The organism is Alteromonas sp. 5NS40-0096 (assembly GCF_057544385.1).
In genome coordinates, this window is sequence record NZ_BAAJLQ010000004.1 from 57,672 (window position 1) to 173,014 (window position 115,343).

The following is a 115,343-nucleotide window of genomic DNA, read 5'->3' on the forward strand; positions in this document are numbered from 1 at the left end:
TGTCATTGACTATGGGCGGGTGCGCTACTACGGCAAACAATACGCAAAAGGGAGCGGCAATTGGTGCTGTCCTTGGTGCCATACTGGGTAAAGCCACTGGCGACCACGACAAAAGCCGTTATGTTTGGGGCGCAGCTGTTGGCGCGATTGCCGGAACAGCCATCGGTAACTATATGGATGAACAGGAAGAGGCCCTGCGAGAGGAACTAGCTGATACTGGTGTTGAAGTTTATCGCGAGGGTGACAACTTAAAGCTCGTTATGCCTGGTGATATTACGTTTGCAACGAATAGTGCGGCAGTTAGTCCAACGTTTTTCCCTATTTTGAATGATGTTGCCACTGTTGTGAACAATTACGAAAAAACGGTGTTATTGATTAAAGGTCACACCGATGATGTGGGCTCTGAGGAATATAACCAAGCACTATCGGAAAGACGAGCGAGCGCAGTCAAAAGCCAACTGATTTCAGACAGTGTTAATTCGCAGAGAATTACTATTGTGGGCATGGGGGAATATTCTCCCAAAGCGACGAATTCGACCGCTGAAGGTCGTCAACAAAACAGACGGGTTGAGCTGGAAATCCAACCAATCACATAAAAACCAGGAAACACACTAAGTAAAAAGGCCTCAATAGAGGCCTTTTTTATTGTCGAGTGTGTGTGACATTGTGATCTTCGTCCTACGACCACCAAGTGTGGGCTGTTGCGAACAGCACTTTGTTGGTGAAGTAGCCCCACCCAGGGTTGGGTTAAAACACTACTTCACCGTATTATCCCCTAGTAATACTATTTAGTAGTAAGCCGCTATCTCATCGATAACCGCATTCACTGCGCGATAAGCATTTGATTCACCGACTACACCACAGCGTTGACCATTACAACCTGACCAGTAAGGGTCAGAGAAGTAATCGAGTTGTGTCGCACGACCAAACGCTTGCGGGTAAGCCATGATAGTAGAAAAGTTGTTATCTACTCCATGACCAATACCGTCGCGATAAACACCACCAATAGAGCCTTGACGCACAGAGTGACCAAGACCCATGTTGTGTCCCAACTCGTGAACGAAGGTTGATAGACCACAATCAACAGCAGAAATGCTGAACATGCGATCTTCCATACCGTTAGCTAGATTACCGTTACTGCCTTGACCTACCCAGCCAATACCGCAAACGTAACCGGTAAGGCGGCCATTTTCATAGATATCTTCACGAGTACCCAGTAGTACAACCATATCTGCGCGAACAGAAGCTCGGAAGTTACCTACACCTGAGCTATTAGTTAGTAAATTGAGTGCACTCTCAGTAGGCTCTAGATCACTGCTAGTTGCTGCTGAAGATTGAGCTCCAACAAGGCGCAATTGCAGATCTACAGCGTTATTGCGATAGACTCGGTTTGCATGAGAAATGTACTGGTTTATTTTCGTACTGATGCTTGAAACATTGTTTGCAGCTGGCTGCGTATACAAGACTAGCACATCAATTGTGGCTGCTTGAGTTGCGCTAACTGCTAACAAAGAAGCAAACACCGCCGTAAGACGCTTAAGTGTTTTAATCATCTTTATTCCTTTTTTCACTTAGTGTGTTTTTATTGTTTTTTAGGGGATAATTCGTTAGTTGATAGAAAAAGGGTCTTTACCCTTGTCTGAACCATGAGCGTTTGGCTCGTGTGTTTCATGCTCAACGTGATTTTGGGACATGGCTGATTTGGGGGCGATCCAAGCGTGCTTTCCTATGCCTTCCATAATGAAAACGTCTTCTTGTGTTGCCAGATTCGCGTAAATCGCTTCTTCACCAATTGTAATTACCGCTGCGTACAAGGTACCAGCACCGGGGATATGAGCTTCGACGGTTCTATCGCCGTTAGGGTGGGTTTGAATATAGTCTACCTCTCCTGTATAGCTTCCACCAAGTTGAGGAATGTAGAGGTCTAGATATTCTCCAATCTCGACGGTGCGTAACTCATCTAAGTCGACTTCAACATAGGCCTCTTCTCGCACGTCGGCAGGGATCATCCCCGACTTCTGAAGCACAGCTTTACTCTGTTCAGATTCTTGCCAAACGATAGTATCGCGAACACTTTCAGAAGCTTGAAATTCAGTTTTCGTATTGTTCGCTGACGGAGAATGATGGTTGAATTGGTCGATACCCGTATCGAGAACCTGTCCGTTTCTTGTCACTTTCGGTGCTGGCGTTACAACGGGTTGGACATTGTCTTTTGGAAGCACTTTCGCCACGGTATCTTCGGAATTTGATGTCTGAGAAAAATAAACAACAAGGGCAACAAGGGCGGCTATCGAAACCGATGCCACTAAGGTAGTTTTACTATTCATTATGTGTGATTCCATCGCTGTCCATCACACGCAATATTTGACTGTATTGCGGTGAATAGACATTTATTATTATTTTTTATGTTTTTTACCGTAGATCAATAAGTCATTTAATGTCAACAACTTACAGATACCCAAGTATGAAAAAACATCAATGAAACGCTGTAGGCCGCGAATTTACTGGTTATAGGCTGCACGATATTTTGAATGTATTTTTGATGAATATTGTGACGAACTAATGTTTTTATTGAATATTTGATCAATAAAAATAGTTGTCGATAATTTTTACATCTTTAAATGGGAAATTGGCTAACTTACTGATCTTTTTACGGTGGTCCATCTTTTGCTTTGTACTATTGTCGTATCTACAAATGTAAAGGTGAGTTGCTATGAATTGGACTAAAAAACTGTTGGTTCTAGCGAGCTTTACGTGCATAGGGATAGTGTCGACTGCTCAAGCTGCAATGATTTCATTTAACTATACGGGAGGCGTCCAACAATGGGTCGTTCCTGTTAATGTTACCTCGATTGATATTCGAGCATGGGGTGCACAAGGTCAATCCAATGCCGGCGGTGTTGTCGGTGGATTGGGAGGCTTTGTTAGTGGCACCTTAGCGGTTACTGCCGGCGATATTCTCAATATTTTCATTGGTGGTGGAGGTTTGGTTTCCACTTCTGGCGGATGGAATGGTGGTGGTAACGCGGGCTCTGGAGCCGCGGCAGCGCTTGGTGGCGGTGGCGGTGGCGCGACTGACGTGCGAATCGGTGGAATGAGCCTTCTTGATCGTGTGTTTGTTGCAGCCGGTGGCGGTGGTGCTGGCGGCAATCGAGTTCAAGGCTTAGGAAGAGGCACCGGAGGTGGCGGCGGTGCCGGCTACTATGGTGGTGGCGGTGGTGCCGCATGGCCATATCGTTCAGTTACTCTGCCATCAGGTGGCAGTCAAGTTGCTGGCGGAAGTGGTGGAACATCGACCTACACTAGTGTGTCAAATAACGACGGTGGAGCTGGCTCATTGGGAGTCGGAGGTAATGGCGGTAATGAGGTCTCGTCAAACCAGGGCGGCAGTGGTACTGCGCAGACTGGTGGTGCGGGAGGTGGTCTCATCGGTGGTGCTGGCCAGTATCTCGTCAATTGGACTGGTCAATCTGGTGCGGGCGGCTCATCTTACATTGATTTACTGAGTGCTTCATCGACCATAGCGGGAGTGCGTTCGGGCAATGGTTTGCTCGAAATAGATTATGAAGTGCGTGACGCTAAACCTGTATCAGCGCCACCTAGTTTGTTTCTGCTCGTGTTAGCTTCATGGATGTTTTTCATCAAAAGAAGCCGTCCTTAGCCACAGTAGGCCACTAATAGCGAGCTGTTAGTGGCTTATTCAATATTCTGAATCTGCTCTCTCATTTGTTCGATAAGCACTTTTAGTTCAACTGCAGATTGTGTGATATCTGTGCTGATTGATTTTGAACCTAAGGTGTTAGCTTCACGGTTAAATTCTTGCATCATGAAGTCTAGACGTCGGCCCACTGCCCCGCCTTTCTTCAAAATTTTACGCGTTTCGCCAACGTGCGACATAAGGCGATCGAGCTCTTCTGCAACATCGACTTTCTGCGCTAGCAATATCATCTCTTGCTCCACGCGGTTTTCTTCGAGCTCAATCTTTGCTTCTTCAAATTTTGCTTGAATTCTTTCTCGCTGCCATTGGATGACTTCAGGCATTTTTTCTGTCACCTTAGCCACCTCTGACTCTATGCCAGATAAGCGCTGCTCTATCATGCCTTTTAAGTTGGTTCCTTCGGTCGAACGAGCGGTAATAAAGTCTTCTAACGCTAAGTCAAATTCCTGCAAAATTTCGCCTTGAATGGCGTCCATGTCCGCTTCCTCTGCCGCGATAACGCCTGGCCAGCGCAACACATCTAACGGGTTCACACCACTGGACTGTCCTTGTGACTGAACCCACTCTGCAGCATTCAGCACTTCTTTTGCTAACGCTTGGTTGAGGTTGAGTTTTGTAACAGCGGCATCATTAGCAGTGAAGCGTAATGCACATTCAACTTTACCGCGTTGCAATTTTTTGCGAAAACGTTCGCGCAATACCGGCTCGAGTGAACGAAATTGTTCAGGTAAACGAAAGTATGTCTCTAAAAACCGTTGGTTGACCGATCGAATCTCCCAAACGACCGTGCCCCAATCGCGTTTTAGTTCGCGTCGTGCGAATGCAGTCATACTGAAAATCATCGTATTTTCCTTGAATTGCCTATGCTTGTGCTATTTTTAGCAAGAATAACACACTTTGTTGAATTCTCGTTGTTTTAGGCGCTGTGTTGCAGTGAACATAGCAAGGGAACTGAGGTATACTTACGCCCAGAACACGTACCCATCAGATTTTCCAGGAGACTACTATGCGTCCTAGCGGCAGAACCGCCAGCCAAATCCGCCCTGTTACTATTACACGCCAATTTACTTGCCATGCAGAAGGCTCTGTATTGATAGAGTTTGGCAATACCAAAGTGTTGTGTAATGCCACAGTAGAAGAAGGTGTACCGCGCTTTATGAAAGGCCAAGGAAAAGGTTGGGTAACCGCTGAGTACAGTATGCTGCCACGTTCAACCCACACTCGTAGTGGGCGTGAGGCCGCTCGAGGTAAACAAGGTGGACGAACGCTAGAAATTCAGCGCCTGATTGCCCGCTCTCTTCGCGCTGCGGTCGATCTTAGTCTGTTGGGTGAGAATACGATTATTATTGACTGTGACGTTATTCAAGCTGATGGTGGTACGCGTACAGCGTCAATAACAGGAGCATGTGTTGCACTTGTCGATGCGCTGACTTACATGCGCGCTAAAGGATTGATCAAAGCCAATCCGCTCAAGCATATGATTGCCGCCCTTTCTGTTGGTATTCACGAGGGAACGCCCATTGCCGATTTGGAATATACCGAAGATTCTACAGCCGAAACGGATATGAATGTGGTGATGACAGAAGATGGCAAATTGATTGAAGTTCAAGGTACGGCTGAAGGCGAACCCTTCTCGTTTGATGAACTTAGCGAGATGTTGGAAATCGCAAAACACGGTTTGCGTGAATTGTTCGATATTCAAAAAGCAGCATTGGCGTAGGAGGCACTTTGAAAGCATTTCAAAAAGCCTTTATCGAGTTTGCGATTGATAGAGGCGTACTCAAGTTTGGCGAGTTTACATTAAAATCGGGTCGTACGAGCCCCTATTTTTTTAATGCGGGCTTGTTTAATACTGGTGGTGACCTCGCTAAGCTAGGCCGATACTATGCGGAAGCACTGGCTGATTCAGGTATCAGTTTCGATGTGTTATTTGGCCCTGCATACAAAGGGATCCCGATTGCGACAACTACGGCGGTTGCGTTGGCTGAGCATCACAATGTGGATACACCCTATTGCTTTAATCGCAAAGAAGCTAAAAGTCATGGCGAAGGTGGAACGCTGGTAGGTAGCGCATTGGCTGGTAAAGTCATGTTGGTGGATGATGTGATTACAGCGGGCACAGCGATCCGAGAGTCTATGTCACTCATTGAAGCAAACCAAGCGACATTGGCCGGTGTACTTATTGCTCTTGATCGCCAAGAAAAAGGTCAAGGTGAGCTTTCTGCGATTCAAGAAGTCGAACGAGATTTCAATACGCAGGTCGTTTCTATCGTCTCAATGAGCAATGTGATCGACTATCTCGTTGAAGTTGGTGGTTACGATGCCCATATTGATGCGATGAGACAATACAGAGAGAATTATGGCATCTGATTCAATCTCACAGTCTGCGGACTGGGATAGAGCAAATCATCAACTGGAGGCGATAGGATTGCGTTGTCCAGAGCCAGTAATGATGATCAGATTGAAAATTCGCAAGATGGAAGACGGCGAAACACTTTGCGTAACAGCTGACGACCCGTCAACGGCTCGAGACGTTCCAAGTTTTTGTCGTTTTATGCAACACACTTTACTTGCGGCACAAACTCAAACCGTCCCGTATCAATATTTGATACGAAAAGGTGTTTAGACCGTTCAAGCCTCTCAGGTTTGCGCGGTGTTCGCAATCGCCTCTAACATCAGTTGCTGTAACAAGGCTTTGTGTTGAGGCGTTTTGCAATGCATATCGCTGGCGTGAACGTCATGCTGGCGAAGCATTCTCATCAACGCACTAATCTTTAAATCAATGCTAATGTATTCATCATGGTTCATGATGGCTTTCCTCAGTGTAAGGCTTGAGTGAGTGGCATGCCATTAACGTGATCAAGATAGTAGTCCATACCTATTTCCATTGTTTGTTCAATATCGGCGATAACCGCTACGAGCGTATCTTGGTTGGCCAACATGGGCAGTAGAGTATGAAGTGTCTGTTTGTATTGTTCGAGAACAAACAGGGCTTGTTGGTATTCGTGAAAGCCTGCAAGGTACTTAGCTACCTGAATTGCCATCATACCAAACGCCGTTAAGTCTTCTGCCAGTAACTGGTTGTCATTGGGATCAAAAGGTGTGAACAATATTGTAAGGGCAATATCTGTCGCTTTTCGTTGCGCGTGATAAGCGTCTTCCATTTTTCCTGATATCAACAATTCATGGGCATCATGGACGGCTTGGGTTCTGTGTACTCTAGCGTGTTCAGGGTGATGCTTTAGCCAGCTTACATAAACAGGACAAAGGGTTTCCATGGGCATTTGTATCTCCTTAATTTTTGTTCTAGACAAAATTAAGTTAATGCAAATGAGAATTATTATCAAGTATGAGTTAAGAAAAAGGCAACAAATATTGCTGCCTTAGTCTGCGAGCTTACTGTTTGTAAACAACGCCATCTTTCATGACAAAATCAATGCGTTCGAGAATAGATATGTCTTCGAGTGGGTTGCCATTTACCGCAACTATATCTGCGAGCTTTCCAGCCTCTAGCGTACCCAGTGTGTCGCTAATCCCGAGAAGCTCAGCAGTAGACACGGTTGCACTTTGAATCGCCTCAGCCGCAGGCATACCCGCTTCTACCATTAATGCAAACTCTTGAGCGTTATCGCCATGGGCCGACACGCCACTATCCGTGCCAAAGGCTATTTTCACGCCAGCTTTATAGGCGCGTGAAAAAGTATTTTGAATAAGCGGTCCTATCGCTGCTGCTTTGGGGCGCACCAGTGCCGGAAAGTAACCATCGATTTTCGCTTTTTCTGCAACAAAGTTGCCTGCCAAAATGGTGGGAACGTAAAAGGTGCCATGCTTCTTCATTAATTTCATAGTGGCTTTGTCCATATACGTGCCGTGTTCTATGGAATCTACACCAGCCTTTATTGCCCGCTCCATGCCTTCTTTACCATGAGCATGCACTGCGACTTTTAAACCGTAGTCTTTTGCGGTATCGACAATTGCTTGTAACTCATCATCCATAAATTGCGGATTTTGACCATTTTTAGCCACACTTAATACACCACCTGTCGCAGTAATTTTAATGACATCGGCACCGTCTTTATATCGCTGCCTTACGGCTTCTCGTGCTTCTGCAATACCGTTAACAACACCGTCTTTTGGCCCAGGATGCATTTGAAATGCATTGGCAACACCATTGCTGGGGTCGGCATGGCCACCTGTTGTGGCGATAGATTTAGCTGCGGTGTAGATCCTTGGGCCTACGTGTTGGCCTTTATCGATTGCATTTCGCAATGCGACCGTTTCGTTATAACTGTCACCTAAGTTGCGCACTGTAGTAAAACCAGACATGAGTGTCTTCTCGGCATAATGTAAGGCGGTGAGTGCGTAATCTGCTTCGTTTGCGGTAAATCGCTTCAAGTAAGTTTGAGGACCTCCGTGCTGCATAGACAAATGGACATGCATATCCATCAAACCAGGTAAAACGGTAGCGTCTTTTAAATCGATAACCGTATCGCCATCTTGTGGATCGACAAACCCTTGTTTGAGATCAACGATTTTATTGTCTTTAACAATTATGGTTATGTCTTTTTGTAGTTTATCCGTTTTGCCAGTGAACACATTTCCCGCGTGAATCAGTGTATCCGCGTAGGCGCAATTCACTAAGGAAATGTAGCTAGTTGTCGTTAAAAGTAATGCGATGAATTTTTTCATTTTTATAGTGTGTGATTTTTGAGCTAGAGCATCACTCTAGGCTATGCAATAGTAGAAATCAAAGCTTCATCGTCGCAATCCGGTTGGTTTAGCCAATCGTTAGGATAAATAGCAAGGATTGGGTTTTAACAATGCTTGGCATAAGAGCGAAGCAAAAGGTTGGTCAAAATGAGACGTGGACAGCAAGTACAGAATCGAGAAACTGACTACCCCTCTAACTATGAGTTGGTATCAACGACAGATACTCGAGGTATCATTACTTATGCGAATGAGGCATTTTGCCATGTTGCGGGTTATGAAGAACAAGAGCTTGTTGGTAAAAACCACAATATTGTGCGCCATCCCGATATGCCCAAAGCTGCGTTCAAAGATATGTGGGATGCGCTTGAAAAGGGGCATTCATGGCGAGGGATTGTCAAAAACCTTTGCAAAGATGGCAGCTATTACTGGGTCGATGCGTTCGTTACGCCAATTATGGAAAATGGCAAACGAGTTGGCTATCAATCTGTTCGTGTTAAACCCGAGCGTCGCCTTATTGAGCGAGCAGAAAAGCTCTACCGAGCAGTGAATGAAGGCAGAACAAGTGAGCTTAGAGAAATCACAATCGCTCAGAAAATGATGGGATTTATGGTACTTAGCGTACTCGTTGGTCTCATACTTGGTAGCTTCTTCAGCTGGTGGTCTGCATTGGGAGTGGTCTCCGTTGGACTACTTGCCTTAATAGTGTTCCATGTGGAACTTTTTACTTTGCCCGCGCAGGCCGACGCCATGCGCAAAGAATACGATAGCGTCTCTCGATTCGTGTTAGACGGCAAGGGAATCAAGTCAATTTTTACATTTAGAATGGGCATGGAGAAAGGCTTGCAGCGAGCGGTGCTTGGGCGCACTCAAGATGCAACGCATCGACTTGAATTCATATCGAACAAAACGCTGGGCTTCGTAAATCAGACTTCAGAAGGAATCCACCAGCAAAAAGACGGCGTATCCAAAATCTCCTCTGCCATCGAAAGAATCAGCAATCACTCCAGAACAATGCTTCACAATACGGAAAGCACCAGAGAAAGCATCGTAAAAACCAACGAGCAATGCGGTGAAGCCAAAGGCCTGATTCTTGCGGGTCGCGACAAGGTACATGAGCTTTCAGGTATTGTTGACGCGGCGTCATCCACTGCAGATCAGCTTTTAGACGCGACAAATAATGTCGGCGTCATTATGGGGGAAATTGAAGCGATCGCAGAACAAACCAATCTATTAGCACTTAATGCTGCTATAGAGGCTGCTCGTGCTGGAGAAAGTGGACGTGGCTTTGCCGTTGTAGCTGATGAAGTTCGCTCATTATCGACTAGAACACAGGAGTCTGCTGGTAATATTGTCTCAAGTATGGATTTAATGCGCACAACACTATTGGAGTGGGTGGAAACAATGCATGTTTCTCGAGATAACGCGCTACAAAGCGTTGAGCAGGCAAATACATCCGCTAACGCTATCGAACAGATCTATCTGATGATCGAAGAGATAGACAGACATTCCAAGGGCATTGTGAGTGCGATCACTGAACAAGAATCAATGTGCAACGAAATCGAACATAACGCGCAAACGATTTTTCACGTGGCGGAGAGTAATAGCAATGTTGCAGACGAGATGAAACATACTGCGCAGGAGCTTAACCAAAACATCACGACCATTTCTGGTTTGAGTGATACTTTCAATCGCGACTGATTTATTCGTCTTCGAATTCTCCGAGACAACAATGATAATCGCCGCTTGAGAGCCGTAACTGTGTTGTCTTGTCCGTGGTGTGGTAGGACGCTCGTTCTATTAGTTGATAGTAGACATTCTGATGGAATCGCCCCCACAAATTGCGGCGGACATTGACGTATGGCACTGTGGTTCCCGCTGCGGAAAAAGGGTCTTGTCTGAGTTCGAGAGGATGGTTTGCGTCTAAGTCGAATTGATCGCCGCTTTGGGTTGTTAGCGTAAAAATTCCTTGATTATGTTCCCAGCCCGTAATAACAAAAGGCACGTCCTCAACTGCAATCCCCACTTTCTCAACCGGCGTAACGAGAAAATATTGGTCGTTTTCTTTTTTAATTACTGATGAAAAAAGAGAGACGAGTGCTGCTCGTCCGATAGGAGAACCCTCATAAAACCAACGGCCGTCTCTTTTAATGGTCATATTGATGTCGCCACAAAAGGCGGGGTCCCATGATTCCACCGGTGGCAGTGTTGTTTGTTTGCCACCAGTTTGCGAGTCTATTTGCTTGTGTAGTTGACTAAGATCCATAACCTTCGAGGCTAGATTTCACTTCACGCAACTTGGCTTTGATGCGGCGCATATTATCTGGGCCCGTTCTAAGTAATTGCTTTTGTGGAGAACTGAGTGACTCTAGGCGATCGTCACTGTACTTGTACATAACAGAGTCAGTATAAACCTCGACTGGCATCGGAATTTCAGGTGTGTCTAAAAGATGGTCAATGGCTTCAGCAAATACTTCGTTAAACGGCGTTCCCGGGCTGCCTATTTCGTCATAAACCGCTTGTAGTTCGCTCTGATACTCTTCATATAAACCCATGAGTTGGTCGTTGTCCATTGACTCAAGGACTTCGACATAGGGGGTGTAGCGTTTATAACTTGCTGCATCGATCCACTCTCTATCTGCTTGGCGATAGATACGGAATGACTGGCTTGGAGGCGTTAATAGCTGATGGTTCGGCGCAGTCTCCTCGTCGGCTAAGTTGACTACATTGATCACGAATCGTTGAATTAGGCCATCATTCACCAGTAAACGGGCAAGAGTGGGAGAAGTAGCAATTTCCATCAATGCGGCTTTGACTGCGCCATCACTCGTATCGAGAGGTTCTGGTTCAGGCTCAATAACTGGCTCCATGGGCTCAATTTCAGCATTTGGATCGATTTCTACCGCTTCTGGTTCTGGAGTAGGCTCAAAGGTATCTGGTGTTTCTGGCTCTATGGCTACAGGTTCTTCGATGACAGGGGCCGGCGCTTGTTCAACTACCTCAACTGGTTCATCTGAGGATGGCCAAAAAATAATAGCTAAAACTGCCACCACGATTACGGCAATAATAATAAGGTGTGGTGCTAGCGTACGTTTTTCTGACGTTTCACTCATAGTAATTCCACCGTCATTTGAATCCTAGTTATATTAATATTATCAAAGATGTAGCTATTTGTTGGAAAATCAATAGACAAAATAGTTCAATGCGCATGCATTACATCATATAAAACGGGTTGATAAGAACGATAGTTCACTATCTAGATAAACATTTGCCCTTGGTATTTAGATGTCACGACCACTGATTTTATTTCACCTTTTTGATAAAAATTAACTTTCTCTTCATTCAAAGCCCTGCTTTTTGAACCGCTCTTTGTTGTTGCCCGTAGATATGGAGTCAGTAAACAAGAGGTGACTATGCACAAATTTAACTATCAAATGATAGAAAAACAGCCAATGAACATTGCGTTACTTGAAGTGCTATCTTTCGAGATGAATGTGTATTTAGTGCGTTTAACGACAAACGATAACGGTATTCATCGTCACGGATTGGTCTATGACATCAAATCTGACAAACCCTACCGCTTTTATAACTCTACCGGGATTCGCGAGTTCTTTTCTGAGTGTTTTGTGGAGACTGCAGTGATGGTTCATGACACTCCGTACGATGAGATGATAAATAACCCGCCTAAAGCGTCTAACCCCATGGCCCTGCCCTTTACTATGGAACTACCTTATTGAGTTAACCATGGTGCGGCTACGTCTCGTAGGTTGATTTGCGCATTCAAGCGTTTAGCGAGCAAAAACAATCCACCCAATTTACGATGAATGAAAACCGCATCTGCAGGTGGTACGTGCCAGAAATCAAGGTCGTAAGACAGAGCCATGCCCAACGCTTGCAGGCGTGATACCAAGTCACTGGTACCAAAGTCATAGTCACCTTCTTGATGTATTGCTTCACATGCCATCATACCGATTTGCGTGACCAATTCGATTTGCTCTGCGGTGTGATCAGGCGTCATTAGCCCGATAGAAAATGCTGCCTGCTGCATATGGATACTGTCGTCATTGGAAGCCGCATTTAACAATTGTTGGTATTGCAAACTAAGGGTATCGGGAAGCTCGCGAGTCGCACCAAAATCCAGCAAGACGAGCCGTTGAGCGTCAGCGTCATAGCGAAAATTGGCTAAATTGGGATCGCTTTGGATGAGTTTAAAATCGAATACCTCTTTAAAGAAAAGGCGAAACAGTGCACTAACCAACTTGTTTTTGGTTTCTTGAGGCGCTCCTTCTAGTGCTTCTATGGGGTCGGCTTTCATAAATGTCATGGCCAGTACATTTGATGTACTCCATTGCTCATCGACAGCAGGGCACAAAAAGTCGTCGTCATGGGCAATCATGTCTCGATATTGATTGAGCATGGTTGCTTCCCGTTGATAGTCCGCTTCATCGTGAAGCTGACGTTTTGCCTCGGATAGCAGGGGCGTAAAATCGAGTTCTGAAGGAATGATTCCAGTCAACTTAATTAGCGATGCGACGTTATCTACATCACTGTTGATACTTTCACTGATGCCTGGATATTGGATTTTTACGGCCAACATACTGCCGTCTAGTGTGATGACTTTGTGTACTTGCCCAATAGAGGCGGCAGCAATAGGCGCGTAAGAAAAGTACAACAGTTTATCGTTCCAACCCTCACCCCATTGTTCATCAAGTACTGCTTTTAATTGAGCCTTGGGCATGGGATCCGCATCATCTCGCAATCTACCTAGAATGTCTGAGAGTTCTTTGGGCAGAAGATCACCGCCGTCCATGGATATTAACTGCCCTACTTTCATTGCGGCGCCGCGCATTTTCGCTAACTGGTCGGTTAGGCGCTGAATGTTTTTAGGGGTGAGCAGAAGCGAGGACAACTTAGGTCGCTTGCCTTTGAGTAACTGAGCCGTACCTTGAGCAATAACACTTGTAGCAATTCTTCCCGCGACGCTACCTAAGCCAGTCACTCGCGCGACTCGGCCGGTGGGGATAGCCTTGCTGGTTTTAGCGGATTTTTCTGTCATGAGAGGTTATAACAAGGATGCAATTATTTGGATCACCATACCGCTAACACTGCCAATAGCAAATCCAAACCAACCGCTTTTGCTAATGTAGCGAGCTAAGGTCGCACCGAAAATTCCACACCAAAGCATGGCACTGTAAACCGAGAATAGACTGCCACCAGTCCCACTAATGGGTAGAAACAAGAGGATGACAATCGTCAGCGCCATTGCGCCTGACAAGAGTACCCACATGATGTTCTTTTTGTCTTTAAATGCGTCTTGAGGTTGTGCCATAGAAAGTCGCTCCTTGATACATGACACCATCATGAAGTATCAGAAGCGACATGGCAATAAGACTAAAATCTTACTTCGAGCAGTTTGGCTGAATCGGAAAACGTGAGTGTTTTCACGTTACCTTTACCTTCAACATTCAGTGTGTTGACTTGTGCTGGCCATAAGTCTCGCAACACATCGTGCTGTATACTCAGCCCCTCGAGAGCCGGAGGCGTTGCCGTTTCTTGGTAAACCCAAAAGTGCTTACCATCAATTTCATAACCGACCAATTTTAGCGGTAACGATTCGCCGTTGGCGTCGAGCACCGCAAATCTGTCTACTACGTAGTTAGCGAATTCGGCCTGGGTCAGACTATCGTCAATGATATCCGCCGTTTTGTCGAACAAAGACCTTACAGCATGCTCTGAGTCGTGCAAACTGAAACGGTGCATGATTTCAATGTTTTCTGTTCTTGGGTTAAACAGTACTGTCGTAATCGCTGCTTTTTGCTGATGGGCTTGCGCAAAACTAGAAAGAACTAAGAGCGCCAAAATGGCGCCCTTAATTAAACAGACGATGCCTCGAGTTTTACTCTGCATCTTTGTCTTCGTCAGTCTTCAGCTTTGTCTTGATATCGTTCATGATATCGCGATTTACTTTTCCTGAACGCGGCTTAGCTTTATAGGCTTCAATGCGCGAAGGAATGATGCGACGAGGATAGTGGTTGTTTTCTACGTCAACGTCGGCTGTTTCCCAATGTGGGTCAACAGTAACGCTTTGTAGTACTTTGTCTTTCTCTGTCACGATCAGCTTATTTACAGCTTTTGGTGTACGTCGCCAGATTTCTGCTGGGATGTACATTTCTTCCTTGGTGCCATCTTCAAACGTGAGTTCGAGGATAATGGGCATGACCAAGCCGCCTTTGTTTGAGAATTCAAGTACGTAGTAGTTCTTGTCTTCTTTAATCGCACGCTCAAATGTCGTCTTTTCCCAAGGCTCAAGGCTATCGAGGAAGCTGTTGTATTTGTTGCGTTCCTTGTTTGTGACTGTGAATCTGTCATTGTCGTCATAGAAATCTTTCAGATCGCCAAAACGGTCAACCCACAGCTCAATACCTTCCTCTTTATTGCGCTTATCGGTAAGCGATTGAGGCTTGTCCTGTTCAAATTGACGCTCGCGAGCGAAATCGATGTCAGGATTTTTGGTGTCCAAGCGAAGCTTGTAAACGTGATCTAATGAAATGTCGACGTGGTCTGTGGTGTAGAACCAGCCTCTCCAGAACCAATCAAGGTCGACACCTGAAGCTTCTTCCATAGTACGGAAGAAATCAGACGGTGTTGGGCGTTTGAATTTCCAGCGTTGCGCATATTCTTTGAAAGCGAAGTCAAACAGTTCGCGTCCTAGAATGGTTTCACGAAGAATATTTAATGCCGCCGCAGGCTTAGTGTAAGCGTTCGGGCCTAGGCGCAATACAGAATCAGATTGCGTCATGATTGGCACTTGCGTCGAAGACTTCATGTAGCCTGTGATATCGCGTGGCTCAACACCCCAAGGAATATTAGGATCCCACTCGCGCCCTGCTACACCATCAAGGAAGCTGTTTAAGCCTTCGTCCATCCAGGTCCACTGACGCTCATCCGAGTTAACGACCATTGGGAAGTAGATGTGTCCGATTTCGTGGATGACTACGCCAATAAGGAATCGTTTTTCTGCTAGTGAGTACGTGCGGCTACCATCGTCACGAAGTTCGGTACGTGGCCCATTAAACGTAATCATTGGATATTCCATTCCACCCACTGGGCCATTGACAGACTGCGCAGTTGGGTACGGGTAATCAAATGAGAAACGCGAGTAAACTTCCATTGTGTGGATGATTGACTCAGTGGAGTATTTCTTCCACAGATCGCCACCTTCTTTAGGGTAGAACGACATTGCCATTACATGAGGTTGATCTTCACCACCTTGGTTGTAACCTCTCGCATCCCACATGAATTTACGTGAAGATGCCCATGCGAAGTCACGCACATTGTCGGCTTTAAACTGCCAAGTTTTGGTTTTAGACGTCCCTTCTTTTTCGTTTTCTAACGCTTCCTCTTCGGTCACGATAAATACGGTGCGATCAGCGTCTTTAGCTTTTTCCAAACGTTTGCGTTGCTTACGCGTCAACACGTCTTCGGGGTTCGTTAGTACACCGGTAGAAGAAACAATGTGGTCGGCTGGTACTGTCATGCTGACGTCGTAGTTACCAAATTCAAGAGTGAATTCGCCGCGTCCAATAAACTCTTTATTGGTCCAAGCTTCGTAGTCGGTGTATGCCGCTAAACGAGGGAACCACTGAGCGAGTAGGAAGATATCGTTTCCGCCTTCGCGAGCATCATCGGGGAAGTGTTCGTAACCCGAACGAGCTGATACGGCATCCTCTTCAACGATGTTGAACCCAAAATCAATGCTGAACGCTGTTTTTTCACCTGATTTTAATGGTGTAGGCAGGTCAACACGCATCAAGGTACCAACAATAACGTGGTGAAGGTCATTTCCACTGGCGTCTTTTACCGACTTGATTTGATAACCCAGTTCATTGTCTTCAACGAACTGTTGGCGGCGTAATGCGCCCAAGCTCAATTGAGCAGGCTTGCCTGCAGACGCTGCTTTGGTTGCTGGACCGCGATTACCGATACCACCAAATGTCGTGGTAAGCGCTGACATTGAATCATTGCGGAATTTGTTTTGGTCTAGTTGAACCCAAAGGTACTTCAGGGTGTCGGGTGAGTTGTTAAAGTAAACAATTGACTCTGTCGCATCAATACGACGCTTTTCTTCATTAAGCGTTACATCAATATCGTAGTCGACTCGTTGCTGCCAATACTCATGGCCTGGCTCACCTGCTGCATTACGATAAACGTTTGGTGTAGGAAGGACTTCTTCAAGTTGTCTAAACTTATCTTCAAAGTCACCTTTGGTTTGCTTGATTGCTGCAACGCTAGCAGACGCATGGAAGACCACAGTCGCAATTGATGCAGCCCACAGCAAGCGTTTGGGCATACTCATATCTGTTCCTTGGGTGCTAAAGAGATTCTAGTGATGTGACTATGCTGCGAGTGCAACGTTAGCTCAACCTAATCTCAGATTATTATGTTCCCGCTATATTAGTACAAAATCATCTCAATTTGGCAGCGAAAGCAAGATTTGCTGGCCAGTTCAAGCGATGTATTTTTGATGAAATTTAGCAGGAGTTTTAGTCAAACACCCTATTGTAAGAGTTTATCCTGCTTTTGTGCTAGCCCTTAGCCGTGTTTAGTCCTCCATTTACCGCAAAACACTTGTATTATCGCGACTTTGTAGGATTGGCTATTTGTTTACGACACGCTTTATCGTATGCTTTAGTCCTTGTTTTTTTCGCTTCCACTTCCCATGACCAAATTTAATTGGCAACGCGCCGTGATAAAAATCGGCAGTGCTCTTATTGCTCCATCAGGTGACCAATGTAGTGCCACCTATCTGCTCCCCATTGCTCGTTTTATTACTGAGAGCCGCGCGGCGGGCAAAGACGTCGTTGTCGTTTCGTCTGGAAGTGTCGCTGCAGGTAGAAGTAAAATTCCTATCCATCACGCTGCTTCGATTGCAGAAAAGCAAGCCATGGCCGCTATCGGGCAAACAAAAATGATGGCGAATTGGCAACGGTTTTTCGATGACCCCTGTGCTCAAGTGTTACTGACATACGATGATCTTCACGATAGAACTCGTTACGTCAACATTAAGAATACATTGCGGGAGCTTCTGGCCCACAATGCCGTGCCCATCGTTAACGAGAATGACACGGTTGCTGTCAATGAGTTGAAAGTGGGAGATAACGATAACTTGGGGGCGTATACCGCATTGGTCGCACAAGCCGACACCTTGATTATTTGTTCAGATATTGATGGCCTTTACACTGCCGACCCTCGTAAGGATGCTGACGCCACGCTTATTCCCGTTGTGGAACACATAGATGAATCAATCTACGGTCTAGCGGGTGGCGCCGGTACAGCATTGGGCACCGGTGGTATGCGGACTAAAATCGAGGCGGCAGATAAGTGTACCCAATCCGGCATTCAGACGCTGATTGTCAATGGTCGCAACAGCCAAGTCTTCGACAGTTTACTCGAGGGGCAAGTACAAGGGACGCTATTTAAGGCGCAACAATCCAGTGAGAAAGCGCGGTCTTTGTGGCTCAAACACACGCTAAAAACATCTGGTTGGGTTGAGGTGGATGCTGGTGCTAAAAAGGCTCTCATCCAAAAAGGGGCGTCATTATTGCCCTCGGGTGTACAAGCGATTGGCGGCGAGTTTTCCGCTGGTGATGCCATTGAAATTCGCTGTGAATCACAAGTAATAGCAAAAGGCTTAGTACTTTATAGCTACAGCGATCTCGAAAAAATCAAAGGTTTGAAAAGTAGAGACATTACACAAGTATTAGGATTTGATTTAGGTGAAGAAATAATTCACAGAGATGACCTAGTACTCATTAACGATGGCAATAAAGAGGTATAAATGACAGATTTTAGCCCGTCCTTGAGTGACTATCCTTATACCATCGATATCTCTACTCGGTGGCACGACAACGACCAATACGGGCATATTAACAATGTTGTTTATTACGGCTTTTTTGACACAGCAGTCAATCGATTCTTGATCGAGCATGGCGGTTTGGACGTGCAAAACAGTGATATCATCGCGTATGTTGTTAGTTCGCAGTGCCAGTACATTGCGCCAGCCGCCTACCCAGAAGTAATCCGCGTGGGTCTTCGCGTTGCCAAAATGGGCAGAAGCTCTGTCACTTATGGGCTGTCAATTTTTGCTGGTGAAGAGGCAAGACGTGTTGCTCACGGTCAATTTGTGCATGTCTTTGTTAGTCGAAAAGACGAAAGAGCAATGCCAATTCCCGAAAATTTGAGAGCGAAATTAGAAGAGTTGGATTCTGCATTCGATTGATGCCTTTATTCACCAATGGCTTGCTGCGATGACTTGTCATAGAGCAAAGAAAAAATAGTCGAGAACAACTCGGCTTGATTCACAGGTTTGGTCAGATACGCGTTCATTCCTGCATCTAAGGCTTCATCTGCATCTTGCTTCGTACCGTAAGCCGACAAACCGATGATAGCCGTTTGTTGGTCAAACTCTCTAATCAACCGCGTTGCCGTCATGCCATCCATTACTGGCATCTGGATATCCATTAAAATCAAAGCATACGAAGCATGTTTGGCTGCTTCCAAGGCTTTTTGGCCGTTCTCAACCACTACCACATTCATTTTGAGCGGCTCTAGTATTCCCAAAGCTATGGTTCTATTTAACTCAATATCTTCTACCATAAGTACGGGTATACCCGCAGTTAGCTGCTGTAAATGCTCCAAGTTATATGTGGGAACTTGTTTTTCAGGTGTTATGGCTTGTGTTGTGTATTTCAACTTGAGGTAAAAGCTAAATGTGGAGCCTTCGCCTTCTTTACTGTCGACTGAGATATCACCTTCCATTTTGTCGATAAGTTGTTTAGAAATTGCCAGGCCCAACCCAGTGCCGCCATATTTTCTGGTGATTGATTCATCCGCTTGGGTAAACGGTTTGAACAGTTTTTGCTGCTGTTCGTGCGACATACCAATACCTGTATCGGCTACAGACATATACACGAATACTTCATCATCGCTTTGGACTTCGGCTTTCACCGATAAACGAATATCGCCTTGTTCAGTGAATTTAGCGGCGTTATTGATAAGGTTTATCAAAACTTGCTCAATACGAAGGGGATCTCCGATTAATGTCTTGGGTATATCTGGCGCGACATCAAAAATTAAGGATAACCCCTTTGCTTCTGCTTTGACTTGGCAAATGCTCAAGACTTTATGAATGACTCGGGTCAGCTTGAACGGCGTTTCTTCCAACCGCAACTCGTTGAGTTCAATCTTGTTGAAGTCGAGAATGTCATTGATAACCTGCAGCAAATGGCCACCCGCGTCTTCTATTTTGTCTAGGTAAGTGCTCTTATCGTCGATGGTCTTGGCATCTTTACCAAATTTCGCAAAGCCCAATACCGCATTGAGTGGCGTTCGCAGTTCGTGGCTCATATTGGACAAGAATATCGATTTGGCTTTATTCGCTTTATTGGCAACTTCTATGAGTGATTCGAGTTCTTTATTTTTGTCTTCGATATCCGATACGTTTGATGCGATACGGCTTGCCATCGTATTGATACCATCGCCGAGATTTTTGAGTACATCGGTCTCTATGCCGCTTACCCTTTTGCTGTAATCACCCTTGGCGATGCTGCGGATAACGTTGTTGACAGAAACGATTGGAGATATGAGCTGTTGATTAAGAATATAAATGGACAAAAAGATAAACAGAACTAACACCAATAATGCCGTGGAGATAACAGGCAGGGTATCAAAGCGCTCTTGAACTTGGTCCAGAGAAAATAAACTCACTGCATACCAATCTAAGCCTTCGATGTATTGAAAAGACGCTAAATAGGATGTGCCTTCAATTTTCACCGTGTATAACGCGGCATCGCTGAGTGGCGCAGGTGAATTTTGGGTGTAAGGCGTTTTTACCAATTGAGAGATGCCGGGAAACACCTCACTCGCTGACTTTTCTTGAATCACTCCCAATAATTGATTGGCGCGAACGTCGTTGAACTGACCCGCGAAGCCTTGAACAATTCGATTGTTGTCCAACAGTATATTTGTTACGCCTTCACTTGGGTGATTAAGAATACCTTGGGTTATTTGCTCTATCGCGATATATGTACCCACCAGCCCAAGCAACCTGCCATTTTCACGAACAATGATGTCTAAAAATGCGCCTTGCCTCAGAGTAACAGGGTGGTAGCTCGAATCTATGTATACGTCTTTACCACTTGCAATGAGATCCGTATACCAAGCGTCCCTGTCTAACTCTATGGCTTCACTGACCACTTGGTCGAACGATTGGTTCCAGTCGTAGCCAGTTAAGGTTCGGTGAGAAAAGATAAACCAGCCATAACACGTGATGATTTCACAGGCTTGATTGAGTTTTTCTTGAGCAGTGGCCACCAGTGCAGGATCTTCAGGGTTTTTCATAAAACGTTGGAACGCTTCACTCGCAAGACCCGTTTCAAGCAGTTTTTGGTCACGATTGAAATAATTTAACGCGCGTTCTTGAGTCACGGAGGCTTGTTGGCGAACTAGCTTTTCTGCGAGATCTTGCTCAATGGTATTAATGAAGCTGTTAGCGAAATACAAAAATACCAAATAGAGCGCGGCAAAAATCCCTAGCACTAATAAAATCAAACGTATTTTTAGCGAAGCGGTAATGCGCTGAATCAACTATTAATTATCCATAAAAAACTGACGCTCTAAGTAAAACATAGCATCAACTAGCTTGGATGTTAGGTCTAGCGCTCAGAAAACCCCATTAATTTTATACAAAACGCTTATAAGACTGTGCAGGATCAAATAACAGACAGAAAAAGTGGGCAATTGAGCCCACTTTTACAGCCGATTGAGTTTTTGGTTTAGCTCGTAAGCGGGCTCAGTCACGATAGCTTCTAACACTTGAATTCGCTCCGTTAAGGCTTGAATTTGTGCGTCTTTTTCTTCCATGGTTTTCTTTGCTTGGTCTTGCTGAGCAGGTTTGAAAGGGTTAATGCAGCCGCCATTCATCCAAGCCACTAGACGCCAGTTGTATTTGGCGTCTAAGTAATAAGACAACATCATGACACTGAATAACGTCGCCATTAATAAAATGATACTGAATGTACTCATTGTAAACCTCCGGTTTAAAGTCAAGTTAGGTCGTTTCATCACCTTGCTGTTACTCTAGTCGACGCCCAAAAGAAAAAATTACACTGCGCTGTAATTTTTTTTATCGGCAAGCGACTAGGTAATTGAGCACAATACGTTGAGCGGTTGTGCGTCGATAAAACCAAACACATGGGGTGATCGTTGAATATATCTTTTGAGCAAGTGTTAAGGGAATATGGTCCTTTGCTCAGCCGTGTCGCAAACAGTTATGAAGCGAACGAAGCTTTGCGCCAAGAGTTGCGGCAGGAAATTGCCCTCGCAGTTTGGCAAGCTTTGGCGCGCTTCGAAAACAAAAGCAGCGTAAAGACTTATATATTAAAAGTTGCACATAACCGTGCGGTTTCTCATGTTGCCGCCTATGCTAGGCTGCCTCAACGGGACGCGTTCGAAGAGGACAATGCCGAACATAGTGAATCTTCCCATCACTCTCCAGAAAAGTTATTGAGCTCAGAGCAAGCGATGCAAAAAATGCTCGCCGCGGTTCGAGAGCTTCCTGTCCTCAACAGACAAGTCATAACCCTTTCTCTTGAGGGCTTGAGCTATGAGGAAATCAGCGATGTGTGTGGTGTAACCAAGAATCATGTTGGCGTTTTAATAAAACGGACCAAAGAAAAGCTAAAACAGAGTGTAAATTATGGCTGAAGAAAAAGATCCATTGAGCGAGTTGTGGCAAACACAAGTGACCGAAGATATTGATGTCAATGCGGTTAAACGCGACCTGCAAAAACAGAAGTGGAAGCACATTCTCTATACTTTCTTTGATGCGCTGGGCTGTGTGCCTTTAATCATTCTCTTTGTCTATTTTCGTGACGAGTTCTCCCTAACGGCCCTGATTGGGATGGCAGTATTCGGGCTGGTGGCACTGATTTACTTTGTTTACTTCACGTGGCTGAGACGGCATGCAATATTAGGTGTGTCTGAGTCGACCAGTAATTACACGCGCACACTCATGTTGCAATACAAGAACAACCGCAAAATTGCATCGCTGACGATGCACTCTTGTTGGATTGTGATGATTATGTTGTTCTGTTTTTTTGGTGCCATTTATCTCGCAGGCGAATTTCCAACGGATGGTATAGGGCGAAGGATTCTTGCTATCGGTATAACCGGTGTTTTCATGGCTGGTGTGGGCCGTTGGGCCTACAAACGAAGGCAGTTTTTTGACGCGAAATATCAGCGTTTAAAAGAATATACAGACAGAGCGGGTATGGCATGAGGCACGCTGGTTATTTAAACCAGTTTCTGACGCGATGCATCGCTGGCTCAGGGAAGGTAACTCGATTGCAGAAAAGTACGCGTTGCCCCGAGCTATTTCCCCGTTTGATCCTCTTGCTTGCCAAGAGAAAACTGGTAGTACATGTCTAGCGCTTGATACAAGCCTTGAATCGCTTCTATGTATAAGTTATCGGAGAGTTGATAGCGCAATGCCACCTCAGGCGCACTTGCATCGTTGCTATTAAACACGCCAACACCATATCGCACAGTGAGATTGTTGGCTATTTTACCCGAGACTTGAACTTTCGTGTCGGCTCCCTGCCCGCTCGTACTCAAACTAAAGTCGTCAATACCAATGGCTTCACCCACTTTACCTGTAATGGATTCCGTATTGGACAAGCCAAGCCCCAATAGGATTCCGGCATAGGCTTCTTGATTCATTTCACCACCGCCGCCGCCAATGCCAGCACTACCATTGAGTAAGTAAGCTAGGTTTGCACCTTGATCCATCGTAGGTTCTGAAAAAAGTCCGACATTTGGCCTCGTAGCAGGCCCATCTATTCTGACCCCTGCGATAACGTCATCTTCGGTATCATTGGGATCGCGAATGGCTTCAACAAGTAACACTGGCTGAGCAACTGGGCCGTTGAACTGAATTTCGCCGGTGCGGATAATGAGATTTTGCCCATATGCTTCATACCTTCCATCATTAAGGGAAAGGTCGCCATAGGCGGTAATTGCCGGTTGTGTCGCTACTTTTAGTGCGCCTTGCAGGTTGGCGGTTAAGCCGAAGGCATCGAGTTTTACTTCACCCAACTGCTTCTCGTCAATGATGACATTGACGTTTGCATCTATCATTCTCAACGGATCTTCACTGGGTGGCTCTCCTCGCAAATGCACATCACTTGACGGCGACACCGCGGTCTCTGGCAGGCCTTCTATTTCTATTCTCGCCCATGGGATGGTGATATCACCGGTAACACTAACTGCTTCGGGATTGATATGCGCGGTAAGATCGGGAGATAGCTTGATGCGCACGTCTTTTTGCCTAAAAGCAAATTCGTTACCGGTTAAATGAAGACGTAAAGAAGGGGTTTCCGACCAGTCCAACTGCCCATCTAATCCGCCTAATCCCTCTCCTAGGGTAAACTGCCCTTCAAAGTCTGCACTGGTACCGTTAAATAAGAACACTTGTTCCCAATTGTTGATTTGCGTCGGTAGCGCTGGGCTTTCAACTCGTCCATTATGCAGTTTAAGTTCACCCTTGAGTGACGGCTGACTGAGTTGATTGGCTATTTGAATTTGCCCCTGAATTCGGCCTTCTAGTTGTTCAAGTGTGTCACTAAGGGCATTAAGAGGCGATAAATCGATGCCAGCTAGGGTTAGCTGACTATCAATGGTTGGGGACTGGGTAATGTTTTGCAGTTTGCCGTTAAGTTCGACTTTACCAAGTTGTGGGCTGGCAAGCGTGAATCGATGGAAAAGTTCATCGCCTTTGATAGACGCTTTGCCATGAAATTCCTCGATACCAATTTCAATCCCTTCATCAGGCCCGACAAACCAAGAAGCGGGGCTTATGTCTATCTCAAACTCCGCTGTTAGTGGATGCCCTTCATGGTAATTGCCCGAGGAATTGACTGTGAGCTCACTAAGACTTTGACGCTTAACGGTATCGGGTAACAGTTTATGTATCCAAGTGCCAATGGGTATGCGACTGGCATCAAAGTTCCACTTTGCGACGCCGTCACTATAACTCGTTTGGCCAATACAAAAGGTACCTTGAGCTGCCTCTTTCCAACAGTGTTCACCAAGTGATGATGCCAGAGAGTCTAGGTTGAGTGTCACTTCTGCAGGCTTATCAAGATGCCAATTCGATTGGAACACTCGGGTATCGCCGTGGCTGATTCGACCGCCCCAAACCCGATCGTGTAATCCCCCAGCAATCTTTAAATTCGATGCGAAGTCTTTCGCTTGCAATGTCACTTGGCTATCGTGCTGTTCGATATCGCCTTTCAAGCCTACATTGAAAGACATTGGGCCTTGTTCTGATGCCCGCTTATTCAGCGATTGGGCGACTGTGATATCGTTTCCGTTGAGTAGAATGTCGAAACGAGGATTATGCCATTCACCCTCAGCGACTATCTGTCCGGTCATTGTGCCTGAGATATCGGTAGTGATTGACGACAGGGACGTGAGATTGACATCTGCAGTAGACTTTAGATATCGCTGGTTAAAGAGTTGTGTAACTGTAGAAACCTGATTATCTGCATGGGTGATATCCAGTGTGGCAACGACAATGTCACTGCTTGCAGAGTAGAGCGCCTGCCCAGTGACTACCAATGGGTTTTCAAGGTAGTCGGCGTGTAAATCGATACCCGATAGATTGACGTCCACGCCCTGGTTGGTCAGCCGCAACTGAGAATTAAGCGCGCCATTGAGAGGCGAGGGAATGTCTCTATTAAATTGTGCTGTATTGATCGCGTCGAGTTGAGTTTTGCCTATCCAGCTAATGGAATCATCGAAATAAACCACCCCCTGAGTCGCGATCTCGCCATCAAGTGCAGATAGTACTGCCGTTTTGATCTCTGCACTGCTGTCATTAACTTGGGCAAGCAATTTCAGTTTGGCTTTGCCGATGTCAGTTTGGATGACACCAGCATCGGCTGTAATCGAGTAGTTGCCCATCATGCCATTGAGCTGGATTTGACCTGCCAATACCTCAATGGGGGTCTCACCTTCGATACCGAACGCTTGCCAATTGGCATTGGCGTTTAATGGTAGCGATGGTGTTAACAGCTCCCCCGATACTGACGTTTGGCTGTTGATATAGCCTGTGGTGTCAATGTTTATTGCGATGTCACCCAGGCTACCTGAAATCGCGACATCAGCTGCTTGCTGCTTTGCTAAATGGGGAATTTCTCCCTCTCCTTGGAGCGATAGTTCAATAGGGTAGTCTCGTGTAAGCTGAACGCTGCCATTGAGCGCTAGTGTGATCAGTTCATCATCGACTGCAAGCTGGTCAATATTGATTGTCGAACGCTCAAAAGTGAATCTGTCGAAGGCAATGGTATTGATATGATGTGGGGTTTGCGCTTGCTCAATCACTAAAGGCGAAATAGCAAATTGGCTGACTTCGATATCGATAGGGACTTCGATAATAGGCAATTGGGGCGGAGTATATGCCAACTGGAAGCCCGTGGCTGGCGAACTGTCGGGCGGCGACTCTTCGGATGATGGTATGGTCACTACGAGATTCGACAACATAGGCTCGATAATGCGGATTCGCTCATCAGCGATAATCGACGTGGTAAATTTCTCAAGCTTAACGTTTGCGCCTGGTGTGGCTAGATTGACGTCAGTGACGAGGATATTGGTGATATTAATCCCCAGTGGCAAAGCGATTCGATCCAAAGGTTTGCTTGGCGCGCTGGCCGAGCTCTCGTCTGCACTGAAGGTTGCGACATGAATACCATTGACTCGTATCGTGTCGATGCATACCGTTTTGTCTATCAAACAAGCCCATTTGGGAGAAAACGCGAAGCTATCGAGGGTGGCGGTTTCGGTCTTGGTGTGCCATTGAATACCAGATATTGTCAGGCCACGTCGGAGATCGCCTTCAATTTTCGAGACCGTAAGTGGTTCAACAAACGTATTGGCTAGCCATCGCCATAAGGGGTTGGCCAGCGGTGTCAACGCAAAGACCAGAACGAGTAGCAATGTAAACAGAAAGCCCAGCAGGATTCGAAGTGTAAGTTTCATTATAATTCTGGCCCCAATGCGAAATGCACTCGCCACGTATTTTCAAAGTCACTGTAGCCTCGGGCCAAATAAAAGCGCACAGGTCCTATGATAGTAATGTAGTGCACACCTGCTCCAATACCAACGGCGGGAGACGCATCAAAGTCTGAAGTTGCAGTCCCTCCATCAGCAAAAACGGCAGCACGCCAATTTGGCGCGATCGGATGGGCGTACTCGACGCTGCCCGTGACAAGATAGGGATCGCCAATCAAAGGCTCTGTGACTTCACCATCTTCGATGGCTTGTACGCGAGTGCCCACACTTGCAAAAGCAAAACCTCTTATGGATTGATCGCCACCTGCAAAGAAGCGCATTGTGGGTGGCACTCGATCAAATTCGTCAGTTTCGATAACGCCGGCTTCCGCTCGCGCCGTGAAACGGTGTTTGCCGAGTGTACGAATCCACTTTGCCTTAGCAGTTGCCTTGAGCACTGAAATATCTGAGCCTACGCCTTCATAGCCACCTTCAAATGAAAACAGGAAATGACTGCCGTTGGTAATGTCCAGTTCCCCTTCTTGCTCGATAAAACTCAATGCATAGCCCGGCATTAACAATTGCGTTGTCTGCGAAGGTTGGTTGGCCTGAGTGAAAAGTGCTCTTTGGTATGTCAAAGACCAAATTCTTTGATATGGCGAATCAGGTTGTCTGGTATAGCGTTTCGCTGCGACGGAAAACGACTCACTATCGGTGTCATTTTCTTCGAAAAATTCGTAGCCAACAATGATGCTGGCGTAGTCATGAGTAACATCGCGCATGGGAATCCGATAGTCTACGGAAACCGACTGTTGTGGCCTTGATACAAATAGTTGTGTCGTAGCAGAATGTCCACGATTATTGACCCATGGGCGTTCCCAACGCAGTCGCCCTCTAGGCCCCATATCGGTAGAGAAGCCGCCTCCTACGTTGAATGTATCTTTGGGTAAATGCGTGACAGTTACTTCGATTGGCACTTGTTTGTTTATCGCTTGGTTAACCACGGGCCTAGCGATAACCCGTTCAAAATAGCCTGCTTCATTTAGGCGTCGGTTAAAGCGAGTCAATAATTCGGCAGTATAGGCTTGGCCGACTTCGAAAGGACGAAGTTGATTAATGATGGCTCGGGCTCTGTCATCGCCAATAATCCTAACTTCTCCGAATTGGTAGCGCGGGCCACTTTGGGCAACCAGCAATATGTTAGCCTCTCTTTCTTCTCTGACGAGGTCGAGACGAGTCGCTTGCCAAAAGAAATCAAAGTACCCGTGCGACAGGGCGTAGCTGAACATCGAGGATTTGAAATCACTGTATGTTGGTTGATCTAACACGTCGCCTGGGTGCAAGGGAAAACTGTCAAACTCTTCACGAAAGACGGGATCGAACCGCCCATCCCCAATAATTTCTCGAGTGACGTTTGCGACGACTAATGGTGTGCCTATATCGATAGTAAGGAGAACGGTGCTGTCATCTCCTTGGGTGATTTGAGTTTCACTGTTGTAATAGCCATAGGGCTCGAGCGCCGTCGACACCGTATCTTTAATTATTTTCTGCCATACCGGGTCGGCAATAACAACGTCGTCATCGATTCCACTTAAATGTAGCTCAACGTTTTTCCTGAGCTTGCCATCGTCAATACCCTTTACATCGAACTCAGCAGCACACGCAACGCCAGCAGAAGTGACGAAAAGTAATACGGCAATAGCACATTGTCGAAGGTCATGAAAAAACAAGTGGAGGATTCCTGCCTTGAAATCGATAGAGACTCGCTTATTTAAACAAGCTATGTAATCATTCCGCCTTTCATAAAGGAAAGGCTAACGGCGTTATGGTAGCCGATATCACTGGCTTGGACTAGCGTGTAAAACACATAAGTAGAAGAAAGATAAAAGGATTAGGTTACAAAAGATGAAAGGGATTTTGGCGCTTGTTGCTTTATTCGTGGTTATCAGTTTTTTCCCGTTTTCCAGTCTAGCTGTAGAAAAACCCTTACCTACACTGTTTGGTCAGTTACCTGACATTCAAAATGTCACACTTTCTCCGTCTGGGAAACGCATTGCATTTATTAAGAATTTTCATGACGGTGACCCTGTTTCAATACTCATTACCCGTGATTTGACGACGGGTAAAAACTACTCATTACTGTCTTCAGACAACGAAAAAGTTAAGATCAATTGGTTTCGGTGGGCGAATGATGAAACCTTATTGATAAGCGCAAAATACGCCTCCAAGTCCTTTGGTACGCGTTTTCATACGACGAGCCTTTACGTGACAAAATATGATTCTCAGGGCAAGGTTCCTACAAATTTGGTCAACAGAAAAGCTTACAAACGATATCAAATCGAAGAGTTCAAACCACAGTTTCAAGACCAAGTCGTCAGCTTTTTGCCGAATGATCCTGAGCACATCCTACTCGCCCTAGATATAGAGTTTAAGAACAACCCCTCAGTGTTCAAGGTCAACTTAAATGATGGCAAGTTTACTCGGGTAGAAAAAGCGAGATTGGGTATTCGAGAGTGGTTTGCCGATCGTCAAGGTCGTCTCGCTGTCGGTGTATCACTGAACTATGATACGGGAGAGCAACGTGTATATTATCGCGATAATAAGCAGTGGAAGGTATTGTTCGAATACAATGTGTTAGAAGACAAAGATATAGAAATTAAAGGTTTTGGACTCAACCCGAATACACTTTATTACACCGCATACAAAGGGGATTTCAAAGCCCTTTATACAATCGATCTCTCTACCAAAGAGAGTTTGGAGGTGCTGAGTGATGAGTTTTACGATGTTGATGGTGCGTTAATCTATTCTCCTGTAACTAATGACGCTATTGGTATCTATCACAACGGACCGCATTATTGGGACGAACGATTATCAAAGCTTCAAAACGGGCTTAGTCAAGCACTACCCGATTACAATACCTACTTGAGTAGTTTCAGTGCGGATGAAAACTATTACATCCTCTATGCAGACAACGATTCGACACCGGGTATGTTCTTATTGGGCGATCGCAAGCAAGGTGCTATTGAAATGCTTTTCCCCCAATACCCTCTTGTTAAATCTGAGCATATTGGGTCACATCAGTTAGTGACATACCAGGCTCGCGACGGTAAAAAAATTGAAGGCTATTTGACTCTCCCCAAACAGGGTGAAGCCCCCTATCCCACTATTATCCATCCGCACGGAGGGCCGTCTGGCAGGGATTATGGCGGGTTCGATACCTGGACAGCTTATTTTTCAGCGAAAGGGTATGCCGTTTTTAGGCCAAACTTCAGGGGGTCTTCAGGCTATGGATATGAATTTGCTCAGGCACAAGTAGGCGCTTGGGGTCTTCAAATGCAAGATGATATTACTGATGCGGCACTTTGGATGGTTGAAAGAGGTTATGCCGCAAAAGATAACATGTGTATTGTTGGTGCAAGTTACGGTGGCTATGCAGCCTTGATGGCAACGGTAAAAACACCGAATCTGTTTCAATGTGCAGTGAGTTTTGCTGGCGTCAGCGACCTCGATTTACTCTATAAAAAGAGTCGACGGTTTTTAAATACAAAATTTGTTAAGCGGCAACTGGGTGAAGATGGCGAGAGCCGAACCCAGCGCTCTCCGATAAATTTTGTTGAGACAATATCTACCCCAATATTGCTTGTCCATGGTAATGAGGATCGAACTGTCGCTGTAGAGCACAGCCGTGATATGGCCTCTGAATTAGAAGACTTTGACAAAGATTATGTTTATGTTGAGCTTGCTGGTGGCGACCATCACCTTTCTAATGAAAACAACAGACTGCGTTTTTTTGCTGAATTAGACGCTTTTCTATCAAAAAACCTCAAACAGTAGATTGGACGTGGCGACATTCCGTGAAACCGCATTGACTCTGTCTGATTTGATAATCGTTTTAACGAAAACCATTCAATACATCTCGAAAAACTAAGGTAGAATGGTGTGTTTATCTATCCAAGAGTTGAGAGTACATGACCTCCTCATCTGAGTCGTATCGCGCCACACCCACTTTGAGCATGTTCGAGTTCGTCAGCCTAATGGCGTTACTGACTTCGCTAGTCGCCCTAGCGATTGATGCGATGTTGCCTGCGCTGGATCAAATCGGTCACGACTTAAATGCGGCTAGCTCTCAACAAGCGCATCTAATTGTGTCTATCTTCTTTGCTGGTATGGCGGTAGGTCAGTTGTTTTTTGGCCCCTTTGCTGACAGTAGAGGGCGTCGTTTGACAATCCTAGTGGGATGTTTGATTTTCGCAGTGGGTACCATAATCTGTATGTTCGCGCCTACTATGGAAATCATGTTGCTCGGGCGTTTAGTGCAAGCTTTTGGCGTATCGGGCCCGAGAATAGCAGCGATGGCGGTTATTCGCGACCTGTTTGTCGGTGAGGGTATGGCAAAAGTTATGTCTTTCATCATGATGGTTTTCATACTTGTCCCTATGCTTGCGCCTATGGTGGGACAATTGATACTCAACGTATATTCATGGCCATATATCTTTGGCTTTTTCCTTATCGTGACACTCATCACTGCGGCTTGGTTTTTTGCGCGCCAGCCGGAAACGTTGCCAAGAGCCCATCGTCACCCATTTTCTTGGGACCGTTTTTTTAGTTCCTGCCGTTTCATTTTGACCAACGTCTCAGTGATGAGTTATGCGCTGGCAATGGGGCTTATATTTGGCGCATTTTTAGCTTACCTCAGTGCTTCACAAACCATCTTCTCGGGATTCTATGAATCTGCCGATATTTTTCCCTATATTTTCGCTACGCTGGCGTCGTCTATCGGACTCGCCTCATTCTTCAATGGCAAAATGGTAATGCGTTTGGGCATGAGAACCTTGTGTAAATGGGCCGTAGCGGGAGCAATCTGTTTTGCTGTCGTGTTCAACTGCCTATTAGTCGCATACGGTGGTTTGCCACCGATGTGGATGACAGTATCGACGCTGTTTGTCGGGTTTTTCTTTGTCGGCGTATTGTTTGGAAATTTGAACGCAATCGCAATGATTCCGCTTGGTGACGTCGCTGGACTCGGGGCGGCTATCATCGGTTCTATGACCAGTATGTTTGCCGTACCTATAGCGACTCTTATCGATAGCTTTGTCGATGATAATCTTTACCCAATCGGATTGGGCTTTTTGGTTTTCTTCGCACTTGCGCAAATTGCTATGATCGTGGGCAACCGCGCTTATGACGCTTCACAGTAATCTACTGATCGTTTGCTGCTTGGCGCTTTTCTCGCTTGATGATATCGACAACTTTTGACTGGCGTTTGCCATTGCGGATGCGGTCAAAGTGGATTTGTGAAGCGCCCATCGATTCGCAAAATTCGTACAAGGTATCACAGTCTTCCCGAGTGAGTTCTTCGCCAATACGGCTAAGTTGACTGTCGATAAACACGTTATCACCATTCAGTGTCAGTGTTGAAACTGCACTGTAAGGCTGTCCATATTCTTCGGTTTTTAGCGCTCTTACCATTTTTACTTCAAACACCCAATCGCCAATCCTGTGGAGACGGCTAATTTCCTTCGACATTACTACACCCAGTTACCGATAAAACAATGGTTTTACGCTTGAATACTCTTAATGGCGCATATTAAATCAGGAATCGTGCCAAGATAAAAACCTAATTAAATCCGTGCCTTGATTTAAAAGGATATTTTTGTGTGTCGCTAAACAGCAACATATTTTAGATATAAAAAAGCCCGACCAAAAGGTCGGGCAAGAGGGCTTGGTTAAGCACCTAACGACAGAAACGTTTTACGCTTCGATAATGGCTTTCATGTCAGTCATGTAGCCGCGTAATTCTTTACCAATGGTTTCTACACCGTGAGAACGAATGGCTTCGTTAACCTCTACTAAGCGCATATTTTCCACTTGGTTTGAGCTAACATCTAAACCTCGGCCGATTAGGCTAGTGTCGATGTTAGGCATTAATTTTTCTCGTAACAATGGGATTGCTGCGTTGGCAAATAGGTAGTTACCGTACTCCGCCGTATCAGAAATGACGACATTCATTTCATATAAACGCTTTCTAGCAATTGTGTTTGAGATCAACGGTGTCTCGTGAAGCGATTCATAATACGCTGACTCAGGAAGTATGCCTGCTTCAACCATTACGTCGAACGCGAGTTCTACACCAGATTTGATCATTGCAACTAGCAAAATGCCATTGTCAAAAAACTCTTGCTCGCTGATTTTACCTTCATATGCTGGCGCATTTTCGAAACCAGTTTCACCCGTTTCTTCACGCCATTTAAGCAGGTTGGCATCACCATTTGCCCAGTCTTCCATCATAACGCGAGAGAATTCGCCACTAATGATGTCATCTTGATGCTTTTCGAATAGTGGACGAAGCATCGTAGTCAATTCTTCTGATAAGTCGTAAGCTTTGACTTTAGCTGGGTTAGACAAGCGATCCATCATATTAGTCACGCCACCGATTTTAAGAGCTTCGGTGATCGCTTCTAATCCGTATTGAATTAAGGCACCGGCATAAGCCGAGTCGATACCATCAGCAATCATTTTCTCGTAAGCGAGTACAGCGCCAACCTGTTGCATTCCGCACAAGATGGTTTGTTCACCCATTAAGTCAGACTTAACTTCAGCAACAAAAGAAGATTCTAGTACTCCAGCTCTGTCGCCGCCTGTTGCGCTAGCCAAAGCTTTTGCGATATCCCAACCTTCGTTGTTAGGATCATTCTCAGGGTGAACTGCGATTAGTGTTGGTACACCAAAACCGCGCTTGTATTCTTCTCTAACTTCAGAGCCTGGGCTCTTGGGCGCACACATCACAACCGTGATGTCGCTGCGAATCTGTTGGCCTTCTTCTACCACGTTGAAACCGTGAGAGTAGCCCAAAGATGCGCCTTGTTTCATAAGCGGCATTACCGCTTCAACTACGCTTGCGTGTTGCTTATCTGGCGTTAGGTTGTAAACCAAATCCGCCGTAGGAATCAGTTCCTGATAAGTCCCCACAGTAAAACCGTTAGACGTTGCACGAACGAATGATTCGCGCTTTTCGTCAATTGCTGCTTGGCGCAATGCGTAAGCAACATCTAGCCCTGAATCGCGCATGTTAAGACCTTGGTTAAGGCCCTGAGCGCCGCAGCCGACGATAACTATCTTTTTTCCTTTAAGGTGCTGACAGCCATCAGCGAATTCGTCACGCTGCATGAAGCGACAGCGACCTAGTTGGTCCAATTGCTGGCGCAGAGACAGGGTATTGAAATAATTAGCCATATATAATTCCGAACATCGAATACTTGTTGTTACCAACACCAACCTTGGCGTTGATGACCTCGTCAATGACGACTTGGGATTGAGCTTAGTGTATTCCTTTTGTTTTGAAAAATGATATATTTGCAAAACTGTATTGCAAAATGTGAAATATTAATGGATTTTCGAAGTCTGCAGCTATTTACACACCTTGCCTCAACACTGCATTTTGGTGAAACCGCAGAGGCTATGTTTGTGTCGCCATCAACATTAAGTCGAGCGATTCAAAGGCTTGAAGAAGAGTGTGGCTGTGTGCTGTTTAAGCGTGACAATCGTTCTGTTGCGTTGACTCACAGTGGACACAAGCTTCTGACTTTTGCGCAGCAAACGTTGCAAGACTGGCAAGGATTACAAAAAGAGCTGAAACAAGACAGCGAAACACTCCAAGGAGAGCTGAGCTTGTACTGCTCAGTCACAGCGAGCCAAAGTTTTCTACCTTCGGTACTCAATAGTTTTCGGCAACAGTACCCGGGTGTAGATTTGCGCTTGGTGACAGGTGACCCAGGGCTGTCGATTGACAATGTCAAAAACAAACTGTGTGACGTTTCCATTGGTATTCATACGCCAGATTTTCCAACCGACTTAGTGTTTTCCAGATTGGGCCACATTCCACTGGTACTTATTGCACCAAGAGACTGGCGTCTCACTCAGCTCAGCCATATCGATTGGCGTCAGCATCCCGTTGTCATGCCAGAACATGGTCCAAGTCGACGCATTGCCTATCACTGGTTTGCAGAACATAACATTAGGCCAAATGTGTATGCGCAGGTGGCGGGCAACGAAGCTATCGTCAGTATGGTGGCGCTGGGTTGTGGCGTGGCATTTGTACCGCAAATCGTGCTTGATAATTCGACGATGGCATCCAGTGTGTCGCGAATTATAGTGGATGACGTAGAAGGATATGAGTTGGGCTTGTGTTGTTTGCAGTCTCGCCGGACAGAACCACTTATTGACGCCCTATTTCAGTCGCAGTTCAATTGATTTATTAGTTTATCAAGTGCTCTAAACCCCAGAGCTTCTGCGACATGCTTGTGTGTAACACGCTTTGCTTCATCGATATCGGCGATGGTTCTGGCGACTTTCAATGCGCGATGAAAAACTCGCATTGAAAGCTTGAGTTGTCCGCACCACTGCTTAACTTGGTTTAAATCATCTTCGGACATCATACAGTGATGGGCCAGTTCACTGCTGCTGAGTTTTTGATTAATTTTGCCCTGACGCTGCCATTGGCGTTGCCTCGTTGCAACAACGCGCTGTTTGGCTTCAAAGGCAGAATCACAGTGGGTTGAGGTAATTTGGGGTAACACGTAGTCTGGTAGTTTTGGTACATCAACCTGAAGATCGATTCGGTCTAGCAGTGGTCCAGATAAACGGTTTAAATAGCGTAAAATTTGGTCGGGTGTACTTCTACCATCATCAATGTCCCCCGTTGGGCTTGGGTTCATAGCGGCAACTAATTGAAATTGAGCGGGAAAACTCGCAGACCCTGATGCACGGGCGATGTCGACGGCACCCGTCTCCAAAGGTTCACGCATCACGTCCAATACTTGTCTGCCAAATTCTGGTAGTTCATCCATAAACAATACGCCGTTGTGAGCGAGCGATATCTCTCCTGGCATTGGGTGGGTGCCTCCACCGATCAATGCGACCGCTGAAGCGGTGTGGTGAGGTTGACGAAAGGGCCGCTGGAATAAAGCAGAATGATCAATATGCTCACCTTTGATCGAACGAATCGCGGCAGATGATAAGGCTTCTTGCAATGTCATGGCAGGGAGAAGCTCTATCAGGCGGCTCGCGAGGAGGCTTTTTCCTGTTCCCGGTGGCCCGACAAAGAGGATGTTATGCCCGCCAGACGCAGCAATCAGTAGTGCGCGCTTTGCCGCGCCTTGGCCAATAATATCATCCCAGTGCGCTTGGCAATGCTCAGTGTCAGAAGGATGATGTGGTTTAGCGATGTGGCGTGTTAGCAAACGTTTATCCGTGAAATGCAAGTACACATCAAGTAATCGCTGAGCAGCGATAAACGCCAAGCCGCTTACCATTGCTGCTTCGTGTTCATTGTCAACAGGTAGCAATAGTGTTTTGTTGTCTTTATGACACATTAGGGCGGCTGGGATGGTACCTTTGATTGGCCTTATGTCACCAGTTAGGCCTAATTCGCCTATGCATTCTACGTCGGATAAACACCCTTCAGGAAGTAAACCGCTGGCAGCTAGTATGCCAAGGGCTATTGGTAAGTCGTAGCGACCACCAGACTTTGGCACATCGGCCGGGGCAAGGTTGACGGTAATACGTTTGGCCGGGAACTCGAAACCGGAGTTGATGAGTGCTCCTCGTACTCTATCCCTCGCCTCTTTGACCGCGGTTTCAGCTAAACCGACAAGGTGAAATCCGGGTAGCCCATTGGCCAAATGAACTTCTACTGAAACTTTGGGCGCTTCTAAGCCCTGTCCTGCCCGTGTATGGATAATAGCTATGCCCATAAGCGCTCTCCCGTTGAGCCGCTTATATTATCGAGCCAAGGCAATGTGAAATACTGGTCTAGGGCCCAGATTTATCAGCGCTAAATACAGGCAGTTGCCAATGCCATCGCATTGCACCAAGGCGCATAAGCACTGTCGTTATTAAGGCGCCTAATCCGCACAACTGACTGTCGATACCAATGTGCGCACACAAAGCGTACACCAGCCCACCACAAATACAGGTAAACGCATAGAGCTCGCCAACTAAAACCAGAGGCACCTCGCGGCAAATCACATCTCGCAAAAGCCCACCAAAAACACCTGTGATCGTGCCCATAGCGATAGCCACGACCATAGGTGTGCCATTGACTAATGCCTTTTCTAGGCCCACAACATTAAATAAAGCCAAACCAAATGCATCGGCGATCAATAGGTAGTGATAGGGAAAGCGGGGGGTAAAACGGAGCCAGACGATGGTGCCTATTGCGGCGAACAAGGTGGAATAGACGTAATCGGGTTCAACTATCCAAAAGACCGGCACATCTAACATGATATCTCGCAGCGTCCCACCACCAATGGCGGTTACAGAAGCGAGCACAATGACACCGAATCCATCCATGCGTTTCTGGTAGGCCATCAATGTTCCCGAGATAGCGCAAACGGCTACGCCGATCAGATTCAGCCAATGAAACCAGTCGCCCATTGAACCCTCTTTGAAAATGGTGATAAGTGAGAATCGCTAGAGTAGTCGTTTTTAATCGCGCTTACCACTGATAGCAATGGATGATTGCACCTCGCAACTAGACAAAACTCCTTGCTAGTACAAGGTCAATCATGGTATTTGTAAAAAAGGCAAAGCAGTGCAGCCACACTGAATTCTTCACTCAGCCAAGTGAATGCCTTTTCGAATATTCCTATCTTGTTGATTTTTGACAGATTCTGTCACCTTAGTCTTTGTCGAGCTAAAGTCGCTCGAATAGTTGTGCTTGTGCGATAGCACACGTAACCAGCGCCCAGCGTAAACTAAAGTTTGAACTTGCTAGTGGCAAATCAAGCTTGAACCGTTTGGGACTCGTTCTGCTGTCATGTATTATTCGTTGCGGTATTAATTTCGCGATATACGCGGTTTTTTCGGACAACACGATGTCTGGTTCAATAAGGAATAAACATGGCTAAGCAACCTGCTGACTTAATTTGGTTTAATGGTGAAATCATCCCTTGGCAAAACGCCACGGTTCACGTAATGAGTCACGCAATTCATTACGGTTCATCGGTATTTGAAGGTGTTCGTGCGTACAACACTCCAGACCAGGGCACATGTGTGTTCCGTCTGCATGACCACAACCGTCGTTTGTTCGATTCTGCAAAAATATATCGAATGACTATCCCGTACACTTTGGACCAAATTAACCAGGGCACCATTGATATTATTCGTGAAAACCAGTTGAAGTCTGCTTATATCAGACCAATCGCGTTCTACGGTGATATCGGTATGGGGCTACAAGTGCCATTTGGCCAAGAAACTGAAGTTACGATAGCGGCATTTGAGTGGGGTGCATATCTGGGCGAAGAAGCGCTGAAAAATGGCGTTGATGCAGGTATCTCTTCTTGGAACCGTTTAGCGGCAAATACGATGCCTACTGGTGCAAAAGCCGGTGGTAACTACTTGTCTTCACAGCTTATTTCAATGGAAGCCCGTCGCCATGGGTATGGCGAAGGTATTGCACTCGACCGCAACGGTTACATCAGTGAAGGTGCAGGTGAAAACATTTTCGTTATCCGTAATGGCGTAGTGAGCACGACACCAAAAACGGCAGCGATTTTACCTGGTATCACCCGCGATACCGTTATCACCTTGCTAAAAGAAATGGGTTACGAAGTTCGCGAAGAGAATATTCCTCGTGAAGCTATGTATCTCGCTGACGAAATTCTAATGTGCGGTACGGCAGCGGAAGTGACGCCTGTACGCAGCGTAGATGGAATTGAAGTGGGTAATGGCGGCCGTGGCCCTATCACTAAACAAGTTCAGGACATGTTCTTCGGCCTATTCAATGGCTCAACACCTGACAAATGGAACTGGTTGACACCGGTTTACAAATAACTCTTTGACTGGAATTTATCATGCCTAAATTACGATCTGCGACAACAACTCAAGGAAGAAATATGGCTGGCGCCCGCGCATTGTGGCGCGCCACTGGAATGAAAGACAATGACTTTGGCAAGCCGATTATTGCGGTTGCTAACTCATTTACGCAGTTTGTCCCCGGGCATGTCCACCTCAAAGACCTTGGCCAACTCGTCGCCCGAAGCATCGAAGAAGCGGGCGGCGTAGCCAAAGAATTCAACACCATCGCAGTTGACGATGGTATTGCGATGGGGCACAGCGGCATGCTGTACAGCTTGCCATCACGTGAAATCATTGCTGATGCAGTAGAATATATGGCAAACGCTCATTGTGCTGACGCGCTCGTGTGTATTTCTAACTGCGACAAAATTACTCCCGGAATGTTGATGGCTGCAATGCGCTTAAACATACCCGTGGTATTTGTTTCTGGCGGCCCGATGGAGGCTGGCAAAACTAAACTTTCTGATCAGATCATTAAACTCGATTTAGTTGATGCCATGGTTGCAGCCGCGGATGACAAAGTCAGTGACGCTGACAGTGAAGAAATCGAGCGTTCGGCTTGCCCCACGTGCGGTTCGTGCTCTGGTATGTTCACTGCTAATTCAATGAACTGTTTAACCGAAGCACTTGGCTTATCTTTGCCTGGAAATGGCTCAATGCTGGCCACCCATGCGGACCGTGAGCAACTCTTTATCAAAGCGGGTAAAGTGATCGTAGACTTGTGTGAGCGTTGGTACAAAAACGATGATGCTAGTGCGCTTCCTCGTAATATTGCCAACTTTAATGCTTTCGAGAACGCCATGAGCCTCGATATTGCGATGGGCGGCTCAACCAATACTATTTTGCACTTATTGGCTGCGGCTATCGAAGGTAAAGTCCCTTTCTCGATGGAAGACATCGATCGTTTGTCCCGCAAAGTGCCACATCTGTGCAAAGTTGCGCCGTCGACGCAAAAATATCACATGGAAGATGTCCACCGAGCGGGTGGGGTTTTGGGTATTCTGAATGAGTTAAACAAAGCCAAATTGTTACACGACGACTGTCATCATGTTTTGGGTGGGTCTATGGGGGAAGTTATTTCTCAATGGGACATCACTCAAGAAGACAATGAGCAAGCAAATACGTTTTACCGTGCCGGTCCTGCAGGAATTCGCACGACCAAAGCGTTCAGTCAAGACTGCCGTTGGCCAGACGCCGACGCCGATCGCGAAAACGGCTGCATTCGCAGCATTGAAAATGCCTACAGCCAAGAAGGTGGTTTGGCTGTCTTGTTTGGCAACTTGGCCGAAGATGGGTGTATTGTAAAAACGGCTGGCGTTGATGAATCGATTCATAAATTTACCGGTCGAGCTCGAATTTATGAGAGCCAAGACGACGCCGTGGCGGCCATCTTAGGCGACCAGGTTGTGGAAGGCGATGTCGTCATCATTCGCTATGAAGGTCCGAAAGGCGGACCTGGTATGCAGGAAATGCTGTACCCAACGTCTTATCTTAAATCCAAAGGGCTGGGCAAAGCCTGTGCTTTGATCACAGACGGACGATTCTCAGGTGGTACATCGGGACTATCGATCGGACACTGTTCGCCAGAAGCGGCATCAGGCGGTGGAATTGGGCTTGTCGAAGAAGGCGATACGATTGAAATCGACATCCCAAATCGCACTATCAATATGTTGGTGTCAGAAGACGAGCTTGCAACGCGTCGAGAAGCGATGAATAACAGTGAAAAACCGTGGAAGCCAAAGAATCGCCATCGCGATATTTCGCTTTCGTTAAAGACGTTTGCCTTGTTGGCAACCAGTGCCGACAAAGGCGCAGTGCGCGATCCGTCTAAGTTGGAAGACGTATGACGGTATCGGCACACGAGTATCTCAAAAAAATTCTAGTGGCGCCGGTTTATGACGTTGCAGTGAATTCGGACCTTGCCTACTTACAGCGCTTATCCGCTGAACTGGGCAACCAAATTTACTTAAAACGCGAAGACCAGCAGCCCGTAAAATCGTTCAAATTACGCGGAGCCTACAACCGTATAGCGGCATTGACGGCGGAACAAGCTTCTCGAGGTGTCGTCGCCGCGTCAGCGGGCAATCATGCGCAAGGTGTCGCTTACAGTGCCAAGATGAAAGGCATCAACGCGACAATTGTCATGCCGGAAACCACCCCTGATATCAAGATTGATGCAGTGCGTCGCTTTGGTGGAGAGAGGGTTAATGTCGTACTTCACGGAACTAGCTTTGATCAAGCAAGTGATCACGCAAAGTGCTTAGCCGCGGAGCAAGGCTTCACCATGATTCCGCCTTTCGATGAGCCGGATGTCATTGCTGGGCAAGGTACAATCGCTCGCGAAATTTTGGAGCAAAATCCAAATCTAGATGTGCTGTTCATTGCGGTTGGCGGTGGTGGACTGGCGGCGGGAATCGCGGTTTATCTCAAACAGATTAAACCGAGCATTAAGCTCATTGCCGTTGAGTCTGAAGAGTCAGCTTGTTTTAAAGCGGCGTTGGCCAAAGGTGAGCCGACACCACTAGACAGCGTGGGTATTTTTGCTGACGGTGTCGCGGTTAAGCTAATGGGGAGCGAAACATTCCGCCTTTGCCAAGCGTATTTAGATGACGTGATTACCGTCAATAACGATGAAATCTGTGCCGCCATCAAAGATATTTTCGACGATACCCGTGTTATTGCTGAGCCTGCTGGGGCACTGTCAGTCGCAGCAATTCGCAAATACGTGAAAGCGAATGACGTAAAAGGTCTCAACCTCGGCGGGATTCTGTGTGGCGCAAATATCAACTTCCATACACTGAGATATGTCTCGGAACGTTGTGAATTAGGTGAACAAAAAGAAGCGGTCTTTGCGGTCAAAATTCCCGAGAGAAAAGGGGCGTTTAAGCAGTTTTGTGAATGCCTTGGCGGTAAAACCATTACCGAGTTCAACTATCGGTATTCGAGCGATAGTGAAGCGCATATTTTTGTTGGCGTGAAGTTAAAAGGTGGTATGGCTGAATATCACGCATTAACGGATGAATTGGGGTCGAAGGGTTACGCGTGTTTTGATCTGTCGGACAATGAATTGGCTAAGCTGCATGTGAGACATATGGTCGGTGGCCGACCGCCCTCTATCATCAATGAGACGGTATTGAGCTTTGAGTTTCCCGAATACCCCGGGGCCTTACTCAATTTCCTCAATACGCTCGGCGAGCTTTGGAATATTACTTTGTTTCACTATCGGAATCACGGTGCGGCGGAAGGCTTAGTGCTAGCGGGATTCGAAGTCCCCCCACAGAGCCGTAGCGAGTTTGAATCACATCTCAATGCGCTAAATTATGAGTATCAGGATGTTTCTTCAAACCCGGCCTATCAATTTTTCTTATCAAATCATTAGGGCAACATGACCGAGAAATAGCAGCTAATTAGCTGCTATTTCTAAATCCGCATAGCGAAATTTTTGAATTTTGTTGACGGGTCCAGCGGCTAACGAAATGAGTCCGCCAACAAGATAGATATGATTGTTATAGGATATCGCTTCTGCATGCCTTACCCCGGTAAAGTCTAGAGATAGTTCTCGCCACTCATTGGTAGCAAAATCAAATTCCATTACTTGGTCTGTAAACTCGTATGCACCAAAGGTGTATAGTTTGTTTTTGATAACAGCTGTTGCATGTGCACTCACTGGCTTAGGTGGTGGTGGCATTGGGGACCATTCGTTGGCTTTTGAATCTAATTTTTCAAACACCGCCATCGCCTTGTTCTGGTCGTATCCTCCCACAACGTACATGTCGTTTTTATAGTTCACCGCACTGGTTGCTTTTGCCGCAAGCATTGAGGGGCCAGATAGCCACTGATTACTATTGGTGTCTAAAACAGCGACGAGTTTGGTCGACTTGAGCGCTTTTTGGTGGCGACCTTTTGCTGCCAAATAATCGCCGCCAACAATAAAGATTTCATTACCGATAGCTACGCCAGTATTTTGAGTGGTAGCGGCGTGAAGTTTGGGTCCAAATGTGACTTCCATGGTGCGAATGTTAAGCATCTCAACGCGTTGCTCCATATTCATTCTAGAACGTTTGTTTAACGACTCGCCACCGACAATGTAAATGGTGTCTTTGCCATCATAAATGGCGCTATGGTAACGTCGAGGGATGAGTGAGATCGGCAGTTTAACCACATTGCCCGTATCCAGGTCGATTTGTTCTACCGTTCCCAATAGACCGCGAAAACCGGTACCTCCGAAAACATAGAGTTGATTGCCAACCTTGGCCGTTGCCATGCCATAGCGGGATTCATTCATCTCAATAATTTGTGAAGTATTACTGAGGTTTTCGTCTAGTGAGTGGGTCGTGGTTTGGCACGCAGTGGCGCCAAGAAATGAAAACAACGCCACAATGTAGGCTTTAAATAAGTTATTCATAACCGTCCTTGTTGTTGATGGGGTGACCTCATGTCACCCCGAGTCGATTAGTTTAACTCAACTTTCTCCAAGTGTTGAGCTATCTCTGGCCAAACGAGCGCCATTACATCTTGACGCAGTCCTTGGCTTTCTTCCGTCGCTTTCAAACTACCATCTTGGGTTTGATCTAGCCAGTGGTTGTCTTTAAGTGCAGAAATAAACGATGACAGCACATTTTTGTCGTAAAACTCTGGTGAGTTTAGGCCATACAGCTTCGATAGACGTTCGGCAACTTTACGGCTCGTTTTTTCCAATGTGCCTCGGCTCATCGCTCCCTCTTTTTCCAGTATGGTCAATACAACACCGTAACGTTGTAGTGTGTCCTGAATACTGCGGCTGAGTAGCCAAGCGGAATGGAAATGAACACTTTGTGCGTCGGGCGCTGCAAGCTTTCTACCTTTTTGCTGAATCAAGCCAATCTCTTTCATCGCGCTAACCAGCTGATCTGTGTACTTGAGCGCTTCGTCTTGGCTCATGTACATGAACAATTCTTTTTGTAGCAGTGGGTATAACGCACTGACCAATTGCAGTAACTTGCCCTTTTCTATGCCATTGTGAGCAAAAATGGCGCTCATAACCAAACTCGGCAACGCAAACAAGTGCAGGATATTGTTGCGGTAATAGGTCAGGTAAACTGCTCCCATTCCCTGTGCTTCAATGACTTTGCCATAATTGTCTTCAGTGACATTTAAACGCTTCAGTGCCAGCGTCGAGTCAAGCAACGCTTTTGCATCCTGCTCGGGTAACGTGGCATCGCTGCTGTACGGCGCGGTTTTCAGCAGTGAGAGATAATCATCGATAGCCTGTACTAGCTCACCTTCGCTCATCGCGCGGGTTTTTGACGACAAAAGACACAACGCTGTTAGCGCCATCCCGTTAACGGCCGCCGCCTTGTTTACGTTCAGCATCACAGTATTGGCAAGCTCGTTGACTGTCGGCGTCAGCCAGGCAGGCTTTTTATCCGGTTCTTGACTGACGGCATCGCGCCACTCAGGTACCTGCTTTTCGAGAAAATGGTTAAGTTGCACCGGTTCGCCGAAGTTGACAAAGCCGTGCCCGTAATTCTTGAGTTTTCTAATCGCCGAAAAAATCTGTGCCGGCGACTCTTTTTGCTTCGACTTGCCTTTCAGCTCTTTGAGATAGCTTTTGACTTCCATGACATGCTCGTAGCCAATGTAAACAGGCACGATACTCACAGGACGGTTTACGCCTTTGATAAGTGCTTGTAAGGTCATTGCTAACATGCCTGTTTTGGGTGGAATAATACGCCCTGTTCGGCTTCTACCGCCTTCGGGATAATATTTTACCGAATACCCTTTGTTAAAAAGCAGCTCAAGGTATTCACGGAATACGGCAGTATAGAGTTTGTTTCCAGCGAAACTGCGGCGCAAAAAGAAGGCTCCCGCGCGTCTGAATATCTTGCCAACAGGCCAAAAATTGAGGTTAATACCTGCTGCAATATGTGGAGTCACCATACCTTCGTGATAGATGACGTAGGTCAACAACAGATAGTCCATGTGGCTGCGGTGACAGGGCACATAGATGATCTCATGACCGTTTTGTGCGAGTTCTCGGATTCGTTCTGCATGACCTACGCTAATGCCGTTGTAAATTTTGTTCCAAATCCGAGTGAGAATCCGGTCGCCGAATCGAATCAGGCCCTCTCGGTAGTCTCCTGCGACTTCTTCAATATAACCTTTTGCTTTTTCCCTGGCCTTTTCAGGACTGATTTTTCGAGAAGCGGCTTCATCTTTCAAAGCCTTCTTGACCATTTCCGAACCCAACACAGCATTGTGTAACTCTTGCCGCTCTAATAGTGTTGGACCTGTCATTCCTTGGCGTTTTCTTTGAAAGTGAGTGCTCGCTACACGAACTAGCTTGTGGGCGATTTTCTGATCGCTACCGTGCTGGTTAGCCATTTCGCGAGTGGATACCGCTTTACTAAAGCTGATGAAGTTATCTCGACCTAAAAACAGCACGATAAACAATTTGCGTAGCCAACTTGGCGCAGCATTATCGGCGATTAAGTCACCGAAACCCGGCTTGCCTTTGTCTGGTGCCCTGCCCCAAGAAATGAAAACAGGGACGATCTGCATATCCATTTCTGGATAGTCTCGATGAACGTGAAAAAGTTGAGTAAATGCTGATTCAATGCCCGTGTCTTGCGGTGTGCGGTTGAACAAGGGTTGGGTTTTGCGCAAAAACAGGGTTGAAGGGTGTTCTTGGCCATTGAGAGAGAGAGTTTTAGTCGGGTCAGGCAGACCAAGAGATTGTGCCGTCATTTTAACGGCTAAGTGGTCTGTGACAGAGTCAGACGGTAAAAGGTATAAAATAGGTTTAGATTTATCTATACCCAATTCGGTCTCTACATTCGCCGGAATACTGTGGGCTCGAACTAACCATTTCACTGGATAATGAAACACCGACAGTAGTGCTTTACGCGTCCACGACATCAATCTGTTTTCCTGTTATTTAAAGAATCGCATGTATTTTATCATGATTTAAAAAGTGTAGGCGTTTTCACAAAAACAAATCTGTATATTGCAAGTAAATGTGTCTGTACTTTATTGATCTTTGACATCAACTGTATATACTGCCAGTTAACTGTATAGAAAAACAGGCTGTTTATGCGTCCACTTACCCCCAGACAAGAAGAAGTGCTTAATCTCATCAAAACGACCATGCAAGAGACGGGCATGCCGCCTACTCGTGCTGAAATTGCTCGTCAGTTGGGATTTCGATCTGCGAACGCCGCAGAAGAACACTTAAAAGCGTTGGCGCGAAAAGGTGTAATTGAAATTTTACCGGGCACGTCTCGTGGCATTAAATTAAACATTCCACTTGATGATACAGAAGAGGAACATGGACTGCCGTTAATTGGGCGTGTTGCCGCTGGGGAGCCTATTCTTGCACAAGAGCACGTCGAGTCTCACTATAAAGTCGACCCCCAACTGTTCTCTCCACAGGCTGATTTTCTACTTCGTGTCAGTGGGATGAGTATGAAGGATATTGGCATACTCGATGGAGATTTGCTCGCCGTGCACAAAACCACTGATGTCCACAATGGACAGGTTGTTGTCGCTCGAGTCGATGAGGACGTCACGGTGAAGCGCCTAGAAAAACGCGGCCGAGAGGTGCTGTTACACGCAGAAAATGAAGAATTTTCGCCGATCAAAGTGGACTTGGCATCCGAGCCATTCTCGATTGAAGGCATTGCGGTTGGTGTGATTCGCAATGCGGATTGGATGTAAGGATAAATGTCATCTTTGAGGGTTATCTAATATCATAGTTAACCCTTGCTCCTCTTTATTTATAATCACTTTTCTATATTAAAAACCTCAACATTTACGCTTCTTAACCTATTTATTTATATAAACGGCTACATTCACGGCCTTTAAAATCCTCTTTGCACCATTTTGGGTGATTTAATATCCACTATTTTTTTGCGTCTTCTCGCTAACTAAATATCAAAGTTGTTTAAAAAACAACCTGTTGCTCATGTATTGTGCAAATGGCACTAGACTATTGTTTGAATTTGGGTAATTCTTATACAGATGTTAACAAAACAATAACAAAGATGTTTAATTGCATTTACAGTTCGTGGTGTAAAAAACATCAATCAAGACGATTCAGCAGACTTGTCTAGGGCGGAGGTGTTGAGTGACAAAACTCTCGAAAAGCATTAACAAACTGTGGGTGGCACTGATAGCTTGGTGTGTATCTACATTCGTTGTAGCGGCAGATACCGGGGGAGCGTCTGGTGTGTCAGATCTCAATCTGAGACGCGGGGCGACAGACATTAGTAATCAAGTTTACGATCTTCACATGCTAATGTTCATTATCTGTGTCGTTATTGGCGTGCTTGTCTTTGGCGCCATGTTCATTTCTATGTACTTGCATCGCAAATCTCGCGGCGCGAAACCAGCCAATTTCCATGAAAACGTTAAGGTAGAAATCGCTTGGACGGTGGTGCCATTTTTGATTCTCATCTTTATGGCAGTGCCTGCAGCGCGAACGTTGATTGCAATGGAAGACACGACGGAAGCCGATATCACAGTCGTTGTGACCGGTTCACAGTGGAAATGGCATTACAAATACATGGATAGCGAAGTGGAATATTACTCGCTCATGGCTACCCAACGTGAACAAATTGAAAACAAGTGGGACAAAGGTGAAAACTACCTGCTTGAGGTAGACCGCCCGCTTGTCATTCCTACCGGTAAGAAAGTTCGCTTTTTGATTACATCTGACGACGTCATCCATTCATGGTGGGTGCCTGACTTTGCGGTGAAAAAAGACGCCAACCCTGGATTTATCAATGAAGCTTGGACGAAAGTCAATGAGCCGGGCATCTATCGTGGGCAGTGTGCGGAGCTTTGCGGTAAAGACCACGGTTTCATGCCTGTTGTTGTCATCGCGAAAGCACCAGCGGAATACGACGCATGGATGGCTGAGCAGGAAGATATTCGCCGTCGCGCAAAAGAAGAAGAACAACGCTTGCTCGCGATGAATATGTCGATGGACGAGTTAATGGCAGAAGGAGAACGCGTATACAACGCTACTTGTGCCGCTTGCCACATGCCAAACGGCGAGGGTCTTCAAGGCGTGTTCCCTGCACTTAAAGGTAGTTCGATGGTAATGACTGACATCGAAGGACACATAGACATCGTATTAAACGGCAAGAGCGGTACGGCAATGCAAGCATTTGGAAAAATGTTAAGTCTCAAAGAAGTTGCGGCTGTTGTTACTTATGAGCGAAATGCTTGGGGTAACAACACAGGTGACATTGTTCAACCTAAAGACGTCAACGCCGTCGCAACTGGTAACTAGGAGCGCTTATTATGACTAAAGCGACAGATACTATCGCTCAAGATGCGGTTGCTGATCATCACGACGATCATCACGAACATCACATACCCAAAGGTATTACCCGTTGGTTGTTTACAACTAACCACAAAGATATTGGCACGCTATATCTATGGTTTGCCTTCATTATGTTCCTCACTGGTGGTGCAATGGCTATGGTCATTCGCGCTGAACTATTCCAGCCAGGTTTACAGATTGTTGACCCAAATTTCTTTAACCAGATGACGACGGTTCATGGCCTGATCATGGTTTTTGGAGCCGTCATGCCTGCCTTCACTGGTTTGGCTAACTGGCTTGTACCTCTCATGATCGGGGCGCCAGACATGGCGTTACCAAGAATGAACAACTGGAGCTTCTGGATTCTGCCTTTTGCCTTCTTGATTTTGTTGTCATCGCTTTTCATGGAAGGTGGCGGTCCTGCATTCGGCTGGACATTTTACGCACCGTTGTCGACGACTTACAGTGGCGATAGCACAGCATTGTTTGTGTTCTCTGTTCACATTATGGGTATTTCTTCGATCATGGGCGCGATCAACGTTATCGTTACTATCTTCAACATGCGTGCGCCGGGTATGACATGGATGAAGATGCCGTTATTTGTTTGGACTTGGTTGATAACCGCTTTCTTATTGATAGCAGTTATGCCAGTACTTGCTGGCGCTGTTACCATGGTACTGACTGATAAATTCTTCGGCACCAGTTTCTTCGATGCTGCTGGTGGTGGCGACCCGGTAATGTTCCAACATATATTCTGGTTCTTCGGTCACCCTGAAGTTTACATCATGATTTTGCCCGCATTTGGCATTATCTCGCAAATCGTACCGACCTTCTCGCGCAAAAAGCTATTTGGCTACGCCTCGATGGTCTATGCCACCGCGTCCATTGCGGGTTTGTCCTTCATTGTCTGGGCTCACCACATGTTCACGACGGGTATGCCTCTGGCGGCTGAGATGTTCTTCATGTTTGCCACAATGTTGATATCGGTGCCAACAGGCGTAAAAGTGTTTAACTGGGTAGCTACGATGTGGCGAGGGTCTATGACCTTCGAGATTCCCATGATGTTCGCTATCGCCTTTATTGTGCTTTTCACTATTGGTGGTCTGTCTGGCCTGATGCTTGCGATAACGCCGGTGGATTTCCAATATCACGATACCTACTTTGTTGTGGCGCATTTCCACTATGTACTGGTAACGGGTGCGGTCTTCTCAATCATGGCTGCGGTTTACTACTGGTTGCCCAAGTGGACAGGGCGCATGTTTGATATCACATTAGCTAAGTGGCATTTCTGGTGTTCGTTGATATCGGTCAATGTGCTGTTCTTCCCAATGCACTTCGTTGGGTTGGCGGGCATGCCACGCCGTATTCCAGATTACGCATTGCAGTTCGCTGACTTCAATAAATGGATCAGTGTGGGTGGATTTGCGTTTGGTTTGTCACAACTCATTTTCCTTGCGCTGCTGATTAAAGCTTGCAAGAAGCAAGGTGAGCCTGTGAGTGACCAAGTATGGGAAGGTGCAGAAGGTTTGGAGTGGGAGATTCCGTCACCTGCGCCTTATCACACATTTGAAACACCACCTGTAGTGAAATAAATAGAGGTAAGTGATGACTCAAGCAGCCCAAAATCAAGCAAACAACAAGATGGTGATAAAGCTCGTCTTTATTGTTGTTGGTATGTTTGGTTTTGGCTTCGCTTTGGTGCCTTTGTACGACGTTTTCTGTGACATAACCGGCATTAATGGCAAAACAGAAAACACCGCAGCAACCTACTCAGGGGCAGCAATTGATGAAAGTCGCTTGGTTACGGTCGAGTTCATTACGCGAACGAATACTGGCATGCCATGGGAATTTAGAGCGGAGACCAAAAAGGTGAAACTGCACCCAGGTGAGTTGAGCACGGTTGAGTTCTACGTTCGCAATCCCGCGTCTAAAGATATCGTTGCGCAAGCGATACCCTCTGTTTCGCCCGGTCAAGCGGCGCTGTATTTAAACAAAACCGAGTGTTTTTGTTTCAACCAGCAGCCCCTATCTGCGGGTAAAGAAGCGCGTATGCCTATGCAGTTCTATGTCGACCCTCAACTGCCAGAAGACATCACTTATTTCACTGTTCAGTACACTTTATATGACGTTACCGCGAGAGCGGATGACTTAGAGTCTCAAGACAATCCATATCTCACTCAATCATCCGAATAAGAGATTGTGAGAAAAGGAGGAGAACGAAATGCAGCAAGAATATGAAAAGTATTATGTTCCAGAACAAAGTGTTTGGCCGATTGTTGGAGCCGTAGCGCTATTTCTGATAGCGGTAGGTGCCGGTAACTTGGTCGTAGAGGTAACCAAAGAAAAAGAAGGTTTAGGTGGGCAAATATTGATTGCCGGCATCGTCACTTTGCTGGTGATGCTAGTGGGATGGTTTAAAAACCAAATAGATGAATCGATGAGCGGTTTGTACAGTGACCAACTGGGTCGCTCTTATCGCCAAGGCATGAGTTGGTTTATTTTTTCCGAGGTGATGTTTTTTGCCGCGTTTTTTGGCGCCTTGTTCTATGCGCGAATGATATCCATTCCTTGGCTGGGTGGCGCATCGAACAATGCCATGACCAACGCCGTGCTTTGGCCCGGATTTGAAGCCATGTGGCCTTTGATTTCTACCCCAGGTGGGACAACGACGCAAGAAATGAGTTGGGCAGGCTTGCCAACTATCAACACCATTATTCTGTTGGTCTCCTCTGTGACACTGCATTTTGCTCATGTTGGTTTAGAGCAAAATAAACGCAAACAGCTCACGGTGATGTTAGGTGTGACAATTTTACTCGGCCTAGTGTTTCTGATGCTTCAAGTTCAAGAATATATTCATGCTTATCAAGACTTAGGGTTAACACTGCAGTCAGGGGTGTACGGCAATACCTTCTTCTTGTTAACGGGATTCCATGGCATGCACGTGACCTTGGGTACCATTATCTTGATAGTCTTGTTTTTTAGAGTATTGAAAGGGCACTTTACGCCAGAAAACCATTTCGCTTTCCAAGCGGGTAGTTGGTATTGGCATTTCGTCGACGTAGTTTGGGTGATGTTGTTTATCTTCGTCTACGTGTTGTAACCCATTAGCCCGTATTTAATACGGGCGAGGGTTTGGCGTGATTAACCCGGTTGCCAAAGCGATGAGAATAAGAATAACGATGGCAACCGAAGTAAACACACGGCGTCCGATGTATTTACTCATAGGTTCGCCGTTTTGGTCATTTCTCATCATGACTCTCATGGCTAAGAAGAGGTTGACTACCATATAGATAAGTAGTGCTACCAGTATTATTTTTATTAGCATAATTTTACCTACTAGGGGTGGCTTATATCGATGTTGACTCGCCCACTGCGTGTCCCAATTACTGCCTTCGTAATCACATTGAGTTGTGTTTGCATCATGATTGGGCTGGGATTATGGCAACTCGATCGAATGCATCAAAAACAAGCCAGATTGGCTGACATTGAGCAAAAGCAACAACAATCACCTCTGGATATTCAGGCTTTATTTACCATGGACACAGATGTGAGAGACGTCAAGGTCACATTTGCAGGAATACCCGATAACAATCAAATATTGTTACTCGATAATCGATTGCATCAAGGGCAAGTTGGTTATCAAGTGCTCTCTCCCGTTCTGGTTAATGGTGGCACTGTTTTGGTTAATTGGGGATGGGTTTCAGCCCCTCGCGAGCGCACCCAACTTCCCAGTGTTGTTTTACCAAACTACATGGTGGAACTCAGTGGAATTGTTGCTGTGCCCTCCCACAATCCTCTGGTTAGTGAGACTGCTACAGCGCTAGAGCACTTTCCTGTCAGAGTGCAAGCAATTGATATCGCGTTTTTCTCGCAGCAGCTTAATCAACCACTTATGCCGTTCGTTATCCAGCTAACGGCGCCTGAGAACGACGCTTTTGTTAGAAATTGGCAGTCAGTTGTTATGCCTCCGGAAAAGCATCTTGCATATGCAGTGCAATGGTTTGGGCTGGCGATTGCTGCAATGTGTGTATTCATCACCTTGGTTGTTAGGAGAAGTCAATCTCATGAGTGAAGTGAAAGGCAATTCGAAGAAAAGTTTACTGGTGCTTGTTGCGGTGTTCATTATTCCAGTTATCGCGGCAAAATTAGCCTTGGATAATGATTTCTTCAACCGCGGTAGCACCAACAAAGGCCAGCTTCTAAACCCTATCATTGATACCACGCTGTTGCTGGCTGACGCTGCGCCCAAATGGCGACTCGTTTACGCCATCCCCGGCGATTGCGACGCACAATGTGAGAATGCCATTTTCAGTATTCATCAAGTGTGGTTGGCATTGGGTAAAGAATCAGATCGTGCTGAGGCGGTCGTGTTTGTCACAGATGCCAGTGACAAAAAAGCCATAGCTCAATTAGCGAGCCAACCCAATCTTATACGAGTCTCAACTTCTGAATCTGACTTGAAGCAAGTGTTTGGTGACGTGGAAAAAGACGCCATTTTTGTGGTTGATACACTCAATAATGCCATGTTGAAGTACCCCTTAATGGCTAAGCAAGAAGATGCAATTCTGCACAGTCGAGACATTCTCTCGGACTTGAAGAAAATGCTTAAATTGTCTCGTATCGGCTAGGAGAGGTTCATGAAGAAGTTAGTGGTATTCAGTATCTTTTTTGCTTTCGTGGTTATCGTACTGGGCGCTTATACTCGTTTGACCGACGCCGGTCTGGGTTGCCCTGATTGGCCTGGTTGTTATGGCTTATTGACAGTTCCACAAGGGGAGGAGCAAGTTGCTGCGGCAAATGAGGCGTATCCAGAACGTCCAGTCGAGTCCCAGAAAGCATGGAATGAGATGATTCATCGTTACTTCGCTGGCACCTTGGGGCTGTTTATTTTGATTATCGCGGCGATAGCTGTCAAAAACAGAGCGCCACATCTGCCCTTTAAGTTGCCACTCGTGTTACTACTTCTGGTTTGCTTTCAGGGCGCATTGGGGATGTGGACCGTCACATTAAATTTACTGCCGGTCGTTGTTATGGGTCATTTACTTGGTGGCTTCACGGTATTGAGTTGCTTGTATTTGTTGTATCTCAGATTGGCGAATGACAGGGTGCCCGGTGGCGATGCTCAGTTGCGTCCCATGGCCCGTTTTGCGGGGATAGGCATTGGTGTGCTCATGATCCAGATCGCTTTGGGTGGTTGGACATCAGCGAATTATGCTGCTTTAGCGTGTACCGAAATGCCGGTATGTGAAAATGGTTGGGCGGAACGGTTAGATTTTGGTGGCGCGTTTTCCGTTCCTGAAGCCGCTAATTATGAATATGGTGCCCATAGCTATGAACAGCGAATGACGATGCACATCGTGCATCGCATTGGTGCTTTGGTCACCTTTGGTTATTTGCTTTGGTTGGGTTTGAAATTGTTTATGTCGGCGCAGTCGTCGGCAATACGAAACTTGAGTATGACACTCATCGGAGTGTTGTGCGTGCAAGTATTACTGGGAATTAGCAATGTGGTGTTCAGTTTGCCACTCGCTGTTGCGGTGGCACATAACGCCGTAGCCGCATGCCTTCTGCTGGTTCTACTGTCCGTTACTTATCATCTTTATCGAAAGGTCTAGGAGTTCACAATGGCAAAATCGATTCCTTTTTCCGCGACTCAATCACGTAGTGTCGACTCCCGAAAGGCCTCTTGGCGTGACTATTATGAGCTCACTAAGCCGAAAGTGGTGATGTTGCTGCTGCTTACTGCACTGGTGGGAATGTGTTTGGCCACGCCGACTTGGGTAAGTTGGCAAGTGTTGGTGTTTGGCTTAACTGGTATTGGCTTTCTCTCTTCTTCAGCCGCTGTGATTAATCACGTTGTAGATCATAAAATTGACAGCAAAATGGCGCGAACTTTCAATCGGCCTGTGGCTAAGGGCAAGGTTCAAATTCAACATGCGCTGATTTTCGCTGCCGCATTGGCCATTGTCGGCTACGTCATGCTAGAGATTTGGGTAAATCGCCTGACAGCTCTATTAACTTTGGCGAGCTTGGTGGGATATGCAGTTATCTACACTATGTATTTAAAACGAGCGACGCCGCAGAATATCGTAATTGGTGGTTTGGCGGGTGCCGCGCCACCCTTACTGGGCTGGACAGCGGTCACTGGCGAAATCCACGCCCATGCGCTTTTACTTGTTCTCATCGTGTTTACTTGGACTCCTCCTCATTTTTGGGCATTGGCTATTCATCGCGAAAAAGACTACGCAAAAGCTGAAATTCCAATGTTGCCTGTTACACATGGTATTGAATTTACGAAAACTTCAGTCTTGTTGTACACAGTGCTGCTTTGTTTAATCTGCTTAATGCCTTATCTCGTGGGTATGACGGGTCTAATCTATTTAATAGGTAGTACGGCGCTGAATGCTGGGTTTATGTATTACGCTTTTAAACTCAAATATGCCGCTGATGAAAAAACAGCAATGCAAACTTTTCGGTTTTCAATTATCCATCTCATGGTATTGTTTGTAGTCTTATTGGTTGACCACTATGTTCCATTGAGTTTATGAATCAAAAAACTATCGCCGGCCTCGTCGCCGGCATTGCGCTGATTGCGGGTATCTATCTTGCGGTCGTGATTGCCCCACCCTCGCAAAGTTCAGCGCCAGAGTACTTCCAGCAATATCCTCAACCCCGTGAATTATCGACGTTTACTTTGACGTCTCAAGATGGCAAACCACTAACTAATGCTTCGCTGAAGGCACAATGGACACTGGTGTTTCTCGGCTATACCTACTGCCCTGACATTTGTCCAACGACGATGGCTAGCCTTAATCAGGTCTACCCTCAACTGCAGGCGATAGAAGCAGAATATCCTGTCAAAGTCTTGTTTGTCTCCGTTGATCCCAATCGAGATTCTGTCGAGAGAATGGCGGAATATATCAACTTTTTTAACCGAGATTTTATAGGGGCAACCGGGCCACACGATCAATTGTTTCCGCTCGCGAGAAGTATGGGAATGATGTACGCCATCGCAGGGAGTACAGACGATCCTAATTACCTAGTCGACCACAGTGCATCGGTTGTGTTAGTTAATCCAGAAGGTCAAGTTGTTGGAAGGTTCAAGCCTAATTTGGTGCCGGGTGAGTTGCCGATTTCAGATGGCCAGCAGATTCTCGCCGATCTTCCACTGGTGATTGGTCGTTAATCTTATGGCAACGATTTCAATACGTCCGGCCAGTGCTAACGATATGGATGACGGAGTGGCGCTGATTTACGCCGCTGGTGAAAAGTTGGTTAACTATATTTTTGGCAACGGCGACGAAGCATTAGCTATGCGTTACCTGCGACTTGCCTGGCGCAGAGGGCATGGTCAATACGGTTATAAAAATCATTGGGTCGCGGATGTAGACGGGCATTGTGCGGGCTTGATTTCGTGCTGGCATGACACGCTCCCAGCAAATTTTGATGCTGAAACTATGGCCAGCATTACCGATTTGTTCTCCCATCAAAATGCGTTGGATGTCGTGATGCGAAGTCGAGAATATGCAGATGAAATTCCTCCCCCAAAAAGCGATGAATTTGCTGTGGGGCATGTTGCAACCGCGTCAGCGTTTAAGCGAAATGGCGTGGCGACTCAGTTGATGAACTTCATGTATTCAGAGGCTTGCCGCCTGAATAAATCCACTATGATTCTCGACGTTGAAAATGTGAATACAGGCGCCCAAGCTTTTTACCACTCAATGGGCTTCGTAGTACAGCGTCAGCAATCCACATTTACCCGCATGGCGAAGTCGCTAAAGACCTAACGTCGTTGCTTAATCTGGATAACGACCTGTGCTGTCTGATACGAAAAAGGGTTGTGAAAACCAATAGTAGCGGCCGCCTTCTGAAACAGAAGGCGATGTACAGTTCACTCTAGAACGGCCGACTGGCAGCGGGGTAGGCGGAGCAAATTCAAGCAGATTTTCTTTGCGTTCTAACGAGATACTCTTGCCCTGAAAAAAGCACTGAGCTTGGCCCAACCGTGTGTCTGTTTCGTCTATCGAGAGTTGAACTAGCGGAAACTCGCGGTCTGAAAGCCTATCTGGATTGACGATGTTGCTAGAAATAGAGTCGAAAGCCAACGAATTCAATTTGGTCTTTAACGTCTTCAAATTCGCGTATCGCCCTGCAGCAGGGAAACGAGGCAAGGCCGTTAAATCTGTATTCCGGTTAATGGCTCCCGAATGCTGCCCTAGGCCTATATAGCCTTTTTGCTCGAGCATCTGTTGTATGTTGCTGTCGTATTCGCCAAATGGGTAGGCAAGCATCTTATAGTTTTGACCCGTTCGTTCGGTTATCAGCTGCTCGGCTTGATCAATATTCTGCCAAACCCTAGTTAACCACTGCTGTTGTGTCTCTCCCTCTTTGCGTTCGAGTAAGTGAAGGTGATCCATGGTGTGATTGGCAAAAGTGGCGCCTTGCTTTTGCATTAGGTTGACTTCGTCCCATGTCAGTTGGTTTCGTTGCGTTCCTATTGCTCCAGGATTGACGAAAACCGTATACGGAAACTGATGTTGCCTCAGTACTGGGTGACCATTTTCGAGTATGTTTTTGAAGCCATCATCAAAGGTAATGGCCACTGCTTTATCGGGAAGTGATTCGCCATTTTGAATGTGAGTTAAGGCTTCAGGCAGCGAAACAACCTGGTAATTTGCTGCCAAAAACGCCATATGCTCAGCAAATTGAGTAGGGCTGATACTGGTACTCGGCGGTGTCTTGGTATCCACGTGGTGGTAGAGCAGCACCACCAAGTTGTCCTCACTTTTTACCTGGTGTGAGGCTAACAAACAGAAAAGCGCGAGGCATGAAATGATAAAACGGCCCGCAGAAAACAGGTATGGCATGTTACACTGAACCTTTGTAGTTAATTGATTCCACCGATGACACTATCCACTCGGTTTTGGGCCGACCATCGACACCTATTGGCGTTAGCCTTTCCCATGATTCTTGCCAATATTACCACGCCTTTATTGGGAATGGTGGATACCGCTGTGCTCGGTCATATGGAGACGTCATCCATACTGGCTGGTAGTGCGATTGGCGCACTGATTTTGACTCAAACTTATTGGGTGTGTGGCTTCTTACGCATGTCTACAACGGGGTTAAGTGCGCAAGCTAAAGGGCAAAATGATAGCAGTGGTGTGGCTTGTGCCAGTGTTTTTTATCGTTCTACTCTCCTCGCATTAGTGATTGGCGCTTTTATCGTAATTTTTGGCCCCTTTTTACTACAAGGGGGGCTGTATTTAGCAAGCGCTTCCGGTGAGCTCGAGCGTCACGCCCAAAGCTATTTCTTCGTTCGCGTGTGGGGCGCACCTGCTGCAATGTTAAACATGGCCTTGATCGGCTATTTAGTTGGTCAACAACGCACAAGAGCGGTATTGATGATTCAAGTGATTGGCAATCTGCTCAATGCTGGCTTAGACGTATTGTTTGTTTATGGCTTGGATTTGAGTGTTGAAGGCGTGGCGCTTGCAAGTGTGATTGCCGAATACACCATGGCGACCCTTGGGGCGCTACTTTGTCTGCGTTCAGTTTTATCTGTGCCATTTTCAAAGCAGTGGTTCACCAAAGCGCAGATCGTTTCGCTACTAACTATGAACACAGACATGCTAGTGCGTAATCTCGCTCTGCAAGTTTGTATCGCTTTTTTAACATTCCAAGGGGCGCGCCTAGGCGCAGAGCATGCAGCGGTCAATGCGATATTAATGCAGTTTTTTGTGTTGATTGCACTGGGTTTAGATGGTGTGGCTTACGCTGTTGAAGCACTAGTTGGTGAGGCGAAAGGCGCTAAAAACAATGCCGGTATCACACATCAAACTAAGGTTGGTTTGATCTGGTCGAGTCTCTTCGCTGCAGCATATGCTGTCGTGTTTTACACATCGGGCGAAGCCATCATTCGCTTGCTAACGGATATTCCCAGTTTACAGAATGAGGCCGCAAGGTATTTGTGGCTGATAGTTTTACTGCCACTAATCGGCCATTGGTGCTTTTTATTCGATGGCATCTTCGTTGGATTAACCCAGTCTAGGGCCATGCGCGACACTATGTTGCTCAGTGCTGCTGGGGTCTTTTTCCCCATCTGGTGGTTGACTCAGTCCATAGGCAATTTGGCATTGTGGTATGCCATGGCAGGTTTTTTAGCTGCTCGAGGCTTGAGTCTAGGGTTTCTGTTTTGGTGTCAGTACGTTAAGTCAGCTCGCTAAGGCGGTGGGGGTGGACCCAGGCGATTGAATCGGCTCAGGAAAATCGCAATGTAAGCGGTAATCGCAACGACGAAACCGGCCAGCATAAGGGTCATGGCTGCGATATCGATGACGATATGTATGCCACCTAATGCCAAAAGTGCCAGTAATCCGCTAAAAAACACCGCAAGGCCTTTTACAAACCTGGCCCAAGCCAATTGTGGCTGTTGGGCAAGTTGTTTCAATGCGAAAAATGGCACAATTCAGCTAGAACTAGTAGTACGAGTGTTCGCCTGCTTGGTGTTCAGTAGCGTCTCTTACGCCAACAATTTCACCTGCAAACTGTTCGAGCATTTGTTTTTCGATACCTTCTTTTAACGTGACATCGACCATAGAACACCCGTTACAACCGCCGCCAAACTGCAACACAGCGTGGCCATCATCGGTAATTTCTGTCAAAACGACTTGGCCGCCGTGATTGGCAAGTTGAGGGTTGATTTCATTTTGAATCATGTAGTTGATTCGCTCAACAAGAGGCGCATCATCCGAAACCTTACGCGCTTTGGCGTTCGGTGCTTTCAAAGTCAGCTGCGAACCCATTTGATCGGTTACAAAGTCAATTTCTGCTTCTTCCAAGAAAGGTTCACTTTCTTGGTCAATCACAGCATCAAAGCCATTGAAGGACAGTTTGATGTCTGTTGGCTCAACAGCATCAGGGGGACAGTATGATACGCCACACTCAGCGCTCGACGTTCCAGGGTTCACCACGAAGACGCGGATATTCGTGCCAGCTTCCTGTTTCTCAAGCAGTTTTACAAAATGGGCTTGAGCGCCCTCAGAGATCGATATCATCACTTTACCTAAATTCTACGTGGGATCGGACAACATAATACCAAATTTACTTGAGCAAAACAGTCAAGTATTTTCAATTTTTAGTATTTTTCGTGAATAAAATATACGCTTTAACTTAAACTTGAGACCAACTACCCCTGAGATTGGATGATTACCCCATCAAGTCGTGCTAAATAGTGCACAATAGAGAATTGCCTTTCAGGTAGATGTTCGGAGTTTGGGTCCCATGCGTTTGTAGGTTAAACCGCTATACTAAGGCTCAACTCAAATCGTATTGATAGTTACGTCCTTTACTGACTAGTAAATAAGGGCTGATTCAAAAAAGTAAATGTGCTTTTCGGGTCTATAACAAAAATAACTTAGACGGATTTCACTATGAGAATGATTATTGCGTTTAAGCGAGTCTTTGTATTCGCGTTCTTAATTTCAGCTTTCCATAGTCATGCCACGCTCAATGGCTCGCTAAACACTGGAGGGAAGCCAGTTGCCGATTTTCTTCCCCAAGGTATTGCCTACGATCCAGCGATTCCAACACCTGAAGCGTTTTTAGGTCAAGAGGTAGGAAGTTGGCATGTTCGCCATGATCAGTTGGTGTCGTACATGCGTGCGCTAGCGCAAGCCTCTGACCGTGTAACATTGACTGAAACAGGGCGAACTCATGAAAACCGCCCACTCCTACTGTTGACTATCACTGCCCCTAAAAATCAACAAAACATTGAATCGATTCGCGAAGCGCATTTAGACACCATTACCAAGGGTAAGCGCGCCACCAAAGATGCGCCGTTAGTCCTTTATATGGGCTATAGCATTCACGGTAACGAACCCTCTGGTAGCAACGCCTCTCTGGTTGTTGCTTACTACTTGGCTGCGGCGCAAAGTACTGAAGTGGAGACCTTATTAAATGATAATGTGGTGTTGCTCGACCCTTCTTTAAATCCCGATGGATTATCGCGATTCGCGCAATGGGCGAATATGCACAAAGGCGTAAATCGAGTTGCTGACCGCAATCACAGAGAACACCAGGAAGCTTGGCCAAATGGCCGAACTAATCACTATTGGTTTGATCTGAATCGCGATTGGCTATTGCTTACTCACCCTGAGTCGCGCGCGCGTATTGCGCAATATCACAATTGGCGACCGCACGTGTTGACCGATTTTCACGAGATGGGTACGGACAGTACATATTTCTTCCAACCTGGTGTGCGTTCGAGGAAAAACCCACTTACCCCTGATGGCAACGTGACCTTGACCGAAGCACTTGCCGACTTTCATGCAGCCGCATTCGACAAAGCAAAAGTATTGTACTTTAGCCAAGAAGCCTTTGACGATTTTTACTACGGTAAAGGCTCAACCTACCCCGATGCTCACGGTAGTATCGGTATCTTGTTTGAACAAGCGAGTAGTCGAGGTCACTTACAAGAGTCAATCAATGGCCCCTTGGCGTTTGCTCAAACTATTCAAAATCAAGTGACTACGAGTTTAAGCACATTCAAGGGGGCGATGGCCAATAAGCCGGCTCTCATTGAATACCAAACGAGCTTTTTCAAAGATACCGATAAAGCGCGTAAAGACGATGATACTTATGGTTATGTGTTGTCGGTTAAAAATGACCAAGCTCGCATGTCTCGCTTAGTGTCTATTCTTGAACAACATCAGATCCAATATGAATACTTAGAGAAAGAGTGGGCTGGAGCTAATCAAACCTACGAGGTCGAGGACTCCCTATTCGTTCCCCTCGATCAGCCACAGTATCGTCTGATTAAGTCAATGTTCTCTACACAGCAGAACTTTGCGGAAAACACCTTCTACGATGTGTCGAATTGGAATATTGCCTTTGCATTTAACGCTAAATACGACGCCGTGCCCAAATCCAAACGCCGCAGCATTAAGACGCGTCAACAACCCTCGTCTGTGGTGGCAAGCCAAGTTGATATTTCGCTAAATGCATACGCCTATGTATTTGAGTGGCACAGTTACAACGCCCCAGCGTTGTTGCAACATCTGTTGGAAAATGGCGTGCAGGTAAGAGCATCAAAAGGCGCATTCAGCGCTGTAACAAGTGCTGGGGATCAAGCTTTTGATAAGGGCGCTATTATAGTGCCACTCGCGTTAAAACAACCATCGAACCTAGTACAGATATTGTCGACCGCAGCCACTGAATACGGCGTTTCAGTGTCGACAGTATTGTCAGGGTTAACAGCATCGGGCAGTGATTTGGGAAGTCGCACTATGGCGCCGGTTTCCGCCCCTGAGGTTCTCATTGTTGGCGGTGAAGGGGTGAGCCCTTATGACACGGGTGAGATTTGGCACTATTTAGATACGCGTGTGGGTATCGCCGCGACAATCGTCGATGTGGACAATTTGCGCCATGTTGCATTGGAAGACTACAGTCATATCATCCTACCCAATGGTCGTTACTCTGCCCTGTCTGAGGCGACGACGGAAGGGTTGAATCACTGGGTTGAAAAAGGTGGAGTGTTAATCGGGCTAAAATCAGCGGTTTCTTGGTTAGTGAAAAATGGTTGGCTTGACCTCACAGAAGTCAGTCGTGACACAATAGATGATGCGTTTGATACGTCGTCGTTGTCATTTGCCGATAAAGATGCGTTATTTGCTAAAAAGTTGATCGCTGGTGCAGCTTACAACACCGAAGTCGACTTAACTCACCCCCTCTTTTACGGTTTTGATCATCAAAACGTAGCTATGTTCAAAACATCAAATCGCATCTTTAAAGGAAAGGGGTCAGCCTTTACGGAAATCGCCCACTACACGTCATCTCCGTTACTTGCTGGTTTTACTTCACCCGAGCTACAGCGTTTGGTTAGCGATACAGTAGCCATCTCAGTTGAGCCACATGGTCGGGGTTTAGTCATTGGCTTTGTTGATAATATTCATTTCCGTGGATATTGGTATGGCACGGATAAATTAATGAGTAACGCTATCTATTTGTCGCCTTTGATGCGCTAACGTCTGCGTTTTATCGAGGTGACTGCCATCGCCCAAACCTGTACGTTCAGGTTTGGGCGTTGTTGTTTTAGTTGACGACAAAGGGCGTTTACCGTCGCGCCTGTGGTGATGACGTCATCGACGATAGCGACACTTGATATACCTTGGGGCAATCGGTTAACTGAGTATGCATGGCTGACATTACTCAGTCTCGCTTGTTTGGTAAGTAGCCGTTGGCTTTGGGATTTACGCCACGCACGAGTTGCCCAAGTACTGTGTACAGGGATGCCTAGCGATTGACCTATGAGCTTGGCTAATTCATTTGCTTGATTGTATTGGCGTTGCCATAGCGTGAAAATGGATATGGGCACGGGCAGTAAAACATCTGGCAATGGTACTGGATGGGTATGATGAAACTGGCAATACATACTGGCCAGGGCGTTAATCGATGGCAAGCTGTGCTTTAACTTGCTGTTGAGGATTAGCTCATCAAATGGCCATGCATACCAGCCCATAGCCCTGAGAGCATGATATCTTGGTTTGTGCAGATGGCGGCGAATCAGCGGAAAATGCAATAAGTTGGTTGGTACCGCTGCGGCATCAAAGAAAGGGATATCGCCATAACAACAATGACAAATTCGCCCATTACTGGGAAGGTTGCACAGTAAGCAGGTTGAGTCTGAAGCTTTAGATGCCCATTTAACAAAGCTGTTATAGTATTTTGATAGAGCCATGGTACACTTTTTTCACTTATGATTAGAGCGTAACTTTGTGGACCAAACTAGCACATCACCTACTCTAAAAAGCCGGACCCAAGGAACGGGAAAAGATCTGGTATTCATCCATGGTTGGGGCATGAATAGCGGTGCGTTTCACGAATTCATTCCCTATTTATCTGAACAGTTTCGAATCACTACAATCGACCTCCCCGGGTTTGGTGAAAACTGGGATCAAGTTCCCGAGCCCTATACCCTTGAGGCCATTGCTGAGTGGATAGCACTACAAATACCCGAAGGGGCTTTTTTGGCTGGTTGGTCGCTCGGCGGGCTAGTCGCCCAATATCTCGCTTGCCAGCCAAATTGTCGGCTTGGTGGGCTGATCACCATAGCGTCCACGCCGAAATTCGTTGCCAGTCAGTGTTGGCCTGGTATTGAACCTGATTTGTTGCAGATGTTTGAAACTCAACTTGAGCTCGATTATCGCAAAACACTGGATCGTTTTTTGATGATTCAAGCCATGGGCAGCGAAACCGCAAGAAAAGACATTAAAACCATTAAAAGCCAAATTACGCTATTCCCCGACCCTTCGGCCTTAGCATTGAAAGACGGGTTAGGGTTGCTCTCTTCTGTTGATTTACGCCAGTCAATCGGTCGAATTCAAATTCCGACGTTAAAGCTCTATGGACGCCTTGATAGTTTAGTACCAACGAGCGTCATCGATAGTATTCATGAACTACAACCTCAAGCTGACACTGTAGTATTGCCACATGCCTCACACGCGCCTTTTATCTCTCATCCTCAACAAGTCGCTGATATCATAGGGCAATTTGTCGTTCATCCGCGGTCATAGTTGCACCGCTCTGCGAGACTTGCTCATAACACAGTGTCGCTGTGCCTACGCGCTAGTCTCTGGACGACTATTCGTATGGCCTGGGATACCTTAAGACCTTTATTTTTTTTGCGAATTGGTTAATAATTAACCGTGAGAAGGTGTGAGGTAATTAATGACTAGTATTGTGTCTAACGGCATTAACTCGGCAATAGTCAGCGCTCAGTTTGGCATTCAAAATGGGTTACAAGGGGTAACACAGGCCTCGCTGAATATTGCTCAGCAAAATGCGCAACTTAACGTAGAGCAAAACGGCCCTGAGCAGCTGTTGGCATCGGCGTCCATTCAAAACTTGTCGAATGTCAGCTCGCTATTACCCCAAGGTTCGAATGACCCGATTAGCAACTTAGTGTCGTTACAAGTCAATGCTTTAAATGTGCAAGCGTCAGCGAATGTACTGGACGTGGTTGACGATACTGTTGGCACCATCATCGATACCCTGGCTTAAGTCATGAACATTGTCACGCCCATTCCCACTTCCCTCGTATTCACTACCGCAAATGTGAATACGGAGTCGGCGCGTCGTGATAATTTGTTGCGAGAGACGATCCCCCAAACCTCAGAGTCAAATCAAAGTAGTGCAGAGCAAGGGTTGGGCAGTGAATCGGATAGAGTAAGAACGCCGGGCCAACCACCATCGCCAGTGACTTACGAACGCCCTCAAGTTAATGCAGAACTGGCGGCTCAAGGTGGGGCAAACGAAACCCCTGATAACGGCAGAGATGAGAGTGCTGGCCGTCAAGACGCTGAACAGCGACAGCAACAACAGGCTGAGCAACGGGAAATTGAAGAGTTAGAGCGCCGCGATGCAGAAGTCAGGGCGCATGAGCAAGCGCACGCTGCGACTGGTGGTCAATATGCCTCTGCCCCCCAATACGAATTCGTTACAGGGCCTGATGGGCAACAGTACGCCGTTGGTGGGCAAGTGGCCATTGATATCTCGGAAGAGCCTACACCGGAGCAAACGATTCGCAAGATGCAGCAAGTTCGAGCCGCAGCACTTGCGCCCGTAGAGCCTTCACCTCAAGATTTGCAGGTAGCCGCAGAGGCAACACAAAAAGCGTTTGAGGCCAGAGTTGAGCTGGCAGAGGACAACAGGCAAAGCTTGCAGTCCTCAGATGCAGAAAGTAATCCGCTCGATCCTGATATTCCGGCACTCGATGAGATTATCGATGCTGGAGAAATCTCACCACCGAGCCGAACGCTGGACAGGGCAACACTTGCTCAGGTCAATGAAGATAGCCTAACCGAACTAGGTGATACGGAATTTGTAGGGCCACGTCGTCGTCTTGATATTGAAGAAGACCCAAGAATCGGCGTCATACAGCAGTTTTATCAAAGCGTTTCTGCCCCCCGCAATGCCGGCTTTAGCGCGAGTGCCTAAACTCGCAAAACGCAGCGCTACTCTCGCAGCGCTGATAACTCGTTTTATTTTTTCGCTTTAGCAAACGCATCGGCAAACGCGTTGCCCATCGCACTGTTTTGGGCTGGCGCAGGTTTGTTCTGTCTTTGCTGTGGTTTACCTTTGCTCTTAGCAGGACTTTTGCGTGGTCCTTTATTACTCTGCCCCGGCTTATCATCCAATCGCATTGTGAAGCTGATACGTTTTCTGGCAACGTCGACTTCCATCACTTTGACTTTTACGATGTCGCCAGCCTTCACTACTTCTCTTGGATCAGAAATGAATTTGTCAGTTAATGCTGAAATGTGAACTAAGCCGTCTTGGTGAACACCAACATCTACAAAAGCGCCAAAATTGGCAACGTTACTGACAACACCTTCCAGAATCATTCCTTCTTTCAAATCATTGATCGTTTCGACCCCTTCTTTGAAAGCGGCTGTTTTGAATTCTGGTCGAGGGTCCCTGCCTGGCTTATCTAACTCATTGAGGATGTCTTTTACCGTGGGTACACCAAACTCGTCATCGGTAAATGACTCTGGTGCCAAAGACTTCAATAGTGATGTATTACCAATTAAGTCGTTTACCGCAACGGCGGTTTGATTGACAATTTTATCGACCACTGGGTAGGCTTCCGGATGCACTGCAGAGTGGTCTAGTGGGTTCGTACCTCCCGCAATTCGCAAAAAACCGGCAGCTTGTTCAAAGGCTTTTGGTCCCAATCTCTCTACTTTTAGCAGGGATTTTCTATCACTGAATTGGCCATTGGCATCACGGAAGTTAACAATGTTGTGTGCAAGAGTTTTGTTTAAACCTGACACATAACTCAGCAGTGCCGGAGATGCCATATTTAAGTCAACGCCGACAGCGTTCACACAGTCTTCGATGACGCGATCAAGGGATTTACCTAATTGAGATTGGCTAACATCGTGTTGATACTGGCCAACACCGATTGCTTTGGGCTCAATTTTCACTAGTTCGGCGAGAGGATCTTGGATGCGTCTGGCAATAGAGACCGCGCCGCGAAGTGAAACGTCTAAGTCAGGTAATTCTTTCGAGGCGAGCTCTGACGCCGAGTACACAGAAGCGCCAGCTTCGCTGACCATTATTTTTTGAGCATTGAGATCGGCGTTTTCTTTCAGTAGCTCTGCGACCAACTTATCCGTCTCTCGCGATCCTGTGCCATTGCCGATACTGATCAATTCGATTTTGAACTGCTTACAAAGCGTTGCTAGGGTTCGTTTGGCCTTATCCCATTGATTTTGCGGCGCATGAGGGAAGATGGTATTGGTAGCGAGTACCTTGCCCGTTTTGTCTACCACTGCCACTTTTACACCAGTCCGCAAACCTGGGTCGAGTCCCATTGTGGTTTTGGCTCCCGCCGGGGCCGCCATTAGCAAATCATTTAAGTTTTTGGCAAAAACGTTAATCGCTTCTTCTTCGGCACGTTCTCGTAATGCGCTGAATAGCTCGGTTTCCATATGCAGTGCAATTTTTATTTTCCACGTCCACTGCACGACTTGTTTTAGCCAAGCGTCCGCGGCTTTGCCCGTGTCGCGGATGCTGTAGTGTTGGGCAATTATCGATTCGCAATAGGAGCTTGATGCGTCTTCTTCGCTGCGCTGCGGATCGGCGTCAAGTTGAATGTGAAGCATCCCCTCATTGCGGCCCCTAAACATCGCCAGAGCTCTGTGTGAAGGCACGTTAATGAGCTTTTCGTTGTGGTCAAAATAATCGGAGTACTTTGCAGCCTCTTTTTCTTTGCCGTTTACCACTTTACTGCTAACGAAAGCACTGTTGTTGAGGTAATCGCGCACTTTTGCCAATAGGGCTGCGTCTTCTGCAAATCGCTCCATCAATATGTAACGCGCACCTTCTAGTGCGGCCTTGCTGTCTTGGACGCCATTCTCAGCATTAACGTATTTCGCCGCTTCTTCGTCCGGTGACAACGATGGATTGTCAAACAAAGCATCAGCAAGTGGAGCCAACCCTGCTTCAATCGCTATTTGCCCTTTGGTTCGACGACGCGGCTTATAGGGTAAATACAAATCTTCTAATGTGGTCTTACTCTCGGCATCATTGATCTGTGAAGACAGCTGCGGCGTTAGCTTCCCTTGTTCTTCTATGGACTTTAAAATGACGGATTTTCGTTCTTGCAATTCTCGCAAATATACGAGGCGCTGCTCTAGGTTACGCAACTGTGTGTCGTCTAGCCCCTGAGTCGCCTCTTTACGGTAACGAGCGATAAAAGGAACGGTAGCGCCACCGTCTATTAGACTTACGGCAGCTTCGACTTGGGCTGGCTTTACGGCAAGCTCATTTGCAATAGTATTGATGATCATAGTGAACTCTATGGCATGTGAAATTAGAATGGCGTGTTCTAGGTAGAACGTGTCCTTGTTCGCGCTGAAGGAGCGTTATCATTTCGAAGTATATCACTTTCCTACATCGCGGCTAGCATCGAATATCAGGCTTTGTCCGTTGGGTCGTACCAAATTTTGGTAATCCACCAATCAAATGTACCCGCTTCTGTTTTTACAGTAATGTCATCCTCTATGGTGCGACCGATTAATGCTCTCGCCATAGGCGAATCGACAGAAATGTAGTCTCTGCGGTCAAAAATTTCATCGTACCCGGCAATTCTCAGTGCTTTAGTGTCGCCTTCGTCGTTTTCGATTTGTACCCAAGCGCCAAAAAAGACTTTTCCTTCTTGCTGTGGGTGATAGTCGACAACCTTCAAATTTTCTAAACACTTTCGCAAATAGCGGACGCGGCGATCGATTTCACGCAACTTCTTTTTGTTGTATTGATAATCTGCGTTTTCGCTGCGGTCTCCAAGACTGGCTGCCCAGGTGACTTTTTTGGTTATTTCTGGTCGCTCTTCTCGCCAAAGGTAATTCAGTTCATCCCTTAGCTTGATATAGCCCTTTCGGGTAATAAGTGGCGTCTTCAATGGTTAATGTCGCTCTTTACTGACTTACTTTGAATTTGGGTATACAGATAGCATTTTTCAATGAACAGTGATGCTGAAAGCATGTCATTGTGGATTCGTTTTTCCCCAAATGTTTTGCATAACCCACTAAAGCGATCTTTATAACGGTAAATTTTGTATAAAGAATGCACTATTTTTTCCGATAACAGCAATCTGTGCATTATGTTTGCATAGTGCTGTGGCAATGTGACAATTTTCTGGCAAACTGAACAAAAGTTATACAGTGTTGTCTTATTTTTACTAAGTCTACTTGGTGAGCGTTATGATTCAAGAAAAGCAGGCCATGGATGAAAGCCTGATAGAGGAAAAACAGTTGTCGGTAAAGCCGACATCTGCCGTGCGCGCGAGTTTTATACTATTTGGTTTCGTTATGTTACTAACGGGCATTGTTATGTTTTTCATGTCCGCAATTGACGTGTTAGCCAATTTGGAGACGATGCAGCCAGCGGTGTATTTGCTGGCAAGCGTAGTAATGTACAAAGTGGGGTGGTTTATCCTTCAACAATGTGCAACGCTCAAAAGAAAACACAGTCGTCGCAAGCCATTTATCAGTAAAGTGTAGCGCTTAAACCGATTTGTTATTAGCTTGAGTTGGTTAGTCGAAATTGTTCCTAACACATCAACTGGTAGGACTGCGAATTCGGTATTTTTGGCTATCTTTAATATTGAGAATTCGAGATTGAAAGCATACACGAATAGCCCATATTCTTATGTGGGCACGCGCTTGACACCAAGACAGGCGACATGCACGTAAGGAAAAGGTAGGCACGGAGGGTGCCAGTTCTCAAATAAAAAAGCCGGCTAAGTCGCCGGCTTTTGTCTGCTTAACGTTTAGTTATTCTGTTTTTTCAGCGGCTTCTGGCTTTGCAACTTCTAGCAATTCAACGTCAAAAATTAGCGTTGAATTTGGTGTGATTTTACCTGTTGCACGCTCACCATATGCTAGGTTTGATGGAATGTGGAAACGGTATTTTGCGCCTTCTTTCATCAACTGAACACCTTCAGTCCAGCCAGAAATTACGCGGTTCAGAGGGAAGCTAGTAGGCTCGCCACGAGAGTAAGACGAATCAAATTCAGTGCCGTCTAATAGTGTGCCACGGTAATGAACTGTAACGGTATCGGTTGCTGATGGGCTTGCACCCGTACCCTCGGTTAGCACTTCGTACTGAAGACCAGATTCTGTTGTTGTGACACCATCACGCTTACCGTTCTCTGCGAGGTAAGCTTGACCCGCTTCAACGTTTTTCTCTGCGGCAAGAGCAGCTTGTGCCTGTTGCTTAGCGCGAAGCTCCGCTTCCCCTGCTTGTGCTAGTTGTTGGATTTCCATTTGTTCGAATTGCAGCGTTTGTTGCAATCCATCATTGAAACCTTGTTGAAGTGCAGCCATGTCTAACTCGCTACCAAGATCAGTAAGTTGCTCAGAACGAGTTTGAGCAAAGATACCCATGCTAGCACCCATGGCATAGGCGTGTTTTTGCGCTTCAGTCATAGTGTCTGCAGACAATGCTGGTGCTTCAGCAGCTTGCTCTGTGTTGTCTTGTGTTTGCTCTTGGCAAGCAAACAATCCCAGTGCAGCCACCGTTGATAATGCGACAAGCGACTTTTTCATAAACTTCTCCGTTTTATATTTTGTTTTTTATTCGAATAATGGCGAATGTTATCCGGTTTTACCCAAGCCATACTCGATGTAAAAGGGCACCTGATTCATGCTATGGTAAACCTAGGCGCAGCAAATCGAAACCTTAAAACCATGATAAACCGATATTCATTACAATTACTCGTGATTTCGATAATTGGTAGTCTTTTCTCTATCGGATGCAGTGTTCCACAAACCACGCCCGTCGAGTCTTGGCGGCATGCCGAAGAAGGCGCCTATGCAGCAGACATTTCTCCAGACGCAAAGTTCAGTGTGGTGTCGGGTGTTGATAATGGTATTAACGTCTGGCGCTTGTCTGACAATACCAAGGTGTATCACTGGAGTCATCAAGGAGAAGGCAACAATTTGGTTGTCAGTGTACATATTTCGGCGGACAGCAAATACGTAGTCACATCCGATCGAGAAGCGTTTGCGCTTTGGAGTTTGGAAAATGGTGAGCCAGTGGGGTTCTGGCGTATTGATGAATCCAGTATTCGCGATATTGCAGTGGCGAATGAAGGACGGGGAATTCTAGTCGGCCGAGCCAGTGGTAAAGTTATGTATTTTGAACCTGATACTGGCCGGCGAATAGAATTTCTCGGCCATCAAGAAAAAATCAATAGTGTGGATATTTCTCCGAATGGCCGTTATGCGTTAACTGGAGGCAATGACTATACCGCTTATTTGTGGGACACCCGCACAGGGCAAGTGATTCATACCTTTGCCCATCCGAGTCGCGTAACAAAGGTCGCGATTGACGATAAGGGCCGGTATCTATTTACTGCTGATAGTCGAAAACAATCGCAAATATGGGATGTGCAATCAGGTGAAAGAATTAGTACTTTGCAGTATATTGCGCGCCAACGTATTTTTACCGATGCTGTTTTTTCTGATGATGGCCGCTTTTTATTGACCGGTTCACCTTCTCGGCGCATCTATCTTTGGGATGTAAAGACTGGGCAAGAAATCGAAGAGTGGAAAGTGGCGCCTCGTGAGAGCCAAACGCCCCCGACCGCCGTTGTATATGGCGTAGCATTTTGGGGTGACAAGCAAGTGTTTTCAGAGAGTAGCAGCGGTATGGCAGAATTATGGGATAGCAAACAGCGATGAGCCAAAAAGAAACCGCATTGACAGAAGCGTTAGCAATGGCTGAGGCGGCGATTGAGCAGCTTCAAACCAAGGTTGCATTTCAGGAACACACCATTGAAGAGTTAAATCTCGCGATAACAGATCAACAATATCAGCTTGATAAAATGCAAGTGCAGCTTAAGCATGTCATGGATAAAGTCTCTGATATGCAAACTTCGAACATCGCGAAGATGTCAGAAGAAACGCCACCGCCGCATTACTAGTTCAATCTCACTCAAGGACGTGTAATGCCCGCTTGGACGTACTTTTATATTATTGCCATTCTTGGCAGCTCGTTTATCGCGTTGTTTCACAAAAATCGCATTCGTTCCCGCGCTCAACCGTGGTGCGAGCTGTTTAATTGTATATTTGGTATTTTGATCTTCTTGATTGGGTACAAGGCAGTTACCTTTTCCCATCCACAATTGATCTCGACCCTTTGTTTGGCATATACGGCGTTTTGGTCCGCGATAGCGTATTACGATGACTTCGCGTGGAAGCCTTTTTGTGCAAACATCCATCAAGAGGCGAGACAGGCTGCGCAAGGAGTTGGTGGGGTTGAACCCAAGCCTTATGTCTTTCACGAGGTTGAGCAGAGCGCCCGAAAACAATACGCCATATTAATGTCTGTTGCGGTGCTCATGGCCATACCGATGATTTACGCCTACGCCAGAGTGTGGTGGGTCTACCCCTAAGCATTAGGGTTTGAATACGCCGATTACACCCTCGTTTTCGCGAGTGACAGACTGCACCTTTTCCTCTGCTTGGGTTTCAGTGTAATCGCACTCGACACAGGCAATCTTTTCGACGTTGTTTTCAAAGTACAACATTATGGTGTCTTTCGCTTGGCATTTTGGGCAGGTCGCGCCTGCAATGAATCGGCGTCTTTGTCTTTTTTGCATATTGGCTTTCTTACATAGAAACAACTCAAGCATTATACCTTGATTCAACGAATATAGACCAATCGAATGTCGTGTTGAGTTGCAGCGCCAAATACCCTGTGGTAAAAGACCTTTCGCAGATGGTGAAAGCCTCGCTGCTATCTTCTTCAACCAACGAATGCACTCATGATCCAGTTATCCGAAATGACATTAATGCGCGGAAATCGCGTACTGCTAGACACAACCTCAGCGCAAATTAATCCCGGCCAAAAAGTCGCATTGATTGGTAGCAATGGTTGTGGGAAATCTAGCTTGTTTGCCTTATTGCGCAATGAATTATCCCTAGATCATGGTGACGCAAGTGTACCCAGCCACTGGCGGGTGGTCAGTGTGGCACAAGAAACGCCATCGGTTTCACGCGGCGCTATCGACTATGTAATTGATGGCGATAAACATCTTCGACAACTACAAAGCGAACTGGCAACAGCAGAAGCAAAGCAAGATGGCGAGGCAATTGGGCGCATTCACGGCCAGCTCGAACAGGCCGGAGCATATGATGTGGAAGCAAGAGCTGCAACGATACTCGCGGGTTTGGGGTTTTCCACATCACAGCTTACGCTCCCCGTAAGTGATTTTTCTGGTGGTTGGCGTATGCGCCTCAATCTCGCTCAGGCATTGCTATGCCCCTCAGACCTGTTGTTGTTGGATGAGCCAACAAACCACTTGGACTTAGACGCGGTAATTTGGCTAGAGAAATGGTTAGGGCGTTACACAGGCACGCTTATCCTAATCTCTCACGACAAAGCATTTATCGATAATTGTGTTGTTGGCATTATTAGTGTCGAGCATCAGAAATTGGTGTCTTATACTGGTAACTATTCAAGTTATGAAAAACAACGTGCTGAGCGTGCACGGCTACAGGATATTGAATATCGCAAGCAGCAGGACAAGCGGGCGCACTTAGAATCCTTCGTCAACCGATTTAAAGCAAAGGCCTCAAAAGCAAAGCAAGCTCAGAGTAGAATTAAACAGTTAGAAAAAATGGAGCAGTTGCTCCCTGCTCACGCCAGTAGCCAGTTCAGTTTCGAATTTGTTTCGCCAGATGCCCTCCCCAACCCTTTGGTTTACATGGAACAGATTCAACTTGGATATGGAGAAAAGACTATCCTTGAAGATGTGAAGCTCAATCTAGTGCCAGGTAGTCGGATTGGGTTGCTAGGTCGAAACGGTCAGGGTAAGTCGACACTCATTAAACTTCTGGCTCAGGTGCATGGCCCTCAATCGGGTTTGTTCAATACTGCAAAAGGGCTCAAGGTCGGATATTTTGCCCAGCACCAGTTAGAGACGTTAGATCCAGAAGCCACTCCATTGCTGCATATCCAGCGCTTGGATAAGCTGGCGACTGAGCAATCCTTGAGAGATTATCTGGGGGGGTTTGGGTTTAATGGCGATGCCGCTCTGGCTAAAGTGGCGCCCATGTCGGGTGGTGAAAAGGCCCGTTTAGTGCTCGCTATGCTGGTTTATCAAAAGCCGAATTTATTATTGCTCGATGAGCCAACTAACCATCTCGACCTTGAAATGCGCCATGCCCTTAATATCGCGTTGCAAGGGTTTGAAGGCGCAATGGTACTGGTATCTCACGACCGTTTCTTGTTGTCTGCAGTATGCGAGGATTTTTATTTGGTCGATAGTGGGCAAGTCGACGTATTTAATGGCGATTTAGATGACTATCGAGACTGGATTTTAAAACAACAACAAGATGTAAAATCGACGTCGGAAAATAAGCCAAGTCTCGATAAGAAAGCAGAAAAACGTCGTCAAGCAGAGTTCAGGCAATTAATTGCACCTTATAAAAAGGCCGCGGAAAAGCACGAAAAAGTCATGGATCAATTGTCGACTAAATTGGATGAGCTTGAGCAACAACTCAGCGATACCAGTCTTTATCAAGATGAACACAAGGCAAGGTTGATGGCGCTTCTCGATGAGCAAGCCTTATTGAAACAGTCTCTTGAGGCTACTGAGATGGAATGGTTAGAGGCGCAAGAAACCATGGAGGCCTTACGAGAAGAACATGGTATCTATTGATGATGTGGCCAAGTCGTATTGGCAATATAGCCTGTCGCTGTACGCCGTGCCGGGCATAGCAGATGCTTGTTTGACCTTGCAGGACGCACATGGTGTAAACGTCAATGTATTACTGTTCTTTTGTTTCGCTCGGGACAGTGGCATGGCAATAGACTTTGCCACATTAGAATCGATAGTGCTAAGCATTGAGGCAAGTGAAGCTCAACTTTTTGAGCACCGACGTTTGAGAAAAGACGCGAAACCAACCCAAGGCGCTAGGTGTAATAATTACGAGCAACTCAAGTCTCAAGAACTGGACTTAGAAAGGGTTCAGCAAAAAAAGATAGTTGAAGCATATGTTGGCAAATCCCACCACAATGAAGGCACAATTCACGATTTTTGTGAATTTTACGCTTTGAATGCTAGCGGTGAAAGCCAGTTTTATTTTATTATTCAGCAAATTTAGGCAGAAAGAAGTCGTCGATGAGTAAGGAAAATTTAGCGCACGGAAAAGTGATTAAAAGTGCTTTTCGCGCGCCCGCATGGGCGAAAAATCGCCATGTTCAAACAATATGGCCACGTTTTGTTCAAAAGCGCATGCCACTTGAATATACCATGGAGCGGGTGTCACTTCCTGATGGCGACTTTTTGGATTTAGCATGGGGACCAAAACCAAAGAAACTCTCTGGTATGGTGGTGATGTTTCACGGTTTGGAAGGCAGTATAAACTCGCATTACGCTAATGACATGATGGCGCAATTGAGCCGGGATGGTTGGCAAGTGGTGTTAATGCACTTCAGAAGCTGCAGCGGTGAGCCCAATGTCACCCCCCGTGCCTATCACTCGGGTGAAACGCAAGACGCGTGTTTTGTGTTGTCATTGTTAGAAGCTCGCTTTCCCAATCTGCCCAAAGTTGGTATTGGCTTTTCTTTGGGTGGAAACATGTTATTGAAACTGCTCGGTGAAAACCCAAGCCAACATTGGCTTACTGCCGCTATTTCCATCTCTGCACCGCTTAAGCTAGTCGAGTGTGCAAACAGTATTGAGCAAGGTTTTTCCCGGGTTTATCAGAAGTACTTACTCGCTAGTATGAAGCGAACACTACGTAAGAAAATGGCGAAAATGGATTATCGTTCATTGATTCAACTGTCGGAAAAAGATGTCGATAGCATTGAAAACTTTCGACAGTTTGACGATCTCGTGACTGCGCCGTTACACGGCTTTGATGATGCACTCGACTATTATGAAAAATGCAGCGCATTTCGTTTTCTTAGTGCTATTCATTGCCCCACCTTGATTTTGCACGCTATCGACGACCCTTTTATGAATCCGTTGGTTGTCCCGACTGAAGCAGACTTGGCGCGAAAAGTCACAGTTGAACTCAGTGAAACGGGAGGGCACGTCGGCTTTATGCACGGCAATATGTTTAACCCAAAAGTATGGTTACACGAGCGAGCTAGACAATTTGTCGCTGAGTACCTTCCTCGAGTTACGTCGTGATCATTCCATTGGCAGAGCTATCCCCGGAGGTAGTACGCAATATCGCTGAAGCCCATGTATTGGAGGAAGGCACGGATTACGGCGACGTGGAAATCGATTTTGCCACCAAGGTTGACCAAGTGGTGTCCAGATTGCAATCTGGAGACGCTGTGATTGTCTACTCCGAGCTGCATGAGACCGTGTCTGTGCGTCCGGCTGAAGACTATCAGTAGAAAGTGCCTCGTCGATGCTGTTCACCTTCTATTAAGGTGACGTAGTTAGTATGAGCTTACGAGGTCGACACGTCCAAGTACAGTCTATAACAATAAAAAAGGGATGGAGCGCATATGTTTCGAATTCTGGGTGTTTTTCTTACTGTTTTTATTCTTTCAGGGTGTGCTAATCAACCGCTGACACACAATTACAGCGGGGATGTGACGGTTCGTACACTGACTGTCGACCTTGCGCCTTTGCGTGAAACAGACAGTGACTCTGACAACCTGTTCCGCGACATCACTCGTATCGCTAAAGGCATTCAAGAGGTATTGGATGTATTTGATCCTGAACAAAGCCAAATTCTATTCGACCAACTCAATGGTTTTGAGACGATTTTAATTGACGGAATTGCACAAAAAACGTCAATTCCCATTGCGCTACCAACGTCAGAAGTGAACTTACACTACGGTGAAGACAATGAGTTAACACATATCGATTATACCTATCCTTGGCAAGAAGGCGCTTATCTCAATGTGTTTGTTTCTGTGTATTACACGCAAAGTAGCCAGTTGTCGATTAGTGGTAGCGGACTGTCGTCAAGCCTGCTCGAAGTCAAGCCAGAGATGGTTGTTCAAGTGGATGGCTACAATCGCCATGATGAATTGTTTTGGCGCCAGACGGTTCGTTACACATCACCAACAACCTATGAATTTGGTCAAAATAGAGTGTTAGGCGTTCCACTAGAACGTATGGAAGAGGGCACTATTTTCTTAGTCCCCTTAGCTCAAGGGGTGATTGATAATCTCGAGCCTCTGCGGGCGAACCACTAAATAACAAAAAAGAGGCGTAAGCCTCTTTTTTTGAAAGTAACATTGTCTTACTTACTTATTGTGTAAAGGTAACAGAGAAAGTCACTGGGACCGCCGTGGTAATGCTCTTTAGGCCCGCAATATTACGTAGCGCCTCAACACCAGATTCCAAACTAAACGTCTTGGCATGAATAATAGTCGGTTTAACTGTACTGACGACCAACTGGCCTTCTGACGTCTTGACTAACTTGAGATCAAATGTCACCGGAGCTTGTACGCCGTGTAAATCTAGCGTACCTGAAACTTGGGCCGACACTACCTTACCGGCAGGTACATTGAGCAATGACGGGTTTAACGTTGCTGAAAAGGTGGCTTTGGGAAAGGTGATCGTGTCGAAAAGCATGTCCTTCATGCGCGTATTGCGAATTGGGATCAAGGTATCAACAGAGCCTAAATCGACTTCTACACTTAGCTCGCCAGTATCTGAAACTGCTCCAGCTAGTGATTTAAAAGAATGTACTTCAGTAATTTGTGCATTCTTGGTGGTAAGAAAGTGCAATGATGAATCGTCTTTCGTTAAGTTCCATACCGCCATGGCGGGTGACGAACTGACCAAAGCGATAATCAAGGCTGCGCGCTTTAACATTATGGGTTCCTCAATATTGTACTATGTGTCGCCATGGCACTCTTGGATCGCCAAGTACGACAAAATCTGGGTTCTCTAACGAATTACGCTGATTGTAAGTTAACGGCTCAAAATTGGCGGCTAAAATCGTACCGCCCGCTTCGCTTACAATGCACTGAGACGCGCCAGTATCCCACTCTCCAGTTACACCGATTCGCATGAATACGTCGGCTTTGCCTTCTGCAATAAAACAGGCTTTGAGTGAGCAGCTACCAAGTGGCAATGTTTGATAGACGCGTTGTTGACTCATGCGAGACATGACCTTGTCTCTTGATTGCCTGCGGCTGATCGCAATCATGACTTTGCTGTTTTGTGGGTCTTCCAATTCTCTTACGTGAATTTGTCGGCTTTCATCTGGACATTCCTTGAAAGCACCTTGGCCTTTAGACGCGTAATATAAACTCTGCCCTGGAGGCCAGAAGATAACACCAATTACCGGTTCATTGTTTTCGATTAATGCAATGTTGACGGCAAAGTCACCGCTGCGAGCAATAAACTCTTGGGTGCCATCAATCGGATCGATTAACCAGTAGCGAGACCATTGACTGCGTTCCTCAAGGCTCTCAATCTTGGTTTCCTCTGACATGATAGGAATGTGTGGTGTTAACGCTTGTAGTCGTTTGGTGATGATGTCGTTTGCCAAATAATCTGCGCTAGTCACGGGAGATTCGTCGTCTTTTTGGTAACTGTCATAGTTACCTTTGTCGTAAACCTCTAGTACAGCTTGTCCTGCTTCAATAGCAATGTCTTTGGCGAATTGTAATAGGTCTTCGTGAGCGTCTTCGGGCATAGTTTATTGTTCCTTGAGCCATTTTTGGGCAAGAAATAACGCCGCAATACAGCGAGCTTCGACAAAGTCATCCCTGGCCAGTAATTCATCGGCTTTTGCCAACGGCCATGTAATGACTTCAAGTGGTTCTGGCTCATCGCCAGGTAAAGATTCGGGATACAGATCTTTTGCCAGCACGATTGTCATATTGCTGTTAAAGAAGGTTGGTGCCATGCTGACACTGTGAATAGGATACAGTTGATTGGCGCCGTAGCCGGCCTCTTCTTTGAGTTCACGATTAGCGGCGTCAATGGCGTTCTCTCCTGGGTCAATTAACCCTTTTGGAAAACCCAATTGGTAGGAATGTGTGCCGGCAGCATACTCGCGAATCAAAACAAGGGTGTCATCGTCGATCATAGGCACTATCATGACTGCTCCACGATTGTGCCCAGCCATGCGTTCAAATTGACGCGTTTCACCGTTCGAAAATTCTAGATCAACTCGTTCGACTCGAAAAATGCCACTTTCGGCAACGATTTCACGATGATGAATTTGCGGCAGGGTTTTGGCTGGATCAATTTTACTCATGTTTATCAGCTACAACTTTCGTTATCATATACTTACTCACTAAGCTTACTTTATTATGAGGAAAAGCGCTTGCCATTTCTGCCTTGGAGTGAAATTGATACTGTCTTGCTCGATATGGACGGTACCTTATTGGATTTGCACTTTGACAACTACTTTTGGATGGAGCTCATCCCACAAAAGTTAGCCGAACGCTCAGGGGCGTCGTTGGCGTCTTGCAAAGCGGACATGATGGCGCACTACGAGCGCATCATGGGGCAGATTGAATGGTACTGCCTCGACTATTGGGCTAAAGAGCTCGATATGGATATTGTCGCTGCGAAACGAGAAATAGAACACCTTATTGCAATGCGAGATGACACTGTACCCTTTCTCGATGCACTGCACGAATCCGGCCGAGAAGTTATTCTAGTGACCAATGCCCATCCCGATAGTTTGTCGCTTAAAGTCGAGCACACGCATCTGGATAAGCATATCAATACGTTAATCTCGACTCATGAATTTGGCGTAACGAAAGAGTCCCAATCCTTGTGGCAGCAGCTGCAAGCGCGGCTGCAGTTTGACCCGAAACGAACTTTGTTTGTCGATGATAGTTTACCTGTGCTGACATCGGCTCAAACCTACGGTATTGAACATTTATTGTGTGTAACCAATCCGGACAGTAAGAAGCCGGTGAGACAAATTACGGAATTTAATGCGATACAAGATTATCGCACCGTCATCGGTGATATTTTGGCGAATCCAGTGAAAGGACGATTGAAATGAAATGCGTAGTGGGTTCAATGAACCCGGTAAAAGTGGGGGCGGCAAAAAATGCGATGTCTCAAGTACTTTCGTGCCCCACGCTCGAAGTCACTGGTATGTCGGTCCCCAGCGGTGTCGCCGACCAGCCTATGACCAATGTCGAAACTCGAGCTGGTGCGATTAATCGCGTGAAAGCCTGCATTGCCAAGGAACAAGCTGACTGGTACATCGCCATTGAAGGTGGCGTGGAGAAAAACCAAGATGGCCCCTTTACCTTCGCGTATGTGGCTATTAGTGATGGGCGCAAATGGTCAGTGGGACGAAGTGCAGGGCTGCCATTACCCAATACGGTTTACGACGCTTTGTTAGCGGGCGAAGAACTTGGTACCGTAATGGACAGGCTTTTTGCTACCGAGAATGTGAAGCAAAAAGGTGGCGCAATTGGTTTGCTGACAAAAAACTTAGCCACACGCCAGAGTGTGTATGAATTGGCCGTTACGTTAACGATGGCCAAGTTTTCTTTTGCTAACCTGTATCAGTTATAACGCAAACTCGGTATAACCCTGGCTGTTGGGCTGGCCAAATATTTGACTAGCGATTTGCACTTCCTCGGGCAGAGAGGGGGCCACTTTAAACTGGCCATTAACCCCAACATTATTGGATTGAGGGTTGATGGTCGCCGTCATACTCAGTCCCAACAAGTTTGGTTCTTTTACCGTGATGCCAATCTGTTCGCCTACACACGACAAGGTCGCCTCATAGTTGCCAAGGTCAATCATGCCTTGGGTGCCAGAAACCTGAGCATTTAGCCAATCGCCATTACCTTCTAGGGCATCACAAGTTGGCGTCAGTGCCAATTCACTGAGCTGCACTTTGAATCTGCCACCGACTTCAACAGGAAATGGCAAGGCGACATTGGCAACGGCATATGAAGCGGGTACGTAAAGCGTGAAATCTTCGGCTTTAATTTGCTGCTGGTCAAATAGATTGATGCTGATAGGCCCACTAAACGCGATATCATTCTTATTTCTGACATTGCCAGCTTTGACGTCTGCTGACGCCGACCCCAAGATCAAAGCAACGGGGTTTAATGACCATTCAAGGCGTTTGATAGGCAGACCACTGACAATCACTTCTTTCGCCGAGCCATTCCATATGGTGCCAGAGACACCCGAAACTGACACATTCTGAGGCAGAGCCATACGCCCTAACACCTGGTTTGCTGGTAAATAGGCGAGTAAAAAAAAGATAAAGGCGACAAAGCCTAAGGCAATCCAGCCAAGCTTTAACTTCATGATTTTGCTAATTCCAATCGGCGAACTTTGATATAGCCAGATGCATCACCTTCGGTGATATCGGCTTGTTGAATTACAACTCCCATGCGCTCGAGCGCACCCAACCATGCAATTAGGTCAGAGAATGCAGCTTGGTCAATCCAAACTTGCATTTCGTCACCTTTGGGTTGCATTCGCGAAATAACGATATTGTGGCGATTTGTCGTCGTGTTAACCGCTTGTGGCAAAGACCCCCTAAAACCTTGACCATTACCACCAATGGCACGCAATTGGCGGGCTCGTTGGGCACTGTCTTCAACAAATGCCAGTAGGGTTTGCTGATTTTTCATCAGTTGCTGCTGTTGTGTAACACCGTTGCTCAACGGTGACCAAATCAAAAAATAAAATAGTCCAATGACAATGGCGATGCCAGCAACGCCAACGAGCTTTTGTTCTCGTTCATTTAGCGAGTGGTATTTTTGTTTTAGTGCATTCATGACCCGCTCCTGATGATGAGGTTACCTATCATCTGGTTATCTCTGTTGTTAATGGCGCCCTGTTCGATTTCAAAGCCACTTGCTTCCGCTTGGCGTTTGAATGCTTCGAGGGATTCAAAGTTGCTACTCACAGCTTGCATGCGAAGTTCTGCTCGGGCACTGTCAAATCGCATGGACTGAGGTTTAACTTGAGTCTGACTAAACGCTGGAGCCAATTGTTCAAGCATAACTAACATAGACGCATCACCGCCGCCTTGTTCCAGTTTAGCCAGCTCACTGTTGAGTTTGCGTCGTAAGTCGCGATAGCCACCTAGCGACGGGAATCCGGATTTTACTGCTTGATCAATTTGTTGCTTCAAAGCGACATTTTGTGATTTTAGCTGATACAGGGTAACACCTTTATCAATCAGCGCTGTGGTCAGCGCTAGCCCCGCTAATACCGCGGCAACGCGCCATTGCTTGAATTGGCCTGAGTGTTTTTTCTTAGTTTTAAACTCACCTTGCAGTAGGTTGAATTTCGTTGTGATTGCTTCACTGGCTAACACATTCATCGGTAATTCAGCCGGTGGCGTTTCAATTTCGCAGTTGGTGAGTTCGTGCAAAGAAAGCGCACTGTAGTTTGTGACTTTGACGGGAGTTTCACTTTGCCTGATGGCGTGACCAAGTGCCAACAGCGCCCAATCTGATTCTCCTTGGAATCCTTCAAATTCGCCTTGGCGGACCAATACGGCGTGACCCATTTCGAGTATGGCTACGCCGTCTTCAGGGTTAGGTACTGCCAGAACATCTGGAATCATGGTGTTGCAAAACAAACCTGCGGCATCCAGCCATTGTTGCCATTGAATCAATTTGGCTTTTTCGACAATCGCTACCGCTTGCTGATTGCCATTTTTGGGGCCCATTGCAAAGAATTGCGTTGAAATATCTGCTGCTAGTTCATCTTCTAGCATGTAGGGAATAGCAGCGATGATTTTGCGGTTCGCTTTTGCTGGCAAGGTGACCCATTTAAGCAAGACATCGCTACTTGGCGTCAACGCAATGACCGCTCGTTGACCCGCGCGTTCAGCAAGGGTAGACAGTTGACTTGCGTTTTCTAATTCACCCGATGCGATAATTTCTCTTTCGCTGGTTGACCATACAAGCCAGTGAACAGCTTCGTCGGCATTTGAGCCTAATCTGATCAGTAACTGTTCCATCATTCTACTCCTGCAAACTCTCTGCGAACCACGCCAATCTGTGCGTTATCGCCAATTTTAAATACTGACGACATGGTAAATGTGGCCTTATTATATTGAGTTTTTGTGGTTAACATAAAATAATCTGTATCGACTTTAAACCATTCTGTTTGCGGCGCGCCCAATGACAGCGCAGCAATATCTGGCTCGGCCAGAAAGTCAGCGACTTCATCCCAGCCATCATTTGGGCGGCTAGCAATCACACCTCTGGCATCAGCTAGCGATAAACCGGTTAATCCCGCAAGCAGGGCACCGTGCTCTTCTTTCAGTGTATTCACATTGATATTCATAGTGTCATCACCGGGCAATACACATATCAACGGCAGTATTTCCGCCAGCCAGATGGGATTGACACCATTGATCATGCGAATTTCAGATTGCACCGCCATTAAACCATTCGCTGCTAGATACGGGTACTCTCGACTCTCATATTCACTGTCTTCGGCACCGTAGGAACGCATTCTGTCGTCGCTATCCACCCAATCGGCCAGACTGTCGCGTACGGTATCAAGGACGAAGCTATCGATTTCTAAACCGGTTTCACTCAGCATGCGATGGAACGCTTCCATTACCGGTGTGACGCTTTGCTCTTGTAACTGCTGATCCGTTGCTTGGCGAAATGCATTGAGATTGAAACACGAGCGCATATCGGTGAGTGTCGCACTTAATCCTCCACCTTCTATGGGGTAGATAAATTCTTGTGTCCAAGGCTGCTGTAAGTGGATTTTATCTGGTGATTCGTCCATTAAAGTGCCTATGGATTTACGCGCAAACTCTTCCGCACCGATGGCATACCAATAGGCCTGATTATTGTCTTTGATATTGAGTGCGCGTTGTACTTGCAGCTGTAAACGCGTACCCATTTCTGTTGCCAGTATGGAGACTAACGCCACAATCAACAACACGAGTACCAAGGCGACGCCTTTTTGCTGTTGCCTCATTGCACTAACCCTGCATAAGAAAATTCCCGGCGGATTTCACCAAAATCAGCACTGACAATAGTAATGGCAACGGCTCTGGGCAGCACACTACCAGAGTAGTTCTCACTCCACCTTAAATCTTCAGCATCTTCATTAGCCTGTTGAGTAGGCGCAACAAACTCCACCTTAAAATCCAAGACATTGTCGAGGATGGTTCTTACTTTGGGTTCAGAACCGATAGGGTTATCTGGATAATGGCTGAAGACTCGTTCGAGCTTTTCGTCTTGCAATCGATAAGCAACAGGTTGTAGCGTTGAACGGGGAAGCATGTTCAACGGGTTGTGCCATCCTGCTCGGACAAACGCGATAGTACCTGAATCACTGTCACCGATTTCGCCGCCACGCATGACAATGTCATTTTGTTCTCCATCGATGCGCACTGGCCGTAGCATGGCTTGTTGCACATCCCGTTCAATGGTGATCATGGCCCTTTGTAACTGCTGCAGTTTTTCAAACCGTTCAAGTGACGCGTCACTGCTGTCGATAACGGTACTCAATAGCCCGGTTGTGGCCAAGCCTATGATGGTAAAGATAGACAGGGCGACCAATATTTCTAATAGGGTAAACCCGCGCTGCTTCATAATTCAGTGCCTTGCGTCGGTTTTGCCAAAAAGGTCGTCACGTCTGTGACGGTACTGGTGTAGGTATTATCTAACCCAACACGTATGGTTATCGACCGCAGATCAGCATCATTGGTTGATTTAACAATTTGCTGCCAGTACCAAGTGCGATCGGCCATATCGACACTGCCTTTCTGATTATTCTTTGGTGGCCAAGTGGGGGATGTTCGCATTTGATTTAAGCGGTTGTTGGCGACCCATGTTGCGACAGTGATCTCTTCGATTTGCCCTATGGCACTCAAATGTTCAGTCGCTGCTCGTATGATCGCTGCGCCAGCGATAGAAAATATAAACAAGGCCACCAACACTTCAATTAGGGTTAGCCCTTTGGCTTTTGCCATAGACCTCATAATGGTGGCGTCTCCAACGGGCCTAATACTTCAAAAGGCGGCACATCAAAGTTGTTTAAGGTGAAATAGGTGGGGCTATCATCACCATAGTCTGGTTCGTAATTGAACGACAAACTAAAAGGCGTAATCTCGCCACTGGACATAATCAGAACTTGCGGTGGCGGAGGAGGTACATCTTCTTCGCCAATTTCTACACCTTCCTCCGATACGCTCAAGGTCTCGTCGAACAAGTCACGGTCGAAAAATTGATCTTGGGTTTGCCAAGGTAGGTCATCCAAGGTCAAAGTCATTGAAAATTGTTCAGGCATATCGTACGGAGCATATAGGCGCTCGGTCGGAATTTCCCGCCATATGTCTTCTTCATCGAGAATCATAAAAACGTAGCGGTTATCCAGTTCGTCAATGCGTAGCCCCATTTCTTGTTGGTTCAAAATGGCATAGTCACTGGCCATATTAAGCAGAACGCGGATACGAGCGACCTCCTCTTTAAGGCGGTCACTTTGATTGGCCCCAAACGCGTTGTACATAACAACACTTGTCGAGAGGCCAATAATCAACAAAACCAGCATTACCTCTAACAGGGTAAAGCCGGTTTGTTTACGCGAAACAACAGCGGACGACATAGCGTGAAAGGTACGTTAGTTTAGGAAGTCGTTTAAGTTCCAGTTACCAATATCATCATCTGTGCCTGGCTCTAAATCTGGGCCATTTGAAAAGATGTCTATCGCACCAAGCTCCCCTGGGCTAATCAGCGCGTAAGGGTTACCCCAAGGATCTTCTGGTAAATGCTTGATAAAGCCTTGACTTGGGTAGTTACGCGGAATGGGGTCAATAGTTGGTGCCGTGACTAGCGCGTCTAAGCCTTGCTCTGTGGTGGGAAAAACGTTGTTTTTCAACTTGTACATTTCCAGCGCGCCTTCGAGTTTTCGAATATCGATAGCAGCCTTTTTCAGCTGGGCTTCTACTTGGCTATCTATAATGTTGGGTGCAATGATGGCAGTCATGATACCGATGATCAACACCACAACCATGACCTCAATTAAGCTAAATCCATTCTGTCTCATTTTTCTTACTCTCTTTAAATCATAGAATTCAATGAAATGATCGGCAGTAGTATCGCGATTACTATGAAGAACACGATACCTGCCATCGCCAGGATTAAGACCGGCCCCATAATACTCAAGGCGATATTAACCTGGGCCTCGAACTCTCTATCCTGATTGTCCGCGGCACGGGCGAGCATACTCTGTAACTCACCGCTTTTTTCACCCGATGCGATCATATGCATCATCATGGGTGGAAATACTTTGGTTTGGTCTAGAGCGGAACGCAAGCTCGCGCCCTCTTGAACACGCTGGGCAGCATCTTGCACTAACCCTTGAATGTACTTGTTATCCAATACGTTGCCCGCGATGCGCATTCCCTCGAGTACAGGCACCGCACTCGCCGTTAAGATACTTAACGTTGAGGCAAATCTCGACGTGTTCAGCCCTTTTACGACATTGCCCATCACTGGCATTTTTAATCGACGGCGATCCGATGCCAATCGAAAGCTCGCTTTCTGTAACAAGCGCTGATAACCGACCATCAGTAAGCCCATCACGACCAAGGCGTAAAGCCCATAGTCACGAGTGGCGTCGCTCATACCTATTAGAATCTGAGTGACGGTGGGAAGTTCCTGCCCCATGTTGTCGAATTGGCCAATAATTTTTGGCACAACGTAAGCCAACAACAGAGAGACAATACCTACAGCCACTACCAGCATCATGATGGGATAGATCATCGCCTGTACAATTTGGCTTTTTACTTGTTGGCGACGTTCCGTGTAGTCGGCAAGTCGATTGAGTACTGTATCGAGGTGGCCAGACTTCTCACCAGCAGCTACCATCGCTCGATAAAGGGTATCAAAGACACTGGGAAACTCGCTCAGTGCTTCAGCTAGCCCATGGCCCTCAACGACCTTACTGCGTACCGCCATCATCATATTTTTATGACGAGGCTTATCAGATTGTTCCGCTACGGCTAACAACGCTTCTTCTATCGGTAACGCCGATTCAATAAGCGTGGCAAGCTGACGTGTCAACAAGGCGAGATCGCTGGTGGAAATACGGGGTTGAAACAAGGTGAACTTGCTGGCCCCTTTACTGGCTTTTTCGGCGACTTGGTCAACCTCAAGAGGTACTAAGCCCTTTTCTCGAAGCTGCTGACGGATTTGCCTTGGGTTATCCCCTTCCAATACGCCGCTGACATTTTTGCCTTTGGCGTTCATCGCTTTATAGGAAAACGCGGCCATGTTAGTCCTCTCTGGTTACCCGTAAGACTTCTTCTAACGAGGTAATGCCAGCCAACACTTTGCTGCAACCATCTTCGCGAATACTTGGGGTCGTTTGGCGCACGTACTTTTCGATAGCTTGTTCACCTTTGCCTTCGTGCATAATATTGCGGACGTTTTCGTCAACAATTAGCAACTCGTGTATGCCCGTCCTACCGCGATAACCTGTTTGATTACACGCTGCACAGCCTTTTGGTGAATAAACCGTTGGCGCCTTATCTGCCGCCACACCTAATATTGCCAACTCCGATTCTGTTGGCGTGTGAGGCTGTTTGCAATCAGGGCACAAAGTCCTAACAAGTCGCTGTGATAGTACGGCTAGTAAGCTCGAAGATAACAAAAAGGCTTCGATGCCCATGTCTTCCAAGCGCGTAATCGCACCTGCTGCGGTATTGGTATGCAGTGTTGATAGTACTAAGTGACCGGTTAAACTCGCTTGTACGGCAATTTGTGCAGTTTCTATATCCCGAATCTCACCGACCATGACAACATCAGGGTCTTGACGCAAAATGGCTCGTAAACCACGGGCGAAGGTCATATCGACCCTCGGATTAACCTGCGTTTGACCAATACCTTGCAAGTCAAATTCGATCGGGTCTTCAACGGTCAAGATATTGCGATCTTTGGAGTTGATTTCACTTAAGCCCGCGTACAAGGTGGTACTTTTACCTGAACCTGTTGGGCCCGTGACCAAAATGATACCGTGGGGCTTGCGAATGAGTTCAGAGAAATGTTCGCGGTTGGCGGCTGTCATACCCAGATCGACCAGGTTAAGCCTCGCATTGTTCTTATCTAACAAACGCAGTACGACGCGTTCGCCATGGCTCGATGGCATGGTCGATACCCGCACATCAACCGCGCGGCCAGCGATACGCAGTGTAATACGACCATCTTGTGGTACGCGCTTTTCGGCAATATCGAGTTTCGCCATAACCTTGATACGGGATACTAACATCGACGAAAGCTTGCGATTAGGACGCAATATTTCGCGTAAAACCCCATCGACGCGGAAACGCACAATCAGTTGATTCTCGAAGGTTTCGATGTGAATATCCGAAGCCCCTTCTTTGATTGCTTCGCCGAGCATGGCGTTAATCAGTTTGATAATAGGTGCATCGTCTTCACTATCGAGCAGATCTTCTGTATCTGGCAGTTCTTCAGCCAATGAGAACAGATCGCTCTCGTTCCCCAAATCTTCCATCAACTGTTTTGCCGCTGATGAATCACGCTGGAATGCGCTAGTGAGTAGGGGCTCAAATTCGTCGTCTTGTATTTCTTTAGGCACAAACGGCGCGCCCCAAAAACGACGCACTTCAGCGAAGACTTCAAATGGCGTCTCATGGGTGTAATACAAGGTCGCAGGGGTGGTATTGGCTTCAATGAGTACTCGGTTGCGTTTAGCAAAGCTAAAACTCAGTTGGCGCTCGCCCTCTTCCTCTGCTTCACCATCGGTGACTAGCGCTGCATCTTCCAGCGCGTCGTCCGACGGTTGACCATCAATCATGGTTTGTGGTGCATCTTGCTCAGCCATGATTAGTTGTCGCCCTCTTTTTTATCCTTTTCCAAGATGTATTCTTCAAACGAAGGCGGTAGCGTCAATGCGTCATCCCACTCAGGAATTGACGGGCCTTCGGTGAACGGCATCAACGGAATGCCTGCTTCTTGGCGCTTAAGCTGTTGTGCGCGTATAAAATTGTATTTGCGGTGGCTGATTTCATTCATAGTGACACCATCGCGAACAATTGTAGGGCGCAAAAATACCATAAGGTTGCGTTTGCGTTTACTGGTTGACGTAGACTTAAACAAGTTTCCAAGAATAGGAATATCGCCGAGTAACGGTACTTTAGAGACACTTTCTTGCACGTCTTCATCGATCAACCCACCAAGTACTATCGTACCGCCGTCGTCGACAATAACCGTCGTCTGGATTTCACGCGTGTTGATGGAGATATCAACCGCAGTGGCACCGCTTACACTTGATACTTCTTGCTCAATCTTTAACTGAACCGCAGTCCCTTCGTTAATCTGTGGTGTAACTTTCAGCTTGATACCTACGTCTTGGCGTTCCACCGTTGTGAATGGGTTGCTGTTGTTTGCACCTGTCGTAGTGCCGGTGATAACAGGCACTTCTTGACCAACGATAAAGAAGGCTTCTTCGTTATCCATGGTTGTCAGGTGTGGCGTCGCAAGTATATTTGAATTGGTATCTGTGCTGACAGCTTGTACTACAGCGCCCCAACCGTCTTCAATAATACCCGCAATCATGCCATTTGCGCCGCCCAAGAGGTTGGCGAGATTCGTCAGGTCACCTTCGATAGTTTCGGTTGAAGTCACTACCTCTCCGTTTGCTGTTACGTTGGTACGTTGTACTTCACGGTCTTCTGCTTGGCGAAGTGCTACACCAAGTGCGCCCGCTGGCACGATACCGTTGTTAAATTGCGTACCGCCGCCACTTTCTGATACCCATTGCACACCCAAAGATGTGCCATCACCTTCAAAGACTTCAACAATGATCGCTTCTACTTGAACTTGCGCACGACGAACGTCCAGCTGGCGAATGACCGCCTCGAGGGAGCGCATCATGTCTGGCTCAGCAGTGATGACCAAGGAGTTTGAATCTTCGTGAGCATCGATGCTGACATCGCGGTTTGACGATGAACGACGAGACGCGTTTGCGGCACCTTGCTCTTCTGCTTTGATACTGGCACTTACACCTTGAAGTACCTTGACCAGATCTTCTGCTTTGGCGTAATTCAGGAAGATAACCCTAGTGTTACCACTGGATTCAAGCTCTTGGTCCATGCGCTCAACTAAGTTGATAATGCGCTGACGGGCTTTGTTGTCACCGGATACGATCACCGAGTTGGTTCTGTCATCAGCAACAACACGAGGCGCAGATTTGGCGGCCGTGTTGGCTTTGCCCTGAGACTTGTTGATGCTTTCGATAATACGGACCATTTCCGATGCCGAGGCGAAGCGCAATTTTACAATATCGACCTCTTCATCACCGGCGCGGTCAACACTCTTAATGATTTCTACTAAACGGTTAACTACCGCTGCACGACCGGTCAACATCATTACGTTTGAAGGGTCATGACTTACAACATTACCGCCGCCCGCTTGGTCATTGAGCTGACGAAGAATAGGCGCTAATTCTCTAACGGGTACGCTGTAGACTGGTACAACACGAGTGACCATTTCGTCGCCATTTAATTCAGCGCCGTCGACAACGGGAATATTTGACGTTTTGGCATCTTTTGATTTGACGATTTTCAATACACCGTTTGGCATATCGACTACCGCGTAATCATGAACCTGCAATACGCTCAAAAAGAATTGATAGTACTGATCTTCGGTCATCAAGTCATAGCTGCGAACACTGATTTTACCGCGAACATTCGGATCGATAATGATCGTTTTCTTTAGATTCTTACCAACCGTATTAATGAACTCAGTGATATCCGTGTCTTTGAAATTTGGCATGTATTCGGCAGCTGTCGCAGACACGCACATCATGGCCGCACAAGCAGCGGTGCAAATTCTGGACAACATGGATTGGCCTACTCGCCTCATAACTAGTTCTTCCTATTTTCTTATAATCTTTTATTACGACGATGGCATTTCAATTGAAATGCTTTCAACTTCACCATTGCGGGTCAGCGTGAGTTCGAGTGCTTCAGCACTGCGAAGTTCCTGCATGGCCTCCCGCATTTGTTGCGGATCCGTTAGGTCGAGCCCGTTTATCTGCGTTACAACGTCTCCTGTCTTAAGACCGGCAGATTGGAATAATGTTTTATCTTTTCCTGGTTTTACTTGATATCCCATCAAAGCACCGTCAGCGGTGTAGGGAGTAATTGATATGAAATCCAAGAAATTGGCAGGTTGGTTTCTCAATTTTGTTGTGGCATCAACGGCTTCTTGACTCAACCTACTCGGCTTGACCGCTGGGCTTTGACGCGGCGAGTTAACTTCGCGTTGCCTTGCCAGTCGTTGGCGATTGGCGTTGGCTTCTTTTAAATCCAAACCATCTAGCATGAGCGTTTCAAAGCGAGCCCCATTTTTAATAATGACTCGGTCAAATTGAACTTGGTCGAGAAAAGCGTTAGTACCTTCGAGCTTGTCCCCTACACCGTACGTTGCTTGTTGCCCACGATTCTCAATGATAGCCACCCCTTCTTTGGGGTTACTGCTCGATACCACACCAGACAAGACTAGGTTGAGTTTGGTTTCTGGCGCGTCGGTGAGTTCTTGTGGCGCGGCGATTTCGATTTGCTTATTCACTTCCCCGAATAGATTCAGCTGTTGTAATCGGGGAATGTTGACCCCATTGTTGGACGATCGCTGAGTCGATGAAGCGGTAATTGGTTTGCTGGCATTCGCAGATAGCGCTGGTTGCGGTATAATTCGCCAAACGGTTTGTGCGGCGAATGCAATAAGGTACAAACTCAAGACGACAACAATCGCCAAGTTTAATTGTTTTTGATGCTGAGAAACAAAATGTACCAGCGATTGTGAATTGATTTTATCGAGAGTCATGCTGCCATTGATGGTACTGCAATAAATGTGAACGTAAGGTTAACCGCACATGCGCCTGCTCATAATAGCCTAGGCAAGGTGAGGGTCTCAACACTAAAGCGAGCGAGTTACAAAATTATTACATGAACAAAGATAGACAAGATAAACCACAACAAGGGGTTCGTCTAGACAAATGGTTGTGGGCAGCGCGATTTTTTAAAACACGCTCGGTAGCCCGTGACATGGTTCAGTCCGGTAAGGTTCAGTACAACGGACAACGCGCCAAACCTGGCAAGTTGGTCGAGGTTGGGGCAGCCATTCGTATTCCTGCTGGCTGGGATGTGAAAGAAGTTGAAGTCCTTGAATTATGCGACAAGCGACAAGGTGCGGCGATCGCACAGACGTTTTATCGCGAGACCGCCCAAAGTGAGGCAAAACGCTTGGAAAACCAAGCGGCAAGAAAGCTACAAGCGTTTCACAGCCCCAAACCGGATGGCCGTCCAGACAAAAAGCAGCGCCGAGAAATTATTAAGATTAAGCACCAGGATTAATTGGAAACAGATAAATGACGACATTAGACCAACTACACCGTTATGTATTTAATGAAGCGAATGTGCGCGGTGAACTAGTAAGGCTTGATGAAAGTTTGCAAGCCATTTTGCAAAGTAATACCTACCCTAAACCCTTACAGTCTCTGCTAGCAGAACTTGCCACCGCGACCTGTTTGTTGGCTGCGACGATCAAGTTCACTGGTGAGATCAGTGTGCAAATTCAGGCAAAGGGGGCGATGAATTATGCCGTTATCAATGCTACCCATGATTTGACCATGCGTGGTGTGGCGCGTTGGGATGAGAGCTTGAGCAATTTGCCTGACACGTTCAGTGAACTGGTTTCTGAAGGTGTTTTGATTATTACTATCACGCCAGATGAAGGCGAGCGTTATCAAGGTATGGTTGCATTAGACAAGCCGTCGTTATCGGAATGTTTAGAAGGTTATTTCACACAGTCTGAGCAACTAGCGACTAAGGTTGTGATGTTTTCTGATATTGAAGACGTGGCAAGGGCAAAAGCGGCTGGGTTTTTACTACAGGTTTTACCAACTTCAGCAGAAGCCACAAGCCAAAACGACAATTTTGAGCATCTGGCAACGTTGACCGAAACTATGTCGGTTGAAGAAGTCTTAAGCTTACCGGTGGAAGATGTGCTCTATCGCCTCTACCATCAAGAGGACGTTGAGCTTTATCCCGCTGCCCCAGTGATTTTCAAATGTACTTGTTCTCGAGAAAAGTCTGCTCATGCATTGCGCAATGTAGAAAAAGAAGAATTACTAGCGATTGTTGCTGAAGATGGTGACATCAAAATGAATTGCCAATATTGCCATGCTGAATATCGATTTGATGCCATCGATGTTGAAGCGATTCACAGCGGGCATTTTGGTCATAATAGCAGCGCCCAGTAAGGTTTATAGTTTGATGGCGTGAAGGTATCGCTTTGTACCCCACGCCATTTTCACTTTTCTCAATCAGCTCCCCTTCCCCTCTTTTTACTCTGTTTTTGAAAGTTTTCAGTTAGATATACATATTCAAATGTTTGTTTTACCTATATATGTAGGTTAATTTCATTCGGTTTTTTTGTGTTTTTTTTTCACTCTTTCTGTAATTCGAACAAAAATAATAGCGATTATTTTCAACTTTGATGTTGTTCTATGCCTTAATTTATATACGATCCGCATTAGTTTCTAAAATTGTAAGTTAAACTGAAAAATTTCAATAAGGATTACAAATGACGGCTGCCGCAATCCCATCCGCCACCCACACACCGCTGGTTGATTTAACGACCGCAGAACTCATTGATATTGCAATTCAACGCGGTGAAGGCCGCATGGCAGCTAATGGTGCACTTGTCGTTGAGACAGGTAAGCGCACAGGCCGTTCACCCAATGATAGATTCATAGTGAAAGAAGCCTCCACGGCAGCGGATATCGATTGGGGTAAAGTAAATCGCCCTTTCGACGCTGAACAATTTGATGCACTCTGGAGTCGTGTGGAAGCGCACTTACAAGGCATCCCTCACTTTCTGTCGCACTTGCAAGTCGGCTCAGACTTACGTCACACCTTGCCAATCTCTGTTAGAACAGAAACTGCATGGCAAACCATATTTGCCCGTAACTTATTCATTTGCCCCCAAACTTGGAATGTGAACAATGCGCCGTCTTGGCAGATCTTAAATGTGCCAAGCTTTACCTGCGTTCCAGAGCGTGATGGTACCAATAGCGATGGTTGCGTCATCATTAACTTTGAACAACGCAAAGTACTCATCGCCGGCATGCGTTATGCGGGTGAAATGAAAAAAGCGATGTTCTCTGTACAAAACTTCTTGTTGCCAGCCAAATCTGTTTTGCCGATGCATTGTTCTGCCAATGTTGGTGAAGCGGGTGATGTAACGTTGTTTTTCGGTCTGTCGGGCACGGGCAAAACCACCTTGTCAGCTGATCCAAAGCGCTTTTTGATCGGCGATGACGAACACGGTTGGGCACCGGGTTCTGTCTTTAACTTAGAAGGTGGTTGTTACGCAAAATGTATCGATTTGTCGCAGAAAAACGAGCCAGTTATCTGGAATGCAATTAAGTTCGGTACCATTTTAGAAAACGTCGTACTTGATGAGAATCGCGTACCTGATTACACCGACGTGTCTTTGACACAGAATTCTCGAGCGGCGTATCCACTAGAACACATTGAAAAACGCATAGTGGATAACAAGGCAGGTGAACCCAAATCAGTTGTGTTCTTGACATGTGATGTCAGTGGGGTCTTGCCTCCGGTGTCAGTATTGTCCGAAGAAGCGGCGGCTTATCATTTCCTAAGTGGTTATACGGCAAAAGTAGGTTCGACAGAAATTGGCTCAACGTCTGACATAGAGTCGACTTTTTCTACGTGTTTTGGCGCGCCTTTCTTCCCGCGTCCGGCAGGGGTCTATGCTGAGTTGTTGATGAAACGCGTTCGCGAGTTCAATGCTAAAGTGTACTTAGTGAATACCGGATGGACTGGTGGTCCTTATGGCACTGGGAAGCGATTTGATATCCCTACTACTCGTGCAGTCATCGATGCTATCGTTAGCGGCCAATTGGCTGACGTTGAGACCAAACACATCGAAGGGTTGAATCTTGATGTACCAGTACAGGTGCCCGGTGTAGATGCAGATTTACTTGAGCCGATCAATACATGGAAAGATAAGGCCTTGTATCAAACTTACGCTGAAAAACTGATCGGTGAGTTCCAAGCTAACTTTGCGAAATACGATGTAAGTGAAGCGATTGTTAAGGCTGGGCCTGGCAACTAAACCTGTCATCATTGCAATATAAACAAAGCCACACTTGCTCCAGTGTGGCTTTTTTGTTTTTGATATTGGTGGCGAAATACCGTGGCTTACAGCCCTTTTAGTGGTAGTGAAAACTGAGCAATAAGGCCACCCTCTAGGTGATTACTCAGGTTAATTTCACCACCATGCATGCCGATGATTTTTTGCGTAATAGCGAGGCCAAGACCAGAGCCTAGGCTACCTCTGGCTTTATCGCCTTGGGTAAATGGCATGAAGACTTGGCTGATCTCGCTGTCTGGTATACCGGGACCAAAATCCCTAACTGAGCAAAAGATCCGTTTGTTTCTGGCATCAAATTGAGTGGTTATCTCAATTTTATTACTGCCATAACGAAAGGCATTTTCGATCAAATTATCCAGCACGCGTTTAATGGCGACTTTGCGAACGTTGATAGTTGGCAAGGTGTTGAGTTTGAGAATGATATCGTGAGATTCTTCCACTTGCCTCGAGTTGGCAAGGTCATTGATCAAATCGTTTAACTGAATCGGCTCTAATTTTTCACCGCGGTCTTGGCGAGCGTAATCGATAAATTGGTCGATGATTGCGTTCATGTCTTCAATATCATTAACGATACCGTCTTTAATCCAATCCTGCTCATCAGGTAACATTTCTGTTGCTAGGCGAATTCGCGTTAAAGGCGTCCGCAAATCATGGGATATACCTGCCGTCATCAAGGTTCGGTCTTTTTCCAATTGATTGATACCTTGATTCATACGGTTGAAAGCCCGAGTCACCGCTATCATTTCGCTACTACCTTCCAGCGACAATGGTGGCGGGTGTTGGCCTCGGCCAACCTGCAACGCCGCTCTTTGTAGGGCGATAAGGGGTTTGTTCAAGTGACGCACGAATAGCCATCCGCCAGCGACACTGAGTATGCCAATCACCATAAGATACATAGTGAGCGGAGAAATACTCGCTTCAGTTAGGCCTGATATCGGTATCGTAATCCACTGATCTGGGTGACTACTTAAATTAATCCAAACTAAGTAGGGCGACCCTTTGCGTTTGGTATTCGCCGGGCTTATCCTCACATCGACAGCGAGGTCGAGCTGCTCGGTTACCTGTGTGGAAATGAATTCATAATAGGTAGCATTGCTCAGCCCAAGTTGAGAGGCTTTGACGGATGGCACAATGGCGATACCGGTTTTTTGAAACAAGGTATCTTTTTCTTCGGGTGAAGCGGCAAGGATATCTTGGGCCATCAGGCTTTGTACCTGAGTTGCAAGCAAGCTATTGATTTGTTGGTAGCTCGGTCGAATAAAGTAGTAGGTAACCGACAAATACGAGACGACTTGGTTGATCAATAGCAGAACACCGATCAACAACACGGTTTGACCGAATGCACTCCTTGGTAAGATTCTTGTCATCGGATTAGGTTGGCCCGTTAGCCTTGTTTCTCGCCATCAGGTACAAATACATAGCCTAATCCCCACACGGTTTGTATGTATCTGGGGTTGGCTGGATCCACTTCGAGCATGCGTCTTAATCGCGATACTTGTACATCGATACTTCTCTCCAATGCACTGTAATCTCGACCGCGCGCTAAATTCATTAGCTTGTCACGCGAAAGTGGTTCTCGAGGGTGAGTGACTAGGGATTTCAGTACGGCAAATTCTCCGCTTGTCAGAGACATGGGCTCACCGTTGGCTGACATTTCTCGCGTGGCCAGATTCAAACGGTATTCTCCAAACTCCACGACCTGTTCTTCCATTGAGGGAGCGCCGGGTGCTTCTACGGTCTTACGACGCAGGACTGCCTTGGCGCGAGCCAATAATTCGCGGGGGTTGAATGGCTTGGGAAGATAGTCATCAGCGCCCATTTCTAAACCGATGATACGGTCAACTTCGTCACCTTTTGCTGTCAACATGATGATTGGCATGTCATTGTTTTTTTGGCGCAAACGACGACAAATTGACAAACCATCTTCGCCGGGAAGCATGAGATCAAGCACCATCAAATGAAAATTTTCTCTCTCTAAGAGTCGATCCATTTGTTCTGCGTTTGCCGCACTTCTGACCTGAAAGCCTTGCTCTACAAGGTAGCGTTCAAGCAAGCTGCGCAAGCGCATATCGTCATCGACAACGAGAATTTTTGACGTTTCCTGGCTCATAGGTGTATCCGTGTTTTTCTTTCACTATAGCGGTTCGTTTCAAAAGACTAAAGTGTAAATTTGCAGGGAACGCCTTGAGATTGTTACAAAGTTTTACTAGCGGTTGTACTTTATTCGGGTAAAAAAAAGCGCTCAAAGAGCGCTTTTTCGATGCTGCATACTACGCAGCGTTGAGTGGGTAATCCATTACCCTCTGCACTTGTCGCCGCCTACCGCTTAAATAGGCGACGATACACACACACTAGTGTCAACAGACCTGCGGCAAAGAAAAGCGTGCCGCCAAAGCGAGACGATGAGCTTGCAGGTGCTGATTGAATTTGGTTAAGCGGGGCATCATCCGCTCTTAGATTGAATGCCACTATCATGGGGTCGTGATCAGAACTGCGATAGGGACCGATATCGGCAAACTGATAACCTTTATCGCTGGGGTAATGTTCTAGCGCTTGGTTGTACTGTAACTGATAGGCTTCAACGGAATTAATATTCCAGTGTTTGGCATCGACGGCCTCTGCGACCAATGTATCCGTGACTAAAATATGGTCAAGACTGCCTACTTGCTCCGAGCCAGACCACCAATATGAAAAACCTTCGTCATCGTAGATTTCTGCCATGCTGTGGTAACCGAAACCTCGCTCTACTTCAATAGCTTGGCCTTCGTCTAACTCTGTGTTGACGGCGGTTTTAATCGCATAGCCACGCTTTTGTGGGGAGTAGTCGCTAAGTACGGCAAGTGGATCCTCTGCACTGTAGGCATTCAGGTCGCCAAGTATTACTAATCGTTTGGGCAGCTCCGCTTTTTCCAGCGCATGTCCGAGTTTAACCGCTGCCGAGACCCTAAGCGCATTACAGCGGCCTTGAATCTTATCGACCTCACTTATTGTGTCGGCACTGTCTTCGACACATCCGCTGCCTTTGGATTTAAAATGATTAACTGAAACGGCAAACTGTTGTCCAGACGCAGGGTGTGTAAACGTTTGAATAAGCGAGGGACGCATACCTTTAGTGCGGCCTTCGCTGACTTGTTGTCTGGGCATTTCGATGATTAATGGCGCACCATCTGGAGTCACGACGCTGGGCTTATACAGCACTCCAACCGTAATGGCATCAGTGCCGATAGGCAATCCATTCGTAGTACTGACGAATTCGTATTGTTGCGCTTTAGTGCGATCTTGGTTTAATGCGTCAACGAGTGTTTGAATCGCGCTGTGTTTATCAAAACCGTCATTTTCAACTTCCATTAAACCGATAACGTCGGTGTTAATGGCATTCAGTGCGTCGACGATTCGGGCTTGTTGTAGGGCAAAAGCCTCAGCCGATTTTGCGCCCCTATTGGCTTTGTAATCAAACGTAGTCGAACCATCACTAGTGATTTTTCCATTGAAGTAGTTCAAAACGTTAAAGGTGGCGATCGTCAAGTTTCCTTGCTCCACCGTTGGTTTGGACATTCTCGAGGAATCGACCTCAATGGCGGAAACTGGGTTGACGCGATATACACCTACCCCTTGATTTAAAGGGCCCGTAGCCGAAACGTGATCACCGATACGTATGGCTTTGGCATAGCTAAATTCCGGATAATAGCTCAGTGAAGATGGAAAGTGACTATTGTTGTCATCTTCGATTACCAGCAGGTTTTGCTTGGTTGCTTTTACCGCCTTATCGAAGGCCGAACTCAAAGGAACAGCAATATCACTCGGGGTTCTTTTAAAATCGTCACTGACGACAATATCACCATAACGCCACAAGTTAGCTGTGCTTGTTACTGTAGCTTTGGTGACTTTTACCAACATACCTTCAAGTGATTCGAGGCTTTTGTTAAATGGCAATTCAAGTGGTACGGCACTCAGCGGATCAGCCGCGCCGCAGTCAACCACTTCGCTGCCCTCGAGTTGGACAAGCGTGGTCATTTCAAAATTTTCGGAGACTTGGCCTACTACCCTGACATGGTTGCCTATTGGTAAGTCAGTTTGGCCTACGACAAACAGTGCTTCTGAAGACATTTGACGCTCATCGTGGTCAGCAGTTTCTTCTTGTACAAAGAATCCTGTGTCACGTTTGGCTGTGATCACCGCTTCAATGGCGTGCGTTTGACCTATCTCTGGTGAGGCATTTCCTGTGCCTTGAATGGTGCTAATAAGCGTCGCCGGTGATTGACATTGACCAATGTCTTCGGCCGATGCGGGTAAAATACTCGCCATCGTGCTTGCACTAATAATTGAAATAAGAAACTTCAAAACGACTCCATTGTTTATTCATCGCACGCTGTGTCAAAGAAAACCGTTACGACGCCGAGTACAGCTTGATGATTGGCCCTTTTTTAGTCGCCCCCGGACTGGATAAAAAGATCATCAAGTTAACGCGCTTATTATTAGTGTTGGTGCGCGAACACCGCACTTGGCGTCGTAACATGAGATATAGACTAAGCCCCAACGAATAACGCAGGAAGGATTTGAAGACATTCATTCTTATTTTACGTTATCCCATGAAAAACATAGGCTTAGCTGCCGTTAAATAAAGTTATTTTTTAACTTGAATCGAAAAATTCTAAATTATTCGTTCATTGAATAAGTCAAGAGGGGAGGTATTGGTGCCATTCTCGAAATGTTGAATATGTGTCACAAAATCGTCATTTTTCTGATCTTTATGTGACGTTAGCTAGCGGGTAAAAAGTGTGGTATTCAAAAATGATCACAAAAAATTCTTTCGTTTTAGAACAAGTTTCTCTACTCTAAATGGGCGTGTTAACGGTGTGCTGATGAGATAAGCACACTTGGTTAACCCACTCTATTTTTATTCTTGTCGGAGTGCTTCGCCATTGTATGGCAAGCTGAGACCGCGTTGCGGGATCCGTTGAACCTGATCAGGCTAATACCTGCGAAGGGAACAAGGTGCACAGTATCATTTTGCCCATTTTTCGATGGGTAAATGAGCTGTGTTCGTATTGTATTACAACACTCCTGACAAGCATTTTAACGCTAATTTTAAGGCAAAATGCTATGTCACAATCTAGACGTCAAAATCGCAATCAAGCCGAGTCTTTTCTCGCTGACTTGCAAGGTCAAACTTTTCCAAATTCGCGCCGCGTTTACATCAGTGGAAGCCATGACGGTGTCGCCGTTCCATTGCGGCAGATTCAATTGGCCGACTCCCTAGTGGGGGGTACCCAAGACAACCCCGTCTACCAAGCCAATGAACCCATTGGCGTGTATGACTCTAGTGGCCCTTACGGTGACCCCGATGCCAAAATCAATGTAAAAGCGGGTTTGCCTCCGATTCGAAAAGACTGGGTAGCGTCTAGGCAAGACACTGCAACCGTCGAACAACTCTCATCAGACTATGCCAAAGCACGCTTAGCCGATGATACGCTTAACAATTTGAGATTCGACCTCACTCGTCATGCGTTACGCGCTAAGCCAGGTAAAACTGTCACGCAATTGCATTACGCGCGACTCGGCATTATTACGCCAGAGATGGAATTCATCGCCATTCGGGAAAATATGGGTCGGGCAAGCGTTCAGGAAGAGATGATCGCCCAACAACACCCAGGTCAGAATTTTGGTGCTAATTTACCAGAGCAGATCACGGCAGAATTTGTGAGGCAAGAGGTAGCAGCAGGCCGGGCAATTATTCCTTGCAATATTAATCACCCCGAATCAGAGCCTATGATCATCGGCCGCAATTTCTTGGTCAAGGTCAATGCCAATATTGGTAACTCAGCGGTGACATCTTCTATTGAAGAAGAAGTCGAAAAACTGGTGTGGTCGACCCGTTGGGGAGCGGATACGGTGATGGATTTGTCTACTGGCCGTAACATTCACGAAACCCGTGAATGGATTATCCGCAATAGCCCCGTGCCTATCGGTACCGTGCCCTTGTATCAAGCCCTTGAGAAAGTCAACGGTATTGCTGAGAACTTGACTTGGGAAGTCATGAAAGACACCTTGCTAGAACAAGCGGAGCAGGGTGTTGACTATTTCACTATCCACGCGGGCGTATTGCTTCGATACGTCCCTATGACAGCTAAACGGGTAACCGGTATTGTGTCTCGCGGCGGTTCCATTATGGCTAAATGGTGCTTGAGCCATCACCAAGAAAATTTCTTGTATCAACGTTTCCGCGAGATATGTGAAATCTGTGCGGCATATGATGTATCACTGTCACTGGGCGATGGATTACGTCCTGGATCCATTGCTGACGCCAATGACGAAGCTCAATTTAGTGAACTGCGAACGTTAGGTGAATTGTGCCGAATCGCTTGGGAATATGACGTACAAGTGATGATCGAAGGGCCAGGTCACGTCCCAATGCATATGATCAAAGAAAACATGGATGAGCAACTTGAGCATTGCGACGAAGCACCGTTTTATACATTGGGCCCATTGACGACGGATATTGCGCCCGGCTACGACCATTTTACTTCCGGTATTGGCGCAGCGCTCATCGGCTGGTATGGCTGTGCCATGCTGTGTTATGTGACGCCCAAAGAACACCTTGGTTTGCCTAACAAAGAAGATGTAAAGCAGGGATTGATTACTTACAAAATTGCTGCCCATGCTGCTGACCTAGCTAAGGGACACCCCGGGGCGCAAATACGTGACAATGCTATGTCGAAAGCGCGTTTCGAATTTCGTTGGGAAGACCAATTCAACTTGGCATTAGATCCCGATACAGCAAGGCAATATCACGATGAAACCCTGCCTCAAGAATCAGGCAAAGTCGCTCATTTTTGCTCCATGTGTGGACCCAAGTTTTGCTCGATGAAGATATCTCAGGAAGTCCGAGATTTTGCGAGTGAGCAAGCGATTACCATAAAAACGGTGGATATGGACGGTAAACCTGCAGAAATTCAAGCGGGTTTTCAAGCGATGTCGGAAGCGTTTAAAGCCAAGGGTAGCGAGCTATATCACACTGCGGATTCACTCAAGAATGATTAGTCTTAAAAAGCCGATCGTCTGGGCGGTTGCAGGGTCTGATTGTAGCGGTGGTGCAGGTATTCAAGGCGATTGCCTCACCATTCAGGGCTTGGGCGGACACGCTTGTACTTTGATCACCGCGGTGACGGCGCAAAACTCAGTGAAGTTAAAACACGTTGGTGCACTGAGTGCGGCCGATCTCGCTGAGCAATGGAGTGCCCTTCAATCTGACATGGCACCCGATGCGATTAAAATTGGTATGTTGGCAAATGAAGAACAACTAGTCTTTATTGCCCAGCAAATTGCAAAAATGCGACTGTTAAACAGGTGCTTACAAGTCGTCTGGGATCCAGTGCTTAGTGCTAGTGTTGGCGGCTTGTTGTCGCCTTTTGGTGCCCAGCAACTTGCGTATCTTGCCCCTTATGTCGATGTGATCACGCCCAACATTGAAGAGTTGCAACGACTGACCAATATCCCAATACGCTGCGATAAAGACATTGATAGCGCCGTAGCATGTTTATTCGAGATGGGTTGTAAGGGGGTGTTAGTCAAAGGTGGACATCGTCATTGGGCAAATGAGATTGAAGACCGTTTGTATACTAAGCGACATTTTTACCGTTTTTCCTCAACACGCATAGATACCCAGCACGGCCATGGTACCGGGTGTTGTTTGAGCAGTGCGATGGCAGTGGCGTTAGCCAAGGGGTTTCCTACCGAAGATGCCGTATGTATTGCCAAAGCCTATGTGTTTCAGGGATTAAGAGCGGCATATCACGTTGGCCAGGGCAGTGGCCCTATTGCACATCTCGGCTGGCCGAGTGAGGTTCAAGATTTCCCAATGGTGACCAATGTCGTGCAGCCGCTACCTGCCGTGAATGCCGGTTTTGCTCCGCTCGTTGACCCAGATATCGGATTGTATCCAGTGGTGGACTCAGAACAGTGGGTGCGACGCTTACTGCAGTGTGGCGTAAAAACCGTGCAACTGAGAATCAAACATCAAATGAACGCCGACATTGAAGCGATGATTGAGCGAGTGGTGTTATTAGGTGAACAATTTCGGGCGCAAGTATTTATCAATGACCACTGGCAAGAGGCGATTAAGTATGGCGCGTATGGTGTGCATTTGGGGCAAGAAGACTTGGCGCAAGCTGATCTGGCAAAGATTCAGCAAGCGGGGATTCGCCTCGGTGTATCTACCCATGGATACACAGAAATACTTCGGGTCTTACCTTTATCTCCATCTTATATCGCGCTTGGCCATATTTTCCCAACCAAGACGAAGGATATGCCGTCTCAGCCACAAGGGATTGAAAAGTTAGGTTTGTACCAGAAGCTGATTGCGCATATTCCGACAGTTGCGATTGGAGGCATTAACCAAAACCGACTTGCGAGTGTTCAGCAACAAGGTGTGAGTGGTATTGCTATGGTTACTGCGATTACTGAATCACCGAATCCGGAGATGGCGGTGAGAGAGTTGATGGAGGCGATTGATGGAGACGTCTAGCTATTATCAACGGTATGGCCGACAACTTTTGCTTCCTCAGGTTGATGAAGCCGGCCAACAAGCCCTGTCGGAAGCGGCAGTCGCAATCATTGGTTTGGGCGGTCTGGGAAGCATCGCAGCGAGTTACTTGGTGGGCGCTGGTGTCGGGCATATTCGCATTGTTGATCACGATGAGGTGGCGCTCGGTAATCTACATCGCCAGACCATTTACCGCGAGTCTCAGATTGGTATGGCAAAAGTGGATGCGGCACTGGAGAACTTCTCGGCGCTAAATGACGATGTGAAGATAACGCCTTATCGACAAAAGCTCAGCGAAACCACTTGTCAAAGTGTCATCGAAGGCAATGACATCGTGCTCGATTGTACCGACAACCTCAGTAGCCGATGGGCGATTAATCACAGTTGTCACCAGCTACAACTCCCTTTACTCAGTGCCGCAGCTATCGGTTTAGAGGGGCAGTATTTACCTGTGTTACCAAGCCATAATTCGGGGTGTTATCAGTGCTTGTACGACACTGCGAAAGTGACAGATGCTGGATGCTTAGCGCAAGGTATTCTCGGTCCCGTGGTTGCAATGTTGGGGCTGATGCAAGCCTTAGACGCGCTCAAATATATTGTGGGAATCGGGAGCATAAGATGGGGACAGTTACACCGCTTTAATGCTATGACGAATCAATGGCAGTACCTAGCCGTTCCTCCCAACACCCAGTGTTTAACATGTGGAGATTTCCAATGAATATCTTTATTAACCAAGCCGCCGAAGAGGTCGACCAAGCTATTACGTTAGCGACTCTGCTTAAACTCAAAGCGATTGATTCTCGAACCGTAGCCGTGGCTGTGAATTACACGATCGTGACATCCTCACTCTGGCCTGAAGTGGTATTGAGCGAAAACGATGAAATCGACATTTTTAGTGTTGTTGCTGGAGGTTAGTATGTTGTCTATTGCAGAGAAAACGTTTCGCTCGCGTCTGTTTTCAGGCACTGGGAAATTTGCCTCAGGTGAGCATTTATCCGAGGCGATAGTGGCAGCTGACGCCGCAATGGTCACCATGGCGCTTAAACGACTCGACGTGACTCGGGAAGACGACCCGATATTGGCACCGCTGCGAAATCTGGATGTACAGTGGTTACCCAATACCTCTGGTGCACGAGATGCAAAAGAAGCGGTATACGCGGCTCACTTGGCGAGAGAGGCGTTGTCAACAAACTGGGTAAAACTCGAAATTCACCCAGATCAGCGCTACTTGCTGCCTGACCCGATAGAAACCTTGACTGCTGCTGAGCAGCTGGTCAAAGACGGATTCGTTGTGCTGCCTTATTGTTCTGCTGACCCTGTGTTGTGTAAACGACTTGAAGAAGTTGGGTGCGCAGCTGTCATGCCTCTAGGCGCACCAATAGGTTCTAACCGAGGTTTAGTGACACGGGATTTACTCAAGATTATCATCGAGCAGGCTCAGATACCTGTCATTATTGATGCGGGCATCGGTGCCCCCAGTCATGCCGCAGAAGCGATGGAAATGGGCGCAGATGCAGTGTTGGTGAATACCGCAATCGCGACGGCGAGTGATCCGGTACAAATGGCAAAAGCATTTAAACTTGCGGTAGAAGCTGGGCGCATGGCGTTTGAAGCTGGTCTAGCGACTACCCAGTATCAAGCTCAAGCAACGAGCCCGCTGACGGGCTTTTTGGAATCACTATGAGCTTTGATTCAAATCTTCGCACGCTTGATATGGCTGATCTGTCTTTGTCTATTAACAGCACCCGTGATAAGGATGTCGAAAGGGTACTTGGTAAACAAACATTGGATATCAACGACCTAGCTTGCTTGTTATCGCCAGCAGCACTCACTTACTTAGAGCCAATGGCGCAAAGAGCAAAGCAACTTACCCGTCGCCGTTTCGGTAATACCATGCAGCTTTTTGTGCCCTTGTATTTGTCAAATTTGTGCGCCAATGAATGCACCTATTGCGGCTTTTCCATGTCAAACCGGATTAAACGTAAAACACTCTCTGTTGCAGACGTTGAACAAGAGTGTTTGGCAATAAAATCAATGGGTTTTGATAGTGTTTTGGTGGTGACCGGTGAGCATGAGTCGAAAGTGGGAATGGCATATTTCGAAACTGTAGTGTCAATACTGAAGCGCCATTTTAGTCATGTGTTGTTTGAAGTACAGCCGCTGAGTACAGCTGACTACGCGACACTAAAATCGTGGGGAGTAGACGGCATCATGGTCTATCAAGAAACCTATTCAGCGCTTCAATATGCCAAGTATCACCTACATGGCAAGAAACGGGATTTTAGCTGGCGGCTCGCTGCGCCAGAGCGAATTGCGGAGGGGAAAATGGATAAGATAGGGCTAGGAGTGTTACTCGGGCTGTCTGATTGGCGAGCTGACAGTCTAGTGTTGGGAAAGCACTTGTCCTATTTGCGCAAGCGTTACTGGCGCACTCGATACTCGGTCGCTTTTCCGCGAATTCGACCCTGCGAAGGCGGTGTACAAAGTGAAGCTTTGGTAACAGATAGTCAACTTGTTCAATTGATTTGCGCGTTTCGCTTATTCGACCCAGAAATTGAAATTGTCTTGTCGACCAGAGAGCCTGCGGAGCTGCGCGATAACTTGATGGCGTTGGGAGTGACGAGTATGAGTGCGGGTTCATCTACACAGCCCGGTGGTTATGCTGATACCGCCACCGCGTTGTCACAGTTTGACATTGATGACCAACGTCATCCAAGCGATGTCGCAACAGCAATCGAGCAAAAAGGGTTACAACCGATATGGCGAGATTGGCATCACGCGTTTTCGGGTCGGCCGAATACGCGGTAGCGATGAAGCCCAGTGCCATCGCTCGTGGTATCTGTTGAATCAAGGCGTCCACCGCAGGCAACAATCAGGGCCTGAGAAGCAAGATTGTCGGCATAGCAATGTATATGTATATCGTCGATACCCATTGCATGTGCACACTCGATCGTTTGGCTAAGTAGTATTTTACCCATTCCTTTGCGGCGAAAAGATGGGCGAATACCAAGGCCAATATGGCCGCCAGCAAAGCGAATTTGTTCGTTCAGTGAATGGCGAAGGTTTGATACACCAACAATGTCTTTACCGTCGACTAGCCAATACGTTGAACTGGATACATAGCCTTCTGGCAGGGATATACCCTGTCGAAAGCACGCTATTTTGTTCAACATACTGGTAAAATCTGAAGCATCGAAGTCAAGCGGAAAAGGATAGCGCTCCTCGTCGCCAAGCTCTTCGATATAGGCGTGATAGCTTTCTTGATAAGCCTTACTGGGTGTGACCAAGGATAAGGTCATTTCTCTGAGCTAACCCAGTCCATTTGATGGCCAGCTCGACGTTTTTTCTCGAGTAGCTCTTCAATTAAGGGAGTGAGTATCAGTTCCATCGCCAAACCCATTTTGCCACCGGGCACGACCAATGTATTGACCCGCGACATAAAGGCGCCGTCGATCATTTTTAGTAAATAAGGGTAGTCGACGTTTTTCATTTCTCGGCGAAAACGAATAACGACGAAACTTTCGTCCTGGGTTGGAATTTCACGGGCGCTAAATGGATTCGATGTATCCACTGTTGGCACGCGCTGAAAATTGACATGAGTACGCGAGAACTGAGGAGTAATGTAGTGGAAATAATCATCCAGTCCTCGGACGATACTGCTCATTACCGCTTCTCGTGAGTGGCCTCTATCTGTCGTGTCACGAACGATCTTCTGAATCCACTCTAAGTTAACAATCGGTACCATGCCAACTAGCAAGTCGACGTGTTGGGCGACATCGTTGTCGTCGGTTTTTACACCACCATGTAAACCTTCATAGAACAATAAATCGGTGTTATCTGGTAAGTCTTGCCACGGCGTAAAGGTCCCAGGCATCTGATTAAATGGAACTGCCTCATCGAATGTATGCAGGTACTGTCTAAACTGCCCCTTGCCTGACGCACTGTATTCACTAAACAAACTTTCCAGTAGCTCGAAGTCGTTGGCTTTAGGACCAAAGTAACTAATATGACGACCTTGCTCTTGTGCCTTGCGAATTTCCACTTCCATTTCAGGTCGAGTGAATCGGTGAAAGCTATCACCACCGACAACGGCAGCGTTAACGCTTAGGTTGCGAAAAATATGACGGATGGCATTGGTTGTCGTTGTCGTGCCTGCTCCTGAAGAACCGGTAATTGCGATGATAGGATGTTTTACAGACATGAGGCACTCTTGGTCAGATATGAGCACTAGTTATAAGCTGCCTCAACAAATTAATCAAGCGCACGGCGCGCGCCTATTGCGCATTGTTGTACCAATTATGTCTAATTTGAGTGCTTTTTACAGCAATGTTGTTCCATTCTTGTTGATGTATTATTGCGTTGTGCTGGGCGACGACTGGCCTGTGACGTGTAAAACACCACAAACACATAGCGCACGCTCAAGGTGCGCCATCGTCGTGAGTCGGAATAGGTTTGCCACAGTGTGGGCAGTGGGGTTGATTGTCTTGACGTTGCGTGAACAAGTCGATGACATGTTCGATATCTTCGTCGTCTAAGTCCAAGGTGTCTTTCAATCGCTGTAATTTTTCTATTTCGTCTTGCGACACTTTGCCGTCGGCCATGGCTTTGAGAACTTGTCGGCGAAAGGTCGTCTTTTTCCTATGCATTTGAGCCGTAAAACTCGAAGCCAGTATCCCAGCGGGCAAAGCGAAAACGCCGACACCCAATATAATAATAAAGCCTCCGAATATTCTGCCTAACGCAGTGACGGGTACGGCGTCACCATAACCCACGGTCGTCAGCGTCACCAGCGCCCACCACATGGCAGCAGGGATGCTGCCAAAGTGCTCGGGCTGCACGTCTTTTTCAATGTAGTGTATACCGGTTGCGGCGAGCACTGTGATGATCAGTAATACCGACAACGCCGCAGCCAAAACGCGAATCTCTTTTCTAAATACGTTGAGCAAGCTTTGCATCGAATGCGAGTAGCGCCCTAGTTTCAGCATTCTGGTGAGGCGTAGCAATCGAAGTGATCGTAAATCCACACCAATAAACATACTCAAATAAAACGGCAGAATCGCTAACAGGTCGACAACCGCCATGGGCGTAAATAAATAGCGAATTCGATGTTTTAACGGAGGTCGACTATCGGGGTTGTGTTCGACACTAGACCATAGCCTGAGCAGGTACTCGAGGCTGAAAATACCAACGGAAACGGCTTCGAAAACAAAGAGCTCATGACGCCATTTATCGCCAATGCCACTGACGGTCTCCAACATCACGGCGACCACATTGGCAATGATCAGAGCCATGATTATAAATTCGTAGATACTGTGGCTTTGGCCACTCTCGGTATGTGGCGAGAGAGCAATGTGTACTCGTTGACGAAGGGTTTTGCTCATTAATTCACCTTGTGTCTATACTACTGATGTCGTTCAATAAACAGGCAAAGCGTTGGTCGCTGTTTACCATTGTTAAAAGAGTAACCGAGGATCGAAAATTATCAAAACGCAGACGTGTCAGTGCATTCTTTACGATACTGAGTTTACCGCATGGGAAGGCTCAGTGTTGCGTAAATGGCAAGGAGAAGGTGAACATCGTGAATTGATACAGCTCGCGGCGCTGAAGGTAGAGCTGCATCAAAAGGGGTTGGATATCGTCGAGCAATTCAGTACGTTGATCAAGCCGAAGATCAATCCCCAGTTGAGCGACTACATCATTGAATTAACCGGCATAACTCAACTTCACATAGACAGTTATGGCGTTGATTTTTCGTCCGCAATGCACAGCTTCGAACAATTTAGCGAAAACGGTAAATTACCAGTTTTAGCATGGGGCAAGGATGAGGAAGTCATTGCTGAGAATAGCCAACTGCAAGGCCAAGACAGGGTGATGACATCGACGATTTTTATCGACTTGTATCAGCGCATGTTAAGCAAAGGCGTAGTATCTAAAGGGGTGTCATCTGGCCAATTGGCAAAGTTTGTAGGGGTAGTGCTTGAGGGGCATGCACACAATGCGTTGTTTGATGTCGATAACATTGCTATTGCGCTGGATACCTGGCTTGCGCGAGGGGTAATTGGTGTAGCGGATATTGTTGAATAAAGATAAGTGGCAAACCGCGTTACAACGGTTTTGCCACTTGAGTTTGATTACTGCTGTTCTCTGGCAATAGCGCGATAGGCAATATCGTTGCGATAAAACACACCGTCCCAGTGAATTGCTTTTGCCAAGGCGTAGGCATTTTGCTGAGCTTCTGTGACGTTATTGCCCAACGCTGTGGCGCAAAGTACACGGCCGCCATTGGTCACCACGTCCTCTCCTGCTAATTGCGTGCCTGCGTGAAACACTTTACCGTTCATTTGGGCTGCGTCTTCTAAGCCTGAGATAGGTATACCTTTGGCATAGCTACCGGGATAGCCGCCAGCCGCCAGTACGACGCCTACTGAAGCTTGTTCGGTAAACTGAATCTCAGTGGTATCCAATTTACCTGCACATGCCGCCAAGCAGAGCTCAACTAAATCAGATTCCAAGCGCAGCATAATAGGTTGAGTCTCAGGGTCGCCAAATCGGCAGTTGTACTCGATGACTTTCGGCGTACCGTCGCTCATGATCATTAGGCCGGCATACAAGAAGCCCGAGTATGGCGCATCTTCTTTCGCCATACCTTCCACTGTTGGCATGATAACTTCTTCCATGACGCGCTGGTGGATTGCTGGCGTAACTACTGGTGCGGGAGAATACGCACCCATACCGCCGGTGTTTGGACCTGTATCACCATCGCCAACGCGTTTGTGATCTTGGCTGGTCGCAAAGGGTAGTACATTTTTACCATCAACCATGACGATGAAAGAGGCTTCTTCTCCGTCCAAAAACTCTTCGATTACGACTCTGCTGCCTGCTTCACCAAAAGCGTTGCCAGCTAGCATATCGCGAATAGCGTCTTCGGCTTCTGCTTCCGTCATTGCGACAATTACGCCTTTACCAGCGGCGAGACCGTCTGCTTTGACAACGATAGGCGCGCCTTTTTCTTTCACATAGGCAATAGCGGGTTCAATTTCAGTAAAGTTTTGGTATTCGGCAGTTGGAATCGCGTGTCGAGCCAAGAAGTCTTTAGTGAAGGCTTTTGAGCCTTCAAGTTGAGATGCCGCCTGCGATGGCCCGAATATTTGTAGGTCTTCTGCTTGAAATGCATCAACAACACCAGCCACCAACGGCGCTTCAGGACCGACAATTGTCAGCTCGACCTGGTTTTCTTTCGCAAACGTCACCAAGCCAGCGATGTCATCTACGTTGATATCGACATTTTCAAGGTTGGCTTCATGTGCCGTTCCGGCGTTACCCGGCGCAACAAATACCTTAGTGACTTTGTTGGATTGCGCTGCTTTCCACGCTAACGCATGTTCGCGGCCGCCGCCGCCAATGACTAGTACGTTCATTACCCGTTTCCGAATGTTAAGGTTTTACAAATTTAAGTGTCATGCGATCACTCTCGCCTATGGCAAGGTATTTCGCTTTATCTTGTTCATCTAACGCCAAACGGGGAGGCAGTGTCCATACACCTCTTGGATGGTCAGCTGTATCGAGAGGATTGGCATTGACTTCAGAGCTTGCGACTAATTTGAAGCCCGCTTTCTCTGCTGCTGCAACCACTGCCGATTGTTTCATATAACCAGTCTTTTTCTGCATTTCATCACTAGCACTCTCTGGCAGCCTGTGTTCAACCACACCTAAAATACCACCTGATTTTAAGGTGTCGAAAAATCCAGCAAATGCGCTCTCTACGCCCTGCTCACCATGCCGCATATACCAATTGTGTACATTGCGGAATGTCAAAACCGCATCGGCAGAACCGGGTGTAGCTGCAACAGCTGATTTTGTTGGATGAAATGACGAGACTTCAATAGCTTGATACGGAGGGTGGTTTTTGACTTTATCTTCAAACGCTTTTCGCGATTTTTTGAAGTAGTCTCCACTGTTTTCGTCGATGTAAAAGTGCGCGGCAACAAACTTGCCATTCTCTTTAACTAACGGCGCTAATATATCAGTGTACCAACCGCCACCTGGAGATATCTCAACGACTGTCATCGAAGGCTCAATGCCGAAGAAGCGCAACGTTTGCTGTGGGTGACGATACTCATCACGGCTTTTGGCACTTGCAGAACGAATGTCACTCTGCAAAACGTCTTGTAGCGAATCAGCAATAGCAAGGCTTGGCAGTGCCATAGTGGCGGCCAAGGCGACAGAAGTAAGCGTACGACTCAGGTTTTTCATTATTGATGTCCTTGTGGTTGTGTATCACAAAATGTATCGAAGTATTCAATACACTAGCTTATACCAACCATGAATCCCAGCGTTTGACGTTCAACGTGTTTGACCGGGCGCTTGTCTCGCCCGGTCTGAGCCATTAATGGCGGAAGTGTCTCATGCCAGTGAACACCATAGCGATGCCATGTTCGTCCGCTGCGGCGATGACTTCTTCATCGCGCATTGAGCCACCCGGTTGAATCACCGCTTTGATGCCCGCTGCTGCGGCAGCATCAATACCGTCGCGGAACGGGAAGAAGGCATCTGATGCCATGACTGAACCTGCCACTTCAAGATTTTCATCTGCGGCTTTGATACCTGCGATTTTTGCAGAGTAAACACGGCTCATCTGGCCGGCGCCGACACCGATGGTCATGCCGTCTTTGCAGTAGACAATGGCATTGGATTTGACGTATTTCGCGACCTTCCAGCAGAACATCAGGTCTTTGAGCTCTGCTTCGCTTGGTTGGCGTTTAGTGACGACTTTTAAGTCGTCCATTTCAACCATACCAAAGTCGCGCTCTTGCACTAATAGGCCACCGTTAACGCGTTTGAAATCGTAACCTTCGGTCAGCTGTCCACGCCAATCACCGCATTCTAGCAGCCTGACGTTTTGTTTGGCTTCTACCGCCGCTTTGGCTTCATCGCTTACCGATGGGGCAATGATGACTTCAACAAACTGACGCTCAATGATAGCTGCAGCAGTCGCACCGTCTAACTCTTGGTTAAATGCGATAATGCCGCCAAACGCCGACGTAGGGTCAGTTTTGTATGCGCGGTCGTATGCTTCAAGCAGATTTGCACCAATTGCAACACCACACGGGTTAGCGTGTTTAACAATCACACAAGCCGGTTGGTCAAATTCTTTCACGCACTCAAGTGCAGCGTCGGTATCGGCGATGTTGTTGAAAGAAAGCGCCTTACCTTGAATTTGATTCGCCGTTGAAACTGACGCTTCTTGAATGTCATTTTCAACATAGAACGCTGCATCTTGATGGCTGTTTTCGCCATAACGCAAACCTTGTTTTTTGGTCAATTGCATATTGTATGTACGCGGGAATTGACTCTCTTCTTCTTGCTCTAGGCGAGCGCCAAAGTAGTTGGCGATCATGCCATCGTACTCTGCTGTGTGTTCAAAGGCTTTTATCGCCAGATCGAAACGAGTTTGATACGTTAATGAACCTTCGTTTTGTGCCATCTCTTCTAGCACTAGGCCGTAGTCACTGGCATTGACAACAATTGTCACGTCTTTGTGGTTTTTGGCCGCTGCACGCACCATTGTCGGGCCACCAATGTCGATATTCTCGATAGCGTCTTCTAAGGTACAGTCTTCTTTTGCAACAGTGGCGGCAAAGGGGTAAAGGTTAACGACAACCAAATCAATTGGTGCAATGGCATTCTCTGCCATTACTGCTTCATCTTGCCCACGGCGGCCAAGAATTCCCCCGTGAATTTTAGGGTGCAGTGTTTTGACTCGGCCATCCATTATTTCTGGGTGACCAGTATGGTCAGAAACTTCAATCACTGGCAGGCCTTCGCTCGCGAGTAATTTTGCAGTACCACCGGTTGATAAAAGCTCTACACCGCTGTTGTGAAGTTGCTTTGCAAATTCTACGATGCCTGTCTTGTCAGAAACGCTCAATAGCGCGCGTTTGATTGGTTTTTGTGTGTGCATTGTGTGTCTTACTTTCTTTCTTAGTCAGAGAAACAAAAAGAGCACCGGTTGGTGCTCTTTGGAGTCGGGCGTTAGCCCTTGAATCTTAGTTCATGCCGTACTGCTTCAGTTTCTTGCGAAGCGTACCGCGGTTGATGCCCATCATGATGGCGGCTCTTGTTTGGTTGCCGCGAGTATAAGTCATAACTTCCTCTAGCAACGGTGCTTCGACTTCTGCTAACACCAACTCGTATAAGTTGTCGATGTTCGCGTTATCAAGCTGCTTGAGGTATTTGTTTACCGCTTGCTTTACAGAGTCGCGTAAAGGCTTTTGAGCTTGTGTTTGTGAAGGCGTAGTTACTGTCGTTGTAAAAGGAGAAGTCACATTTTGATCGAACATATTACTTTCTTGCTCTATAAGTTAGTCATCATTAAGCTGCGGGCGAAACCTGTCGTGTAGTTTCATCTTGCAACGATTGAAAATAAGCGTTTAGTGCATCAATCTGCCCTTCGGCTTCATCAATAGCATTAAACGTTTTGCGAAATTGACGTTCCTTATCGTGTTCCGCGATATACCAGCCAACGTGTTTGCGTGCGATTCTGACACCAGAAATATCGCCATAGAAAGCCTGAACGTTAGCTACGTGTTCTACGAGTACCTCGCGTTGCTCTTCTATTGAAGGCTTGCCTAGGATGTCGCCAGTTTGCAAGTAATGCTGGATCTCTCTGAAAATCCAAGGATTACCTTGCGCACCACGACCAACCATCACAGCATCGGCACCAGTGTGCTCCAACACCGCTTTGGCTTTTTGCGGTGAAGTAATGTCGCCATTTGCGACAACTGGAATAGACACGGCCGCTTTAATGGCGCGGATTGTGTCATATTCAGCTTCACCTTTAAACATACAGGCTCGTGTTCTACCGTGAACTGCCAGCGACTGTATGCCATTGTCCTGAGCAATAGTGGCAATTTGCACACCATTGCGATTGTCTTCGTTCCATCCTGTGCGAATTTTCAAGGTAACTGGAACATCAACCGCTTCCACAACGGCTTTGACGATTGACTCAACAAGCTCCGGGTACTGTAGTAACGCTGACCCTGCTAGCTTCTTGTTTACCTTTTTGGCCGGACAACCCATGTTGATATCAATGATTTGCGCACCATTGGCTACGTTAAATTGCGCAGCTTGTGCCATCAGTTCCGGATCAGAGCCAGCAATTTGCACTGAGCGGATACCTTCTTCACCATTGTGATCCATGCGTTGCATCGACTTAGCGGTATTCCATACCCTGGGGTTGCTCGATAACATTTCTGATACGACCAAGCCCGCACCCATTCGCTTACATAGTTGGCGGAATGGTCTATCTGTCACACCTGCCATTGGTGCTAGAATCAAATTGTTGTCAAGTTTATAAGGACCAATTTGCATACTAAACAACCAATAACTGCACAGAAAATGACCACCTACCTAAAACGGGGCGCTAAGTTTACGCATTTTTGGCAGGCTTGAAAAGGCTAAAAATCAAACAAAATTTAATAAAATGGGGTTGACAGAAAGGCTTTTCTTGTTTCGGTCACGCGAGTGACTACCAACCTGTAAACTTATATATACCAAGGTTTTAATGCTAAGCCTTTATTTGCTAAGCAGATCTACTACCCGATACTCTTGCCCACTCGCCGTCTATGGCACTGGGTTCCAAAGCAATTTGCAGGCTATATGCTGCCTCAATTTTTTCTATTTGTTCCGCTAAAATACCTGATAACACTAGCTTTCCGCCGGTTTTACAGTAGCCAACGATGATATTTTGTAGCTCAAGAAGGGGGCCTGAGAGAATATTGGCCATAACAACATCAGCCTCTAAGGCAGGTTGATTTTCCGGTAGATACACTTCAAGTTGATCTTCTACGCCATTGCGTCTCGCATTCTCTTTTGACGCGAGTAGCGCTTGTGGGTCGATATCGATACCGATAACGCGTTTAGCCCCTAGCTTTATTGCCGCCAAGGCTAGGATGCCTGAGCCACATCCGAAATCGACGACCACTTTATCCGTGAGATCGATACCATCCAGCCAGCGCAGGCAAAGTGCAGTTGTGGGATGCGTACCAGTACCAAACGCTAAACCCGGGTCTAGCATAACGTTAACGGCTGAGGGATCGGGTACGTCGCGCCAACTTGGACAAATCCACAGGCGCTCACCAAATTGCATAGGGTGGAAGTTATCCATCCATTCTCTTTCCCAGTCTTTATCCTCTAGCGGATCGATTTTATGCGGGAAGTCGGGCCCGAGAATTTTCGCTTTGCTCAAGCGTTTCACTACCCCAGCAACATCAAAGTTAGCGTCATAAAGGCCAACAACTTGGGTGTCAGGCCACAGCATGACTTCGCCTGGCTTGGGTTCATACATAGGGGTGTCTTTGGCATCGACGAATGTCACTGCTTGTGCGCCATTGGCACTGAGCATATCGCCAATAGCTTCTGCATTTTCTGCGTTCGTATTGATTTTGAGTTGAAGCCAAGCCATGTATTTCTCTCCAAATTTTGCTGGGCGCAGTTTACCTGAAAGCACCATGCGTGTCTTCGTTTTGCATCTTTGTGGTGTTACTCTCTCAACATGTCTTTTCAAGGTTGAGTCGATGGTTCGCTTTTTAGGTCTTTGTTTATTACTGCTGAGCTGCGCAAGTGCCGCCAAGTCGTATGATGTCATCGTGGGTTGGAACAAACCCCCTTACGTTATTGCGGACGGGCATACAGGCTTTGAGCTGGAGCTCGTAAGGTCGATATTCGCGGAGCTGGGCCATACCATCGTTCCTATTTACGTACCATTTGGGCGAACGCCTCGATTGTTCAATGAAGACTCCAACGTCATTGCTCTGACAATGAACCACTTCCATGACATTGCGCCCGAATCGCTAACAATGCCCTATGTGGTATACCAAAACACGGCGGTGTCATTAGCTGATAAGTCGCTAAAGATTAATTCTTTT

113 protein-coding genes and 1 riboswitch (2 of these 114 cut by a window edge) are annotated in these 115,343 nt (G+C 46.7%); of the genes, 55 read left to right on the forward strand and 58 right to left on the reverse strand.

Annotation, left to right across the window (positions count from 1 at the left end; genetic code table 11):
* Positions 1-596 carry the 3' portion of a YiaD family glycine zipper/OmpA-like lipoprotein gene (locus AC27G9_RS12820; protein ID WP_487074813.1) on the forward strand. 34 nt of this gene lie to the left of the window's left edge, so the window shows 596 of its 630 coding nt (coding positions 35-630); its start codon lies beyond the left edge, outside the window; it ends in the stop codon at positions 594-596.
* Positions 597-788: 192 nt separating this feature from the next.
* Here AC27G9_RS12820 and AC27G9_RS12825 read toward each other — a convergent pair whose 3' ends face one another.
* A complete protein-coding gene (locus AC27G9_RS12825; protein ID WP_487074815.1) occupies positions 789-1,553 on the reverse strand; it encodes a reprolysin-like metallopeptidase in 765 nt (254 codons plus the stop codon).
* Between the two features lie 54 nt (positions 1,554-1,607).
* Positions 1,608-2,327, reverse strand: coding sequence for a lipocalin/fatty-acid binding family protein (locus tag AC27G9_RS12830; protein WP_487074817.1), 720 nt, complete (start codon positions 2,325-2,327; stop codon positions 1,608-1,610).
* Between the two features lie 386 nt (positions 2,328-2,713).
* Between AC27G9_RS12830 and AC27G9_RS12835 the strand changes: the two genes are divergently transcribed.
* Positions 2,714-3,661: a glycine-rich protein gene (locus tag AC27G9_RS12835; RefSeq protein WP_487074819.1), complete on the forward strand. Its 948-nt coding sequence runs from the start codon at positions 2,714-2,716 to the stop codon at positions 3,659-3,661.
* A 35-nt stretch (positions 3,662-3,696) separates the two neighbouring features.
* Here the strand turns inward: AC27G9_RS12835 and AC27G9_RS12840 are convergent, their stop codons facing one another.
* On the reverse strand, positions 3,697-4,560 hold the full coding sequence (locus AC27G9_RS12840) for a YicC/YloC family endoribonuclease (protein ID WP_487074821.1): 864 nt from the start codon (positions 4,558-4,560) through the stop codon (positions 3,697-3,699).
* Positions 4,561-4,724: 164 nt separating this feature from the next.
* On the opposite strand from AC27G9_RS12840, the gene rph reads away from it, so the two are divergent.
* Genes rph through tusA form a run of 3 tightly spaced genes read left to right on the forward strand, consistent with a single transcriptional unit; the run spans position 4,725 to position 6,344 of the window.
* Positions 4,725-5,438, forward strand: a complete 714-nt coding sequence (gene rph, locus AC27G9_RS12845; RefSeq protein WP_487074823.1) for a ribonuclease PH — start codon at positions 4,725-4,727, stop codon at positions 5,436-5,438.
* 8 nt (positions 5,439-5,446) lie between these two features.
* The gene (gene pyrE / locus AC27G9_RS12850; protein WP_487074825.1) at positions 5,447-6,088 is read left to right on the forward strand and encodes an orotate phosphoribosyltransferase; all 642 of its coding nucleotides are present in this window, start codon (positions 5,447-5,449) and stop codon (positions 6,086-6,088) included.
* A complete protein-coding gene (gene tusA / locus AC27G9_RS12855; protein WP_487074827.1) occupies positions 6,078-6,344 on the forward strand; it encodes a sulfurtransferase TusA in 267 nt (88 codons plus the stop codon). The genes pyrE and tusA overlap by 11 nt, the downstream gene beginning before the upstream one ends.
* 14 nt (positions 6,345-6,358) lie before the next feature.
* Here the strand turns inward: tusA and AC27G9_RS12860 are convergent, their stop codons facing one another.
* From AC27G9_RS12860 to AC27G9_RS12870, 3 genes are all read right to left on the reverse strand, one after another.
* A complete protein-coding gene (locus AC27G9_RS12860) occupies positions 6,359-6,526 on the reverse strand; it encodes a hypothetical protein (RefSeq protein ID WP_487074829.1) in 168 nt (55 codons plus the stop codon).
* Positions 6,527-6,537: 11 nt separating this feature from the next.
* Positions 6,538-7,002 (reverse strand): hypothetical protein, encoded by a 465-nt coding sequence (locus tag AC27G9_RS12865; RefSeq protein ID WP_487074831.1) that lies wholly within the window; start codon positions 7,000-7,002, stop codon positions 6,538-6,540.
* Positions 7,003-7,114: 112 nt separating this feature from the next.
* Positions 7,115-8,407 carry a metal-dependent hydrolase family protein gene (locus AC27G9_RS12870; RefSeq protein WP_487074833.1) on the reverse strand — a complete coding sequence of 431 codons (1,293 nt, stop codon included), beginning with the start codon at positions 8,405-8,407 and terminating at the stop codon, positions 7,115-7,117.
* A 168-nt stretch (positions 8,408-8,575) separates the two neighbouring features.
* Here AC27G9_RS12870 and AC27G9_RS12875 point away from each other — a divergent pair, with 168 nt between their 5' ends.
* Positions 8,576-10,126 carry a methyl-accepting chemotaxis protein gene (locus AC27G9_RS12875; protein WP_487074835.1) on the forward strand — a complete coding sequence of 517 codons (1,551 nt, stop codon included), beginning with the start codon at positions 8,576-8,578 and terminating at the stop codon, positions 10,124-10,126.
* Position 10,127: 1 nt separating this feature from the next.
* Here AC27G9_RS12875 and AC27G9_RS12880 read toward each other — a convergent pair whose 3' ends face one another.
* The gene (locus AC27G9_RS12880) at positions 10,128-10,691 is read right to left on the reverse strand and encodes a DUF1285 domain-containing protein (RefSeq protein WP_487074838.1); all 564 of its coding nucleotides are present in this window, start codon (positions 10,689-10,691) and stop codon (positions 10,128-10,130) included.
* Positions 10,681-11,538, reverse strand: a complete 858-nt coding sequence (locus tag AC27G9_RS12885) for a DUF3014 domain-containing protein (protein WP_487074840.1) — start codon at positions 11,536-11,538, stop codon at positions 10,681-10,683. Before AC27G9_RS12885 ends, AC27G9_RS12880 begins: the two co-directional genes overlap by 11 nt.
* Before the next feature lie 300 nt (positions 11,539-11,838).
* Here AC27G9_RS12885 and AC27G9_RS12890 point away from each other — a divergent pair, with 300 nt between their 5' ends.
* Entirely contained in the window at positions 11,839-12,162 is a 324-nt protein-coding gene (locus AC27G9_RS12890) for a DUF6482 family protein (RefSeq protein ID WP_487074842.1), read from the forward strand.
* Here the strand turns inward: AC27G9_RS12890 and AC27G9_RS12895 are convergent.
* The 4 genes from AC27G9_RS12895 to AC27G9_RS12910 all read right to left on the reverse strand — a co-directional run bounded on the left by AC27G9_RS12895 (position 12,156) and on the right by AC27G9_RS12910 (position 16,775).
* On the reverse strand, positions 12,156-13,481 hold the full coding sequence (locus AC27G9_RS12895) for an ABC1 kinase family protein (RefSeq protein ID WP_487074844.1): 1,326 nt from the start codon (positions 13,479-13,481) through the stop codon (positions 12,156-12,158). The two genes, AC27G9_RS12890 and AC27G9_RS12895, sit on opposite strands and share 7 nt — an antisense overlap.
* A gap of 6 nt (positions 13,482-13,487) precedes the next feature.
* Entirely contained in the window at positions 13,488-13,754 is a 267-nt protein-coding gene (locus AC27G9_RS12900; protein WP_487074845.1) for a hypothetical protein, read from the reverse strand.
* Between the two features lie 62 nt (positions 13,755-13,816).
* The gene (locus tag AC27G9_RS12905) at positions 13,817-14,332 is read right to left on the reverse strand and encodes a DUF6702 family protein (RefSeq protein WP_487074846.1); all 516 of its coding nucleotides are present in this window, start codon (positions 14,330-14,332) and stop codon (positions 13,817-13,819) included.
* Positions 14,322-16,775, reverse strand: coding sequence for a M1 family metallopeptidase (locus tag AC27G9_RS12910; RefSeq protein ID WP_487075236.1), 2,454 nt, complete (start codon positions 16,773-16,775; stop codon positions 14,322-14,324). Before AC27G9_RS12910 ends, AC27G9_RS12905 begins: the two co-directional genes overlap by 11 nt.
* A gap of 369 nt (positions 16,776-17,144) precedes the next feature.
* Between AC27G9_RS12910 and proB the strand changes: the two genes are divergently transcribed.
* Together proB and AC27G9_RS12920 are read left to right on the forward strand one after the other, a co-directional pair.
* Complete coding sequence (gene proB / locus AC27G9_RS12915; RefSeq protein WP_487074847.1) at positions 17,145-18,263, forward strand: glutamate 5-kinase; 1,119 nt, start codon at positions 17,145-17,147, stop codon at positions 18,261-18,263.
* The gene (locus tag AC27G9_RS12920; RefSeq protein WP_487074848.1) at positions 18,264-18,704 is read left to right on the forward strand and encodes an acyl-CoA thioesterase; all 441 of its coding nucleotides are present in this window, start codon (positions 18,264-18,266) and stop codon (positions 18,702-18,704) included.
* A gap of 5 nt (positions 18,705-18,709) precedes the next feature.
* On the opposite strand, the gene AC27G9_RS12925 is transcribed toward AC27G9_RS12920, so the two are convergent.
* Positions 18,710-21,022 carry an ATP-binding protein gene (locus AC27G9_RS12925; protein WP_487074849.1) on the reverse strand — a complete coding sequence of 771 codons (2,313 nt, stop codon included), beginning with the start codon at positions 21,020-21,022 and terminating at the stop codon, positions 18,710-18,712.
* A gap of 213 nt (positions 21,023-21,235) precedes the next feature.
* A complete protein-coding gene (locus tag AC27G9_RS12930) occupies positions 21,236-21,508 on the reverse strand; it encodes a hypothetical protein (protein WP_487074850.1) in 273 nt (90 codons plus the stop codon).
* Positions 21,509-21,688: 180 nt separating this feature from the next.
* Here AC27G9_RS12930 and AC27G9_RS12935 point away from each other — a divergent pair, with 180 nt between their 5' ends.
* Both AC27G9_RS12935 and AC27G9_RS12940 read left to right on the forward strand, forming a co-directional pair.
* Positions 21,689-22,189 carry an RNA polymerase sigma factor gene (locus AC27G9_RS12935; RefSeq protein ID WP_487074851.1) on the forward strand — a complete coding sequence of 167 codons (501 nt, stop codon included), beginning with the start codon at positions 21,689-21,691 and terminating at the stop codon, positions 22,187-22,189.
* Positions 22,182-22,763 carry a hypothetical protein gene (locus AC27G9_RS12940; RefSeq protein WP_487074852.1) on the forward strand — a complete coding sequence of 194 codons (582 nt, stop codon included), beginning with the start codon at positions 22,182-22,184 and terminating at the stop codon, positions 22,761-22,763. The genes AC27G9_RS12935 and AC27G9_RS12940 overlap by 8 nt, the downstream gene beginning before the upstream one ends.
* A gap of 92 nt (positions 22,764-22,855) precedes the next feature.
* Here AC27G9_RS12940 and AC27G9_RS12945 read toward each other — a convergent pair whose 3' ends face one another.
* Positions 22,856-26,521 (reverse strand): translocation/assembly module TamB domain-containing protein, encoded by a 3,666-nt coding sequence (locus AC27G9_RS12945; RefSeq protein WP_487074853.1) that lies wholly within the window; start codon positions 26,519-26,521, stop codon positions 22,856-22,858.
* A complete protein-coding gene (locus AC27G9_RS12950) occupies positions 26,521-28,263 on the reverse strand; it encodes an autotransporter assembly complex protein TamA (protein ID WP_487074854.1) in 1,743 nt (580 codons plus the stop codon). Before AC27G9_RS12950 ends, AC27G9_RS12945 begins: the two co-directional genes overlap by 1 nt.
* A 175-nt stretch (positions 28,264-28,438) precedes the next feature.
* On the opposite strand from AC27G9_RS12950, the gene AC27G9_RS12955 reads away from it, so the two are divergent.
* Complete coding sequence (locus AC27G9_RS12955) at positions 28,439-30,367, forward strand: alpha/beta hydrolase family protein (RefSeq protein ID WP_487074855.1); 1,929 nt, start codon at positions 28,439-28,441, stop codon at positions 30,365-30,367.
* Between the two features lie 134 nt (positions 30,368-30,501).
* Positions 30,502-31,731 carry a multidrug effflux MFS transporter gene (locus tag AC27G9_RS12960; RefSeq protein WP_487074856.1) on the forward strand — a complete coding sequence of 410 codons (1,230 nt, stop codon included), beginning with the start codon at positions 30,502-30,504 and terminating at the stop codon, positions 31,729-31,731.
* Between the two features lies 1 nt (position 31,732).
* Here AC27G9_RS12960 and AC27G9_RS12965 read toward each other — a convergent pair whose 3' ends face one another.
* Positions 31,733-32,059, reverse strand: coding sequence for a hypothetical protein (locus AC27G9_RS12965; RefSeq protein ID WP_487074857.1), 327 nt, complete (start codon positions 32,057-32,059; stop codon positions 31,733-31,735).
* Between the two features lie 225 nt (positions 32,060-32,284).
* The gene (gene ilvC / locus AC27G9_RS12970; protein ID WP_487074858.1) at positions 32,285-33,766 is read right to left on the reverse strand and encodes a ketol-acid reductoisomerase; all 1,482 of its coding nucleotides are present in this window, start codon (positions 33,764-33,766) and stop codon (positions 32,285-32,287) included.
* A 153-nt stretch (positions 33,767-33,919) separates the two neighbouring features.
* On the opposite strand from ilvC, the gene ilvY reads away from it, so the two are divergent.
* Positions 33,920-34,783, forward strand: a complete 864-nt coding sequence (gene ilvY / locus AC27G9_RS12975; protein ID WP_487074859.1) for an HTH-type transcriptional activator IlvY — start codon at positions 33,920-33,922, stop codon at positions 34,781-34,783.
* On the opposite strand, the gene AC27G9_RS12980 is transcribed toward ilvY, so the two are convergent.
* Both AC27G9_RS12980 and AC27G9_RS12985 read right to left on the reverse strand, forming a co-directional pair.
* Positions 34,765-36,285 (reverse strand): YifB family Mg chelatase-like AAA ATPase, encoded by a 1,521-nt coding sequence (locus AC27G9_RS12980; protein ID WP_487074860.1) that lies wholly within the window; start codon positions 36,283-36,285, stop codon positions 34,765-34,767. The two genes, ilvY and AC27G9_RS12980, sit on opposite strands and share 19 nt — an antisense overlap.
* A 58-nt stretch (positions 36,286-36,343) precedes the next feature.
* Positions 36,344-36,967, reverse strand: coding sequence for a trimeric intracellular cation channel family protein (locus tag AC27G9_RS12985; protein WP_487074861.1), 624 nt, complete (start codon positions 36,965-36,967; stop codon positions 36,344-36,346).
* Positions 36,968-37,432: 465 nt separating this feature from the next.
* Between AC27G9_RS12985 and AC27G9_RS12990 the strand changes: the two genes are divergently transcribed.
* From AC27G9_RS12990 to ilvA, 3 genes are read left to right on the forward strand one after another with little or no spacing between them, the layout of a single operon-like run.
* Positions 37,433-38,365, forward strand: a complete 933-nt coding sequence (locus AC27G9_RS12990; protein WP_487074862.1) for a branched-chain amino acid transaminase — start codon at positions 37,433-37,435, stop codon at positions 38,363-38,365.
* A gap of 20 nt (positions 38,366-38,385) precedes the next feature.
* Positions 38,386-40,236, forward strand: a complete 1,851-nt coding sequence (ilvD, locus tag AC27G9_RS12995; RefSeq protein WP_487074863.1) for a dihydroxy-acid dehydratase — start codon at positions 38,386-38,388, stop codon at positions 40,234-40,236.
* Positions 40,233-41,768 carry a threonine ammonia-lyase, biosynthetic gene (ilvA, locus tag AC27G9_RS13000; protein WP_487074864.1) on the forward strand — a complete coding sequence of 512 codons (1,536 nt, stop codon included), beginning with the start codon at positions 40,233-40,235 and terminating at the stop codon, positions 41,766-41,768. The genes ilvD and ilvA overlap by 4 nt, the downstream gene beginning before the upstream one ends.
* Before the next feature lie 24 nt (positions 41,769-41,792).
* Here ilvA and AC27G9_RS13005 read toward each other — a convergent pair whose 3' ends face one another.
* On the reverse strand, positions 41,793-42,794 hold the full coding sequence (locus tag AC27G9_RS13005; RefSeq protein ID WP_487074865.1) for a Kelch repeat-containing protein: 1,002 nt from the start codon (positions 42,792-42,794) through the stop codon (positions 41,793-41,795).
* 47 nt (positions 42,795-42,841) lie between these two features.
* Positions 42,842-45,286: a glycerol-3-phosphate 1-O-acyltransferase PlsB gene (gene plsB / locus AC27G9_RS13010; RefSeq protein WP_487074866.1), complete on the reverse strand. Its 2,445-nt coding sequence runs from the start codon at positions 45,284-45,286 to the stop codon at positions 42,842-42,844.
* Between the two features lie 174 nt (positions 45,287-45,460).
* Here plsB and lexA point away from each other — a divergent pair, with 174 nt between their 5' ends.
* The 5 genes from lexA to AC27G9_RS13035 all read left to right on the forward strand — a co-directional run bounded on the left by lexA (position 45,461) and on the right by AC27G9_RS13035 (position 50,796).
* Positions 45,461-46,084 carry a transcriptional repressor LexA gene (gene lexA, locus AC27G9_RS13015; protein ID WP_487074867.1) on the forward strand — a complete coding sequence of 208 codons (624 nt, stop codon included), beginning with the start codon at positions 45,461-45,463 and terminating at the stop codon, positions 46,082-46,084.
* Positions 46,085-46,538: 454 nt separating this feature from the next.
* On the forward strand, positions 46,539-47,663 hold the full coding sequence (gene coxB / locus AC27G9_RS13020; protein WP_487075237.1) for a cytochrome c oxidase subunit II: 1,125 nt from the start codon (positions 46,539-46,541) through the stop codon (positions 47,661-47,663).
* Positions 47,664-47,674: 11 nt separating this feature from the next.
* Positions 47,675-49,288, forward strand: a complete 1,614-nt coding sequence (gene ctaD, locus AC27G9_RS13025; RefSeq protein ID WP_487074868.1) for a cytochrome c oxidase subunit I — start codon at positions 47,675-47,677, stop codon at positions 49,286-49,288.
* 13 nt (positions 49,289-49,301) lie between these two features.
* Positions 49,302-49,889, forward strand: a complete 588-nt coding sequence (locus AC27G9_RS13030) for a cytochrome c oxidase assembly protein (protein WP_487074869.1) — start codon at positions 49,302-49,304, stop codon at positions 49,887-49,889.
* A gap of 28 nt (positions 49,890-49,917) precedes the next feature.
* Entirely contained in the window at positions 49,918-50,796 is an 879-nt protein-coding gene (locus tag AC27G9_RS13035) for a cytochrome c oxidase subunit 3 (protein ID WP_487074870.1), read from the forward strand.
* A 15-nt stretch (positions 50,797-50,811) separates the two neighbouring features.
* On the opposite strand, the gene AC27G9_RS13040 is transcribed toward AC27G9_RS13035, so the two are convergent.
* Positions 50,812-51,021 (reverse strand): DUF2909 domain-containing protein, encoded by a 210-nt coding sequence (locus AC27G9_RS13040; protein WP_487074871.1) that lies wholly within the window; start codon positions 51,019-51,021, stop codon positions 50,812-50,814.
* Positions 51,022-51,051: 30 nt separating this feature from the next.
* Between AC27G9_RS13040 and AC27G9_RS13045 the strand changes: the two genes are divergently transcribed.
* The 6 genes from AC27G9_RS13045 to AC27G9_RS13070 are packed head-to-tail and all read left to right on the forward strand — an operon-like array spanning position 51,052 to position 55,483.
* A complete protein-coding gene (locus AC27G9_RS13045) occupies positions 51,052-51,768 on the forward strand; it encodes an SURF1 family protein (RefSeq protein WP_487074872.1) in 717 nt (238 codons plus the stop codon).
* A complete protein-coding gene (locus AC27G9_RS13050; RefSeq protein WP_487074873.1) occupies positions 51,761-52,324 on the forward strand; it encodes a hypothetical protein in 564 nt (187 codons plus the stop codon). Before AC27G9_RS13045 ends, AC27G9_RS13050 begins: the two co-directional genes overlap by 8 nt.
* Before the next feature lie 9 nt (positions 52,325-52,333).
* Complete coding sequence (locus AC27G9_RS13055) at positions 52,334-53,311, forward strand: COX15/CtaA family protein (protein ID WP_487074874.1); 978 nt, start codon at positions 52,334-52,336, stop codon at positions 53,309-53,311.
* Positions 53,312-53,320: 9 nt separating this feature from the next.
* A complete protein-coding gene (gene cyoE / locus AC27G9_RS13060) occupies positions 53,321-54,244 on the forward strand; it encodes a heme o synthase (RefSeq protein ID WP_487074875.1) in 924 nt (307 codons plus the stop codon).
* Entirely contained in the window at positions 54,241-54,882 is a 642-nt protein-coding gene (locus tag AC27G9_RS13065; RefSeq protein WP_487074876.1) for an SCO family protein, read from the forward strand. The genes cyoE and AC27G9_RS13065 overlap by 4 nt, the downstream gene beginning before the upstream one ends.
* 4 nt (positions 54,883-54,886) lie before the next feature.
* Positions 54,887-55,483, forward strand: coding sequence for a GNAT family N-acetyltransferase (locus tag AC27G9_RS13070; RefSeq protein WP_487074877.1), 597 nt, complete (start codon positions 54,887-54,889; stop codon positions 55,481-55,483).
* Positions 55,484-55,492: 9 nt separating this feature from the next.
* Here AC27G9_RS13070 and AC27G9_RS13075 read toward each other — a convergent pair whose 3' ends face one another.
* Positions 55,493-56,563: a polysaccharide deacetylase family protein gene (locus AC27G9_RS13075; RefSeq protein WP_487074878.1), complete on the reverse strand. Its 1,071-nt coding sequence runs from the start codon at positions 56,561-56,563 to the stop codon at positions 55,493-55,495.
* Between the two features lie 36 nt (positions 56,564-56,599).
* Here AC27G9_RS13075 and AC27G9_RS13080 point away from each other — a divergent pair, with 36 nt between their 5' ends.
* A complete protein-coding gene (locus AC27G9_RS13080; RefSeq protein ID WP_487074879.1) occupies positions 56,600-57,922 on the forward strand; it encodes an MATE family efflux transporter in 1,323 nt (440 codons plus the stop codon).
* On the opposite strand, the gene AC27G9_RS13085 is transcribed toward AC27G9_RS13080, so the two are convergent.
* Positions 57,919-58,161: a hypothetical protein gene (locus AC27G9_RS13085; RefSeq protein WP_487074880.1), complete on the reverse strand. Its 243-nt coding sequence runs from the start codon at positions 58,159-58,161 to the stop codon at positions 57,919-57,921. The two genes, AC27G9_RS13080 and AC27G9_RS13085, sit on opposite strands and share 4 nt — an antisense overlap.
* Positions 58,162-58,174: 13 nt before the next feature.
* The gene (nfuA, locus tag AC27G9_RS13090; RefSeq protein WP_487074881.1) at positions 58,175-58,753 is read right to left on the reverse strand and encodes a Fe-S biogenesis protein NfuA; all 579 of its coding nucleotides are present in this window, start codon (positions 58,751-58,753) and stop codon (positions 58,175-58,177) included.
* A 375-nt stretch (positions 58,754-59,128) separates the two neighbouring features.
* On the opposite strand from nfuA, the gene AC27G9_RS13095 reads away from it, so the two are divergent.
* Entirely contained in the window at positions 59,129-61,720 is a 2,592-nt protein-coding gene (locus tag AC27G9_RS13095) for a M14 family zinc carboxypeptidase (RefSeq protein WP_487074882.1), read from the forward strand.
* Here AC27G9_RS13095 and AC27G9_RS13100 read toward each other — a convergent pair.
* The gene (locus AC27G9_RS13100; protein ID WP_487074883.1) at positions 61,717-62,433 is read right to left on the reverse strand and encodes a ComF family protein; all 717 of its coding nucleotides are present in this window, start codon (positions 62,431-62,433) and stop codon (positions 61,717-61,719) included. The two genes, AC27G9_RS13095 and AC27G9_RS13100, sit on opposite strands and share 4 nt — an antisense overlap.
* Positions 62,434-62,470: 37 nt before the next feature.
* On the opposite strand from AC27G9_RS13100, the gene bioH reads away from it, so the two are divergent.
* From bioH to AC27G9_RS13115, 3 genes are all read left to right on the forward strand, one after another.
* A complete protein-coding gene (bioH, locus tag AC27G9_RS13105) occupies positions 62,471-63,268 on the forward strand; it encodes a pimeloyl-ACP methyl ester esterase BioH (RefSeq protein WP_487074884.1) in 798 nt (265 codons plus the stop codon).
* 154 nt (positions 63,269-63,422) lie between these two features.
* Positions 63,423-63,755, forward strand: a complete 333-nt coding sequence (locus tag AC27G9_RS13110; protein ID WP_487074885.1) for a hypothetical protein — start codon at positions 63,423-63,425, stop codon at positions 63,753-63,755.
* A gap of 3 nt (positions 63,756-63,758) precedes the next feature.
* Positions 63,759-64,691 (forward strand): putative metalloprotease CJM1_0395 family protein, encoded by a 933-nt coding sequence (locus AC27G9_RS13115; RefSeq protein ID WP_487074886.1) that lies wholly within the window; start codon positions 63,759-63,761, stop codon positions 64,689-64,691.
* Positions 64,692-64,735: 44 nt separating this feature from the next.
* Here AC27G9_RS13115 and AC27G9_RS13120 read toward each other — a convergent pair whose 3' ends face one another.
* On the reverse strand, positions 64,736-67,048 hold the full coding sequence (locus tag AC27G9_RS13120) for a Tex family protein (RefSeq protein ID WP_487074887.1): 2,313 nt from the start codon (positions 67,046-67,048) through the stop codon (positions 64,736-64,738).
* 125 nt (positions 67,049-67,173) lie between these two features.
* Positions 67,174-67,659, reverse strand: a complete 486-nt coding sequence (gene greB, locus AC27G9_RS13125; RefSeq protein ID WP_487074888.1) for a transcription elongation factor GreB — start codon at positions 67,657-67,659, stop codon at positions 67,174-67,176.
* Between the two features lie 301 nt (positions 67,660-67,960).
* Between greB and AC27G9_RS13130 the strand changes: the two genes are divergently transcribed.
* Entirely contained in the window at positions 67,961-68,260 is a 300-nt protein-coding gene (locus AC27G9_RS13130; protein WP_487074889.1) for a hypothetical protein, read from the forward strand.
* A 273-nt stretch (positions 68,261-68,533) separates the two neighbouring features.
* Here the strand turns inward: AC27G9_RS13130 and fkpA are convergent, their stop codons facing one another.
* On the reverse strand, positions 68,534-69,307 hold the full coding sequence (gene fkpA, locus AC27G9_RS13135) for an FKBP-type peptidyl-prolyl cis-trans isomerase (protein ID WP_487074890.1): 774 nt from the start codon (positions 69,305-69,307) through the stop codon (positions 68,534-68,536).
* Between the two features lie 141 nt (positions 69,308-69,448).
* On the opposite strand from fkpA, the gene AC27G9_RS13140 reads away from it, so the two are divergent.
* The 3 genes from AC27G9_RS13140 to AC27G9_RS13150 are packed head-to-tail and all read left to right on the forward strand — an operon-like array spanning position 69,449 to position 71,157.
* Positions 69,449-70,444, forward strand: a complete 996-nt coding sequence (locus AC27G9_RS13140; RefSeq protein WP_487075238.1) for a WD40 repeat domain-containing protein — start codon at positions 69,449-69,451, stop codon at positions 70,442-70,444.
* Positions 70,441-70,686, forward strand: a complete 246-nt coding sequence (locus AC27G9_RS13145) for a SlyX family protein (RefSeq protein ID WP_487074891.1) — start codon at positions 70,441-70,443, stop codon at positions 70,684-70,686. The genes AC27G9_RS13140 and AC27G9_RS13145 overlap by 4 nt, the downstream gene beginning before the upstream one ends.
* A 24-nt stretch (positions 70,687-70,710) precedes the next feature.
* A complete protein-coding gene (locus tag AC27G9_RS13150) occupies positions 70,711-71,157 on the forward strand; it encodes a hypothetical protein (RefSeq protein WP_487074892.1) in 447 nt (148 codons plus the stop codon).
* A gap of 3 nt (positions 71,158-71,160) precedes the next feature.
* On the opposite strand, the gene AC27G9_RS13155 is transcribed toward AC27G9_RS13150, so the two are convergent.
* Positions 71,161-71,364: a YheV family putative zinc ribbon protein gene (locus AC27G9_RS13155; RefSeq protein ID WP_487074893.1), complete on the reverse strand. Its 204-nt coding sequence runs from the start codon at positions 71,362-71,364 to the stop codon at positions 71,161-71,163.
* 165 nt (positions 71,365-71,529) lie between these two features.
* Here AC27G9_RS13155 and AC27G9_RS13160 point away from each other — a divergent pair, with 165 nt between their 5' ends.
* From AC27G9_RS13160 to AC27G9_RS13180, 5 genes are all read left to right on the forward strand, one after another.
* A complete protein-coding gene (locus AC27G9_RS13160) occupies positions 71,530-73,428 on the forward strand; it encodes an ATP-binding cassette domain-containing protein (RefSeq protein WP_487074894.1) in 1,899 nt (632 codons plus the stop codon).
* On the forward strand, positions 73,415-73,873 hold the full coding sequence (locus tag AC27G9_RS13165; protein ID WP_487074895.1) for a TIGR02444 family protein: 459 nt from the start codon (positions 73,415-73,417) through the stop codon (positions 73,871-73,873). Before AC27G9_RS13160 ends, AC27G9_RS13165 begins: the two co-directional genes overlap by 14 nt.
* A 17-nt stretch (positions 73,874-73,890) precedes the next feature.
* Positions 73,891-74,907: a hydrolase gene (locus tag AC27G9_RS13170; protein ID WP_487074896.1), complete on the forward strand. Its 1,017-nt coding sequence runs from the start codon at positions 73,891-73,893 to the stop codon at positions 74,905-74,907.
* Positions 74,904-75,119 carry a YheU family protein gene (locus AC27G9_RS13175; RefSeq protein ID WP_487074897.1) on the forward strand — a complete coding sequence of 72 codons (216 nt, stop codon included), beginning with the start codon at positions 74,904-74,906 and terminating at the stop codon, positions 75,117-75,119. The genes AC27G9_RS13170 and AC27G9_RS13175 overlap by 4 nt, the downstream gene beginning before the upstream one ends.
* Positions 75,120-75,233: 114 nt before the next feature.
* Positions 75,234-75,932, forward strand: a complete 699-nt coding sequence (locus tag AC27G9_RS13180) for a hypothetical protein (protein WP_487074898.1) — start codon at positions 75,234-75,236, stop codon at positions 75,930-75,932.
* Between the two features lie 55 nt (positions 75,933-75,987).
* Here AC27G9_RS13180 and AC27G9_RS13185 read toward each other — a convergent pair whose 3' ends face one another.
* From AC27G9_RS13185 to nudE, 3 genes are read right to left on the reverse strand one after another with little or no spacing between them, the layout of a single operon-like run.
* Positions 75,988-76,557, reverse strand: a complete 570-nt coding sequence (locus AC27G9_RS13185; protein WP_487074899.1) for a YceI family protein — start codon at positions 76,555-76,557, stop codon at positions 75,988-75,990.
* Positions 76,558-76,567: 10 nt separating this feature from the next.
* Positions 76,568-77,386, reverse strand: coding sequence for a 3'(2'),5'-bisphosphate nucleotidase CysQ (gene cysQ, locus AC27G9_RS13190; protein WP_487074900.1), 819 nt, complete (start codon positions 77,384-77,386; stop codon positions 76,568-76,570).
* Positions 77,387-77,389: 3 nt separating this feature from the next.
* Complete coding sequence (gene nudE / locus AC27G9_RS13195) at positions 77,390-77,953, reverse strand: ADP compounds hydrolase NudE (RefSeq protein WP_487074901.1); 564 nt, start codon at positions 77,951-77,953, stop codon at positions 77,390-77,392.
* A 69-nt stretch (positions 77,954-78,022) separates the two neighbouring features.
* Between nudE and yrfG the strand changes: the two genes are divergently transcribed.
* Both yrfG and yjjX read left to right on the forward strand, forming a co-directional pair.
* On the forward strand, positions 78,023-78,715 hold the full coding sequence (yrfG, locus tag AC27G9_RS13200; protein WP_487074902.1) for a GMP/IMP nucleotidase: 693 nt from the start codon (positions 78,023-78,025) through the stop codon (positions 78,713-78,715).
* On the forward strand, positions 78,712-79,239 hold the full coding sequence (gene yjjX, locus AC27G9_RS13205; protein ID WP_487074903.1) for an inosine/xanthosine triphosphatase: 528 nt from the start codon (positions 78,712-78,714) through the stop codon (positions 79,237-79,239). Before yrfG ends, yjjX begins: the two co-directional genes overlap by 4 nt.
* Here the strand turns inward: yjjX and AC27G9_RS13210 are convergent.
* The 12 genes from AC27G9_RS13210 to gspC are packed head-to-tail and all read right to left on the reverse strand — an operon-like array spanning position 79,234 to position 90,518.
* Positions 79,234-79,989, reverse strand: coding sequence for a type II secretion system protein N (locus AC27G9_RS13210; protein ID WP_487074904.1), 756 nt, complete (start codon positions 79,987-79,989; stop codon positions 79,234-79,236). The two genes, yjjX and AC27G9_RS13210, sit on opposite strands and share 6 nt — an antisense overlap.
* Entirely contained in the window at positions 79,986-80,465 is a 480-nt protein-coding gene (gene gspM, locus AC27G9_RS13215) for a type II secretion system protein GspM (RefSeq protein WP_487074905.1), read from the reverse strand. Before gspM ends, AC27G9_RS13210 begins: the two co-directional genes overlap by 4 nt.
* Positions 80,462-81,661 (reverse strand): type II secretion system protein GspL, encoded by a 1,200-nt coding sequence (gspL, locus tag AC27G9_RS13220; protein ID WP_487075239.1) that lies wholly within the window; start codon positions 81,659-81,661, stop codon positions 80,462-80,464. The genes gspM and gspL overlap by 4 nt, the downstream gene beginning before the upstream one ends.
* Complete coding sequence (gspK, locus tag AC27G9_RS13225; protein ID WP_487074906.1) at positions 81,661-82,641, reverse strand: type II secretion system minor pseudopilin GspK; 981 nt, start codon at positions 82,639-82,641, stop codon at positions 81,661-81,663. Before gspK ends, gspL begins: the two co-directional genes overlap by 1 nt.
* On the reverse strand, positions 82,638-83,261 hold the full coding sequence (gspJ, locus tag AC27G9_RS13230; RefSeq protein ID WP_487074907.1) for a type II secretion system minor pseudopilin GspJ: 624 nt from the start codon (positions 83,259-83,261) through the stop codon (positions 82,638-82,640). Before gspJ ends, gspK begins: the two co-directional genes overlap by 4 nt.
* A complete protein-coding gene (gene gspI / locus AC27G9_RS13235; RefSeq protein WP_487074908.1) occupies positions 83,258-83,650 on the reverse strand; it encodes a type II secretion system minor pseudopilin GspI in 393 nt (130 codons plus the stop codon). Before gspI ends, gspJ begins: the two co-directional genes overlap by 4 nt.
* Positions 83,647-84,273 (reverse strand): type II secretion system minor pseudopilin GspH, encoded by a 627-nt coding sequence (gspH, locus tag AC27G9_RS13240; RefSeq protein WP_487074909.1) that lies wholly within the window; start codon positions 84,271-84,273, stop codon positions 83,647-83,649. The genes gspI and gspH overlap by 4 nt, the downstream gene beginning before the upstream one ends.
* A gap of 15 nt (positions 84,274-84,288) precedes the next feature.
* Positions 84,289-84,714, reverse strand: a complete 426-nt coding sequence (gene gspG, locus AC27G9_RS13245) for a type II secretion system major pseudopilin GspG (protein WP_487074910.1) — start codon at positions 84,712-84,714, stop codon at positions 84,289-84,291.
* Between the two features lie 14 nt (positions 84,715-84,728).
* A complete protein-coding gene (gspF, locus tag AC27G9_RS13250; RefSeq protein ID WP_487074911.1) occupies positions 84,729-85,943 on the reverse strand; it encodes a type II secretion system inner membrane protein GspF in 1,215 nt (404 codons plus the stop codon).
* Position 85,944: 1 nt separating this feature from the next.
* The gene (gspE, locus tag AC27G9_RS13255) at positions 85,945-87,513 is read right to left on the reverse strand and encodes a type II secretion system ATPase GspE (protein WP_487074912.1); all 1,569 of its coding nucleotides are present in this window, start codon (positions 87,511-87,513) and stop codon (positions 85,945-85,947) included.
* Positions 87,514-87,515: 2 nt separating this feature from the next.
* Positions 87,516-89,534: a type II secretion system secretin GspD gene (gspD, locus tag AC27G9_RS13260; protein ID WP_487075240.1), complete on the reverse strand. Its 2,019-nt coding sequence runs from the start codon at positions 89,532-89,534 to the stop codon at positions 87,516-87,518.
* Between the two features lie 54 nt (positions 89,535-89,588).
* Positions 89,589-90,518 carry a type II secretion system protein GspC gene (gene gspC, locus AC27G9_RS13265; RefSeq protein WP_487074913.1) on the reverse strand — a complete coding sequence of 310 codons (930 nt, stop codon included), beginning with the start codon at positions 90,516-90,518 and terminating at the stop codon, positions 89,589-89,591.
* Between the two features lie 122 nt (positions 90,519-90,640).
* Between gspC and hslR the strand changes: the two genes are divergently transcribed.
* From hslR to AC27G9_RS13280, 3 genes are all read left to right on the forward strand, one after another.
* Positions 90,641-91,048, forward strand: coding sequence for a ribosome-associated heat shock protein Hsp15 (gene hslR / locus AC27G9_RS13270; protein WP_487074914.1), 408 nt, complete (start codon positions 90,641-90,643; stop codon positions 91,046-91,048).
* A 14-nt stretch (positions 91,049-91,062) separates the two neighbouring features.
* On the forward strand, positions 91,063-91,956 hold the full coding sequence (gene hslO, locus AC27G9_RS13275; RefSeq protein ID WP_487074915.1) for an Hsp33 family molecular chaperone HslO: 894 nt from the start codon (positions 91,063-91,065) through the stop codon (positions 91,954-91,956).
* Between the two features lie 323 nt (positions 91,957-92,279).
* On the forward strand, positions 92,280-93,836 hold the full coding sequence (locus AC27G9_RS13280) for a phosphoenolpyruvate carboxykinase (protein ID WP_487074916.1): 1,557 nt from the start codon (positions 92,280-92,282) through the stop codon (positions 93,834-93,836).
* A gap of 86 nt (positions 93,837-93,922) precedes the next feature.
* On the opposite strand, the gene envZ is transcribed toward AC27G9_RS13280, so the two are convergent.
* From envZ to AC27G9_RS13295, 3 genes are all read right to left on the reverse strand, one after another.
* The gene (gene envZ / locus AC27G9_RS13285) at positions 93,923-95,242 is read right to left on the reverse strand and encodes a two-component system sensor histidine kinase EnvZ (RefSeq protein WP_487074917.1); all 1,320 of its coding nucleotides are present in this window, start codon (positions 95,240-95,242) and stop codon (positions 93,923-93,925) included.
* Between the two features lie 17 nt (positions 95,243-95,259).
* A complete protein-coding gene (gene ompR / locus AC27G9_RS13290) occupies positions 95,260-95,985 on the reverse strand; it encodes an osmolarity response regulator transcription factor OmpR (RefSeq protein WP_487074918.1) in 726 nt (241 codons plus the stop codon).
* A 209-nt stretch (positions 95,986-96,194) separates the two neighbouring features.
* A complete protein-coding gene (locus AC27G9_RS13295) occupies positions 96,195-98,216 on the reverse strand; it encodes an ExeM/NucH family extracellular endonuclease (RefSeq protein ID WP_487074919.1) in 2,022 nt (673 codons plus the stop codon).
* 556 nt (positions 98,217-98,772) lie between these two features.
* A riboswitch (TPP riboswitch) is annotated at positions 98,773-98,882 on the forward strand.
* Positions 98,883-98,978: 96 nt separating this feature from the next.
* On the opposite strand from AC27G9_RS13295, the gene thiC reads away from it, so the two are divergent.
* The 6 genes from thiC to thiH are packed head-to-tail and all read left to right on the forward strand — an operon-like array spanning position 98,979 to position 105,225.
* Positions 98,979-100,916 (forward strand): phosphomethylpyrimidine synthase ThiC, encoded by a 1,938-nt coding sequence (thiC, locus tag AC27G9_RS13300; RefSeq protein ID WP_487074920.1) that lies wholly within the window; start codon positions 98,979-98,981, stop codon positions 100,914-100,916.
* A complete protein-coding gene (thiE, locus tag AC27G9_RS13305) occupies positions 100,909-102,399 on the forward strand; it encodes a thiamine phosphate synthase (protein ID WP_487074921.1) in 1,491 nt (496 codons plus the stop codon). Before thiC ends, thiE begins: the two co-directional genes overlap by 8 nt.
* Positions 102,386-103,135, forward strand: a complete 750-nt coding sequence (locus AC27G9_RS13310; protein WP_487074922.1) for a HesA/MoeB/ThiF family protein — start codon at positions 102,386-102,388, stop codon at positions 103,133-103,135. Before thiE ends, AC27G9_RS13310 begins: the two co-directional genes overlap by 14 nt.
* Positions 103,132-103,332, forward strand: a complete 201-nt coding sequence (gene thiS / locus AC27G9_RS13315) for a sulfur carrier protein ThiS (RefSeq protein WP_487074923.1) — start codon at positions 103,132-103,134, stop codon at positions 103,330-103,332. Before AC27G9_RS13310 ends, thiS begins: the two co-directional genes overlap by 4 nt.
* Position 103,333: 1 nt before the next feature.
* Positions 103,334-104,101 (forward strand): thiazole synthase, encoded by a 768-nt coding sequence (locus AC27G9_RS13320; protein WP_487075241.1) that lies wholly within the window; start codon positions 103,334-103,336, stop codon positions 104,099-104,101.
* Positions 104,098-105,225: a 2-iminoacetate synthase ThiH gene (gene thiH, locus AC27G9_RS13325; protein WP_487074924.1), complete on the forward strand. Its 1,128-nt coding sequence runs from the start codon at positions 104,098-104,100 to the stop codon at positions 105,223-105,225. Before AC27G9_RS13320 ends, thiH begins: the two co-directional genes overlap by 4 nt.
* Here thiH and AC27G9_RS13330 read toward each other — a convergent pair.
* From AC27G9_RS13330 to AC27G9_RS13340, 3 genes are all read right to left on the reverse strand, one after another.
* The gene (locus AC27G9_RS13330; RefSeq protein ID WP_487074925.1) at positions 105,192-105,716 is read right to left on the reverse strand and encodes a GNAT family N-acetyltransferase; all 525 of its coding nucleotides are present in this window, start codon (positions 105,714-105,716) and stop codon (positions 105,192-105,194) included. The genes thiH and AC27G9_RS13330 overlap by 34 nt on opposite strands.
* Positions 105,713-106,618: a phosphoribulokinase gene (locus AC27G9_RS13335; protein WP_487074926.1), complete on the reverse strand. Its 906-nt coding sequence runs from the start codon at positions 106,616-106,618 to the stop codon at positions 105,713-105,715. Before AC27G9_RS13335 ends, AC27G9_RS13330 begins: the two co-directional genes overlap by 4 nt.
* A gap of 217 nt (positions 106,619-106,835) precedes the next feature.
* Entirely contained in the window at positions 106,836-107,798 is a 963-nt protein-coding gene (locus AC27G9_RS13340) for an ion transporter (RefSeq protein ID WP_487074927.1), read from the reverse strand.
* 124 nt (positions 107,799-107,922) lie between these two features.
* Here AC27G9_RS13340 and AC27G9_RS13345 point away from each other — a divergent pair, with 124 nt between their 5' ends.
* A complete protein-coding gene (locus tag AC27G9_RS13345) occupies positions 107,923-108,501 on the forward strand; it encodes a 3'-5' exonuclease (protein ID WP_487075242.1) in 579 nt (192 codons plus the stop codon).
* Positions 108,502-108,548: 47 nt separating this feature from the next.
* Here AC27G9_RS13345 and purD read toward each other — a convergent pair whose 3' ends face one another.
* From purD to prmA, 6 genes are all read right to left on the reverse strand, one after another.
* Positions 108,549-109,835, reverse strand: a complete 1,287-nt coding sequence (purD, locus tag AC27G9_RS13350; protein WP_487074928.1) for a phosphoribosylamine--glycine ligase — start codon at positions 109,833-109,835, stop codon at positions 108,549-108,551.
* A 16-nt stretch (positions 109,836-109,851) separates the two neighbouring features.
* Entirely contained in the window at positions 109,852-110,670 is an 819-nt protein-coding gene (locus AC27G9_RS13355) for a class I SAM-dependent methyltransferase (RefSeq protein ID WP_487074929.1), read from the reverse strand.
* 133 nt (positions 110,671-110,803) lie between these two features.
* On the reverse strand, positions 110,804-112,378 hold the full coding sequence (gene purH, locus AC27G9_RS13360; RefSeq protein ID WP_487074930.1) for a bifunctional phosphoribosylaminoimidazolecarboxamide formyltransferase/IMP cyclohydrolase: 1,575 nt from the start codon (positions 112,376-112,378) through the stop codon (positions 110,804-110,806).
* A gap of 85 nt (positions 112,379-112,463) precedes the next feature.
* Positions 112,464-112,757 carry a DNA-binding transcriptional regulator Fis gene (gene fis / locus AC27G9_RS13365; protein ID WP_018982332.1) on the reverse strand — a complete coding sequence of 98 codons (294 nt, stop codon included), beginning with the start codon at positions 112,755-112,757 and terminating at the stop codon, positions 112,464-112,466.
* 31 nt (positions 112,758-112,788) lie between these two features.
* A complete protein-coding gene (gene dusB, locus AC27G9_RS13370) occupies positions 112,789-113,787 on the reverse strand; it encodes a tRNA dihydrouridine synthase DusB (RefSeq protein WP_487074931.1) in 999 nt (332 codons plus the stop codon).
* Between the two features lie 211 nt (positions 113,788-113,998).
* Positions 113,999-114,880, reverse strand: a complete 882-nt coding sequence (gene prmA, locus AC27G9_RS13375; RefSeq protein WP_487074932.1) for a 50S ribosomal protein L11 methyltransferase — start codon at positions 114,878-114,880, stop codon at positions 113,999-114,001.
* Between the two features lie 112 nt (positions 114,881-114,992).
* Here prmA and AC27G9_RS13380 point away from each other — a divergent pair, with 112 nt between their 5' ends.
* A protein-coding gene (locus AC27G9_RS13380; RefSeq protein ID WP_487074933.1) for a substrate-binding periplasmic protein crosses the window boundary here: on the forward strand, positions 114,993-115,343 show its start. The gene runs 390 nt beyond the window's last position; only the first 351 of its 741 coding nucleotides appear in the window; the start codon lies at positions 114,993-114,995; its stop codon lies beyond the right edge, outside the window.

Excerpts from the sequence above, each read along its gene's own strand:
- AC27G9_RS13330 (WP_487074925.1), bottom strand. The coding sequence starts at position 105,716 with ATGACCTTATCCTTGGTCACACCCAGTAAGGCTTATCAAGAAAGCTAT.
- AC27G9_RS13075 (WP_487074878.1), bottom strand. The coding sequence starts at position 56,563 with ATGCCATACCTGTTTTCTGCGGGCCGTTTTATCATTTCATGCCTCGCG.
- AC27G9_RS13335 (WP_487074926.1), bottom strand. The coding sequence starts at position 106,618 with ATGTCTGTAAAACATCCTATCATCGCAATTACCGGTTCTTCAGGAGCA.
- AC27G9_RS12990 (WP_487074862.1), top strand. The coding sequence starts at position 37,433 with ATGGCTAAGCAACCTGCTGACTTAATTTGGTTTAATGGTGAAATCATC.
- ilvY (WP_487074859.1), top strand. The coding sequence starts at position 33,920 with ATGGATTTTCGAAGTCTGCAGCTATTTACACACCTTGCCTCAACACTG.
- ilvD (WP_487074863.1), top strand. The coding sequence starts at position 38,386 with ATGCCTAAATTACGATCTGCGACAACAACTCAAGGAAGAAATATGGCT.
- yjjX (WP_487074903.1), top strand. The coding sequence starts at position 78,712 with ATGAAATGCGTAGTGGGTTCAATGAACCCGGTAAAAGTGGGGGCGGCA.
- plsB (WP_487074866.1), bottom strand. The coding sequence starts at position 45,286 with ATGTCGTGGACGCGTAAAGCACTACTGTCGGTGTTTCATTATCCAGTG.
- AC27G9_RS13110 (WP_487074885.1), top strand. The coding sequence starts at position 63,423 with ATGACTAGTATTGTGTCTAACGGCATTAACTCGGCAATAGTCAGCGCT.
- AC27G9_RS13310 (WP_487074922.1), top strand. The coding sequence starts at position 102,386 with ATGGAGACGTCTAGCTATTATCAACGGTATGGCCGACAACTTTTGCTT.
- AC27G9_RS13140 (WP_487075238.1), top strand. The coding sequence starts at position 69,449 with ATGATAAACCGATATTCATTACAATTACTCGTGATTTCGATAATTGGT.
- ilvC (WP_487074858.1), bottom strand. The coding sequence starts at position 33,766 with ATGGCTAATTATTTCAATACCCTGTCTCTGCGCCAGCAATTGGACCAA.
- AC27G9_RS13080 (WP_487074879.1), top strand. The coding sequence starts at position 56,600 with ATGACACTATCCACTCGGTTTTGGGCCGACCATCGACACCTATTGGCG.
- AC27G9_RS13160 (WP_487074894.1), top strand. The coding sequence starts at position 71,530 with ATGATCCAGTTATCCGAAATGACATTAATGCGCGGAAATCGCGTACTG.
- gspG (WP_487074910.1), bottom strand. The coding sequence starts at position 84,714 with ATGAGACAGAATGGATTTAGCTTAATTGAGGTCATGGTTGTGGTGTTG.
- AC27G9_RS12940 (WP_487074852.1), top strand. The coding sequence starts at position 22,182 with ATGGCTGAAGAAAAAGATCCATTGAGCGAGTTGTGGCAAACACAAGTG.
- AC27G9_RS12960 (WP_487074856.1), top strand. The coding sequence starts at position 30,502 with ATGACCTCCTCATCTGAGTCGTATCGCGCCACACCCACTTTGAGCATG.
- AC27G9_RS12980 (WP_487074860.1), bottom strand. The coding sequence starts at position 36,285 with ATGGGCATAGCTATTATCCATACACGGGCAGGACAGGGCTTAGAAGCG.
- AC27G9_RS13045 (WP_487074872.1), top strand. The coding sequence starts at position 51,052 with ATGTTGACTCGCCCACTGCGTGTCCCAATTACTGCCTTCGTAATCACA.
- thiH (WP_487074924.1), top strand. The coding sequence starts at position 104,098 with ATGAGCTTTGATTCAAATCTTCGCACGCTTGATATGGCTGATCTGTCT.
- gspL (WP_487075239.1), bottom strand. The coding sequence starts at position 81,661 with ATGGAACAGTTACTGATCAGATTAGGCTCAAATGCCGACGAAGCTGTT.
- envZ (WP_487074917.1), bottom strand. The coding sequence starts at position 95,242 with ATGACAAGAATCTTACCAAGGAGTGCATTCGGTCAAACCGTGTTGTTG.
- rph (WP_487074823.1), top strand. The coding sequence starts at position 4,725 with ATGCGTCCTAGCGGCAGAACCGCCAGCCAAATCCGCCCTGTTACTATT.
- AC27G9_RS13130 (WP_487074889.1), top strand. The coding sequence starts at position 67,961 with ATGATTCAAGAAAAGCAGGCCATGGATGAAAGCCTGATAGAGGAAAAA.
- AC27G9_RS13280 (WP_487074916.1), top strand. The coding sequence starts at position 92,280 with ATGACGGCTGCCGCAATCCCATCCGCCACCCACACACCGCTGGTTGAT.
- AC27G9_RS13095 (WP_487074882.1), top strand. The coding sequence starts at position 59,129 with ATGAGAATGATTATTGCGTTTAAGCGAGTCTTTGTATTCGCGTTCTTA.
- AC27G9_RS13340 (WP_487074927.1), bottom strand. The coding sequence starts at position 107,798 with ATGAGCAAAACCCTTCGTCAACGAGTACACATTGCTCTCTCGCCACAT.
- gspM (WP_487074905.1), bottom strand. The coding sequence starts at position 80,465 with ATGAATGCACTAAAACAAAAATACCACTCGCTAAATGAACGAGAACAA.
- gspI (WP_487074908.1), bottom strand. The coding sequence starts at position 83,650 with ATGAGGTCTATGGCAAAAGCCAAAGGGCTAACCCTAATTGAAGTGTTG.
- fis (WP_018982332.1), bottom strand. The coding sequence starts at position 112,757 with ATGTTCGATCAAAATGTGACTTCTCCTTTTACAACGACAGTAACTACG.
- AC27G9_RS12840 (WP_487074821.1), bottom strand. The coding sequence starts at position 4,560 with ATGATTTTCAGTATGACTGCATTCGCACGACGCGAACTAAAACGCGAT.
- ompR (WP_487074918.1), bottom strand. The coding sequence starts at position 95,985 with ATGAGCCAGGAAACGTCAAAAATTCTCGTTGTCGATGACGATATGCGC.
- AC27G9_RS12895 (WP_487074844.1), bottom strand. The coding sequence starts at position 13,481 with ATGACAGAAAAATCCGCTAAAACCAGCAAGGCTATCCCCACCGGCCGA.
- AC27G9_RS12910 (WP_487075236.1), bottom strand. The coding sequence starts at position 16,775 with ATGCCCAAACGCTTGCTGTGGGCTGCATCAATTGCGACTGTGGTCTTC.
- cysQ (WP_487074900.1), bottom strand. The coding sequence starts at position 77,386 with ATGCCCGAAGACGCTCACGAAGACCTATTACAATTCGCCAAAGACATT.
- AC27G9_RS12965 (WP_487074857.1), bottom strand. The coding sequence starts at position 32,059 with ATGTCGAAGGAAATTAGCCGTCTCCACAGGATTGGCGATTGGGTGTTT.
- AC27G9_RS13170 (WP_487074896.1), top strand. The coding sequence starts at position 73,891 with ATGAGTAAGGAAAATTTAGCGCACGGAAAAGTGATTAAAAGTGCTTTT.
- AC27G9_RS13355 (WP_487074929.1), bottom strand. The coding sequence starts at position 110,670 with ATGAAAAACCTGAGTCGTACGCTTACTTCTGTCGCCTTGGCCGCCACT.
- AC27G9_RS13145 (WP_487074891.1), top strand. The coding sequence starts at position 70,441 with ATGAGCCAAAAAGAAACCGCATTGACAGAAGCGTTAGCAATGGCTGAG.
- prmA (WP_487074932.1), bottom strand. The coding sequence starts at position 114,880 with ATGGCTTGGCTTCAACTCAAAATCAATACGAACGCAGAAAATGCAGAA.
- AC27G9_RS12905 (WP_487074846.1), bottom strand. The coding sequence starts at position 14,332 with ATGCAGAGTAAAACTCGAGGCATCGTCTGTTTAATTAAGGGCGCCATT.
- AC27G9_RS12880 (WP_487074838.1), bottom strand. The coding sequence starts at position 10,691 with ATGGATCTTAGTCAACTACACAAGCAAATAGACTCGCAAACTGGTGGC.
- AC27G9_RS12885 (WP_487074840.1), bottom strand. The coding sequence starts at position 11,538 with ATGAGTGAAACGTCAGAAAAACGTACGCTAGCACCACACCTTATTATT.
- AC27G9_RS12955 (WP_487074855.1), top strand. The coding sequence starts at position 28,439 with ATGAAAGGGATTTTGGCGCTTGTTGCTTTATTCGTGGTTATCAGTTTT.
- AC27G9_RS12985 (WP_487074861.1), bottom strand. The coding sequence starts at position 36,967 with ATGGGCGACTGGTTTCATTGGCTGAATCTGATCGGCGTAGCCGTTTGC.
- ctaD (WP_487074868.1), top strand. The coding sequence starts at position 47,675 with ATGACTAAAGCGACAGATACTATCGCTCAAGATGCGGTTGCTGATCAT.
- AC27G9_RS13320 (WP_487075241.1), top strand. The coding sequence starts at position 103,334 with ATGTTGTCTATTGCAGAGAAAACGTTTCGCTCGCGTCTGTTTTCAGGC.
- AC27G9_RS12945 (WP_487074853.1), bottom strand. The coding sequence starts at position 26,521 with ATGAAACTTACACTTCGAATCCTGCTGGGCTTTCTGTTTACATTGCTA.
- ilvA (WP_487074864.1), top strand. The coding sequence starts at position 40,233 with ATGACGGTATCGGCACACGAGTATCTCAAAAAAATTCTAGTGGCGCCG.
- nfuA (WP_487074881.1), bottom strand. The coding sequence starts at position 58,753 with ATGATATCGATCTCTGAGGGCGCTCAAGCCCATTTTGTAAAACTGCTT.
- AC27G9_RS13120 (WP_487074887.1), bottom strand. The coding sequence starts at position 67,048 with ATGATCATCAATACTATTGCAAATGAGCTTGCCGTAAAGCCAGCCCAA.
- AC27G9_RS12835 (WP_487074819.1), top strand. The coding sequence starts at position 2,714 with ATGAATTGGACTAAAAAACTGTTGGTTCTAGCGAGCTTTACGTGCATA.
- AC27G9_RS12890 (WP_487074842.1), top strand. The coding sequence starts at position 11,839 with ATGCACAAATTTAACTATCAAATGATAGAAAAACAGCCAATGAACATT.
- AC27G9_RS12875 (WP_487074835.1), top strand. The coding sequence starts at position 8,576 with ATGAGACGTGGACAGCAAGTACAGAATCGAGAAACTGACTACCCCTCT.
- AC27G9_RS13040 (WP_487074871.1), bottom strand. The coding sequence starts at position 51,021 with ATGCTAATAAAAATAATACTGGTAGCACTACTTATCTATATGGTAGTC.
- gspK (WP_487074906.1), bottom strand. The coding sequence starts at position 82,641 with ATGAGGCAACAGCAAAAAGGCGTCGCCTTGGTACTCGTGTTGTTGATT.
- thiS (WP_487074923.1), top strand. The coding sequence starts at position 103,132 with ATGAATATCTTTATTAACCAAGCCGCCGAAGAGGTCGACCAAGCTATT.
- fkpA (WP_487074890.1), bottom strand. The coding sequence starts at position 69,307 with ATGAAAAAGTCGCTTGTCGCATTATCAACGGTGGCTGCACTGGGATTG.
- AC27G9_RS13050 (WP_487074873.1), top strand. The coding sequence starts at position 51,761 with ATGAGTGAAGTGAAAGGCAATTCGAAGAAAAGTTTACTGGTGCTTGTT.
- AC27G9_RS13005 (WP_487074865.1), bottom strand. The coding sequence starts at position 42,794 with ATGAATAACTTATTTAAAGCCTACATTGTGGCGTTGTTTTCATTTCTT.
- gspF (WP_487074911.1), bottom strand. The coding sequence starts at position 85,943 with ATGGCCGCGTTTTCCTATAAAGCGATGAACGCCAAAGGCAAAAATGTC.
- AC27G9_RS12900 (WP_487074845.1), bottom strand. The coding sequence starts at position 13,754 with ATGGCACAACCTCAAGACGCATTTAAAGACAAAAAGAACATCATGTGG.
- AC27G9_RS13065 (WP_487074876.1), top strand. The coding sequence starts at position 54,241 with ATGAATCAAAAAACTATCGCCGGCCTCGTCGCCGGCATTGCGCTGATT.
- AC27G9_RS13180 (WP_487074898.1), top strand. The coding sequence starts at position 75,234 with ATGTTTCGAATTCTGGGTGTTTTTCTTACTGTTTTTATTCTTTCAGGG.
- gspJ (WP_487074907.1), bottom strand. The coding sequence starts at position 83,261 with ATGAAGCAGCGCGGGTTTACCCTATTAGAAATATTGGTCGCCCTGTCT.
- gspD (WP_487075240.1), bottom strand. The coding sequence starts at position 89,534 with ATGTTGTCCAGAATTTGCACCGCTGCTTGTGCGGCCATGATGTGCGTG.
- AC27G9_RS13165 (WP_487074895.1), top strand. The coding sequence starts at position 73,415 with ATGGTATCTATTGATGATGTGGCCAAGTCGTATTGGCAATATAGCCTG.
- AC27G9_RS13030 (WP_487074869.1), top strand. The coding sequence starts at position 49,302 with ATGACTCAAGCAGCCCAAAATCAAGCAAACAACAAGATGGTGATAAAG.
- thiE (WP_487074921.1), top strand. The coding sequence starts at position 100,909 with ATGATTAGTCTTAAAAAGCCGATCGTCTGGGCGGTTGCAGGGTCTGAT.
- purH (WP_487074930.1), bottom strand. The coding sequence starts at position 112,378 with ATGCACACACAAAAACCAATCAAACGCGCGCTATTGAGCGTTTCTGAC.
- hslO (WP_487074915.1), top strand. The coding sequence starts at position 91,063 with ATGACGACATTAGACCAACTACACCGTTATGTATTTAATGAAGCGAAT.
- AC27G9_RS13055 (WP_487074874.1), top strand. The coding sequence starts at position 52,334 with ATGAAGAAGTTAGTGGTATTCAGTATCTTTTTTGCTTTCGTGGTTATC.
- AC27G9_RS13035 (WP_487074870.1), top strand. The coding sequence starts at position 49,918 with ATGCAGCAAGAATATGAAAAGTATTATGTTCCAGAACAAAGTGTTTGG.
- tusA (WP_487074827.1), top strand. The coding sequence starts at position 6,078 with ATGGCATCTGATTCAATCTCACAGTCTGCGGACTGGGATAGAGCAAAT.
- AC27G9_RS13070 (WP_487074877.1), top strand. The coding sequence starts at position 54,887 with ATGGCAACGATTTCAATACGTCCGGCCAGTGCTAACGATATGGATGAC.
- AC27G9_RS13210 (WP_487074904.1), bottom strand. The coding sequence starts at position 79,989 with ATGAAGTTAAAGCTTGGCTGGATTGCCTTAGGCTTTGTCGCCTTTATC.
- lexA (WP_487074867.1), top strand. The coding sequence starts at position 45,461 with ATGCGTCCACTTACCCCCAGACAAGAAGAAGTGCTTAATCTCATCAAA.
- dusB (WP_487074931.1), bottom strand. The coding sequence starts at position 113,787 with ATGCAAATTGGTCCTTATAAACTTGACAACAATTTGATTCTAGCACCA.
- AC27G9_RS13150 (WP_487074892.1), top strand. The coding sequence starts at position 70,711 with ATGCCCGCTTGGACGTACTTTTATATTATTGCCATTCTTGGCAGCTCG.
- AC27G9_RS12865 (WP_487074831.1), bottom strand. The coding sequence starts at position 7,002 with ATGCCCATGGAAACCCTTTGTCCTGTTTATGTAAGCTGGCTAAAGCAT.
- AC27G9_RS13185 (WP_487074899.1), bottom strand. The coding sequence starts at position 76,557 with ATGTTAAAGCGCGCAGCCTTGATTATCGCTTTGGTCAGTTCGTCACCC.
- cyoE (WP_487074875.1), top strand. The coding sequence starts at position 53,321 with ATGGCAAAATCGATTCCTTTTTCCGCGACTCAATCACGTAGTGTCGAC.
- AC27G9_RS13115 (WP_487074886.1), top strand. The coding sequence starts at position 63,759 with ATGAACATTGTCACGCCCATTCCCACTTCCCTCGTATTCACTACCGCA.
- AC27G9_RS12830 (WP_487074817.1), bottom strand. The coding sequence starts at position 2,327 with ATGAATAGTAAAACTACCTTAGTGGCATCGGTTTCGATAGCCGCCCTT.
- gspH (WP_487074909.1), bottom strand. The coding sequence starts at position 84,273 with ATGTCGTCCGCTGTTGTTTCGCGTAAACAAACCGGCTTTACCCTGTTA.
- AC27G9_RS12870 (WP_487074833.1), bottom strand. The coding sequence starts at position 8,407 with ATGAAAAAATTCATCGCATTACTTTTAACGACAACTAGCTACATTTCC.
- AC27G9_RS13155 (WP_487074893.1), bottom strand. The coding sequence starts at position 71,364 with ATGCAAAAAAGACAAAGACGCCGATTCATTGCAGGCGCGACCTGCCCA.
- purD (WP_487074928.1), bottom strand. The coding sequence starts at position 109,835 with ATGAACGTACTAGTCATTGGCGGCGGCGGCCGCGAACATGCGTTAGCG.
- gspE (WP_487074912.1), bottom strand. The coding sequence starts at position 87,513 with ATGGCTGAGCAAGATGCACCACAAACCATGATTGATGGTCAACCGTCG.
- proB (WP_487074847.1), top strand. The coding sequence starts at position 17,145 with ATGACCAAATTTAATTGGCAACGCGCCGTGATAAAAATCGGCAGTGCT.
- nudE (WP_487074901.1), bottom strand. The coding sequence starts at position 77,953 with ATGAGTAAAATTGATCCAGCCAAAACCCTGCCGCAAATTCATCATCGT.
- hslR (WP_487074914.1), top strand. The coding sequence starts at position 90,641 with ATGAACAAAGATAGACAAGATAAACCACAACAAGGGGTTCGTCTAGAC.
- AC27G9_RS12860 (WP_487074829.1), bottom strand. The coding sequence starts at position 6,526 with ATGAACCATGATGAATACATTAGCATTGATTTAAAGATTAGTGCGTTG.
- AC27G9_RS12930 (WP_487074850.1), bottom strand. The coding sequence starts at position 21,508 with ATGAGTACATTCAGTATCATTTTATTAATGGCGACGTTATTCAGTGTC.
- AC27G9_RS13100 (WP_487074883.1), bottom strand. The coding sequence starts at position 62,433 with ATGGCTCTATCAAAATACTATAACAGCTTTGTTAAATGGGCATCTAAA.
- thiC (WP_487074920.1), top strand. The coding sequence starts at position 98,979 with ATGTCACAATCTAGACGTCAAAATCGCAATCAAGCCGAGTCTTTTCTC.
- AC27G9_RS12825 (WP_487074815.1), bottom strand. The coding sequence starts at position 1,553 with ATGATTAAAACACTTAAGCGTCTTACGGCGGTGTTTGCTTCTTTGTTA.
- gspC (WP_487074913.1), bottom strand. The coding sequence starts at position 90,518 with ATGACTCTCGATAAAATCAATTCACAATCGCTGGTACATTTTGTTTCT.
- AC27G9_RS12920 (WP_487074848.1), top strand. The coding sequence starts at position 18,264 with ATGACAGATTTTAGCCCGTCCTTGAGTGACTATCCTTATACCATCGAT.